General features: G+C 39.2%; 85 protein-coding genes and 1 pseudogene (1 of these 86 running past the window's edge). 62 read left to right on the top strand and 24 right to left on the bottom strand.

All coding sequences use genetic code 11. From position 1 onward, the window contains the following. The 4 genes from VK664_RS15980 to VK664_RS15965 form a co-directional block, all read left to right on the top strand. A protein-coding gene (locus tag VK664_RS15980; RefSeq protein WP_461399686.1) for a SusC/RagA family TonB-linked outer membrane protein crosses the window boundary here: on the top strand, positions 1-1730 show its 3' portion. The gene continues 1516 nt to the left of window position 1, outside the view; only the last 1730 of its 3246 coding nucleotides appear in the window; the start codon falls outside the window, past its left edge; it ends in the stop codon at positions 1728-1730. 10 nt (positions 1731-1740) lie between these two features. After that, positions 1741-3666, top strand: coding sequence for a RagB/SusD family nutrient uptake outer membrane protein (locus VK664_RS15975; RefSeq protein WP_461399685.1), 1926 nt, complete (start codon positions 1741-1743; stop codon positions 3664-3666). 201 nt (positions 3667-3867) lie between these two features. Beyond that, on the top strand, positions 3868-4545 hold the full coding sequence (locus tag VK664_RS15970) for a DUF3823 domain-containing protein (RefSeq protein WP_461399684.1): 678 nt from the start codon (positions 3868-3870) through the stop codon (positions 4543-4545). Positions 4546-4554: 9 nt separating this feature from the next. Beyond that, on the top strand, positions 4555-5712 hold the full coding sequence (locus VK664_RS15965) for a family 43 glycosylhydrolase (RefSeq protein WP_461399683.1): 1158 nt from the start codon (positions 4555-4557) through the stop codon (positions 5710-5712). Positions 5713-5823: 111 nt separating this feature from the next. Here the strand turns inward: VK664_RS15965 and VK664_RS15960 are convergent, their stop codons facing one another. Together VK664_RS15960 and VK664_RS15955 are read right to left on the bottom strand one after the other, a co-directional pair. Continuing rightward, positions 5824-6375, bottom strand: a complete 552-nt coding sequence (locus VK664_RS15960; RefSeq protein ID WP_461399682.1) for a DinB family protein — start codon at positions 6373-6375, stop codon at positions 5824-5826. Between the two features lie 4 nt (positions 6376-6379). Then, positions 6380-6994: a helix-turn-helix domain-containing protein gene (locus tag VK664_RS15955; RefSeq protein ID WP_461399681.1), complete on the bottom strand. Its 615-nt coding sequence runs from the start codon at positions 6992-6994 to the stop codon at positions 6380-6382. 246 nt (positions 6995-7240) lie between these two features. Here VK664_RS15955 and VK664_RS15950 point away from each other — a divergent pair, with 246 nt between their 5' ends. The 3 genes from VK664_RS15950 to VK664_RS15940 all read left to right on the top strand — a co-directional run bounded on the left by VK664_RS15950 (position 7241) and on the right by VK664_RS15940 (position 9996). After that, on the top strand, positions 7241-8119 hold the full coding sequence (locus VK664_RS15950) for a sugar phosphate isomerase/epimerase family protein (RefSeq protein WP_461399680.1): 879 nt from the start codon (positions 7241-7243) through the stop codon (positions 8117-8119). Between the two features lie 20 nt (positions 8120-8139). After that, positions 8140-8571 (top strand): PH domain-containing protein, encoded by a 432-nt coding sequence (locus VK664_RS15945; protein WP_461399679.1) that lies wholly within the window; start codon positions 8140-8142, stop codon positions 8569-8571. A gap of 270 nt (positions 8572-8841) precedes the next feature. Next, the gene (locus tag VK664_RS15940) at positions 8842-9996 is read left to right on the top strand and encodes a PepSY-associated TM helix domain-containing protein (protein ID WP_461399678.1); all 1155 of its coding nucleotides are present in this window, start codon (positions 8842-8844) and stop codon (positions 9994-9996) included. A gap of 245 nt (positions 9997-10241) precedes the next feature. Here VK664_RS15940 and VK664_RS15935 read toward each other — a convergent pair whose 3' ends face one another. Continuing rightward, a complete protein-coding gene (locus VK664_RS15935; protein ID WP_461399677.1) occupies positions 10242-10811 on the bottom strand; it encodes a hypothetical protein in 570 nt (189 codons plus the stop codon). A 266-nt stretch (positions 10812-11077) separates the two neighbouring features. Between VK664_RS15935 and VK664_RS15930 the strand changes: the two genes are divergently transcribed. Genes VK664_RS15930 through VK664_RS15915 form a run of 4 tightly spaced genes read left to right on the top strand, consistent with a single transcriptional unit; the run spans position 11078 to position 15777 of the window. Beyond that, complete coding sequence (locus VK664_RS15930; RefSeq protein ID WP_461399676.1) at positions 11078-11650, top strand: RNA polymerase sigma factor; 573 nt, start codon at positions 11078-11080, stop codon at positions 11648-11650. 1 nt (position 11651) lies between these two features. Then, entirely contained in the window at positions 11652-12410 is a 759-nt protein-coding gene (locus tag VK664_RS15925) for a tetratricopeptide repeat protein (protein ID WP_461399675.1), read from the top strand. Between the two features lie 33 nt (positions 12411-12443). Then, positions 12444-12977, top strand: a complete 534-nt coding sequence (locus VK664_RS15920) for a hypothetical protein (RefSeq protein ID WP_461399674.1) — start codon at positions 12444-12446, stop codon at positions 12975-12977. A gap of 31 nt (positions 12978-13008) precedes the next feature. Then, the gene (locus VK664_RS15915; RefSeq protein ID WP_461399673.1) at positions 13009-15777 is read left to right on the top strand and encodes a CHAT domain-containing protein; all 2769 of its coding nucleotides are present in this window, start codon (positions 13009-13011) and stop codon (positions 15775-15777) included. Between the two features lie 39 nt (positions 15778-15816). Here VK664_RS15915 and VK664_RS15910 read toward each other — a convergent pair whose 3' ends face one another. Continuing rightward, positions 15817-16116 carry a hypothetical protein gene (locus VK664_RS15910; protein ID WP_461399672.1) on the bottom strand — a complete coding sequence of 100 codons (300 nt, stop codon included), beginning with the start codon at positions 16114-16116 and terminating at the stop codon, positions 15817-15819. Between the two features lie 67 nt (positions 16117-16183). Continuing rightward, a complete protein-coding gene (locus VK664_RS15905; protein ID WP_461399671.1) occupies positions 16184-17131 on the bottom strand; it encodes a LysR substrate-binding domain-containing protein in 948 nt (315 codons plus the stop codon). A 278-nt stretch (positions 17132-17409) separates the two neighbouring features. Here VK664_RS15905 and VK664_RS15900 point away from each other — a divergent pair, with 278 nt between their 5' ends. From VK664_RS15900 to VK664_RS15890, 3 genes are all read left to right on the top strand, one after another. Then, entirely contained in the window at positions 17410-18357 is a 948-nt protein-coding gene (locus VK664_RS15900) for a helix-turn-helix domain-containing protein (RefSeq protein WP_461399670.1), read from the top strand. Positions 18358-18463: 106 nt separating this feature from the next. Continuing rightward, the gene (locus tag VK664_RS15895; protein WP_461399669.1) at positions 18464-18895 is read left to right on the top strand and encodes a MauE/DoxX family redox-associated membrane protein; all 432 of its coding nucleotides are present in this window, start codon (positions 18464-18466) and stop codon (positions 18893-18895) included. 89 nt (positions 18896-18984) lie between these two features. After that, complete coding sequence (locus VK664_RS15890; RefSeq protein ID WP_461399668.1) at positions 18985-19305, top strand: hypothetical protein; 321 nt, start codon at positions 18985-18987, stop codon at positions 19303-19305. Positions 19306-19338: 33 nt separating this feature from the next. Here VK664_RS15890 and VK664_RS15885 read toward each other — a convergent pair whose 3' ends face one another. From VK664_RS15885 to VK664_RS15870, 4 genes are all read right to left on the bottom strand, one after another. Continuing rightward, positions 19339-20688, bottom strand: coding sequence for a RagB/SusD family nutrient uptake outer membrane protein (locus VK664_RS15885; RefSeq protein ID WP_461399667.1), 1350 nt, complete (start codon positions 20686-20688; stop codon positions 19339-19341). Between the two features lie 11 nt (positions 20689-20699). Beyond that, positions 20700-24137 carry a SusC/RagA family TonB-linked outer membrane protein gene (locus VK664_RS15880; protein ID WP_461399666.1) on the bottom strand — a complete coding sequence of 1146 codons (3438 nt, stop codon included), beginning with the start codon at positions 24135-24137 and terminating at the stop codon, positions 20700-20702. A gap of 244 nt (positions 24138-24381) precedes the next feature. Further along, complete coding sequence (locus VK664_RS15875) at positions 24382-25602, bottom strand: FecR family protein (protein ID WP_461399665.1); 1221 nt, start codon at positions 25600-25602, stop codon at positions 24382-24384. Between the two features lie 71 nt (positions 25603-25673). After that, complete coding sequence (locus VK664_RS15870; RefSeq protein WP_461399664.1) at positions 25674-26261, bottom strand: RNA polymerase sigma-70 factor; 588 nt, start codon at positions 26259-26261, stop codon at positions 25674-25676. 137 nt (positions 26262-26398) lie between these two features. On the opposite strand from VK664_RS15870, the gene VK664_RS15865 reads away from it, so the two are divergent. Both VK664_RS15865 and VK664_RS15860 read left to right on the top strand, forming a co-directional pair. After that, on the top strand, positions 26399-26737 hold the full coding sequence (locus tag VK664_RS15865; RefSeq protein ID WP_461399663.1) for a hypothetical protein: 339 nt from the start codon (positions 26399-26401) through the stop codon (positions 26735-26737). Between the two features lie 7 nt (positions 26738-26744). Beyond that, positions 26745-27113, top strand: a complete 369-nt coding sequence (locus VK664_RS15860) for a helix-turn-helix domain-containing protein (RefSeq protein ID WP_461399662.1) — start codon at positions 26745-26747, stop codon at positions 27111-27113. Positions 27114-27152: 39 nt separating this feature from the next. On the opposite strand, the gene VK664_RS15855 is transcribed toward VK664_RS15860, so the two are convergent. Next, complete coding sequence (locus VK664_RS15855; protein ID WP_461399661.1) at positions 27153-27569, bottom strand: helix-turn-helix transcriptional regulator; 417 nt, start codon at positions 27567-27569, stop codon at positions 27153-27155. 167 nt (positions 27570-27736) lie between these two features. On the opposite strand from VK664_RS15855, the gene VK664_RS15850 reads away from it, so the two are divergent. From VK664_RS15850 to VK664_RS15760, 19 genes are all read left to right on the top strand, one after another. Beyond that, positions 27737-29008 (top strand): TlpA family protein disulfide reductase, encoded by a 1272-nt coding sequence (locus tag VK664_RS15850; protein ID WP_461399660.1) that lies wholly within the window; start codon positions 27737-27739, stop codon positions 29006-29008. Positions 29009-29105: 97 nt separating this feature from the next. Then, a complete protein-coding gene (locus tag VK664_RS15845) occupies positions 29106-29420 on the top strand; it encodes a helix-turn-helix domain-containing protein (RefSeq protein WP_461399659.1) in 315 nt (104 codons plus the stop codon). Between the two features lie 47 nt (positions 29421-29467). Further along, positions 29468-30019, top strand: a complete 552-nt coding sequence (locus tag VK664_RS15840) for a hypothetical protein (RefSeq protein WP_461399658.1) — start codon at positions 29468-29470, stop codon at positions 30017-30019. 10 nt (positions 30020-30029) lie between these two features. Then, positions 30030-30320 (top strand): hypothetical protein, encoded by a 291-nt coding sequence (locus VK664_RS15835; RefSeq protein ID WP_461399657.1) that lies wholly within the window; start codon positions 30030-30032, stop codon positions 30318-30320. A gap of 342 nt (positions 30321-30662) precedes the next feature. Then, positions 30663-31715, top strand: coding sequence for a patatin-like phospholipase family protein (locus VK664_RS15830; protein WP_461399656.1), 1053 nt, complete (start codon positions 30663-30665; stop codon positions 31713-31715). A 484-nt stretch (positions 31716-32199) separates the two neighbouring features. Next, complete coding sequence (locus VK664_RS15825; RefSeq protein ID WP_461399655.1) at positions 32200-33129, top strand: endonuclease/exonuclease/phosphatase family protein; 930 nt, start codon at positions 32200-32202, stop codon at positions 33127-33129. 303 nt (positions 33130-33432) lie between these two features. Beyond that, the gene (locus VK664_RS15820) at positions 33433-33813 is read left to right on the top strand and encodes a response regulator (RefSeq protein WP_461399654.1); all 381 of its coding nucleotides are present in this window, start codon (positions 33433-33435) and stop codon (positions 33811-33813) included. Between the two features lie 38 nt (positions 33814-33851). Beyond that, positions 33852-35003, top strand: a complete 1152-nt coding sequence (locus tag VK664_RS15815) for a sugar transferase (RefSeq protein WP_461399653.1) — start codon at positions 33852-33854, stop codon at positions 35001-35003. A gap of 63 nt (positions 35004-35066) precedes the next feature. After that, a complete protein-coding gene (locus VK664_RS15810; RefSeq protein ID WP_461399652.1) occupies positions 35067-35975 on the top strand; it encodes a glycosyltransferase family 2 protein in 909 nt (302 codons plus the stop codon). Between the two features lie 37 nt (positions 35976-36012). After that, positions 36013-37023 carry an NAD-dependent epimerase/dehydratase family protein gene (locus VK664_RS15805; RefSeq protein ID WP_461399651.1) on the top strand — a complete coding sequence of 337 codons (1011 nt, stop codon included), beginning with the start codon at positions 36013-36015 and terminating at the stop codon, positions 37021-37023. Between the two features lie 5 nt (positions 37024-37028). Continuing rightward, positions 37029-38918: a glycosyltransferase gene (locus tag VK664_RS15800; protein WP_461399650.1), complete on the top strand. Its 1890-nt coding sequence runs from the start codon at positions 37029-37031 to the stop codon at positions 38916-38918. Between the two features lie 2 nt (positions 38919-38920). Continuing rightward, the gene (locus tag VK664_RS15795) at positions 38921-40135 is read left to right on the top strand and encodes an acyltransferase family protein (RefSeq protein ID WP_461399649.1); all 1215 of its coding nucleotides are present in this window, start codon (positions 38921-38923) and stop codon (positions 40133-40135) included. 231 nt (positions 40136-40366) lie between these two features. Beyond that, the gene (locus VK664_RS15790; protein WP_461399648.1) at positions 40367-47371 is read left to right on the top strand and encodes a fibronectin type III domain-containing protein; all 7005 of its coding nucleotides are present in this window, start codon (positions 40367-40369) and stop codon (positions 47369-47371) included. An 84-nt stretch (positions 47372-47455) separates the two neighbouring features. Continuing rightward, a complete protein-coding gene (locus tag VK664_RS15785; protein ID WP_461399647.1) occupies positions 47456-49648 on the top strand; it encodes a GumC family protein in 2193 nt (730 codons plus the stop codon). Positions 49649-49673: 25 nt separating this feature from the next. After that, a complete protein-coding gene (locus tag VK664_RS15780; protein ID WP_461399646.1) occupies positions 49674-50738 on the top strand; it encodes an acyltransferase family protein in 1065 nt (354 codons plus the stop codon). Further along, a complete protein-coding gene (locus tag VK664_RS15775; RefSeq protein ID WP_461399645.1) occupies positions 50735-52084 on the top strand; it encodes a lipopolysaccharide biosynthesis protein in 1350 nt (449 codons plus the stop codon). The genes VK664_RS15780 and VK664_RS15775 overlap by 4 nt, the downstream gene beginning before the upstream one ends. A gap of 6 nt (positions 52085-52090) precedes the next feature. Then, positions 52091-53299 carry a glycosyltransferase gene (locus tag VK664_RS15770; RefSeq protein ID WP_461399644.1) on the top strand — a complete coding sequence of 403 codons (1209 nt, stop codon included), beginning with the start codon at positions 52091-52093 and terminating at the stop codon, positions 53297-53299. Between the two features lie 131 nt (positions 53300-53430). Then, positions 53431-54585, top strand: a complete 1155-nt coding sequence (locus tag VK664_RS15765) for an acyltransferase family protein (RefSeq protein ID WP_461399643.1) — start codon at positions 53431-53433, stop codon at positions 54583-54585. 5 nt (positions 54586-54590) lie between these two features. Further along, a complete protein-coding gene (locus VK664_RS15760; RefSeq protein ID WP_461399642.1) occupies positions 54591-56048 on the top strand; it encodes an O-antigen ligase family protein in 1458 nt (485 codons plus the stop codon). Here VK664_RS15760 and VK664_RS15755 read toward each other — a convergent pair. Further along, positions 56012-57193, bottom strand: coding sequence for an acyltransferase family protein (locus VK664_RS15755; protein WP_461399641.1), 1182 nt, complete (start codon positions 57191-57193; stop codon positions 56012-56014). The two genes, VK664_RS15760 and VK664_RS15755, sit on opposite strands and share 37 nt — an antisense overlap. A 115-nt stretch (positions 57194-57308) precedes the next feature. Here VK664_RS15755 and VK664_RS15750 point away from each other — a divergent pair, with 115 nt between their 5' ends. After that, positions 57309-58028: a TolC family protein gene (locus VK664_RS15750; RefSeq protein ID WP_461399640.1), complete on the top strand. Its 720-nt coding sequence runs from the start codon at positions 57309-57311 to the stop codon at positions 58026-58028. Positions 58029-58525: 497 nt separating this feature from the next. Beyond that, the gene (locus tag VK664_RS15745; protein WP_461399639.1) at positions 58526-60754 is read left to right on the top strand and encodes a PKD domain-containing protein; all 2229 of its coding nucleotides are present in this window, start codon (positions 58526-58528) and stop codon (positions 60752-60754) included. Between the two features lie 80 nt (positions 60755-60834). Here the strand turns inward: VK664_RS15745 and VK664_RS15740 are convergent, their stop codons facing one another. Beyond that, entirely contained in the window at positions 60835-62019 is a 1185-nt protein-coding gene (locus tag VK664_RS15740) for a glycosyltransferase family 2 protein (protein ID WP_461399638.1), read from the bottom strand. A 16-nt stretch (positions 62020-62035) separates the two neighbouring features. Then, a complete protein-coding gene (locus VK664_RS15735) occupies positions 62036-62794 on the bottom strand; it encodes a class I SAM-dependent methyltransferase (protein WP_461399637.1) in 759 nt (252 codons plus the stop codon). 174 nt (positions 62795-62968) lie between these two features. Between VK664_RS15735 and VK664_RS15730 the strand changes: the two genes are divergently transcribed. The 3 genes from VK664_RS15730 (at position 62969) to VK664_RS15720 (ending at position 70665) form a co-directional block, all read left to right on the top strand. Beyond that, positions 62969-64129, top strand: coding sequence for a glycosyltransferase family 2 protein (locus tag VK664_RS15730; protein WP_461399636.1), 1161 nt, complete (start codon positions 62969-62971; stop codon positions 64127-64129). A 263-nt stretch (positions 64130-64392) separates the two neighbouring features. Then, complete coding sequence (locus tag VK664_RS15725; protein WP_461399635.1) at positions 64393-68322, top strand: PKD domain-containing protein; 3930 nt, start codon at positions 64393-64395, stop codon at positions 68320-68322. Positions 68323-68565: 243 nt separating this feature from the next. Continuing rightward, complete coding sequence (locus VK664_RS15720; RefSeq protein ID WP_461399634.1) at positions 68566-70665, top strand: T9SS type A sorting domain-containing protein; 2100 nt, start codon at positions 68566-68568, stop codon at positions 70663-70665. A gap of 72 nt (positions 70666-70737) precedes the next feature. On the opposite strand, the gene VK664_RS15715 is transcribed toward VK664_RS15720, so the two are convergent. After that, a complete protein-coding gene (locus tag VK664_RS15715; protein ID WP_461399633.1) occupies positions 70738-72474 on the bottom strand; it encodes a T9SS type A sorting domain-containing protein in 1737 nt (578 codons plus the stop codon). A 268-nt stretch (positions 72475-72742) separates the two neighbouring features. Then, the gene (locus VK664_RS15710) at positions 72743-74374 is read right to left on the bottom strand and encodes a hypothetical protein (protein ID WP_461399632.1); all 1632 of its coding nucleotides are present in this window, start codon (positions 74372-74374) and stop codon (positions 72743-72745) included. Positions 74375-74511: 137 nt separating this feature from the next. On the opposite strand from VK664_RS15710, the gene VK664_RS15705 reads away from it, so the two are divergent. The 22 genes from VK664_RS15705 to VK664_RS15600 all read left to right on the top strand — a co-directional run bounded on the left by VK664_RS15705 (position 74512) and on the right by VK664_RS15600 (position 102389). Continuing rightward, complete coding sequence (locus VK664_RS15705; RefSeq protein WP_461399631.1) at positions 74512-75393, top strand: decaprenyl-phosphate phosphoribosyltransferase; 882 nt, start codon at positions 74512-74514, stop codon at positions 75391-75393. A 2-nt stretch (positions 75394-75395) separates the two neighbouring features. Then, on the top strand, positions 75396-76733 hold the full coding sequence (locus VK664_RS15700; protein WP_461399630.1) for an FAD-binding protein: 1338 nt from the start codon (positions 75396-75398) through the stop codon (positions 76731-76733). 7 nt (positions 76734-76740) lie between these two features. Continuing rightward, complete coding sequence (locus VK664_RS15695; protein ID WP_461399629.1) at positions 76741-77472, top strand: SDR family oxidoreductase; 732 nt, start codon at positions 76741-76743, stop codon at positions 77470-77472. Next, the gene (locus VK664_RS15690) at positions 77469-78062 is read left to right on the top strand and encodes an HAD-IB family hydrolase (RefSeq protein ID WP_461399628.1); all 594 of its coding nucleotides are present in this window, start codon (positions 77469-77471) and stop codon (positions 78060-78062) included. The genes VK664_RS15695 and VK664_RS15690 overlap by 4 nt, the downstream gene beginning before the upstream one ends. A gap of 970 nt (positions 78063-79032) precedes the next feature. After that, positions 79033-79578, top strand: coding sequence for a UpxY family transcription antiterminator (locus VK664_RS15685; protein WP_461399627.1), 546 nt, complete (start codon positions 79033-79035; stop codon positions 79576-79578). A 210-nt stretch (positions 79579-79788) separates the two neighbouring features. Beyond that, positions 79789-82110 (top strand): GumC family protein, encoded by a 2322-nt coding sequence (locus tag VK664_RS15680; RefSeq protein WP_461399626.1) that lies wholly within the window; start codon positions 79789-79791, stop codon positions 82108-82110. A gap of 175 nt (positions 82111-82285) precedes the next feature. Further along, positions 82286-83737 (top strand): oligosaccharide flippase family protein, encoded by a 1452-nt coding sequence (locus VK664_RS15675; protein ID WP_461399625.1) that lies wholly within the window; start codon positions 82286-82288, stop codon positions 83735-83737. After that, entirely contained in the window at positions 83737-85098 is a 1362-nt protein-coding gene (locus VK664_RS15670; protein WP_461399624.1) for an O-antigen ligase family protein, read from the top strand. The genes VK664_RS15675 and VK664_RS15670 overlap by 1 nt, the downstream gene beginning before the upstream one ends. Before the next feature lie 84 nt (positions 85099-85182). Then, a complete protein-coding gene (locus VK664_RS15665) occupies positions 85183-86145 on the top strand; it encodes a methyltransferase domain-containing protein (RefSeq protein WP_461399623.1) in 963 nt (320 codons plus the stop codon). Between the two features lie 37 nt (positions 86146-86182). Beyond that, positions 86183-87058 (top strand): glycosyltransferase, encoded by an 876-nt coding sequence (locus tag VK664_RS15660; RefSeq protein ID WP_461399622.1) that lies wholly within the window; start codon positions 86183-86185, stop codon positions 87056-87058. 91 nt (positions 87059-87149) lie between these two features. Continuing rightward, positions 87150-87953: a class I SAM-dependent methyltransferase gene (locus VK664_RS15655; protein ID WP_461399621.1), complete on the top strand. Its 804-nt coding sequence runs from the start codon at positions 87150-87152 to the stop codon at positions 87951-87953. Positions 87954-88008: 55 nt separating this feature from the next. Further along, entirely contained in the window at positions 88009-89064 is a 1056-nt protein-coding gene (locus tag VK664_RS15650) for a glycosyltransferase (RefSeq protein ID WP_461399620.1), read from the top strand. Between the two features lie 67 nt (positions 89065-89131). After that, complete coding sequence (locus VK664_RS15645) at positions 89132-90019, top strand: polysaccharide deacetylase family protein (RefSeq protein ID WP_461399619.1); 888 nt, start codon at positions 89132-89134, stop codon at positions 90017-90019. A gap of 60 nt (positions 90020-90079) precedes the next feature. Further along, the gene (locus VK664_RS15640; RefSeq protein ID WP_461399618.1) at positions 90080-91207 is read left to right on the top strand and encodes a glycosyltransferase family 4 protein; all 1128 of its coding nucleotides are present in this window, start codon (positions 90080-90082) and stop codon (positions 91205-91207) included. A gap of 166 nt (positions 91208-91373) precedes the next feature. Then, the gene (gene asnB / locus VK664_RS15635) at positions 91374-93335 is read left to right on the top strand and encodes an asparagine synthase (glutamine-hydrolyzing) (protein WP_461399617.1); all 1962 of its coding nucleotides are present in this window, start codon (positions 91374-91376) and stop codon (positions 93333-93335) included. Between the two features lie 11 nt (positions 93336-93346). Continuing rightward, positions 93347-95500 carry a bi-domain-containing oxidoreductase gene (locus VK664_RS15630; RefSeq protein WP_461399616.1) on the top strand — a complete coding sequence of 718 codons (2154 nt, stop codon included), beginning with the start codon at positions 93347-93349 and terminating at the stop codon, positions 95498-95500. Positions 95501-95522: 22 nt separating this feature from the next. Next, positions 95523-96680: a prenyltransferase/squalene oxidase repeat-containing protein gene (locus VK664_RS15625; RefSeq protein ID WP_461399615.1), complete on the top strand. Its 1158-nt coding sequence runs from the start codon at positions 95523-95525 to the stop codon at positions 96678-96680. Then, positions 96664-97692 (top strand): DUF354 domain-containing protein, encoded by a 1029-nt coding sequence (locus VK664_RS15620; protein WP_461399614.1) that lies wholly within the window; start codon positions 96664-96666, stop codon positions 97690-97692. The genes VK664_RS15625 and VK664_RS15620 overlap by 17 nt, the downstream gene beginning before the upstream one ends. Next, positions 97689-98699, top strand: coding sequence for a Gfo/Idh/MocA family protein (locus VK664_RS15615; RefSeq protein ID WP_461399613.1), 1011 nt, complete (start codon positions 97689-97691; stop codon positions 98697-98699). Before VK664_RS15620 ends, VK664_RS15615 begins: the two co-directional genes overlap by 4 nt. Before the next feature lie 22 nt (positions 98700-98721). Continuing rightward, positions 98722-99708 (top strand): hypothetical protein, encoded by a 987-nt coding sequence (locus tag VK664_RS15610; RefSeq protein ID WP_461399612.1) that lies wholly within the window; start codon positions 98722-98724, stop codon positions 99706-99708. Beyond that, a complete protein-coding gene (gene wecB, locus VK664_RS15605) occupies positions 99705-100838 on the top strand; it encodes a non-hydrolyzing UDP-N-acetylglucosamine 2-epimerase (protein ID WP_461399611.1) in 1134 nt (377 codons plus the stop codon). Before VK664_RS15610 ends, wecB begins: the two co-directional genes overlap by 4 nt. Positions 100839-100997: 159 nt before the next feature. Then, the gene (locus VK664_RS15600; RefSeq protein ID WP_461399610.1) at positions 100998-102389 is read left to right on the top strand and encodes an undecaprenyl-phosphate glucose phosphotransferase; all 1392 of its coding nucleotides are present in this window, start codon (positions 100998-101000) and stop codon (positions 102387-102389) included. 617 nt (positions 102390-103006) lie between these two features. Here the strand turns inward: VK664_RS15600 and VK664_RS15595 are convergent. The 9 genes and pseudogenes from VK664_RS15595 to VK664_RS15555 all read right to left on the bottom strand — a co-directional run. Further along, positions 103007-103930 (bottom strand): polysaccharide biosynthesis/export family protein, encoded by a 924-nt coding sequence (locus tag VK664_RS15595; RefSeq protein WP_461399609.1) that lies wholly within the window; start codon positions 103928-103930, stop codon positions 103007-103009. Between the two features lie 183 nt (positions 103931-104113). Further along, the gene (locus tag VK664_RS15590) at positions 104114-105505 is read right to left on the bottom strand and encodes an undecaprenyl-phosphate glucose phosphotransferase (protein WP_461399608.1); all 1392 of its coding nucleotides are present in this window, start codon (positions 105503-105505) and stop codon (positions 104114-104116) included. A 12-nt stretch (positions 105506-105517) separates the two neighbouring features. Beyond that, on the bottom strand, positions 105518-106906 hold the full coding sequence (locus VK664_RS15585) for a WcaI family glycosyltransferase (RefSeq protein ID WP_461399607.1): 1389 nt from the start codon (positions 106904-106906) through the stop codon (positions 105518-105520). A 654-nt stretch (positions 106907-107560) separates the two neighbouring features. Further along, positions 107561-110458, bottom strand: coding sequence for a YncE family protein (locus VK664_RS15580; protein WP_461399606.1), 2898 nt, complete (start codon positions 110456-110458; stop codon positions 107561-107563). 165 nt (positions 110459-110623) lie between these two features. Next, positions 110624-111604 carry an NAD-dependent epimerase/dehydratase family protein gene (locus tag VK664_RS15575; RefSeq protein WP_461399605.1) on the bottom strand — a complete coding sequence of 327 codons (981 nt, stop codon included), beginning with the start codon at positions 111602-111604 and terminating at the stop codon, positions 110624-110626. 10 nt (positions 111605-111614) lie between these two features. Beyond that, complete coding sequence (locus VK664_RS15570; RefSeq protein ID WP_461399604.1) at positions 111615-112208, bottom strand: WcaF family extracellular polysaccharide biosynthesis acetyltransferase; 594 nt, start codon at positions 112206-112208, stop codon at positions 111615-111617. A 42-nt stretch (positions 112209-112250) separates the two neighbouring features. Beyond that, a complete protein-coding gene (locus VK664_RS15565) occupies positions 112251-113465 on the bottom strand; it encodes a glycosyltransferase (RefSeq protein ID WP_461399603.1) in 1215 nt (404 codons plus the stop codon). Between the two features lie 10 nt (positions 113466-113475). After that, positions 113476-114657, bottom strand: coding sequence for a glycosyltransferase family 4 protein (locus VK664_RS15560; RefSeq protein ID WP_461399602.1), 1182 nt, complete (start codon positions 114655-114657; stop codon positions 113476-113478). 8 nt (positions 114658-114665) lie between these two features. Beyond that, a pseudogene (locus VK664_RS15555) lies at positions 114666-115343 on the bottom strand (hypothetical protein); the annotation flags it as partial.

Here is a 115343-nt window from a genome sequence, read left to right as displayed (position 1 = left end):
CATACCCTGCCTATATTTATAATTCCGCTACAGGTGCTTATGAAGACAGGGCACCTGGTAGTACAATCCCTTATGGTAATCAGAATCCATGGCGCGAGAAACATAAACGAAATGTCATAAACCGCTATGGCCAGTTCCAGTTAAGTTATAATAAACAGATCGGAGACCATGCTATTTCAGCCGTAGCTGCATACGAACGTTCTGATTATGACAACGCTTATTTTGTAGTGCATACTATTCCGACAAACAATTCAGTTTCGCTGATGAGTTTTGCAGAACAGGATATCCTGCAGGATCAATGGGGCGTTGAAGCCAGGGCTGGTTATATCGGCAGGGTGAATTATAACTTCCGTCAGAAATACCTGCTTGAACTTTTAGGAAGATACGATGGGTCTTATTTATATGCGCCTGATAAACGCTGGGGTTTTTTCTCAGGTATTTCTGCAGGATGGAGAATTTCGCAGGAACCTTTTTTCCGCAACCTCAGTTTTATCAATGATCTCAAATTAAGGGTTTCATATGGTGAAACAGGAAGCGAATCCGGTATCAGTGCCTTTGATTATCTGCCAGGATATAATTACTTCTCCGGCAGTTCCATATTCAATAGTAGTTACGTAATCGGTCTCAGGCCAAGAGGATTGCCAATCACTGAACTTACATGGGTAATGAACAGGACAAAAAACATCGGGCTGGATTTTTCGATGATGAATAATAAGATCACCGGCCAGATTGATGTGTTTGAAAGAAAACGGACTGGCTTGCCTGCAGGAAAGTATGATGTGTTATTACCAACTGAAGTGGGCTATGTATTACCAAATGAAAACCTGAATGCAGATGCAAACCGTGGGATCGAAGGAATTGTCACTTACAACCAGTTCTCGGGGCCAGTGACTTATTCGATCGGGGTGAATGCCTCTTTTGCAAGGATAAGAAATCTTTATTCTTACAAACCCAGGTTTGGAAATTCCTATGATGAATACCGGAATACAAATGAAGATCGTTGGTTCGGAGTTTCCAGTACGGTCGCAAATGATAACTCTTTTGGTTATCATGTGGTGGGTCGTTTTCAATCTCAGGAAGAAATTGATAAACACCCGGTAAATATAGATGGACAGGGAAACCGGACAATGTTGCCAGGGGATTTTATTTATGAAGATGCTAACCAGGACGGGTTAATAAATGGTCTGGATCAACGTCCTATCGGATTTCCCCGTGGTCAGAATCCTTTTTTCAGCTTTGGTTCTGTGATGAATGCAAGTTACAAAGGGTTCTCATTGGCAATAGTCTGGGCAGGAGCCACTATGCAGTCTTTTATTCGTGATGTTGAGCTGAAGTTTCCTTTTCAGAATAGTGGAAACTCACCACATTATATGTTAAGCGACCGGTGGCGCAGGGAGGATCCTTATGATCCGCAAAGCAAATGGATAGGTGGTACTTATCCTGCAATACGAAGGGATAATACAACGCATATCAATTTCCAGATGAATGATTTCTGGCTTACAAATATCAGCTACCTGCGTTTAAGAAACCTGGAGGTAGGTTATGATCTTCCCAAAACCTTGTTGAAAAAATTCGGAACATCGAGGGTTCGTTTCTATGTGAACTTTACCAACCTGTTCACGATCGATAATGTGTCTGACCTGGAGATCGATCCCGAGATCACTTCATCGGGTGGACTGGTATATCCACAGCAAAAGTTAATAACATTTGGTTTTAATGCTTCCTTCTAAAACTTGTAATATGAAAAAGAAATTTGTAATGCTCACCATGATGTTTGCAATATTGCTGATATCATGCAAGAAGGATTGGCTTCAACGCGAATCCAAGTCTCTGATACTTGAAGAGCAGGTTTGGAACGATCCGAAACAAATCACTTCCCTGCTCGCTAATTATTATGACAGGCTGCCAGCCGATTTGGGCTTGCAGGATGTAAATGATGGACTGGACGGAAGATTGTCCCAGTGGAGGAATATGGCTGATTATGATGACGCGATGTGGTCCGGCCAGTCTAACCAGGATGGTCGTAACAATCTTACCAGCTATGCCACAAACAGGTGGTTTCTCTGGAACTATTCGCTGATACGGGATATCAACCTTGCTCTTGAGAATATCGAGTCAAAATCTACTTTACTCACTGCGGCTCAAAAGGCGCCTTTTGTTGCAGAGCTGAGATTCCTGCGTGCATTTGATTATTTTGAGATGGTGAAGAGGATGGGCGGAGTTCCCCTGATTGTTAATCAGCTCATCTATGATTATAGTGGCGAAGCATCATCTTTGAGAAACCCGCGTGCTAAAGAAGCAGCTGTTTATGATTTCATTGCTTCTGAATGTGACGCTATCAAGAACGATCTGGGTAATATAAATTCCTCTTCTAATCCGCCTGTTGCGAGCTTCAGCCGGGCAAATAAATACACAGCTCTTGCGCTTAAGAGCCGGGCAATGTTGTATGCGGCTTCAATAGCAAAGTACAATGCATTGATAACACCGCAGCTTACAACTGCAGGTGGAGAAGTTGGCATCCCGGCGGCCCGGGCTTCAGAATATTATCAAAAATCATTGGATGCTTCTGTCGAGATCATCAACAGTGGTGCTTTTGCCCTGTCTACCAACATCTCGAACCCGGCCCAGGCATTTTATGATGCGGTCACGAAAAAATCTAACAACAAAGAAATAATATTTGTAAAGGACTTTTTAACGGCGAAGGATAAGCGCCATTTATTTGCCTATGATAATATTGTAAGAGGAATAAGGGAAGACAATCTTTCCTCTTCGTCTGTAACACCTTCGCTGAACCTGGTAGAAAGTTTTGACTTTCTTGATGGCAGCGCCGGAACCCTGAAAACCCGGACTGCAAATGACCAGGATTATATCTATTACGACGGGCCTATGGACATATTCGCTAATAAAGATGGCCGGTTATTAGGTACAATACTTTATCCAGGCAGTTCATTTAAGGGTTCCACTGTAGAAATGCTGGCTGGTGTTATGGTTTGGAACGGAACTTCTTATCAAACAATTGAAGGTACCCAGCTGGGAGTTAACTGGGGAGGTTCGGCTTATCCTACAGGCGATGGAAAACTATTAACCGGTTCTTCGGGACCACACCGTTCCATACAGGAAGTATCAAATACCGGTTTTTATATGCGTAAGTATATTGATGAAGCGGCTTTGTCCAGCACAAGAGGTGTAAGAAGTGATAACTGGTGGGTTTGGTTCAGACTTGGAGAAATTTATCTGAATGCTTCCGAAGCTGCCTTTGAACTTGGAAGAACCAGTGACGCACTAAAATATATAAACGTATTGAGAGAAAGGGCTGGCTTTCCTGCTAACAGCCTTACAACATTAACGCTTGACAAATTATTGAATGAGCGCCGGGTTGAACTTGCTTTCGAAGATCACAGGACCTGGGACCTGATCAGGTTGCGCCGGGCACATACTGCCTGGAACGGAGTAAGCTCTAATCCTTCGGCTGTGGTTTCAGCACTATATCCTTACCGGATAGTGAGACCCGGAGATGCCGCAAGAGATGGGAAATATGTATACGTAAAATTAACGGCCCCCCGTTTCAGGGCACCGAGGTTTTTCCAGATACAGAATTATTATACGTTTATTCCACAGAATATCATTGATAACAATCCTTTGATTGTGAGAAACCCATTGCAATGATGTGTATTGCAATTGCATCGCGATGATCTATAATCCCATTATCTGCAATCCAATTATGAGCAATCCAATGATTAGCAATTTTATGATATGTAGTTTTAAAACGCAATTCAATGAAGCGCGAGCCAATTATACTCAGGTGAATGATGCGCTATGTAATATCACGATTGAAAAGTGCATTCCAATCATGTTTAAAATTTCGTTATGAAAAATAAAATAATTTATCTGTTAATGATATTGAGTACAGTGGCACTAAGCTGTACCAAGGATAATAAAAGTGCACCGGGAGCAACAATCAAAGGAACGGTTAAGTATGGTAATATCCCCGTTGGTGTCAGGTCGAACGGTGTTCAACTGGAACTCTGGCAATATGGTTACCAGTTGTTCAGCAAGATACCCGTGCATATAAACCAGGATGGCACTTTCTCTGCCTCTGTGTTTGATGGAAATTATAAGCTGACTGTGTTAAGAGGTAATGGCCCCTGGGCGGATAAAACTGATTCAATCGACGTGTCAGTAAATGGTTCGACTAATGTAGATATGGTTGTGGAACCTTATTTTGTAATTAATAATCCGACTTTCCAGAAATCGGGTAACCAGGTTAATGCAACATTCACTTTGCAAAGGATCAATACAAGTAAGCCGCTCGAGCTCGTACGTATTTACATTGGCCAGACCATCATTACTGATCAGAATAATAATGCGGCTAATGCCCAGAAGCTGGCAGCTGTAATTACCGATATCTCACAACCGGTTACATTAACCGCCACGATACCTGCCTCACTGCTCACTAAGAAAAATGTGTTTGTACGAATTGGAGTAAAAGCAGTTGGCGTTGGTGAGTTGTTTTATTCACAATCGCAGGAGCTCGCGATAAATTAAAAATTCAAGATGTTTTTTTCATACGGCAAGTTTCACACAAGGGCCGGGTGTATCAACACCTGGCAATTATTTTTGCATGTTCTTGATCTGGATCGTAAAAATCCGGTGATTAAATCCGGGTTAATACAATTTATCATACTGACTACCTGTTTCGTTCTGTTTTCAATTACAAGTTTTGCGCAACAGGCTGCCACAGCTGATACTGCCCGCCGCCGTCCACCTTCCCCTGTCGGCACAATCACGTCAACAAGGCAAACGCCGGCCCATGATCCGGTTATGATTAAAGAGAAGGACACCTGGTATTTATTTACAACCGGTAATGGCATTAATGTTTATAGATCAAAGGATATGAAAAATTGGGTCAAAGACAACCCTGTATTCAGGCAGACGCCATCCTGGGTTAAAACCGCTATACCCACTTATCGTGGAAGCAGTATGTGGGCACCTGATATCAGCTTTCAGAATGGAAGCTATTATCTCTTCTATTCTGTTTCAGTCTTTGGAAAAAACACATCCTGCATAGGACTGGCAGTAAACAAAACACTTGATTCAACCTCGGCTGAATTCGGATGGACGGATCTTGGAAAAGTGATTCAATCAGTTCCCGGCAGGGATATGTGGAACGCGATCGATCCAAACCTGGTTGTCGATGAAAATGGTGTCGGGTGGCTAAGCTTCGGATCTTTTTGGGAAGGCATCAAGCTCCTGAAACTGAATCCAACGTTCAGCTCGCCGGCTGAACCGGCAATATGGCACACAATTGCCCGGCGGCCAAGGGATAATCAATTACCGGATAGCTCTGCCGGCAATGCAGCTATTGAAGCACCATTTATTTTTAAGAAAGATAAATACTATTATCTTTTTGTTTCGTGGGACTATTGTTGCCGAGGCGAGAAAAGCAACTATAAAGTCGTGATGGGTCGCAGTGAAAAGTTGACCGGACCTTATATTGACAGGTCAGGAAAGCCGATGGTTGATAACGGAGGTACCATCATTATTGAAGGCGATAACAAAGAATGGTTTGGAGCGGGTCACAATTCAGTTTATACTTTTGATGGAAAAGATTATATCATTTATCATGGTTACGATGCTATTGACCGAGGCAGGTCGAAACTCGTTATTAAGGAACTAGGTTGGGAAGATGCATGGCCCTTAATAAAGTTATGAGTTATGAGTGATGAGTGATGAGTGAGTTATGAGTGAACTTAATTTATGAATAATAATACGATAAATAGTATTGCTTTTTTGCTAACTGATAACTTGTCTTTCACTCATAACTCATAACTCATAACTACGATTAGACAATCGTAAGTATCGTTCACTAATTATTGACATATGGTGTATACTATGGCCGGTTAAAGCAAATCCCATTGCACGGCCTGAGATGGCATGATTGGGATTGATAGGATTGCCGGTGTGGGTGAGCTGAGATAAATCTGTATGTTGAAACAAACTGATCGTTGCTGATCTCACAGACAGGAATTCAGGAATCAGGTCATTCAGCGATCTTTTTTCCGTATGGGCATGAAAAAGATAGTGTTCACGGTTCGGATGATTGAGCGCTGTTTCGTTATCATTCCTCATGGAAACAAATGCCTTGAACGTTAAATAACGTTCAAAATCTATCAGGTGCATCAGCACTTCTTTTATTGACCATTTGTTGGTATCATAACGGAACACCTCAATTTCAGATGGAATACCACTGAATAATTGCGTCAATGATTCCTGGTTTTCATGGAGTGCTGATAAAAGGTCAGTGTGTTTGACAAGGTCGATATACTTCCTGAAAAAATCATTTGTTTCCTGTTCAGCTGGTTTTGCGATTTTCATGTGATCACTTTTCGGTTTGAATGGTTGTTTTGTAAGCTACAGGTGTTTTACCTGTCCATCTCTTAAACGCACGCACGAAAGCTGTCGGTTCATTGTACCCGAGAGCAAAAGCAATATCCTTCATAGCGTAGTTCCCGGATCTCAGAAATGTAACTGAGAGGGCCATTCTCACTGCATCAACTATTTCCAGGAATGTGGTGCTTTCACTTTTTAGTTTTCTTTGCAGACTACGAACACTCATATTAAAGTTTGCCGCTACAGCATCAAGTGTCAGCGAATACAGGAAGGAATTGGATAATAAATAATTATACACCTTTTTATGAAATGGACCATCAGCCTCGTTGGCTTTCATGAGTATACTGACCTGATTTAACAAATAATTTTGTAATTCATAGTTGGCAATTAGTATTTCCCGGCCGATAATTTTTTTTGGAAATTCGACCCAGGTTTCGTCAACTTTTCTTGAGACTCTACATCCAAGTACACGTTCGTACTCCTCCCAATCATTTATTGATTTATAGTCGATCCCGGCAAGTTCACAAAGTCGCTGGGCCTGTATCCCTCTTTGCGAAGCATAAGCAAGTAGAGCAAGAATGAATTTCTTTTGAAAATCTTCCATGTTGCAGCTGGTATAATCGGTCAGTGAATTGTTAGTAGCACATTCCCCTTAAATGTTACGCCTATGGTAAATTGTTATTTATAAATGTTCTTTTATGCATAGGCAAATATATCAATCAGTCCTCCTCGCAAAATCGCGATGTCGCAAAATGTAAATAACCTGGCATGAATTGCCTGTCGTAAACTAATCACACCCCATTTTTTTAAATGTTGCCTTTAAGTTCTACCTTAAAGCAAAATATTGATTATGAAATTAGTAACAGTACTATTCGCCTTAATCATATTATTGAATTCATGTACTGATCAGCAGCCAGCGGGTGAACAGCAATCCGACTCTGCCGTGGCGGCTGCTGTTAAACCTGCAGAAGATTGGAAATTCGGTATCGCGTTATGGACATTTCATGATGTAAACTTTCCTGAATCATTAAAGCTCGTCGATAGTGCCGGTTTAAAATATATTGAGCCCAATACATTCCACCAGGCAGGGCCGGAATTAAAGGACACACTTGTGGGTAAGCTATCACCGGCAGGTTTGGAGAAACTTAAGGCTATGATAAGCGAAAGAGGCCTTATCTGTGAATCCGTTTATGTAGTTGGTGATTCCACCATTCAATCATGGGCAAGACAGTTCGATATAGCCAAAAAACTAGGGGCAAAATTTGTAACAACAGAACCACCGCTTAATATGCTGAACAGCATAGATAGTCTTGCCGGTGCTTATGGCATCATGGTTGCGATTCACGAGCATTGGAAAGGAGTGAGTCAATATTGGAACCCGGATACAACATTGCTGGCACTAAAGGATCATCCGAATTTCGGGGTTTGTGCTGATCTCGGACATTTTCCCAAAAGTGGTATTGATCCTCTTGAAGCAGTGAAAAAATTCAAAGGCCGTATTATAGCCATACATATGAAAGACATTGCTGCCTTTAATCAGCCGGCTTTGAAAGATGTGAGGGCTGGTACAGGTGTTGTGAATTTTCCTGCGATATTCCAGGAATTGAAGGATCAGCAATTTAAAGGTCATATTTATATTGAACGTGATTCAATTGAGAAACCGAACAACCTCGCTTCGGTGAAACTGGCTTTACAGTATTATAATGAACAAACAAATAAAATCAAGTAGATGTTCTTCCTGGAATCATTATGAGTCATTTCAAATCTAAAATAGGTCCTGAATTAGCTATCCCGGTAGCTGTCTTATTGTTTGCGGGGTTAATGTTATCTTCTGCCAGTAAAAACTGGATAGGGGTGCTAATCATATTCCTCGTCATGATTTTTGTGCTGCATGTTTTTCTTACCACCTATTATGAAATAAATGGAAACATCCTCAAAATCAAATGCGGGTTCCTGATAGACAAGGAAGTTAATATAGATGATATTGTTTCTATAAAGGAGACTTTTAATCCTTTAAGTGCGCCTGCTACTTCACTTGACCGGCTTGAAATTAAGCTAAGGGGCAAGGACAGCATACTTGTTTCTCCAAAGGACAAACGTGAATTTATTAATGAACTGGTGAAAATTAAACCGGGGATTGCAGTTATTATGAGGGCCGATAAAAACAAAACAGCTAACTAACATCTGAGAGCAGTCTCCGTGTCCGGCACTGAGCTGAAATCAAAAAAAATCAACGGTTTTGACCCAATGAACTCATCCAGATAAAATTTCCCTTTTCGTAAACAGGTTTCCCGATAGCAAACGGTTTTGCAAACCGGATACAATATTTTTGTGTTTAGTGTCGAAACGATTAATAATATATCGGCAATATCATAAAATCAATACGATCGAAACTTGACAAGATTAGCTACTAAATCATCCGATCGGGTCAATCAAACAGCCAGACCCGGGATGACATTTAAAATATTTATCAGGAAGCTTCATCTAATCCTGGGGCTTGCATCCGGTTTGATCATAGTTATCCTGGGTGTAACCGGTTGTTTGCTTGCATTTGAAGTTGAGATCCGAAATCTCACTGAACCTTTCAAAAATTTAAAATCTCAAACTGGTCACCTTTTGTCCCCGTCTGCATTGAAATCGATAGCAGACAAAAAATTATCATCTGGTAATGCACTGGGTGTGGAATATCCTGGTTCAAACAAGGCAGCAATCGCGGCATGGTACGATTCAACACATTATGAGCTCGTCTATCTGAATCCATATAGTGGAGAGGTATTGAAGCATAAAAACATGAACGAAGACTTTTTTCGGATCGTTCTTGATGGTCATTATTATCTATGGTTACCAGAAAAAATCGGTCAACCAATTGCGGCTTCCGCTACGCTTATTTTTTTAGTGATGATGATCAGCGGGATCATTTTATGGTGGCCGAAAAACAAAGCTGCCCGTAAGCAGCGGTTCAGTATAAAGTGGAATGCAAAATGGCGACGACGAAATTATGATCTTCATAATGTGCTCGGTTTTTATGTGACCTGGGTTGCTATATTTTTGGCAATTACCGGCCTTGTGTTCGGTTTCCAGTGGTTCGCAAGGTCAGTTTACTGGATCAGCAGCGGGGGAGAAACAATGGTAGATCATGCCCACCCGGTTTCAGAAACGACAAAGGCTGCAGCTTATGCAAATATGGCCGATCATCTGTGGAGTGAGCACCGCGGCAGCTTAAAAGAAAATGAAAGTATATCTGTCTATTTCGCATCACTCCCAACAGATCCTCTTGAAGTGGTAATAAATCATAAACCCGGAACCTATTACACGAATGATTATTTTCATTATGATCAGTATACAGGCAAGGAGCTGGTCGCAGTTGGTAGTTATGCAGGGAAGTTTGCTGATGCACCAATGGCTGATAAGATTGTCCGTATGAATTATGATATGCATGTCGGTGCTATTCTTGGCTTACCTGGAAAGTTCCTTGCTTTTTTTGCAAGCCTTATAGCTGCGAGTCTGCCCGTCACGGGTTTTATTATCTGGAGGGGAAGGAAGAAAAAGAAAAGTGCAGCCACCCGGGCGATAACAAAAGTGGTTAAGTTGGAACAGGTAATTTAGATAAAACCCCGATATACCCGTACTAATTCCCTTACCTGGTTTAATAAAGAAAGGCTGGATCATGATTATGACACAGCCTTTCAGTGGTTAAGGCGGGATGTAAAAAGAGGGTGACAGAGGTTAACAGGAAACGTCAGTGTTCAAAGTTGGTCAGCGCTTTAAGGGTTAGCTTTGCGCTAAAATGATAAGCTTTCCAGGGTCGATCTGTTTTCAGAAGGGAGTGGGATAGCAGATGATCAATGTTGTTATTCTTTAAAAGATTGATCAACTGATTTGTCGAACTCTTCGTAAACTTCGATCTCACCGTTTACTACTTTCAAACGTTTCCATGATTTTTTGTTTTCGATAAGAACCAGGTGTGCGACCTTGTTCATAACTGTCACTTCAGCTACACCCCCAAAAATCTCCCACCTTGGATAGGCATCATTTACCATGTCTGCGATAGGAGCAGGAAGTTTGGCGAAATCATAATGTTTGATGTTATTCAGGAACTTTCCTTTCCTTGTGTAGGTGGTTCTGTTCATGTCACCATCAGTCTTGCTGTTGATTTGAATGGTCTTACCATTCTTATTAGCAAAGACCCTGATGTCATAAGCTGATTTAAAGTCACGGGTGAATCTTTCATACATTTTTGGTGATAAAGTTTTCATTTCTGTCAGGGATTTGAGATCCGCTTCGGCAGCCGCATAAGGCGCAGCTGCTGAGTTTACATTCCCGGGAGTAAAGTTGAGCGGAGTTGAATTCTGTGCGATTGCTGCTTCGTTTAAAGCGAGCGGAGACAGGAAGGCGAGTAACCTTACTAAGATAGGTTTCATTGTTTTAAGATTTGTAAGATGATTAAAATTTTGTGGCGAGGATGGTGGATTTAAAGCATTCAGGTGTTAACTTCCCGGAGTTTCTGCTTTCTGGTAACACTTTGGCAGATTCCTTTGCGGTTTCCTTTTAGTGTTTGTCAGCAGGCTTGCACTATTTGGTCGTGGATGGGAAACATAAGGGTAACAGAAAACACAACTTTTTTTTATACGCATTTTTACATATCTTTCTATAAGGAGGAACACTTATGCCATCCTTTACTTCCCCTTTGAATGATCAAGACTTTGAAATAACACGGAACCTCCGTCTGGACGGGGTTCCACGGCGAACGGCAGAAGACCATCTGTTCAGAAAGTATGCATATTTCATCCGCGAAGGCAGTCACAAATATTCTATCACAGAAGAAGAATCATTTGATGCGTACGCCGATTCAATTCTTTCCGCTATTGATACCATTACAAAAGGACTCTTCGAGAACCGTTCCAGCCTTAAGACTTATTTATACAAAATATTTCATAATAAATGTGTTGACCTTATCCGTAAAAAGACGACAAATAAAATGAGCGTTCACCAAACGACTGCCATTGATGATATGATGATGCAGCTTTCTGACACAGCGAAACCGGTAATTCAACAATTAATTGAAAGATCGGATATCGAACAACTGAAGCATCAGTTGGAGTTATTGGGTGAAAAATGCAAGAAGCTTCTCAATTTATTTGCTGAAGGATATAGTGATAAGGAGATTGCGGAAATTGCTGAATACAAAACCGGTGAGGTGGCGAAAACCAGCAGGATCCGTTGTCTTGAGAAATTAAGGCAATCATACAAAAACACATAATATGTCACAGAGCCTCGAACAAATCGAAAATTATTTCCAGGGTACATTAAATGCGGTCGAGGCCCGGGAATTCGAGATGGCAATTCAAAATGATCCTGATTTTGCGAAAGAGGTGGCTTTTTATATGAGTTCGGTAGGAACGGTGAAGGATCAGTTAAATGCAGAAAAGAAAATACGTTTCCGCCAGGTCTATGATAGTTCGAAGATGGTCGTTGCGGATCAGCTGGCTCCATCCAAAACAAAAGGTGCGGTTATCCGCCAGATCTGGAAGTATGCAATTGCCGCAGCTGTGTTTAGTGCGGTTTTAGTGAGTGGATATTTGTATACCAAGAGTCCTACGCCCCAGCAAATGGCTGATAAATTCATATCTGAAGAATTCCAGACTTTAGGTGTTCCCATGGGTACAACAGCAGATAGCATGACTATGGGAAAGCAGTTTAACGATAAGGGCAAATATGCGGAGGCCTTAGCTATATTTGAAAACATCGCGAAACAATATCCTACAGATGTCAAAGCACGCGAATATGCGGGTATTGCGGCTCTTATGCTTAAAGACTATGAAAAGGCATTTCAATATTTCCAGAACCTGTCTTCTGTACAGGGACTAAATTCCAACCCCGGAAACTTTTATGCGGCTATCACCCTGATGAAACGAAACCAACCAGGAGACAATGATCAGGCAAAAGAAATTTTGCAGAACGTTGTCAAAAACAAAGAAACACATAGTGAGATTGCAGAAGCCTGGCTCAAGAACTGGTAACGTTCTATTATATATTATTTAAACCTTTTCACTATGCCTGTAAAGACAAGCACCACTTCTCTCATTGCCGTTGGTCTGGCATCCTTTGTCGCCGGGGTATTGGTCTCCCGTAGAAAATGCCGGTCATGTGCAACAGATTCAAATGTCAAAAAATGGGGAAGGCTATATTTGACCGTAGACCCTCCGGAAGAGTTTAATGACACAAAAAAACTTAATGAGGAAATTAAAAAAATTACAGCACAAGTGCAAAAACATCATGTTGACAAACTTGGATTCGCTGGAAAATACAAACTTGGTTATACGTATGACCAAATAATTATTGAAGGAGAAAATATACTTGAAGTTCAATACTATACGGTGAGAATCCTTGAGGATGGTTATACCAGGTCATCCTTCGAGACTGACTCATCCCTCCAGGCTGGTGAGGCGCCCAGGGCCGCTCCGAGAATGATGTCATTGGAAGCAGGAACGGATGATACCGGTCATACTCCGCCACAATGTCCACGCCCACGTCCAAACTTTAAATCAAAATATGATTTTGAAGGATGGCAGTGCGATTATAATTAATGTGTGAGCGTGATAATTAAGAGCTTGAAAATTGAAACGGATAATAAACTATATCTGGTTCCTGGCAACATTTCTGTTAAGTAATCCGGCAAGTTCACAATCACTGTCCGTGCATTGCATAGACAGTGATTGTATTTTACAACAGCTTTCAGCTGATAGCGCAAGGAGTCTGAAAAATTTAAGTAAATGGATATCCATTGACTCTGCTATTTCTCATACAGCAATTCAGGGCACCTACATTCAAGGGCGTGTTCAACGGATGATCAGCGTTATATATTATGACAAGGGAGAATATAAAAATGCAATTGAATGGGCCGAAAAAGTCAGAGTACTTTTTAGGAAAATGATGGATGAAAAGGAAGAAAACCTGGTGCAACTCGCGAAGAACTTTTACCTGATGGTTGCCTGTTACGATTCGCTGGATCAATATCCAATGCAGATGAATATGGTGGACAGCTGTATTTCGGTGGACAAGGAAATGAATACCAGCTATTACAATACTTCACTGCTTATAGAAGAACAGGTTGCATGGTTATATAATAAAGGTGATTATAGGGCTTGCATCAGCTATGCTGATTTAGGGGAGGCGATTATAAAGAAATATGTCCATGATAATAGTAGTTTCCACAGAGCTACTTCAATAATCTTTTATAAGGTACAGGCGCACATGTACCTGGGGGAATTGCAGGTAGCTCAGGAAATACTTCACAACACCTTAAAAGAGCACGAAAAACTTCGCACGATTGGGTTACTGGGCACTTTACAGGGTATAAATGCTGATTTATATCTACTTCGTAATAAACCGGATTCGGCTATAGCTTCGCTTTTAATTGCTATTGAAAATCACAGGAAAGAAAAATATGCAAAGGGCCTGGCTGAGTGTTATGAAATCATTGGGCAAACTCATCTGGAATATTTTAATCGCCCTGATCTTTGTCTAAAATATAGCAAACTTGCATTACGTTATGCAGTTCAGATAGATTCTGTTTCGATTTTGAATACCATGTCGAAGGCATATCTAAAAGCGAATAATCCAAATCTAGCGCTGCAGTATATTGATAAGGCATCCAGCTTGTTAGGCGTTGATATCCCTAATATTAAAGAGATGCCTGGTCTTTTACTGACTTTCGCATTAGAAAAGCGGGCGCCATATGCCATTCAACTGTTGATTTCAACGGCTGATGTTTATTTGCGAATCGGGATGTTATACAAGGATCGCAGATCGCTAAACACTGCGATTGATTTTTATGCGCGCGCGGATCAGTTGCTTTCCCGGCTGAAAAATGAATATCGTACATTGGATTCCAAGTTATACTGGCGTAAGCAAACTGTATATCTATATGAGCGTGCGATTGAATCCAGTTATTTATTAGATGATAAAACTGCCGCCTTGTATTTTCTCGAAAAAAGCAGGGCGATTTTGTTACAGGATCAAATCAGTGAAACACGTGCAATGCAACCTGCAGAGCTGAAAATTAAGACAACCATCCGGGCTGAAATTAAAGCGCTTAACGATCGTATTTCACAGACAAACAGGGATGATCCTGCATATACCGCATTACAAAGGAGGGTTCTTGAGCTTGAACAAAAAGAATATCTTTTGAGATTGCCCGTCACCGGCACCGAATCTTTAATGCATGATCATAGATTAGCCATTGAGTCAGCTGCAGCTTTAAAAACTGTAAAAAAAATTCTTGAAACTCACCAGGCATATATAAACATTTTCGACGGCGATTCCGCGGTCTATTTGTTGAAGTTCATTGGACATAAAATATTATTCCAGAAGATTGCGAAAAAAAGCTATGACTGTCTTGTGGCGGAATTTCAGCAAGGGTTGATTAAACCGGAGGTCTATACCGATGCATTTGAAAAATGGTCGCGCAATGCAAATGCCCTTTATAAATTAGTGTTTGGCCATGATGAGATTTCCCCCGGCAGAATCATGATTTCTCCCGGCTCGAATCATTATCCTTTTGAAGCTCTCGTAAAAACTACAACGAACGGGCAAAACCGGTATTTGGTGCAGGATTATGCTATCAGTTATGTATACTCGGCCGCCTATCTTGCGGACAGTTCTATTGAGGCAAAATCAATCTCAAATCCCCAGCTTCTGGGAGTGGCACCTGTTCAATATTCCGGGCGTCTGAATGTAAGTGAACTTGCAGGCAGTGATTTATCTGTGAGGAACCTGGCTGAAGGCTTTAAGTATACCAGTATGTTTTCGAATGCGGCCACAAAGAAAAATTTTCTGGATAACTTTTATAAATACGAGATTGTCCACTTATATACGCATGCAGATGCCAGGGGGCAGCGGGCAGATCCTGTTATTTACTTCGCAGACTCATTACTTTATCTGAATGACGTGATGGTTTCAGTACGGCCAGTAACCTTGTTGATTGTTCTGGCCGCCTGCGAGTCAGGACTCGGTCAGTTTTATAAAGGAGAAGGCGTGTTTAGCTTTAACCGGGCTTTTGCGGCCATAGGTATTCCGACTTCTATTGTGAATCTGTGGCCGGTTGACAGTAAAACAACTTACCAGTTAAACGAATTGTTTTATCAGTTGCTGAGGAAAGGTTTGCCAGTAGATGTTGCCTTGCAACAAGCCAAATTAAAATATCTGGAGACTGCGACTGGCGAAAAGGTCATGCCTTATTTTTGGGCTGGCAGCCTTGTAGAAGGAAAGCCTTTAGAGCTTCTGCCTCTGAATAGTAAGTTCGCGATGGTTGTTGGAATCGCTATATTTTTTACGTTGCTGATCGCATTACTTGCCATCATTGCTTTAAGATTTCAACGGGAATAATTGCTACTTTCGATTTGCATTACTGGCTTAAATCTTTGGCTAGCAGGAAAACTTGTAGCTGGTAAGAATATTTGTAGAGTGCAAAAATCCTTCGCTTTCAAACCAATCTTTTTCGATCAGTTTACGCAATCCCATAAAACTCGCATGGGCCTGCGGGCATAACATAGAGCCAGCTGAAGCGGCTATTTCAGATTCTTCTTCCTCTAAAGTTTCCTCCGTGAGTTCCGGCATGGTTCCATTACAAAGTGTAAGTCGCTCCAGTATACTTTCTTTCGCCGAACGAAATTGTCGTAACGAGGGATAAATTGAATTAAAATGCGATAGTAGTTTGATTTTCATATAGTAGATTTCTCACCTCAAAAGTAACTCAAACTATATAACTAAATAAATACAAAATGGTTATAACCTATAACCTGAGGTTATGATAAGTCTTGGCGATTTTGATAAATGCTTTGGTCAATTCACTACTTTCGCCCTTGCGCTGGATGAAATAGAAATTTCTTTCAATATTTAATCCTTCAAAGTTTATTTCCGTTAATGTCTTGTCAGCCAATTCTTTCAGAACCGAACGTTTTGGCAAAAAACCGAGAAGTTCCGATTCGACCAGGAAATTTTTTAATGCTTCAGTACCACCAAGTCTCACTTTAACATTTAGCTGGTTGAGAGATATCTTGTTTTTTGCGAGACTGAATTGCAGCGCATCGAGTGTTCCGCTTCCTCTTTCACGCAAGGCTACGGGCATATTAACTATAGCGCTGAGAGGATACGATTTTTTTTTCGCGATGGGGCTATTTTTGTTGCAGACAGCAATTACTTTATCATTGATGAAAGGATGATAAACTATGTTAGTGAGTTTGCTGCGTTGTTCAACTATACCCAGATTAATTTCCTGGTCAATCAGGGCGGCAAGCACTATTTCGGAATTCCTGTTAAGCAGGCTGATCTCAAGCTGTGGAAATTTTTTATGAAATATTGATAGAATCCGGGGCAGAATATAAAGTGCAACAGTGGTACTTGCGCCGAGTTTCATTGTTCCTTTTGCTTCGATTTCGTTGCTTATTGAGGTTATCTGAAATTCGGTTTCTTCCTGTATGTTTTTAACATAAAGCAAACGTTCCATTAGTAATTTGCCGGCCGGTGTTATCTGGATCTGGATGCCTTTGCGTTCAAACAGTCTGCACTTATAATAGTTTTCAAGAAACTTTATGTGCTTGCTGATTGCGGGCTGCGAAATGAACAGTACCTGGCTAGCCCTCGAAAAGCTTCGTTGCCTGGCAACCTCCAGAAAAACCAGGTGATGAGTAGAAAGCATAGATGAGCTCCTGAAAATTATTTGTGGTGGATGTTCAAACAAACGAACAGGTTTATTTGATTGCCCCGGTGTTAAAACTCAAAGTTATGGACTGCGACCAATAATTTATCCGAAAATTCATGAAGTCATCCATATTGAAAAGTGGAAAGTCGTCGAATCCTGCCTTTACCAACGTATATACAATTTCAGGTTGAATTGACAATGGGTTTTTAACGGTTGGAAGTGGTGATAAAATTTATCATTATTTACCTTTTTACCATAAGGCGTTTCCGTTTTTACTTTATATTAGTGGATATAGCCAAGCTATCTTATCACCGCACATGATTGAATGGACTTCCTTATCAAATGAACCCCTGCAGTTTGAAAATTATATTCCGGCTGGCTTTGCGGGCGTCAGTATGCCAGAAGCGGTTATTGCTTCTGCAAAAGGCAAATTCGGTCGCCTGACTTTTCAAAGCATTGTCAACCCGGATTTTTGTTTTCAGTATAGTGTGGTTGATTTGCTGACACCATTAACGGTTATGGGACGTTGTTCGTTGGAAGGGCTATATACCCGGATTGTCCTGGAAAGTCATATCAACCATGACTTCAAAAATGCAGATGATATTTATATCCGTGAGGGTCAGTTTTCGATGGCACTGGCAAACAAGCTTGAAGCAAGAATTCAGTATCCGCGTGCCAGGGCTTACAGCAGTTTCGACGCCTGTTTTTCCCTGGATATGGTTAACCGGCTATTGCCATTTTATCCAACGGCGGCGCGGTTTTTCGAGGTAGGAATTTCGGCCCGGCCCTATATATTGATATCGGCTCCGAGGGCTGCAGGTGCAGAAACAGAATTGATCATTGAAAATATTTTGCATGAGCCGCGTAATGAGAAAAATGCTGAACTGCTCCTGGTAAATCTATTTGCACATCTCGAAAAAGATCAGGCCTATAAATCGCCTGGTCAGGATGTGTTGAATAACATTTACGCAGTCGAGGAGTTGATTGCTGAAAATATCCGGAAACATTATCTCCTGCCAGAACTGGCGCGTCGGGCAAATACAAACGCCTGTTATCTGAAAAAATATTTTCCCTGGATATTTGGTGTATCACCATATCAATACCTGGTAAGGTTAAGGATGCGGCAGGCCAAACGTTTTTTGAAAAGCGGCCTGTCGGTTAAGGTCACCGCAAAACAATGCGGTTATTCATCCACTGCAGAGTTTTCAAAAGCATTTAAAAAAGTCGTTAAAGTTTCCCCGGAAAAGTTCCGGAACGGAGATTAACACAAATAAATTCCTTTTTTCACCTTGTTTTATACCAAACTGACAACAGCTTTATTTGGATTCACGTAAAGGTATACCCGAACTTTAGGTTATAACCTTTACTGCGATGAAGAAATTTTTTATCAGCCATTTTACGGATACCGCGGCTAGCTTATTTATTGTGTTGTTTCTTTATACTGCGGTGAGTAAGTTGCTGGATTACCGTAGTTTTTATGCCACAATGGATATAATGCCATTGCTGAAGGGCAAGGGGTTTATTCTTGCACCTTCGATCATCGTTTCAGAGATTATTATTTCCTTTGTTTTATTGATACCTGCCTTGAGGGTGTTGGGCCTTTATTGTTCCCTGGCACTGATGTCGGTGTTCACTATTTATCTGTTGTTTGCTGTGATGAGTGGTTATTCGTTGCCTTGCAACTGCGGTGGTGTATTAAGGCAATTAAGCTGGAAACAACATTTATTGTTTAACATTGCTTTCGTATTAGTTGCAATCTCAGGCATTGTATCACATCTGAAACAAAAACATTTATTGCAATAAATCAAGGGCTTCCGGAGGCATCCGTCGGTTCAAGGGGAAAGCCGAAACCCCTTAAAATCAGTAGGCACATCTAAATTAAATTTTATATTATGAAAAAGCTTTTAATTCCTGTTTTAGCAGTAGGTGTTTCGGTGTTTAGCGCGTTTGTTACCAGACCGACGACGTTGTGGTTTTCCTACACACACTTCAGTTCTACTGATCCTGCTGAGCGCTTAGATCGGGACAATTACGATGTAACCACGCCTGTATGCACCCCATCACAAAATATGCTTTGTTCTATTGAGGCAGAAGCAGATTTAGATGATAAACCGATAATTCCGTCCTCCAGTGATTTGCATACTGCATTGTACAATGGCGGTGATACGAAGCCTGACTTTGGTTCTCCGCTAATAAAAGGAAAACCTTACTAGTGCAATGGAAAGTCGTTATAACTAGCGGCTTTCCTATCTTGGATTTTGTGAGATTTGATTTTGCAAAACGACTGCGGTTGGTATCAGAAAGGTATACCTGGGATCACCCGGTGGTAGATCAGTGCGATTTCCATTGATGACACGTGTTAATGATATTGCATATTGTCCGTCTACATTAAATCTGCGAAGATCAGTCCACCGGACTCCAGGTCGAAAACACAGTTCTTTGCGTCTTTCCGTCAGAATCGTCTTAATGACTTCACTTTGGGTGGTAGCAATTCGGGGAACAAAACGGGCACTTTTCCAACGCTTGACCAGCAGGCTGTTCAAATCTTCCATAGCTCCAACAATATTTCCATTCCTGGCTCTTGATTCCGATCTTATTAAAAAAGTTTCATTAGTGGAAAGTCCGGTGAAGGATATCGTGACACTGGTACCTGCATAAGAACCCTTGAATCTATAAGCGGAACCCTGTTTTGCAAAAAAAGTTGATTTTCTAAGATCGTTGGAATCATAAAGGGAAACAAGGGTTGAATCAACATAGCAGTTTTCCATATGTAATCCGTAATCTGAGGTTGAATGATATGTTACTTCATTATTCATTATTTTGAAGGGTGATTCAGCATTGATGTTAACTTGTGTCTGGTCATTGTAATCCATAAGTGCTTTATATATCTGTAGGGACGAGTCCGAATACTTTTCGGCACTTTGATAATCTCCCTGGCTCAAATAGATTTTAGCAAGCAGCCCATATGCAGCAGCCTTTCCGGGCCGGGTTTTGAATAAGCCGGTATCCGGTAGCAGTCCGGCGCTTATTTTCAATTCATCGATAATTGTTTTGTATGATTGTTTAAGAGTCGCTCTTGTTGTAACAGATTCAATGTCCGCAGTTAACTTTAATGGAATGCCGAATTCATTATCTGGCCCATCAAAGGATGAATATGGAGCGAATAGCTGTGCCACCATAAAATGGGCCAGGGCCCTGACAAATAGGGCTGATCCTTTGATCTCCGACAATGCCCTGTCATTTCCTTCTGAGGAAAGCTTTTCAGTTTCTTCAAGAATCACATTCATTCTAAATATTCTTTGGTAGCAAAAGGCCCATTCCTGCGATAGATTTGCATTTGGATTCCAGGAATAAATTTCCTTTGCTAACTGGGAAAAAATGCTATTGTAATTTTCAGTTGTGAAATATAAGTCATCGGAAGCCAGTAGGTCTGAGACCGGATTTTGTGCGTAAGTGTTAGCATTATCGAATAATCCCTGGAGTTCTGAAACTTTTGAAAGGATAAACCTGGATTTGTCCGCCTTTTTGTCGAGAAACTTTTGACAGCCAACCAGAAAAATTAATAAGAATGCACAATATGAAATTCTTCCTGACATAAATTGTTGTGTTAATAGTTAATTGAAATGCCTGCCGCGAAACTAATTGGTGGTGGTGTGCCGTAATCCGGATCAAGGCCGGCATTATTAGCTTTCCATATTAATCCCAGATTATTCACATAGCCGTACACCCTGATGCTTTCAAATGGGCTTTTTTTGAAATTGGAACGGTCAAATGAATAAGAAAAATTAATATCCTGAAACCTGAAATGATCTCCTTTTTGCACATTCACCTCAGCATATCTATAAAAATTATCGCTGTTTTGATCAGCAGGATAGGTAGCAGCGGGAACATTTGTCCTGTTCTCATCGCCTTTTGACTTCCACCTGTTTTGGTAGTCCGTGTACGCAGTTTGCTCCCAGACTGAATACAACGAGGAATAACTAATGGGATTGGGACGACGGAAGTAGTACCCTAATTTGTAGGAAATATTAAAAGATAAGGAGGCCTTTCCATAAATAAAGCTATTCCTGAGAGCCCCAAAATATTCCGGTCTTGATGAGCCGTGAAATATTAGATTATCTTCAGTTGATTGGTTAAAAATTGCAGTATACGCGTTTGATATATTGCCGTCTAATACGCCTAACGGACGACCGGTGTTTGGGTCTAGTCCTCCCCATTGGTAACTGATGACCGAATATGCTCTTCGCCCTTCTATGGGGGTTATGTCAACGGACAGGTAATCAGTAATTTTCCGTACAAATAAGTATTTATCGGTCTTATTCGTGTTATAAGAAAAGATCAGATTAGTGTTCCAGGCAAATTTAGATTTTCGAAAATTTAAAGTAGTAATATTTATATCGATCCCACGACCAGCTAAAATAGCACTGTTCATGATTACATTATTGAAACCATTTGTGATGTCGCCTGAAACCGGACTAATCAGGTCAACTGATCTTTTTGTATAGAACTCCATTGATCCCTGGATCCGGTTCGCCAGTATGGAAAAATCCATGGAAATGTTTACAATCCTGGACTTTTCCCAGCGCAGAGATTTGTTTGGAGGATTATTAATATTATAAGCAGGCAAACGAGTGTCGGCATTTGGTGTTGTAGAAACAATAGTAAGTATAGCCGGAATAGTATTGTTTACATTTCCGCTGTATCCGTAGGTAGCCCGCAATTTCAAAAAGTCAAACAACTTATATTGAAAAAATGGTTCTTTCGAAATGGTCCAGGCAAGTCCTCCTGAATACAACGGTTTCCATTTATTATTAGTGGTAGTGCCGAATAGGTTAGACGCATCCTGCCTTCCACTTAGAGTAATCGAATAGCGGCGTTTAAATGAATAAGCTGCATTACCGTAAAACGAGACGAACCTATTGGTCTTATCGTTATATGAAGCGTTGTTGGTTATTCTTGTAGACGCACCGAAATATGTTGGCTTCAGATTTATTAGATCGACATTTTGCCTTGTTAATAAGTCCTTGTCATATCCATAAGTCGTTTCAAATTCCTGCACATTATTCGTTTCCCGAATTTCGGCACCAACGATCGCTACTACTTCATGTTCATTCTTCCAATTTTTATTAACATTAAGTTGGCCGCGAACCGCATGGGCTACCAATTCACCATTAGTTTTGCGTAGAATACCGGAATTGGGAACTGCGGAATTTGTTGTTGAAAGCCCGCGGGGAGTAAATGTATTTATTAATGATCTTGTACTATAGGTTAAAGAGCCCGAGTAATTTTCAATTTGTGAAAATCCCTTCTGATACTGATATTTTCCCTCTGCGCTCAGCCAGGTGTTTACCTGGTATTTTACTCCGGCGTTCAGAAGTGCATCAAAACCTGTTGTCCGGTTATCAGCAAGCGCCAGTTCAGCCAATGGACGATATTTCCAGTCCAACATCCTTCCACCTCCGACAGTATCAAGAAAAGACATCCGGTAATTTTTTTCCACGGCCAGCGGGTTACCGCCTTCATCTGCCAGTTTCGCGTAGGGATATAATGCGCTTTTTCCACCACCGGCCGCTATCTCACCGCCCGGGCTATTTGTCTCCGCAAATTGCTGTGACAAAATCGCACCAAACTGAAGATCCAGCTTTTTGCCAATCCTGAAATCATTTGAAAACCGGATCGTTATACGTTGATTCTCGTTACCCACGAGGTTTGCCAGGTTTTTGTCGTATCCGAGTGAAACAAGATAATTCGTATTAGAGCCTCCCCCGGAAATGCTTGCTGCCAATTGCAGGTTCAATGCTTCCCTATACAAATACTTGGAATAATCTTTTTGGATATCATTTCCCAGAAGAGCGTTAATCTGTGCTGCTGAATCAGTTACACTGATAAGCCCACTTCGCCGTTTATTAAAAATTTCTACAGCTGGAGAGATAACGGGATAGGAAGTCCGGTTGTTAAGATCGCCATTGTAAAACCCCTGGTTAAAAAGGAAGCTTTCAACTTCAATAAAATCTTTTGCAGGAAACTTTGGTATATAGTTCAGTTCGGGTTCTTCAATCCAGGTGGCGTTACTATTAACGCTAACACTTGGCCGCTGATTGTACTTTCCTTTTTTGGTAGTTATGACTATAACTCCGTTTCCTGCCCTGCTGCCCCAGATCGAAGCCGCCGGCGCATCCTTTAAGACCGTAATGCTTTCTATATCGTTTGGATTGAGATTATTAATATCTCCTTCGTAGGGGAAGTTGTCGAGAACGATCAGTGGCCGCTGATCTGATTCCAATGTGCTGATGCCCCTGATGCTAATGCTGGTACTATTAGGGGTGCCGATCTTTTTATTAAAAAGCAATCCCGGCACTATGTTTTCGAGCCTTTCCAAAACATTCGTTGTTATGCTACGATTAAATAATTGGTTATCTACTTTTTCAAATGACCCGGTTACCCTTTCTTTCGGCAACACCTGGTAGCCGGTACTTACGCTGACAGATTCAAGTTCACTAACCAACAGCTTCAGGGCAATTTGTAAAGGCTTATCATCCCTTATAATGAGTTCCCTTGATTCATAGCCAATCATCGTGATGATAATTACTGCGCCGGGTTCCACATTGTTGAATAAAAATTCACCTTTTTCGTTTGTGAAGGTCGTACGGCCGAAACTTTTAAACATAACGGTTGCCCCGGCAAGAGGTTGGTTATCCTCACCTGTAACTTTGCCACTGATTTCAAGAGTTTTCTTAGCAGAAAAATCTTCTTTTTTTCCTGAAATGATTACTTGTTGATCAACGATGGTGTACGAGAGTGGCTGATCTTTAAAACAACTCATAAGCACTTCCTGGATGCTGGCATTTTTAAGTTCAACAGTAACAGGTTTGGTATTCGAAAGCTCTTCACGGGTGTAAATAAACCGGAATGCACTTTGTTTCCGGATTTCAGAAAACGCTGTTTCGATTGAGGCGTTTTTCAGCGACAGGGTGATACGCTGAGCATTAACGTTAGTCCAGGAACAAAGACTGATGACCGTTATCAGCACCAGAGATAATTTCATATCTCTGGTGACTGAACCGTTAAAAAAATGGTTTGGGAAGCACAGTGGCGCAACGAGGTGATACATTAATTGCATACCTTTGGTTAGTTTGGTTTGATGAAAGAAATTGTGTAGGAATGACAGTTCCAGGCAAAAATTTTATTGGCCCAAATAACCGCTTCGTCCGCATTACGAAGCGGTTTTTGTTATGGCGCATGCTTACATAGGCTATAACTTTTAGATTAAAAAATGTTTTCGAAGATTCTCAGGATTTTACTATTATTTTTCTGTCTACGACTTCAAAATGCACCCTCTTGGTTTTTTGAAGCATCTCAAGAAGTCTAGACACCGGGACATTACGGCGGATGCTTGCATTGAAATGGTATCGAGGCTTAAACTCATAAACAATATCTGCATCATACCACCGGGCGACCGTCCGCATTATCGACTCAATTGTTTGGTCGTGAAATTCGAAATAACCTTTTTGCCAGGCTAATTCATCAGCGGCATTGGGCAGGAAAACCCTGTTCATTTTTCCGTTCCGGGTAATAGCTGCCTGTTCTCCAGGTTCAATTGTCAACTCCGCGTTGGTAATGGAGGAGGCGACCCGTACTTTTCCTTCAATCAGAGTCGTTTTCAACACCGGCTCGTCATGGTAAGCATTTATATTAAAGCTGGTGCCAAGCACAGTGACTTCTGTATTGTTTGGCAATTCAACAACAAAGGGCATTTTGCCATTGTGTTTCACCTCAAAATATGCTTCGCCACTGAGTTCAACTCTTCGTTGTTTGCCGGTAAATACCGGTGGATACCGAAGTGACGAAGCCGCATTGAGCCAGACTTTACTTTCATCAGGCAGCGTAATCATATAACCTCCGCCAGGCGGAGTATTCAGCGTGTGCCATTCACCCGCTGAGCCTTTTGCCGGGTGTTCATAAATCAACTGTCCTTCTACGTTAGAAACGCCGGCAGCGATAGGTTGAATTACACTGTCCGTTAACGTTATAATACTTCCATTTCCCAATTGTAGGATAGCCTGGTTACTGCCCGGACCGATATCCCCCGGGTTGATCTTCCCGGGGGCGGGGACGAATGCAACGGGTTTTTCATTTTTCAAGGAAGATAAGTTCAGCAATTTTATAACTACAAAGCCTAACAGGAACACCAGTGTGGCAGCTGCGACATATCGCCATGTTGCTATCCGACGTATTTGTTTTTCATTCACACCTTCACTAATCCTATCCCATGCTGCTGTTGTGGTTAACTGGTCAGTGAACCGGAACTGCCTCTCTAATTTTTTCACATCAGTTAGGTCGGTGAATATCCGTTGATTGCTTTCGCTTTCCTTCAGCCAGTTGTCAAGTTCTGTTTTTTCTGAAAGCGAAAGATTTTCTTCAAGATAACCGGCTACCAGATAAGCGATACGCTGTGATCTTTCATGTCCGGGTACACCTTCATCATTCACAAGAGAATCTTCGTTATTCATTATATTAAGATAATGCTATTTGGCCGGCAACACTACAACCACATATAAGACAATCAATCATCTCATTTGGGTCAAAGCGGCAGCATATTTTGTAGAAATAAAAGAGAAAGAAACAAAAGGACCGGGCGGAGTTTAAGGCGAAGTAACTGTAAACCCCTGTTCTTCTGGCTTTTTACAGTGTTGACCGATACATTAAGTTCGACAGCTGTTTCCCGGATATTTTTGCCTTCGATAAAAAGTTTGGTAAAAACACGGCTGCATTGTACCGGTAATTTGTCAATAAGACTATGCAATTCGGCGACCGCTTCTGCATGAATAATCAGAGATGATATATCTGCTGAAAAACTACTTTGCATTTTGGCGAAATCTTCTTCTTTTTTATGCTTTAGCTGGCGGGATTTTAACCAGTTTAAAGATTTGTTGCGGCTTACCTGGTAAAGCCACGCACGCATTGCAGCCTGGTTTCTGATTGAATGATAGTCTTCCCAAAGCTTTACGAAAGTGTCAACAACGATGTCTTCCGAAACCTGATCATCGTGTGTAAAATTAAATACATAAATGCACAGGCTCTTATAGAGGTCGTCAAACAGCATGCGGAACATGGCATGTTTCTCATGCGAGTCAGGACCATTCTGATAAAGTCGTGCATTTAATTTCATGTAACTGTGGGTAGGACATAAATATACTATTTTAATCAGAACCCTTTTACTTGTAAATGAAAGTATTATTATCATCATTGTAAGTAAATGATTCATATTACTTTTCGTGGCCTTAAATTCCGAAAGAATCTCAAGAGATGGCCAAAAAAAACCGTTCTTCTCTTTTTGCATTTTATGAAACGCAGGAGGGAGTTTATAAAATTAATGCAGTTAAGAACAGTCTAAATTCTAATTCAATTGAAAGCTTCCAGGAAATTTTTGCTACTGTTGCAAAGACGAATCTGCAAACGATCATAGGCTCGGAATTTTACGCCTTCAGTAAAAAAATTGCTGATCCGGGCCGGTTCACCTTGCAGGAAATAGAATCAATGGCAAATTTCTTTAAGGTTGATTTTGAGGTCATGTTTCGGTTTGTCCGAAAAAACATGATAGTTGCCCAGAAGCGTAAACCGAAAAAAGCTAAACCTAAAATCTGATTAAGGCTTGATTTTACAGTTGCGCGAGCGCCGGAATCTTACCGTTGACCAGGTGTCGGCCTACCTGGGAATTTCAACCGAACATTATCAAGACCTGGAAGAAGGGCGGGCCATTCCGAATTCAGTTACACTTGAAAGCCTGGCAGATCTATTTTCGCTGCCGATCGAAGCATTTGCTATAAAGGAAAATATCATCATTAATATAAACTGCGGTACGGCAAGTCATAGCAATAGCGGATATATTCACTCTTATATCAATGAGGCCAGTTCATGTGTCGGCGGTAACCGTCTTGCCGAAATGGAAAATCTGCTTCGACAGATTCTAATCCATCTTAAGTTTGAGGAAGTAGAATTTCCTGGTACGTTATCAGAATAAGCTAACCTTTATTGTCAGCCACTTCCTGTTTTCTGACAGCTAAAGTTTCTCGATAAGTTTTTTTAAAAGCAAGGCGATTTCAGCTCTTTCCTGGCGGGCGGCCACTAATTCTTCCTGGAGTGTTTTAGCGACTTCGTCTCTTTCAGTTAAAAGTTTTTCCAGGAGCTCGCGGGTAATACCATTGTTATAGGTGGCTGTGTTAAAGAGGCCGCCATGGCTATTGCTACCGCTATTATAATTAATCACCCGGTCCGTTGCAAAAAAGAATTCCGGGTCAATTTCATACAAATTCGCAAGCTGTCCTGCACGGTCAACCGTTAATCTCGTCTCCCCTGTTTCCAGCTTTGCATAAGCAGCCTGGGATATACCTAATTTTTCCGCAACGGATTCCTGCGACCAATCCCGGCTGACTCGTAATATTTTTAGCTTGGTATCCAGATGATAGCTTTCAGACATTTGTCAGGTTATTCGTTTTTGAATGAAATTATAACGAATGCTCTAAATTAACAATTATAGGTTGTTGGACGCAATTTTTCGCCGGCTCAACTTTGTTCTCCGCAAAGACAGTTCCGCAGCTCCGCTTTTTTTATCCATTTTATCACATCCTCCAACTCATCATACTTATGCTGCGCATTACGATTTTTGCATTGATATCCCTGTCTTCTATTTCAGCATCATCGCAACAAGTTAAGGCCATAGCAATTGGCGAGGAATTTCCATCTATTCCGAAAGCTAATGCACTTAACCACATTGATTCCGTTATTAATCTGTCCGATTATCAGAACAAGTTGTTAATCCTTGATTTCTGGGCGACATGGTGCAGTTCCTGTATCGGCGGTTTTCCGAAACTCGACTCGCTCCAAAAAACTTACACAAACGACCTTAAGATAGTTCTCGTCAACGTTAGTGATTCACCCGGCAAAATCGATTCCTTCCTGGCTAAATATAAACAACGAAGGGGGCGCGCGCTGGGCCTGCCAACTATATGGGACAATTCTGAAATCACCGCGATGTTGCCCCACCGCTCGATCCCGCATTATGGCTGGGTACATAAGGGCCGCCTGATAGCTACGACGGGCACAGATGAAATAACCGGGAAGAATATTTCTGCAGTGCTGGATGGTAAAACTGTGCAGTTCAGGATGAAAAAAGATATTTTCAACTTCGATAGAAACAGGCCAATGCTGGAAAATGGCAATGGCGGAGACTCTGCAGCTTTTCGTTTCCGGTCACTTTTTGCGGCGGAACTACAAGGCATGAACAGCGTTTATTTTGAGAGAAAAACCGAACATCACCGGCGTAAGGCTTATGTCAATTTATCAATGGCTCAATTATTCAGCGTCATGACCGGCATTCAGCCATATGGAATTTTGCTTGACTTGCCGGAAGCAAGCATGCATACCGGCCCCGGTAACCCCCTGTTTTGCTATGAAATCACCGGACCTGTGGATACACAAAATGATGTTATGACTGCATTTAGCATAGAGGATCTCAATAGGTATCTTAATGTGACAGCCAGTATTCGCTTCAAAAAAATTCCTGTTTACCGCCTTGTGATGTCAGCAAAAAGAAAAAAGGTTGCATACGATACTACCCATTCATCCTTCATGGAAAACGAGGAACATACCGAGCTTCAATTCAACCGTAAAAAAATCCGGTTCCTTATCTCACATCTTAACTATGGGCCAACCGAATACCCGGCAAGAATGCCATTTATAGACGAAACCGGTTATGAAGGAACTATTACCGTTGCTATACCTGATGAGGCCATAAGAAATATATCACTACTTCGAAATATCCTGGCAAAGGAAGGAATCCGAGTAAAGAAAGGGAAAAGAAATATGAAAGTTTGTATCATCAGATCAAATGACGGTAAGAATAAACATGGAAAGTGATTATAAAAGGAATGTGGAAAAAAATATGGGGGAAGGAATAAAAAAATACTAAAATATTTAGTAAATTTGTCAGAACGTGACAAGTCGAAAAATGTATATGGCAAATCAGTTTGGGACTAAAGTGAAACAGCTTCGGGAAGAAATAAAGCTCCCGCAAAGAGTTGTGGCGGGAAGGCTTCAGATCGATTCACCCATGCTGAGTAAGATTGAAAGAGGGGAACGCAAAGCAAAAAAGGAGCAAATTGGTTTATTTGCCCGGATACTCAAAGCGGATCGCGATCAGTTATACACATTGTGGCTTGCAGACCAGCTTCTTGAGGTAGTGGAAGGGGAGGCTTTAGGTTTAAGGGCTTTGCAACTTGCGGAAGAGGAAGTGGAATATGTATTAAAACGTGCAAAGCAATCTGGCTGAACCAGGTTATTATTTGTATCTGGCATGTTCACAATGAAGTTAATTGTATGCGCGAACGATTTAGTAAGTCTGGTAATTTATTTATTAGAGCAGGAACTGATCCGGCAGAATCAATTCGTGAGATCTTTGATACTTTCGATTTAAAAGATTTCCGCGATGAAATCATTTTTTGGCTTGAGTTATCACTGACGAACGATAAGGGAGCATATCAGGAAGGAAAAGATCGTGAGGATGTAATGGATTTCTGTCGCGAGTTGATAAAGTTGGTGGAAGCATTTTACATGCTCTCTGTGAGCGGCATGCGCCAGAAGCTCCCTAAATGGAGAAAAAATGTGGTAAAACAAAAGAGCAGTAATTCGGAACTATCCCTGTTGGTTGATGACGAGGTAATTGTGGAACCTCATAAAACAATCAGCAGTTTTTGCAGATTGTTTTCGTCTTCATATGTCGAGTCTGAAATGCTTGATTTACTCGATTCAGTGATAACTTATGAAGGAGTAAGGCAGGTTAACCGGATTAACCTTGTTTTATTTTATCAATGTGTCCGTTATCTTATTTCCAGTGCATACGCAATAGACAAAAAACAAGCGAAAAATTAAAGATATTAAGATGCTTAATACAAAATATGTAAACTCACCTAATCCGGAAGAGCTTTGGTATTTATCACCGGAATCCCTTGAAAATCCTCAAAAAGCGATATTTCAGTTCTTTGATACCTATGGATTGGGAAGCGCACATGAGCGGCTATGGCAAATGGTTAAACAAACATTCAGCAGCGAAGAAAGCAATGGCTGGAACGAAGTAAAAAGAGCGAATTGTCTCCATTATTATGAATTGATGACTGAACTTTTAAACGCGAACTATGCGCTGTTTTTAAAGATGCGCGAAAATAAAAAATAAAAGCTGAGGATTCGCGTAGCCAGTCGTGAACATTGCCGTTGTGTTCGCAGATACCGGCAACGAATATGGCGTAACTGGCTCTTCCATTATTCTCTATCTTCCAAAGATCTAAACGACGGAAGTAGTATCATTGTGAAACGATATGTTGACGAATAAATAATTTACCCGATCAATACAATGGGTCAGTTTAAGGCTGAATTCAGCATGATGATCATGTTTGCCTGAAATAAGGCTGATGCCCAAAGGCATTCCGATTTCATCATGTAGTGAATGTACGAATTTCAGGTGCACAGCATTTGTGATTCAAAAAAACCTTAATTTGTATATATAAACTTTTTGTTAATGGCCAGTCCAAAATTCAAAGTTCTCTCTATTGATGGCGGGGGAATACGTGGTATCATTCCCTGCATCATACTTAAATACATTGAAGAAAATACCGGTACGCCGATTTCGGGATTATTTAATCTTATCGCCGGTACTTCAACGGGAGGTATCATCTCGGTGGGACTAACGAAACAGGAGAAGAATTTTCAGAACTCTTTCAGCGCGGAGCAGATGCTTGAACTTTATGTCAAATTCGGGAAGGACATTTTTTCCGACCGCCCAAAAGATTTATTAAGCCGGATATCAGCGAAGTTATTTGCCAAACCTTATGATTCCACTGACATGGAAGCATTATTAGATAGATACTTTGGTGAGGCCAGGCTAAAGGATGCTTTGTCTAATGTATTGGTAACAACCTATGATATTGAAAAGGGAAAGCCTTTTTATTTTTCGTCAAGGCTTGCTGCGAACGATGCCAGGGAAAATTTCAAACTGAAGGAGGTAGCCCGGTCAACTTCTGCCGCACCAACATATTTCAAACCGAACTTGTTGGAATACGATAAAGAAACTGACCTGGCTTTTGTAGATGGAGGAGTGTTCGCCAATAATCCATCGATACTTGCTTACAGTGAAGCTAAAGAACTCTGGAAGCAACTATTAGTAACTAACCCTGCATTGGCAGCGCCAGACAGAGGATTTGATGCAGTAGTTACCGCTGATGATAATGATCTGCCTTTTTATTTGCTCTCCTTAGGCACTGGATATACAGCGAATGCCATCAAGGGTTCCGAGGTACAGAACTATCGGAACAAAGACTGGTTCGAACCGCTTATGACTAATGTGTTTATGCGAAGCGTCGCCGAAAGCACGCATTATACGATGAAGTACTTGTTGCCTGATTATGAGAATGGTAGTCCAAGATATCAACGCCTCGATTTTCAGATACCAAATGAGATCAGCGAGATGGATAATGCTTCAGAGAAAAACATCAGTAGCCTGGTTAAAGTAGCCGAAAAGTTTGTGAAGGAGAATGAAGCTGTGCTGAATAAAGTTTGTGAGATTTTGGTTTAGAGATCTGTACATTCACCATTTATAATCCACCGGGCCAGGTATTAACCACGAGTCATTACCAATATTTTTTTCATATTCAAATATGAAAAAATATTGGCACGAAAACTTAGAGTCAGTATTTTGTTTCGCTAACTGTATTTTTAAGCTACTTGCATCCATCAGCTAAAAATAATAACTTCGTTTTTCGAAAGCTCCAATTTCCTGCCTGAGAGATTAATTCTTTTTCAAAATTTCTGAAATTCCTTTAATAGATTTTCCGAAGGCAGCACTTTCAATAATTATCACAAACCCTAATCCGTTTTCATTGACCAGGTATTTAGTCAACCGGTTTTCAAAATTTCTTTTCGTCGCAGTGTTAGTCCTTTATGCGGGCGCTGCCTCTGTCCCTTTCCTAAACCAAAGTTCTTATTGGTTTGTTTCCGTGTTAGGAGTTATATTTCCATGGCTTTTTTTCATAATATTTATACTGCTCATCTTCCTCATTTTGAGAAAATCCAGGTGGAGTTTTCTTTTACTGGCTTTGCTTTTATTAAGCTGGAAGTCTGTTTTCTCAACCTTTGGGTTTCACTATTTCAGAAGAGCACCGGCAAATCATGCGAATGTAACTGGCTTAAAGGTTTTATCATGGAACGTTTCCCGTTGGGACCAGATGAAAAGTCTGGAACAGCTGGCAAGTAGTAAGCGGGAGGCAATGCTAGAAGAAATATTAAGGGAGAATGCAGATATCATGTGTTTCCATGAATTCTTCGAACCTTCCGGAAATGGGCTCAAATATTACTCTTCTAATATTGAGGCGATCCGTTCGAAAGGTTACCCATACTATGCTTTCTTTCCAACTTCGGTTATGCATGACCGTACAAAGTCTTTCGGTATGGCGATTTTTTCGAAGTATCCGATAGTAAATTCAGCAACCTACAGTTTTGGAAATACTCCCCACTCCGAAGGGCTAATGTTCGCAGATATTGCGATAAAGAATAAAAACATCCGGGTCTTCACAACGCATCTTGAGTCTTTTAAGCTAGGGAGATCCAGCTACTTCAGATCAGGGGATAATGGAATGGCATCTAAAGCTAAAGCATCCGTCTGGTCAATAAGGAACGCATATCGTAACAGACACATGCAAATGGATCTGGTAAAGGACAAAATAGATCACAGCCCTTACCCGGTGCTGTTTTTAGGCAACCTTGGAGATGTCCCAAATTCGGAAACTTATGCAGTGCTGAGCGAAAATCTTCATGATGCTTTTCTTTTGTTTGGCAGTGGATTTGGTGCAACATTTCCAAATATTTCACCCAACCTGAGGCTTGATTATATCCTGGTAGATAAAAAAATTAAAATAAATAATTTCGAAATATCGAAGTCAGTATATTCAGACCACTATCCAATTATGGCTGATGTTTCAGTTCATTTTTGAACATCAAAAAATAACTCAAATCATTCAAAGAGAATTTGTAATTGGTCAATTTTAATTTGACAATATTTTGAATTTACCGAAAAATCTCTATTTTAGAGTTCCAATTCGACCAAAGCTCTTCAGATTTTTTCTGAGTTTTCGCTTGCCACCTTTGAAACTCCACACTACTAAGTTTAGAATTATTTCCACATCCATTGAATGAACTTCTGTGCATAAACCGCCGCGTTTAGTGCAGTGCTACTTCCATTTCTATGATTTACGTGTATTAGCTCTAGGAAACGACACCCTATAATTCCGTAATAAATGAAAAAAGTAGTACTGAGCATTTGTGCTCTGAAGGCAATGAATTTTTTGCTTGAAACCGTTATCGCACCAAGACATACAATAGTACTTGTTCAAAATGCAATGGAAGGTATGCATGTGTTGAGGAACAAGGCAACAGTAGATGTAGTAATAGTGGATTTGGATTATGATACTCAGGAGAATATCGAGTTCATTAGTCATATCAAGAGCAGTAGACTCTACTCCGGATGTAAAGTGATTGTGTTAAGCTCTATGATTGCAACGATGTCTGAATCTGAAGTCCGCATGGTTGATCTTATATTTTATAAACCATTTAGTCCGGAGCGCGTAATTGACTTTATAAGTAGTCTATCAATACAAAACACGACCCTGGCCATATAATTTTTTTTCGTAACGTAGAATTTAATAACACCTACCCCATGACTACAAAACTTTATCCTCACCCCGGAAAAGTTACATCGAAGTGGACACGTTTTGAGGGCGAATTCAAAACTGAATCCCGAGCTGGTGAACCAACTTTCCTTTACATAGGCACCGACAGCGAATTCTTATTTCATTTCAGGAGCATATTTCATGCCGGAATAGTCACTCACTCATTATTGGAATGTCAGGAGGTCTTTGACGAACTACCGCGCAATCAGTACCCACAGGTAATTTTCATAGATCTAGCTCTTGATAAAAAAGCGTTGAAACATTTCCAAAATTTTCTTAACCAAAAGAAAGCGTTTTCAAGACTTGTCATTATTTATAATGAAAAATTATTGACACAATCAAATATAAATTACCTGAAGGAAAACGAGTTAGTAGATGATGTGGTTAACCTGAATACAACAATAGATAGCCTGGCGAAAAAAATTAATTTTCTAAAAAAAGTAAAATCAAGTTCACCAAAACAAAATTACAGGATCTCCTCTGAGAAGGTTGCGAATGTTATATCCAGGCAAAAAAGAACCATTCACCTAAAAAGACTGATTGACATAATTTTTGCATTTATTTTCCTGGTATTTCTTATTCCCTTATTTGTCCTTATCGCAGTGGCGATCCGTATTGATAGCCGGGGGCCTATTGTTTATAGCTCGTTGAGAGCAGGTCGCGGTTTTAAAATCTTCAGGTTTTATAAGTTTCGTTCGATGGTTGTTGATGCTGACAAGAAAATTGAAGAGTATGCACATCTCAACCAGTATTGTCGGGGGGAAGAAGGAAATGCTAAGTTTATCAAAATTGCGAACGATCCCCGGATTACGCGGCTCGGTAAAATACTAAGAAATTGTAGTCTTGATGAGCTGCCGCAACTGATAAATGTGTTAAAAGGCGATATGTCTCTTGTTGGGAATAGGCCGTTACCGTTATATGAGGCCTCTACTCTGACTACTAATGATCATGTAGAGCGTTTTATGGCTCCAGCAGGGATCACGGGACTGTGGCAGATAAAAAAACGTGGGAAAGCTGAGATGTCTACTGAGGAGAGAATCAACCTGGACATTTCATATGCGAGACGCTACAATATTGTTTATGATTTGTGGATTGTAGCCAGGACTCCTGCAGCGCTTTTTCAAAAAAGTAATGCCTAGGGCTTTGCATATGTGAATCTTACGATTATCTTTATAGTTACTTATACCCTTCAAACCGTATTTATGCCCTACCCAATGAAACCTCTGGTTTCTATTATAACCTTAAACTGGAACCAAACTTTGGTTACCTGTGCCTTCCTCGAGTCAACCAGACTACTGACGTATTCAAACTACGAGATCCTGGTTTGCGATATGGCATCTGATATCGATCCGACTTCTACGATTGAAAAAGGCAATTATCCCAACACAAGAGTTTTAAGGAGTGAAACCAATCTTGGCTTTACAGGGGGAAACAACTGGGGTATGAGACAGGCAAAAGGAGATTTCATTTTTGTCGTCAATAATGATACTGAAGTTACAGCTGACCTTCTGGAGGTTTTAATTGAACCATTTTTAAATGACGATAAGATCGGTGTTACCTGCCCAAAGATAAGGTACCATAGTGAACCTGACATTATTCAATATGCAGGCTTCAATCCCATCAACCTATATACGGGTCGTGGAACCGCGGTTGGAAGCATGGAGCAAGATAAAGGCCAATATGATGTTTCTGGTTATACCCATGGAGCACATGGCTGCGCTATGATGATCAGCAAGAAAGTGATTGAGAAAGTAGGAATGTTTCCTGAGAAATTTTTTATCTACTATGAAGAATGGGACTGGAGTTCAAGAATCCTGCGGGCGGGATTTAAAATTTACTATCAGTCGAAGGGGCTGATATTTCATAAAGAATCGGTGTCAATGGGTAGACAAAGCGCAATCAAGGTTTACTATCATACCAGGAACCGCATTCTTTATATGAGACGAAACACTACAAAAACGCAGCTATTGTCATTCTATGCCTTTTTTATGTTGTTTACTGCCCCAAAGTCCATTGTCAAATTCATTGTAAGCAGGCAATTTGAACATCTCAACTCTTTTATTAAGGGAACAACCTGGAATTTCAAAACTTCCAAGCATTCTCCAGTATAACAAACAATCTATTTGAATCATTAATAATAAATTGAAAATGCCTAAATCATTAGTTACCGGTGGCGCAGGGTTTATTGGATCGCATGTCGTAAAACACGCACTGTCTCTTGGTCACGAAGTCGTTGTGTTGGATGATCTGAGTGGTGGGTTTGAAGATCATATCCCGGATGGCGCATTATTTGTACACGGTTCTATCACCGATGACAAGCTTGTAACAGAACTGTTTGAAATTCATAAGTTTGACTTTGTGTATCATCTCGCAGCTTATGCTGCAGAAGGATTGTCACATTTCATTCGCAGGTTTAACTATAACAACAATCTCGTTGGTAGTATCAATTTAATTAATGAATCTATCAAACACAAGGTGAAGTGTTTTGTTTTCACTTCATCGATTGCAGTGTATGGCAAAGGTCAACTACCTATGACCGAAGAAATGACGCCAATACCTGAAGACCCTTATGGCGTGTCAAAATATGCTGTAGAACTAGATCTAAGGTCTGCCCACGAGATGTTCGGACTAAACTATGTTATATTCCGTCCACATAATGTATATGGCGAAAATCAAAATATTGGTGACAAATACCGTAATGTAATCGGCATCTTCATGAACCAGATCATGCAAGGTAAGTCGCTCACAATTTTTGGTGATGGTACGCAGACAAGAGCGTTCAGCTTTATTGATGACGTTGCAATTCCTATAACTAATTCAGTAAATATTCCCCGGGCATATAATCAGGTGTTTAATATCGGCGCAGATAAGCCTTACCCGGTAAATGAACTTGCTCAGGTTGTATGTGATGAATTTGGTGTTGAGCCCAACATCACTTATCTCAAAGCAAGAAATGAAGTCTTGCACGCGTATTCCGATCATACAAAAGCGCATGGTGTGTTTGGTTCGCCAACTGGGATTGATCTTAAACAAGGTATCACCAGGATGGCGGAATGGGCAAGAAGAGTCGGAGCCAGGCAAAGCCAGGAGTTTAGTAATATCGAGATAACAGAAAAGTTACCTGATGGATGGTCGGTTAAAAAGAAGTCTTTAGTGTAATTAAAGTGAGAGATAACAGGAAAATAAGAGTTTTAGAATGCATCCGGCAAGGCCAGGTAGGTGGGGGCGAATCCCATCTATTGAGCCTTATTGAAAATCTTGACAGGTCAAAGTTTGAACCCATTGTACTTTCTTTTACGGACGGTCCAATGGTGGACAGAATGAGAAAGGCCAATGTCGAATGTCATGTAATTCATACCGAACGGCCGTTTGATATTAGCAAACGGAAAGTTATTAATAAATTTATCAGATCTAAAAACGTTGATATCATCCATGCACATGGAACGCGGGCCAACTCCAATGTGATGTGGTCAGCTCGTTCCTTGAACATTCCAGTGGTTTACACTGTTCATGGCTGGTCTTTTCACCCCGATCAAAATTTCATTGTCAGAAACCTGCGTGTTTGGGGTGAAAAATATCTGACATCAAAATCTGATATCAATATTTCTGTTTCGGCATCGAACAAAAAGTCTGGAGAGGATTTTCTAAAAAAGTTCGAATCGGTAATAATTAACAATGGAATAGATCAGAATAAATTTTCTCCTGAAAAAGAACTTAAAAATATCAGGAAAGAACTGGGAATTTCAAGCGACGCTATACTGGTGTTGTTTGTAGCCCGATTTACACATCAGAAGCAACCTCTTCAACTCCTTGCAGCTTTTGCGAAAGCTTTAAAGCAGCTTCCTCAACTGCATTTGCTTATGGTTGGAGATGGTGAACTTAAAACGGAAGCAGTTACATTAGCCGGTACCCTGAACATAAATCCAAACGTTACATTTACCTCTTTCAGATCAGATATTCCAGAAATCCTTGCAGCTGGAGATATTTTTATGTTGCCATCGTTATGGGAAGGTTTGCCTATCGGGTTGCTCGAAGCAATGGCGATGGGAAAGGCAATTATTGCTTCTGACGTTGACGGAACCAGTGAGTTAATCATACATAATAAAAACGGAATTCTGATTCAACCCGGTAACCGGGAGGCTATTTGTGAAGCACTACTACGTGTGGCAAAAGATCCAGGTCTCAGGCTCATACTTCAACAGAATTCGCAAATTACAATTAGAGAAAGGTATAATGCCGTCACTATGACAAGGCAGATTGAAGAAGTGTACCTCAAACTTTTTCCGCAAAATAAATTTAACCAGATGGAGTTTGAAAGAATAACAGATATCAAAAGATTGAAATTTATTAGTAATGTCCTGGAATCCGGACTTCCGGAAGGCGCCGAGGTACTTGATGTAGGTTGTGGTAATGGTGTTATTTCAAGGAGCCTTGGAAAACAGGGTTTTAAAGTGAAGGGAGTTGACATAAGTGAAAAAGCCATTGCACGTGCAATGGAGCTTAATAATAATTCGAATGTAAGTTTTGAAGTGAAAAGTGCTGAACAGTTGGTTAGTGATGGAGCTCGCTACCACGCTGTAATTTGCAGTGAGGTGCTTGAGCATCTTAACGACCCCGGGAAGTTGCTAGCGGTATTGCATGATGTTTTACATAAGGATGGAGTTTTGATTGTAACAGTGCCAAATGGCCAAGGTCCCAGAGAACTGTTAGTGACCCGGCCGGTAATTTCGTTACAAAAAAGCAATGGCCCGATTTGGAAAATAATTAATAAAATTAAACAAGGACTGGGTTATCGCGGAACAACAGTACAAAGCAGCGCTGATGATTTAACCCATATTCAGTTCTTCACGAAGTCGTCTTTGATAAAATTAGCTCAACAAAATAATTTCTCAATCATAAAGTTTGGTAAAACAAATTTTGTTGAGGATGTTTTTCCATTTTCATTACTAACAAAAAAAATTAAGGTCCTTCAGAAACTTGATTGCGCCATAGCTGAAAGGCTACCTTATTCTTTTAATGGTGGGTTTGTGACAGTGTGGGAAAAAGCAGTATAAAAATGGAAGTAACAGCTATCATAGATAAGCCTGAAATAAAAACAAAGCTTCTTGTGGGTAACCGCCTACATGGGATAGATGCTTTGCGTGGCTTTGCGATGATGTTGGGAATCTTGTTACACGCCACAATTGCATACAAGGTAATTCCCCTGGCAAACTGGCCACACGATCTAAGTTTTAACCACTGGACCTTCGATCTGATCTACCATTATGTCCATTCTTTCAGGATGCCACTTTTCTTTTTAATCGCTGGCTATTTTTCGCGGTTGTTATTCATCAGGATGGGAGAAAAGTCATTCATTTATCATAGGTCAAAAAAGATATTGATACCGCTATTATTTAGTGTGGTTTTCATTTTACCATTTACCATCCTTCCATTTTTGGTATCCAGGGAATTAACTGATCATCCAGGACAATGGAACATTATATTTCAGAATTCTTTTAAGGGCCTTATTCAATGGAACGGCCTGGCTCATCTCTGGTTCTTATATTATCTTCTTATTTATTATGTTGTTGTGGTTGCCTGGTTCCGACTTGGTAATATTAAGTTTTTGATGAGTTTCATAACCCGGTTTAGTGTCTTACTGAACTCGATACGTCCGGGTAGTATTAAGGGAATTGTTTTTTTTAGCGCTCTTGTGTGGATGGTATTATCTATGTCAAAGGACCTGTATTTGCATGTAGACACAGGCCTATTCCCAAATCCGGAATATCTTCTTTTTTATGCCCTACTGTTTCTTGCCGGATGGCTTGTAAATAAGCACCCTGTTGATTTACAATGGATCACAAATCATTTTCGTTTGAATATTACCGTTGGGTCAATATTATGCATCCTGCTTTTTCTGGTAGAATTTTCAGGCCATCGGTTTACCGGATGGCAAATGTTTTTATTGAAGATGATTGTAGCGTTTCAAATTATAATCCTGGTTTATGGCGTAATAGGTTTTTTCCTGCGTCACCTCGGAGAGGAAAACAAAAAGTGGAGATATATTTCAGATGCATCCTATTTTATATATTTAATGCACCTGGGATTAATTGCATGGCTACAACTTTACTTCACACAGACTTATGTACCAGGCATCTTTCGGTTTATGCTGGTCGTTATAGTTCCAATTTTGATTTCACTTTTCCTTTATGAGAATTTTGTGCGATACACTATTATAGGTGAATATTTACATGGCAAAAGAGAAAAAAATAATAATGCAAAATTAAAATAACGAAAATAGTCTCTTGTCTATTTTGACTTTCGGACTTTTGGAATATCTTGTGTATCCTATCAAACCCCTAAACCAATCTCCTCTAAAAGCTGCTCATCATAATCCGTTTGAATACACACATTCAAAGAGCAAACTTCTAATGAAGTTTAAATCCTAAGCATCAACCAAAGTTTCCAATCTTCCTGCAACCACCTAAGCATTTCGAGTTCTAAACTGGATTAAACAAATAATATGAAGCTTTTCTACCTTCGGTTACTAGGGATTTTATGCCTGTGTACCTCTTTGAATGTTATCTCTTTTGCGCAAGCAGGGGTTTTGAATCCCAACGACCCTGTTGTGAATTACAACTCATCTGCTCCTCCTACGTTACCAGCCTGGGGACAGATGAAAAAATGGGTAAGAACCAAGCGCTTAAGCTGGAATAGCGATTCATACAAGGCTTATCAGTATAAGGATATAGTTTTCCGAATAAAGTTTCCAAAAAGCTATCAACACGGTGTAACTGATGGTAAAACCTACCCGGTTATAATAATGTTACACGGGAGAGGAGAACTTGGACCCATATATGATAACGAGTTCCAGTTATACCATGGCGGAAGAACTCTTATGGATGCTGTTGATAATGGCACCTTTGATGGCTTTGTACTGTTTCCTCAGAATCAGTACGGTTATTTTGGTGCTTCTCAATACGATGCACTACGCGAGGTTCTTTTGAACTACATGGTTCCGCAAGTGAAACTGGATCCGTATAAAATATTTGTCAATGGTCTTTCTGCAGGTGGAAGTGGCACCTGGGATTTTACATTGAGACATCCCAGTTTATTTGCAGGCGCATTACCAATGAGTGCCGTGGATGCATCTTATAAAAATACTGCCAATCTTGAAAAGCTAAAGTTTATAAATCTTTGGCATTTCCAGGGGGGACTAGATAAATCACCTAATCCTGCTGCCAGTGCCGAAGTCGGTGCGGCCATAACTGCTGCTGGTGGAAATTATAAATACACGTTATATCCGAATACCGGTCATGATGTGTGGAATCTGGCCTGGGCTGAAAAGCAATTTTTCCCATTCCTTCTTTCAACTAACAAATTGAACCCTGTTCCTCTTTTCAAAAAGTTTCAGTTCTGTCAAGGCGAACCGGTAAATGTAACATTAGGTATCAGTACCGGTTTTGATGGTTACCAATGGCGCAAAAATGGAACTGTTATTGCCAATGCAACGAACAACGTATATAATGTTACCGATTTTGGTACTTATGATGTGCGTGTAAGAAGAGGAACTACCTGGTCATACTGGTCACCTGTACCTGCAGTTGTTAAAGTACGCGACACGACAATTACTCCTAATATTACATTGTTTGGCGGTACAAGCCGGGTTATACCTTCGCTTGCGAGTAATAAGGTGACCCTGGCTATGCCTGAAGGTTATGCAAGTTACACCTGGGAAAAAGTAGGATCTGTTGGAACGATTGGTACTGCCAGCCATCTTGATGTAACAACGCCTGGCGACTATCGCGTAAAAGTGACTGAGCAGTTTGGATGTGTGAGCACGTGGTCGCCAAATTTCACCGTAGTTGATGCAGATAGCACACCAAAACCTGATGCTCCGGCAAACCTGATAGCATCGAAGATCTCTACCACTTCAATAAAACTTGATTGGAGTGATAATCCGTATCCAACGAATAATGAAACTCAATTTGAAATATACCAGTCACGGGTTTCAGGTGGACCTTATTCATTGATTGGAATAACAGGGAAGGATACAACCACGTTTGCCGTTAATAATCTTATCACGAATGTTAAATATTATTATCTCGTAAGGGCAGTGGGTAATTCCGGGGCATCTGCGACTACTCCTGAAGTAAGCAGCACTACTGTGCCTGATACTGAAGGACCGACTGCGCCTAAGAACCTGGTGTTTACCAGTGTAGCAAATAATACTGTTGTATTAAAATGGAATAGTTCGACCGATAATGTTGCAATGGATAAATATGAAATTTATATTAATGATGTAAAATCATATGTAACTGCCGATACTACTTTCACTTGCTATAATGTTACACCTGACACATCTTATATATTTATTGTAAAAGCTATTGATAAAGCAGGAAATCTTTCAGCACCTAGCAACTACCTTTCTCTCAATACCGGCCTCAAATACAAGTATTATCAAGGTACCTGGTCAGTGCTACCGAACTTTAACAATCTCACACCGGTTGCTACTGGTGTATATTCTGAAGTGAGCATCAGTCCCAGACTTCAAAACGATAATTTTGGATTTCTTTGGGAAGGCTATATAACAATTCCTGTCAGCGGTTCTTACACATTCCGGACAAGATCTTGTGATGGAAGCAAACTCTGGATAGGTTCATATAACTATTCAGCTAGCCCATTGGTTAATAATGACGGGGATCACAACGCGCAAGACAGAGACGGTACAGTTACACTAACAGCAGGTGTATACCCTATATCAATAGCGTTTTTCCATAATACGGGCAGTGAAAGCATGAGTGTTTCATGGAGAACTCCTCTTAACACAAACTTTACTACTATACCTGGTACTGCATTCAGTCCAACATTGAATCCTTCTGCGCCGGTTGCACCATCAAATCTTGTTGCAACAGCAGCTTCATATAACAGAATCAATCTTACATGGGAAGATAATTCGGATAGCGAAACAGGATTCGAGATACAAAGAACACCGACTCCAAATGTCCTGACCAGTTTTATTACTGTTGGTACAGTAGGTGCTAATTCTAATTCATATTCGGATTCAGCAAGTCTTTCGGGTTCAACCACCTACTTTTATCGTATCAGATCATTCAATAATTCCGGTGCGTCTGCCTATAATTCAAATTGGATCGAGTCGAACTGGAAGTTCAATAATACATACAACGATTCACTATCCACAGGTCGGACCATAACAGCGAACGGTGGGCCAACTTTTGACAATGCTAACAAGGCAGAGGGGACTCATTCTGTATATCTGAATGGTACCAACAACCGGTACCTCACCATCCCTAATACGGCAAGCTTCATGCAAGAGGCTTATGTCGAAAGGACTGTGGCATTTTGGATGAAGTCGGCAAACAATACCGGTAATAAGGTTGTGCTTGATTTAGGAGGAAGTGATGACGGTATTTCTGTTATGATTAGTAATAATCAACTTCGCGTAGGCCTGGCGAGCAATAACGTTCGCGTTGCACTTCAGGTTCCTTTCACCAGCCTGGACTGGAACCATGTTGCAATTGTTTATAATAGAAACACACTGAAATTTTACCTGAACGGGGTGCTTGTAGTATCAAACCTTGATTTGCCATTTGTAGCAATGACCACAACTTCTAATGGTCATCGTATTGGTACAACAAACGGAACAAACGCCTTTAACGTCACAAGTGGTACTGTCCTTTACAATGGTTGGATCGACGATCTGGCAGTGTTCAGTAATGCTCTCTCAGGGTTGGCGGTAAATAATGTGAAGGCTGGCACGTTTGCTATTTCTGCAGCAACAACATTGGCCCTGCCTTTAATACCTGCAGCTCCTATTAATCTCACAAGTTCAGGAGTAAGTACATCTGCTAATAGCATCAGTTGGACTGATTTAGCAAACAATGAAGCGGGCTATGAACTTTATCGTTCTGAAGATTCTAAAGAGAATTATATTCTTATTGCTTCGCTTCCGGCTAACAGCAATTCATTTAATGATGACGGCCTTTTTTCAAATGCGATACATTATTATAAAGTAAGAGCGGTGAATGATGGTGGTTATTCTCCTTATTCAAATGAGGATAGTGCTAAGACTATCAATGTGCAGCCGGTGGTTGCTCCTGTTTCAAATCAATTCCTGAGATTTGGTACAACACTTGAACTGAACCTTAATGCTACAGTTAGTAGTTCTGAGCCAATTACGTTCAGTTTCACAAATCTCCCGGCTTTTGCCACATTTACACCAGGCGCAATAAACGGAACCGGGATACTCACCTTCGCTCCTTCGGACCTGCAACAGGGAACCTACGCTGATATTATTGTAACAGCGACGGATAGTCATGGTGGTGCAGGAACTACAGCCTTCCAACTTGTGGTAAATGACAACCATGCCCCGGTAGTTGCTGAGATTGATCCTGTGAATGTGGACGAAAAAGCGATCAAACAGTTTACGCTTACGGCGACAGACCAAAACCCAACGGACGTTATCACCTGGTCATTTGAAGGATTGCCTTCATTTGCTACAACTCTAGTCAACGGCAACTCGGTAGAAATCACTCTTACACCAGGGTATCCTGATAATGGTATTTATCCTGTTATTGCAAAAGCTGATGACGGTAAAAATGGAGTGGGTACAACTTCGTTCAATATTTCTGTGAATGATGTGACACCGGCGAGCAAGAAGATCTATTTGAACTTTACTCCAACAACGGTGCAGTTCCCGGTTGGTGCTCCATGGAATAGCACGAACAGGCTTCCGAACCTGAATGCAGATTTCCCGAACCTGTCTGATGACGCAGGAATTAATACAGGCATTGGCTTTAAGATATTAACGCCATGGCAGAACCAAAATAATGGTACCAATACGTTGGGTGCTTCTACAGGAAACAACTCTGGTATCTATCCTGATAATGTCCTGAAAACAGCATATTTCACGGATGCCAACCCGCAAAGCATGCGTTTTTATAAATTGGATCCAGGGACCAAATATTCCTTTACTTTCTTTGGTAGTAGAGGTGCCGTATCCGATGACAGGACAAGCGTCTATACCATTAACGGTTCAAGCGTAAGTCTGAATGCTGCGAGCAATCTCAGCAACACGGTAACGTTATTTAACATGCAGCCCGGATCCGATAGCAGTCTTACAGTAACTTTGTCAAAAGGAGCATCCTCTGCATTCGGTTATCTGAATGCGATGGTAATAGAAACTTCGGCAGATGACGGGACTGCGCCTGCAAAACCAAGAGAGGTTGAAGTCAGACTGAGCGGTGGTAAAATGGATCTTACATGGGTTGACGCTGCATACAATGAATCCGCATACGAAGTTTACCGTGCTACTTCATCAGCAGGCCCTTACATTTTGCTGACACCTGGTGGCAACAATGCTAATATTACTCAGCATCTTGATAGTACAATTTCCGGAAATACATTATATTATTATTACGTCAAGGCGACCAACGCTGCAGGAAGCTCTCCCAATAGCGATACAGTTTCAATTACCTCACCTAATACAAGTCCTGTAATTGGAACAATTGCCGGAATCTCACTGAAAACCCAGGCAACTTCTACAGTCAATTTCACACTGACTGATGATGCGGGAGATATAATAACGCTAAAAACGCTGGGTTTACCTTCATTTGCATCTGTTACAAATAATGGAAACGGAACAGGAACTATCAATGTGACACCTGGTAATAATATTGGCTCATTCAATGTTACATTAACTGCAAATGACGATAAAGGTGCAAGTAGCAGTCGTCAGTTTACAATCTCAGTTACTGACAAGGATATCACTTCAACTTATGTAAATTTCAATACGACAATCCCTGTCGGTTATCCATGGAATAGCTTTAACAGTCTTCCTTATGCCGGAAGAGTGTTGACCGGACTGAAAGCAGACAATGACAGTATCACAGGAGTTTCAATAACTCTGGTTGATGGATGGGAAAGTGCAAATGATCTTGGAGCGACAACCGGTGACAATACGGGTATATATCCCGATAATGTAATGAAAACTGTATTCTATGAAAGTTCAACAGCTGTCAAACGAATCAGGATTTCAGGATTGAATGTCCCCGGCAGAAAGTATAATCTTATTTTCTTTGCTAGTCGTTTGGGTGGAGATAACAGAACGACTAACTACACCGCCAATGGTCAGACAGTGTCACTCAACGCTGCAAACAACGTTGCCAATACTGTTCAGATCAACGGACTGGAACCAGATGTCAACGGAGTCATAGAGTTTACAGCACAGAAGGCAACTAACTCATTGTTTGCTTATCTCGGTGCCCTGGTAATACAATCGTATATCGATAACGGAACGCCATTGGCTCCAACAAACCTGGCAGTGGTACCTAAGTCTAAAACATCAATTGGTCTTACCTGGAATGATAAATCTGCAGGTGAAAATGGATTCGAGGTATACCGCTCAGAGACCTATGGTGGAACATATAGCCTGGTGTCTACTACCGGACCAAATGCAACATCGTTTGTAGATCCAACCTTGCAGGCAAACAAAAAGTATTATTACAAGGTTCGTGCGAAGTTGCAGTCATTGTTCTCCGAATTCAGCAACATTGACGGAACGGCAACTTATTCCTATTCAGTATTTATCAACTTTAACCGAACTGATAACGCACCGCTTCCATGGAACAATACCGCGCGTGTTCCTGAACAGGGCTATGAATTTGCAAATCTGAAAAGCGACCAAAATACTTCAACCGGAATCAATATGGTTATCGCGAAGAACTTTAGCGGAGATAATCCTGATGGCATGAATACACGAAACAACAGTGGTATTTACCCTGATAACGTATTGCGTAGTTCATGGTGGGTAGATAAGGGTTCAACTGCTGAACTTCGAATCAAGAATCTAAACAGGGCTATGAGATATAGTTTTGTATTCCTGGGAAGTAGGAATGGAACTGGTGACAGAACAAGTGTTTATACTATTAACGGAAAAAGTGTGTCACTTAATGCATCCCTCAATACCAGTCAAACCGTTCAGTTAGATTATGTAGAGCCAGATGAAAATGGGGAAGTACTCTTGACTATCAGTATGACGGAATGGTCAATGTTTGCCTACCTTAATTCCCTGGTTATTCATAGTTATCAGGTTGCTCCAAAAACTACAAGTCCGAATGAGGAAACCACTACAGGGTTGGCAACCAAACCAGTACTTAATCAACTCATAGTGAGTGAGATAGTAAACAATGAGAAAGCTGAACCACTGAAAATAAGCGCTGTTATACCGGAAGTTGAAATTAAAGGTGTGAAAGCTTACCCGAATCCGTTCCTGGACGAAGTTACTATTGCTGCAGACTTTACTGCAAACATGAAAAATGTAACTGTACAGGTGTCAGATCTTACCGGAAGGGTGGTATTTAGGCAGACTTACGCTGATGTGTTCGGTGGACGATGGAATCAAAGAATAAACCTTCAGGGTAAAGCGACTATGCCCGGTGTTTATATTGTGCAGTTGCTTGGGCCGGACAATAAGCGACTTGGGGTTATCAAACTAATAAAGAAATAGCACTTGTTTCAAAAGAAAGTCCGGCAAATTGCCGGACTTTCTTTTTGAAGAATCTTTTTGTATCATTGTTGTAATTCGTGTGAAATGGAACTAGTATATATCTTCCGCTTACTCTACCGCAAGAAATGGATAATCCTGACTTGCACTTTGATTTCAATGGTTGCTGCATTTGTCTTCACTTTGAACGACAAGAAAATGTACAAATCCCTGGCCCAGGTATCTACAGGATTTACAGTAAGTGAAGAATTGAAACTTACGGATGGTACATTCAATCTATCCCAGATCGATGTGAATTTTAACAACGCCGTTGAAAACATCAATTCTGCCAAGGTTTTGAGCTTGTTAAGTTACCGACTGATTTTACATGACCTGACGGCAAAGGATCCTTACCGGACTCCCAAAAAATTGAGCCCCAGTTCATTAAATGTAGACAAAACGGAGGCTGCGCGGGTATTCGCCAATAAGTATGATTCGATAGCTATTCTAAATTCAGCAAACGAATTCGAAAAGAAATTGATTGCCCTGCTTGAAGACTATGAATATGATGTTGCGGCGCTTAAAAGCCAGTTGTTTGTTGGTAGACATTTAAGAACAGATTTTATTGACTTTTTGTTTCGGTCAGAAAATCCGGAACTATCTGCATATGTTGTGAATACGTTATTTAAGGAATATCAAAGGTATACAGAGGCGTTTCGACGTGAGCGCTCTATTGAATCGATGGTTGCCCTGGATTCTTCTGTCAGGAAGAAAAAGCAGGAGATGGATAGCAAACTCGAGCTTCGCTCCAGGTTTATCGGAGATTCCATTTCTTCAATTGATCCTAATGTGCTGGGAGCGAATCAGCTTACACAGATAAGCCAATACGAATCATATCTTGCAGATGAAAACGCTAAATCACTCAGTCTGAATTATCAGCTGCGCACGTTAAACAAGCAGCTTAAAGACTCAGACATCCCGGTTACTCCAGTGAGTACATCAGATAATAACAGCGAATATTTTGCATTGAGACGGCAATACAGCAATTTAATGGATGAATATGTAAGGAAAGGATCTAATGATCCGGAGTTAAAAGGAAAACTTGACGACATCCATGAAAGAATGAAATTAAAAGCTCCTTTATCGGCTGCAACACCAAATACTCCTGTCGACGCAAATAATCAAAAGGCCAGCCTGGTGCAACAAAGAAATAATGCAGAGGGTGAATTGCAGGCTGCAAATGCAAAGATTAATTTTTATACCCGCAAACTGGCAGAACTTCGTAATGCCTTAGTAGTCGGTTCACCAAATTCTTCCTCATCATTGGGACGTTTCGAAAAAGAAGTAGAAATAGCAACTGCAGAATATACTTCAGCGAAAGAGAAATATAATATCGCGTCCAATATGAATGAAGGGGCGTCAAGCAATTTTAAACAGACTGTATATGGCCAGCCTGCATTACAACCAGAGAAATCCAGGCGAATTCTGGTCCTTGCTACCTCCGGGCTAAGTGCATTTTTGTTGAGTAGTCTTGCTTTCGTTTTTCTGGGATTTGTCGATCAGTCGATCAAAACACCTTCACAGTTCAACCGGCAGACGGGATTACCATTATTAGGAATAATCAATTTCATAAACCTGAAGTCTGAGAGTTTGAAAGACAGGGTTACTATTCTTAAATCAGGTGATCATCATCGCAATAACGCGTTTCGGGAACTTCTCCGCAAAATGCGATATGAAATTGAAAGCAGCGGTAAGCATATTTTCCTTTTTACAAGCACAGAACCTCAACAGGGCAAAACGACGCTCATTCAAGCGCTGGCTTTCAGCCTGAGTCTCGGCAAAAAGAAAGTGCTCCTTATAGACACTAATTTTTGCAACAATGACCTTACGCTTCAAGTTTCAGCAAGGGAAACCCTGGAAGAATTTTCCGGCAACGGCCAGATAGGGAAGGAGGAACTGGAAAGCATAATTACGGAGACCGCGGTAAATAATGTATATGCGATAGGTTGCAAAGGGGGAGATTATACGCCATCTGAAATTCTTCCCTACAATCACTTCCTTAAATACTTGCCTCAGCTTCTGGATAGATTCGACTATATATTTATGGAATCAGCCCCGCTAAACGGGTTTACTGATACTAAGGAGTTAGTACAATATGCTGAGGGGGTAATTGCCATTTTCTCTGCAACAGCGGAAGTCAAGCATACTGATAAGGAATCGATAAAATATCTCGCACAATTAGAAGGAAAATTCCTGGGAGCTATCCTGAATAAAGTCGAAAAGCCGGATATAAGTCTCTAGGCGCTATGTATTAAAAGTAATTATTTTGGAAATTGTAGAACAACTCCCTGCTTCTAAGAGTTCCTTTTCTAAGGCAATAAAGGGAGAGAGAATGGAATGGATAGATTATGCAAAAGGGCTGGCAATAATACTTGTTGTCTACAGGCACTCTCTTGTGGGAATAAACAGATCAGGTATACATGTGCCTGAATTCCTGTATGATATCCAGGAATTTGTTCTTAATTTCAGAATGCCCGTATTCTTCATGCTTTCAGGGCTTTTCCTGGACAAAGCTATAAGAAAATGTACCCCAACTGCGTTAATAAGACAAAAGTCGAATACGTTGTTATACCCATACTTATTTTGGGCAGTAGTTTTTATCACTATCCAGATCCTGTTATCATCTTATACTAATTCAGTACGAACCTACCGGGACTACGCTTTCATACTGACCCAACCCAGGAATCTTGATCATATGTGGTACCTGCTTGCATTATTTAACACAAATATGTTATTTATCCTTGTATCTCCTTATTTATTAAATAAAACGATAACACATATCGTTTTTGCCGTCGTTCTGCATCTCTTAGCATATGTGGTTAGAGACTACAGTATTATTTCAGATCTTTTCTATCATTATATTTTTTTAATGTTAGGGGTGATGTTTTCTGAAAAGCTTTTTGCTCAGAAAGAAAAGAGTAAAGGCAATATGTGGCAATTGCTGGCAATTACACCACTTTTTGTTGTAGGTCAGCTCATCTGGCTAAAGATGAGGCCGGGAACATTTCAAACCCAGCTTTTATTTCTTCTGGTTATACTTGTGGCTTGCGGTTTTTTTTATATGCTTTGCAGGGCGCTTTATGCCTATAATATCCTGAGAGGGCTTTCATTCATTGGCAAATACTCTTTATACATATATATTCTTCATTTGCTGGTGATTTCATCTTTCCGTATGTTCTCGATTCATTTTCTCCATCTGACTAATGTATATTTTATAGTTTTTGCAGGGCTTATCCTCGGAGTCGGTTTGCCAATAATTATTTATAGAGCAGGCAAAAAATTTGGAATTGACTTGCTGTTTTCCCTTGAGCCTAAAAAGACGCTGATATGAAAAAGAAATACTCGTATTGGCTTGACTCCGGTAAGTACTCTATGCTTCAGAAACTTGTAATGGTACTGTTTGGATTGTTGACCTTTATGTTACTGGCAAGGGTTTTTGGTGACCCGGAGAAATTTGGCATTTGGGGATTATTTATTGTCATCTCTTCAATAGTGGAGATGTTGAGGCATGCGCTCGTAAAAAATGGCTACATTCTCTTTATAAATACCTGTGAAGATCGCGACCGCCCCGGGTTTGAATTTGCAGCATTGTTATCAAATGTTATTTTCACTGTGATCCTCGTTGTTTTTTTCTTTTTAACAGGTGATCTATTTGAAAGAACATTTCATTCAAAGGGGATGGGAATTATCCTGAAGTATTATGCAATAACATTAATCTTTCTGCTTGCATTTAGCCACCGCGAATTTTTTCTGATTGCAAGGATGGACTTCAAAGGAATGTTTTTTATGTATCTCATCAGGAACGGGGTGTTTCTTCTAGTGGTTTCATATCTCTTTTTTACGAGAACCAGCATATCTCCGGAAGTACTTGCTATTTATTATGGCCTGAGCGCTGTTGCCGGCGTTATTATCGGAATGGTATTGGGAGAGAAGTATTCCAGGCTAAGAATGAAATGGGACAGACAAATTTTCATAAGATTTCTCAATTACGGAAAATTCATATTAGGGACTAATTTCTTTGCTTTGGTGTTCAGGAATACAGATAGTTTCATTGTGGCGAGGTTTATTTCTCCTGCTGCTGTAGCCTTTTATAACACTTCTACCCGGATCATAAATTTTGCTGAAATACCTGTACTCGTACTGAGTGAAACTATGCTGCCAAGGGCTGCACAAATCATAAAGACCGGTGATCTTTCCGGGATGAAAAATATTTATGAGAAAACAGTAGCGGCCATGCTAACATTAATAATCCCCTTCATAATTGTTGCATCATTCTTTTCAAAACAAATCATCCTCATAATTGCCGGTCCTGAGTATCTTCAAGCGGTCCCTATTTTAAATATAATGATACTCTATTGTTTCTTCATCCCATTTACAAGCCAGTTTGGAAATACTATGGATTCAACAGGTCGGGCAAGTACAAATTTTGTAGTTAATACAGTATTCGCGCTTTTTAATGTTGCTTCTAACTTTTTCTTTATCCACCATTTTGGCCTTATAGGGTCCGCCTATGGAACACTCCTGTCTTATTTTTTATTGTTTTTAACTACACAAATTCTGCTCTCGAAGCTGATAGGGGTGAGTGTGCTGCAAATAATAAAGAATATTTTCGAATTATATCCTGAATATTTAGGCATAGCGAAGCGTTATATATCTAAATCCCTGAACAGCCGATAAATCCTGATGTTGCAAAACCGTAATATACTATGTATTGCTAATCCTTCATGGGAAGCAGATTATTCTTCTACTACGGTCGAATTAATGAGGGTGCTTGGAACGCAAAACCGTATTTTATATGTCGATAATTCCTACACCTGGAAGGATATTTTATCGTCTTTTTTCAAGAAAAAGCAATTGCCTTATGGTAGAATTCTGGGATTCAAAAGCAGGGTAAAAAAAGTTCAGGCAGACCTGGCTGGTGAAGTCATACTTTTGTATCCGCCGGTTACTATTCCGGTTAATTTCCTAAAAGCGGGTATTATATTCAATTGGCTTTCTTCTTATAATGGTTGGTTGGTCAGGAGCAGTATCAGGCGCTATCTGCGATTGTTGCGAATGGAAGACCAGGTCATAAATATCATATCTTTTAATCCTTCAATCGGACTCTATACCGGCAAGCGTCTTGGTGAATCGTTGCTTATATATCACTGTTATGATGAAATAGGAGCTGCTACCTGGATGAAGAAACATGGTCCGGCCCAGGAGCGACAGTTTGCTAAATTAGCTGATGCTACAATTGTTACCTCGCAATGGTTGCTTGAAACAAAACGCAACATCGCAAAAAAAGTATTTCTTGTAAAGAACGCAGCAAACGTTGATCTTTTTTATCAGGCATTTAAATCAGATGTCTCAGAAGTAAAGATCATTGGATTCATTGGAAGTATTGACGAACGGCTGGATTACAATCTTTTGCAATATGTAATTTCGTCGCTCAGTCAATATCAGTTTGTTTTTATCGGAAGAATAATCGATAAGGTAAACGCACTAAGGCTGGAACAGTTTCCAAACGTAAAATTTGTTCCACCTCAAAGACTAATAGAGCTTCCCGAATATGTCCGGACATTTTCCGCTGGTATTATACCTTTTGTTCGCAACGAATTTACAAAAGGCATATATCCGTTAAAAATCAACGAATATCTAGCCGCCGGTCTGCCTGTAGTTACTACTGATTTCAGCTACCTGGACGAGTTCAAAAATGTAGTAAGCATTACTTCAGATAAGGAATCATTTAAAAATGCACTTATCATGGAATTAGCACAGGATACTGTTGAGAAGATGAAATTAAGATGGGAACATGCCCGGTCAAATTCATGGCTAAACCGGGCTGTGGAACTGTCCGGGATTGTGACAAGCCTTGAAAAGGCAATAAAATACGAAAATAATGAGTGCTGAAAACAAATATTCGAATCCCAGGATCCTTGAAATGGTAGTAATATGTTTTATTGCAGTAATATTCATTTTCCTGTTTGCAAAAGTATTATTCGGCTAATGGTGTCGGCTGCCATGGTACAATATTTCGTTTCATGAAAGTATATTTTAAGAATCTTGATGGCATACGATTCATTGCAGCTTTCCTGGTTGTATTACATCATGCATTTTTCTTCAAACTGGGTTACTCTCCGGGATCTCATTATTTGAACCATATTCTTGAAGATGCAGGAAGAATGGGGGTTAATCTTTTTTTTGTTCTTAGCGGTTTCCTGATCAGTTATCTTTTGTTTATTGAAAAGGATAACACACAGACCATTAGTTACAGGAATTTTTATATAAGACGGATTTTGAGGATCTGGCCGCTATACCTGGTTTACGGCAGTATGCTGATATTTCTAAGTCCATATATTCTTAGTAAAATGGGGTTAGGAGCCAATATTGACTTCTCAACAATGCTAATTAATTTCCTGTTCCTTTTATTGTTTGCTGTCAATATGCAGTTAGCATTTTGCCCGCCGAATAGTGGCATTTTTGAAATCAGCTGGTCGGTATGCATCGAAGAGCAATTTTACTTAATCTGGCCAATAATAATGAACCGCTTTCGCAACCACCTTTTACAAGTATATGTGGTTATGGTGCTTATCAGATTACTTTTGCGGATACTATGTTTTGTTATTCCCGAATTTTATCCTGTCAGCTTTGATAAACTCGTAAGCATGAATTATCTGTTGATTTTTGATAAGCTGGATTTATTTGGCGGGGGTATGTTTGTTGCCTGGTTTTATTATAACAGGGAAAGATATCAGGATATATATCGGAAAATCATGCATCCTGCAGTTCAAATAAGCATGATTATTATCACAATTGCTTATTCTCTTTCTCTTATTCCGTTGCCCTGGGGTTTATCTTATTTTGGTGATCATTTAATTGTTACGATTCTTTTCGGTCACCTCATATTAACTGCGATTGCGGAAAATTCAGTCTTAAACCTTGAAAACACCGTAATGAAGACGCTTGGAAAAATTTCGTATGGTATTTACCTTTTCCACACGGCCATCTGTCAAATAGTTCTTACAATCTTCAGGAAATATTTTCGAAATCCGGATTTGAGATTATTATATGATGTAGGGTATCCATTTTTATGTACACTCATAACCTGCATACTGGCTTATATTTCTTATGAGTATTTTGAAAAAGTATTTCTGCGGACAAAACACAAGTTTGCAGTCGTGAAAACAAGAGTTTGAAAATAATGTCTACAACGAGGAAAATATTAAAATTACTATTCTTAGCTGGCCTTTTTGCGGCTGGGGTAGTGTTTGCGTTACTCATTGCTTCATCCGAGAATTTGACCGGGCTGGTACTTATTGCGGGAATACTGGGAATTGCGGTTGGGCTATGTGCAGTCCTATTTCCTGAATTCGGATTTTATTTTTCGATTGGTTTCTCATTTTTGGCTTTTGACTTAAATAGGCTTGTTCCTGTTCAATTTGCGTTCATTTCATTGATTGATCTGCTGATTCTCGCTACCTTCCTTGGGATCTTACTTAAAAAACTTATTTCGAAGCAAAGCTTTTGGTTAAGATGTAATCACTTGATTATTTATATATACCTGGTTTACGCGGCATATACATTTATGCAGATATTAAATCCAAATGCAGTTTCAACGGATGTGTCAATATCAATAGTACGTAAGTATTTTAATTTGTTGCTTATTCTTTACTGTGCCGTTCAGATATTCAAAGATGTAGTAGCTATTAAACGATTTTTTGATATCTGGCTATTCTTTTCATTTCTTTGTGCATCTTATGGATGTTACCAGGCCTGGTTCGGTTATCCGGGTTATGAATACAATTACATAATGTCCGATAGTTTGTTAATCGGCCTTTATACCATGACCACCGGGGAACTTAGAATATTTTCTTCCCTATCAGATCCGAAAAACTTTGGGCTTTTAATGGCTGCCTGTGCTATGATATCATTGGTATTGCTGCTACAGGCTAAAAATAGCAGGTTGAGAAAATTTGTATATGTTAGCTATACACTGTTCTTTTTACTGGGCATGTCCTATTCTGGAACCCGGACAGCTAATTTCATGTTGGTGATGGGGATGGTTCTCTATATTATGATGACAATCTTCAGGTTGAGAACCGTAGTGTTTACCTCTATCGCTGCGATGGCATTCATTGTAATTTTATATGGGCCTATTTATGGCAATAATACTGTTAACAGGATCAGATCAACTTTTGATTTTGAAAAGGACGAATCCTACAATGTAAGAAACAATAACAGGCAACGTATCCAACCTTATATTTATGAACATCCAATGGGTGGCGGCCTGGGAACAACAGGCATTGATAACCTGGCAGAAAATGCTTCCCATCCACTTGCTGGCTTTCCTCCGGATAGTGGCTATCTATTGACCGCGCTGGAAGCCGGATGGTTAGGACTACTAATTCAGATGTGTGTTTACTTCATCATACTTCAACAAGGGGTGCGTGCATATTTCAGGGTAGAAGGGGAAGGAAAAGTATATCTCCTGGCTGCTATAATGCCGCTGTTCGGATTTATGATTGCCCAGTACGCACAGGTTTCAATTGGTCAGCCACCGGGATTGTTTTTATACTATGCCGCTATTGCAATTATTATTGTTCTCAGACCTCAGGGAAAGAATCAATTAACAGGGGTAGGTGCGGCAAGCGCAGCATGAACCACCTTCTTTTTTGTTTTTACAATCTCCATCCGCGATTTTATTTTGAGGAAGAATGATTCGACATATTTAAAAGAAAGCCATGAAATGAGAATTGTAAGCGTAACGGACAACGAGTAAATGAGGATATTTTGAATAATTAAGTTAGAAGTAATACGAGTAGCAATAAATATCCCGGCACCAATGCATACCGGATGATACATATAAAGCCCGTAAGAGATACTTCCAAGAAAATTCAGTATTGAATTTTCAAGTTTAAGGATCGAGGCAGGATTCTGGGCAGCATTCAACACCATCACGGCACACAAAAGTGTATAAATCCTATAGTCGAGTACTTCTTCAGTAAATAGTATATAATGGCCTAATCCTATTGCTGTGAATAAAATAATCATTACAAGCCACTGAACATCTTTCCTGAATAATATTCTTTTACACAAATTTTCTTTTCGAAAAAACAGGATACTAAACGCACATCCTACTGCTATACAGGCGAGATATTTAAGCTGAGTTAATAGTGCACTGACAATGTTCGATGAAATAGAATTCCCGAAATCTAATATATTAACGACGAATTTGATAATTTCTGGTGAGAATATTACAACTGTAAATGCAATTAAGAGGTAATTTCTGCGTTTGAGTAATCTAATTAAAAGTGGCTGAAAGAGATAAAATTGTTCTTCTACAATAATACTCCATCGCTGATCTGCATAGGGAATATAGTAATGGGTGAAATTGGGGAGTAACAATAAAAGTATCAGGATATTAGTAAGACTAAGGTTATTCAGAACATTGTCTGAAAAACCAGGTATTTTTAAAAAGCCTAATTGGTTGAATACAAAAATGCTTAGTACAACAATGATATAATAAAGTGGCCAGATACGCAGGATTCTACGAATGTAGAAGTTTTTTAACTTGATAGTATTGGTGCTTTTCATTTCCTGTAGAAGCAAGGAGGTAATAAGAAAGCCGCTAAGCGCAAAGAAAAGTGATACACCAACTTTTCCCGGTATGGGAAACCATTGGTAGTAAGGAATTTTCCAGAATTGCTTGATAAACTCAATATGTCCAATCAAAACGATGAAAGCACCTATTGCTCTTAGTCCATTAAGATTTGGGAAATATACTTTATCAGTCTTGCTCTTCATTCTGACGGATTAACGCCCTGGAACGAGCGTAGACTTAGGGTTTAGAGAGCTAAGATACCATAATATTTGAATTGTTTTATTATCTTGGGAAGTGATTTAAAACCCTATTAAAAGAATGAAGAAAATCTTTTTTGCATGTGCCCTTTTGATTTCAATACAAGCTGTAAGCCAATCAATAAATGATTCAATTGTAAATATCAGGTTTACACTTGAAGACACTATCGCAAACAAACTTGCTGAACTCGCTGTAATAAAAAACCCGGAAGCAAGAGTGTATGATCACCGTGCAAATGCAGATTTATATGAGTGGCGGAGAAGCAGGTTGTCCATCCTCAGTGCAGTAAGTGCTACTTTTAATCTTAATGAAGGAAATCTAAAATCCAGTAAAGATTCTGCAGGTCCTCTGTTGTTTTATCCCCGTTATAATTTTAGTCTTTCGGTTCCCCTGGGTCTTTTCTTTACCAAACCACAAGAAAATAAGAGAGCCAGGTCCATGTATGATGCGTCAGTAGCCACTAAAGACGCAGAGATCAACAATCTAAAAAGCCAGGTTAAAAAAACTTATCAGACTTATATCGCTAATAAATATTTGCTAAGTCTCCAGGAAACATTATTGCAGGATGAAGTTGTATTGTTCTCCCAGGTGCAGGACAAATTTGAAAAAAACCAGCTCTCGCTTGAATTATTCACGAATGCTTCTAAAAGAATAAATGCCGAGCTGGTCAAAAAGCTAAACCTTGTGCGCGATGTTGGAAGCGCCAGAATCGATCTCGAGTTACTGATAGGTATGGATTTGATGGACGCACTTGCTCTTATCGCACCTCGCCGGAGTTAATTATATTAAAACTAATTACTACACATACTGTAAATTGATCATCTGATCAATCATTGTGTATATGCCTCAACATTAAAGGAGGTATTCGTGATTTCGTATTCATTACGGCAATGAGTAGCCGAAAATTGTTATGCGATGGCATTCGTATTCTTTGTGCGATCCTTATACTTCGCAAATTTATTTAATCTTATCCGGAACCGTATTACTTCCCAGCCGGGTATTTCAATTAGCTGATCATTTCCTGTACTCTCTACGTTGGATTTTATTGAAATCCGTTACATCCGCCTATACTAAAAAAATTTTAGACGAAACTTGATTTGGATCAATTCCTAAGAGTTAATTTTTACTTTCTGGTTCCTTGGTATATATTTTGTTACATCCGCGGAAGAACTTGTTTTGAATCAATTTTTTATTCTTAATCATAAAATCCTCTGATGTTAACCTCGCCAAAACTACTAGCCTCTTGCCTCTTCCTGTGTATAAATCTAATCTTCAACTTGTCTTCCACAGCTCAGGTGCAAACACCCAGGCATACTACGATAAACCCCTTTGTCCATGGTTTTTACGAATACTTACCTCAAGGATATGATCAGGGATCTGCTAGTTATCCTTTGATAATTTTCTTCCATGGCGCAGGTGAAAGAGGTGATGGAAGCCCTTCCCAGCTTCCCCGCATACTTTCAAATGGCGTCCCTAAAATGATTAATAACGGCACATTTCCCACGTCCTTTACCGTGAACGGACAAACGCACAAATTCATTGTCATTTCTCCGCAGTTCACAGATGTACCAGCCTGGAATCAAAATAATTATGTTAATGATGTGATTGACTACGCTGTAAGAAACTACAGGGTAGATGCGAGCCGTATATATCTTACGGGGTTAAGCATGGGCGGTGGTATGATATTCTATTATTTTCAACAGAACATCAATTACACAAATAGGATTGCAGCGATTGTTCCGATAGCTGAAGCTTACGGATTTAATGATGGTACAGCAAAGGTGATTGCAGATGCGAAAGTTGCAACATGGCTGACTCATAACAGCGGTGATAATGTGATAAATGTTAGCCCTACGAGATTATATGAACAAGCAATAAACAAGTATTCCCCTGGATTGGCAAAAGCTACTATTTTCCAGGTAAGTGGCCATGACGCGTGGACCAAAACTTATGATCTTAATTTTCGGGAAGATGGTAAAAATGTATTCGAATGGATGTTGCAATTTAAGAAAGGAGTAACCACCACCCCTCCATCAAACAGGGTTCCAACCGCAAACGCAGGTTCGGATAAAAATTTAAGTTTACCTACCAACACCGTTGTGTTAAATGGGTCAGGTACAGATTCGGACGGGTCAATTGTTTCTTATACATGGAGTAAAGAATCGGGACCAACCCAGTTTACATTTAGCAATACAGGGATCATGGCGCCTACACTAAGTAATCTGGTTTCAGGCACATATGTTTTTAAACTAACTGTTAAGGATAACAGGGAGGCTGTCGCATCCGATGTAGTGACTGTAAATGTAAGCCCCGCTTCTAATAAACTTCCGACGGCCAATGCCGGATCCGATAAGAATATAACTCTGCCAACAAACAATGTAACGCTGAACGGATCAGGTGCGGATGCCGATGGAACAATTACCTCATATAGTTGGAGCAAGGTTTCCGGGCCTGCGCAGTTTACCTTAGCCAACAGCGCTATTGCTTCCCCGGTAATTTCAAATCTGATTACAGGAACTTATACGTTCAAACTCACCGTTAAGGATAATAATAACGTTACAGCTTCAGACGATGTCAATATTGTAGTAAATGGAGCATCAACACCACCACCGACCGGTACCAGTGTTCAGCGTGTATTAATTGATTTTGGACCTGCCTATTCTTCAACAGGTTTGGATACATGGGGCAAACAATGGAATAATATAACAAGTGCTTTGCCAGGTGTGCAGTTAAGGAATGCGAAATCAATAAAGAATGAGAGTACCAGTATTGGGCTTGAAGTAATCAACAGAATAGACGGCACGTTTGGAGTATCGGGTACCGGAATTAATGGAGGAAATAATATTGGTATTGTAGGAGATTACCCAGCAACCAGTACTTCGGACTTCGCATTTGCCCACTACACCACAACAAGTGGAAAATGGAAAATCTTTGGATTGGATGCAACTAAGGAATATTCTATTAAGTTTTGGGGAACGAAATCTTCGTCTGCAAACTACAGTGTTTTAATAAAGAGATCCGATGAATCGTCCTGGAAAGAATATAACGCTGCGAACAATAAAGATTTCAACAACGGCGCCGTATTTTCTTTTAAAGGAAAGACCGAATTAACTTTTGATATTAAAACCAAGGCTACGGATTATTTGGCCGGGTTCGGATATATAAGTGTAGTTGATATAAATACGATTTCCGGTGGAACTAACACCAGTGCACCACCAACAACCAGTCAGCCACCGTCCACCGAACAGGTTTCTATTTTGAAAGTGAGTCCCGTTCCTACTCAAAATAATCTGGTGCTATCAATCAACAATACTTTCAAAGGAAAATTACTCATACAGGTTCTTGATTCCAAAACAGGTACGATTAAACAAACGATCAATTCGAACAAATCTTCGGAAGGAGCTATGTCATTATCATTGAACGTAGGTAGTCTTCCGCTTGGTGTTTATCTTGTTCGGGTATGGTTTGGTTATACTGCAGAAAAGGTGCAGTTTATCAAAGAGTAACAAGTACTGTTTCACATATATTACCGGAGCTGCCCCTGATCACAGGGGCAGTTTCACTTTTAAATATATCCGCTGGGTTTTCAGGCGCCGATCTGGCTACGCGCGGCTTTTTCCCATAGCACTGTTTGATTTCCCTTGATGAATCTGATAAAACCCAGGTACAGTGAGTAGTTGATAAATACCAGGTAATATGGTGCATAGAAAAGACTTATCTTAATTCCTTTTTTTGAAAGGATCCATCCTATAAATGCTCCAACATAAAAAAAAGTTTGAGCTAACATTACCAAATAAAAAAATCCGGATTCATTATTAACAACCAATAAAATATTGAAGAAAAAAATAACGGGAAGAAAAATCGGGCAAAGGGTCCACCGTAGAATCCGATGGGAGATATACTGAAAAGATAATACCGGATATTTGAATATGTTCAGCAGGTCACGTAAAATGTAAATTGATTGGAACCCCCCGGCACTTATTCTTATTTTTCTTTTTTGTTCTTCTTGTATTGAAGCTGATTCGCTCTCTGACGCATAAGCTTCAGCTTCATAAGCAATCCGGTAGCCTTTTTTGCAAATAGAAAGCGAAATGATGAAATCGTCAAGAAGGATGTCGTCTCCCGGGTATTCGTATAATGAAGTTCTGATAGAAAAAAGTTCACCTGCAGCTCCCACAACAGTGTAGAATTTCCAATCCAGCTTTTTCAGAAATGATTCATATTTCCAATAAAGTCCTTCACCACCCGCATTGTTGTTATTAGTGGATTGAATAACTTTTTTTTCACCGGCAACCCCTCCAACTTTCGGATCCTGATAATGTCTTATAATATTTTTAATGCTGGCTTTGTTCAATATGGTGTTAGCATCAGAAAAAATTACATAAGGGGTATTTACCATTCCCATAGCACGATGCATAGCTGCTATCTTTCCATTTCGTGCCGGTTGGTGAAGTAAAGTGATTTGTGGATATAACTTAACTATTTCGGATGTTCGGTCCGTGGAGCCGTCCGTGATAAAAACAATATCAAGGTTTTCAGATGGATAATCTAATGAGAGCGTGTTCTCGATTTTTTGCAGAATGAACTGCTCTTCATTGTATGCAGCTACAAGAAGTGTTACACGAGGATAATTGTTGTTATTAGGATAAGTTTTGTTTTTCTTAACCAGGAACTTTATCTTGACAAGTACCCATAACAGAATACCGTAACCGGCATAGCTGTAAAAAATTACTACTAAGCCTACAAAAAAAATTATTTCTATGAATGTCATAAGGGGCCCCCAATCGCTATATCTTTTGGCCCACGACCTGAATATAGTTTCCTTTTTTGCGGTTTTTGAACAATTTGTCAATTTTCATCAGCGATTTTGAAATCGGAAGAGAAATAAGATGTGGGATCGGTCCACCTTTCATCATTATATAATTAAACTCCCATCCGGCCCTGGCAATAATGCCATCCGAATAAAAAGCAGTAACGATTTTAAATCCTTCTTTTTTAAACCTGTCAACGAGATCCTGTAGTTCGTAGACCTGTCCTATATGTTCATCTTCTTTCCATTCATTGTGTTCTTCAAACCAGGATTCAGGGAGAATCATCTGGTGTACTTTATTGGGCATTTTGATGATCAGATATCCACCATTTTTGAGTTTGTCATGACAGGCTTTAAATGGCATCTCTTCAACCATGATATGTTCGAATACGTCAACTGAAAAAATGAGGTCATAATGATCATTATGAGGTAGCTCCTCCACTTTCATATTGTAAGCGCGAAGATTATTAATCTCAAAATGCTCAATCGCTTTCTGAATCTTCTGGATGGCATGGCTATCAAGATCGACGGCATCGACCAGTTTGTCTTTATGAGCATCAGCCATCATCAAACTGAACTCTCCTTGCCCGCATCCCAGGTCCAACATCCTTTCTACCTTGGCCATCGGCACAAATTCAAGCAGGCGTTTGAATATTAATTGACGACCATAAGCACCCATAGCCGTATAACCGAATATTGAATTAATTAATTTGCTGACTTTTGGGCTTTTCTGCATTTTATCACTGATAAAAGGCTGATATCTACCAAATTGGTAAAGGGGTTTAGAAATCATATTTGTTTAGATTAGAGTGGGATTAGTATCGTCCAATAAAAAGATTAATTTAGAGAACAAAATATTCTTTTTATTTTGAATTTCAAACCCGTCTCCCTATATTTTGAATAAGCTTGTATGTTGTTATTAAATTTATTTCTTTACACCTTATTTCTTTACCTCGGTTTTTTTGTCCTGTACTACCTGATCTTCTCGCTGGCAGGAAAACTTGTAAACCCCAAAGATATAGTCAATTATGAACGACCTCCCGGTAGATTTGCCGTATTAATTCCCGCTTATAAGGAGGATGGTGTGATCGTGGATACCGTGGAGAAGAATTTGCTTCAGGATTATCCTGCCGATAAATGGGATATTGTGGTTATTGCGGATTCCCTGAAAGAGGAAACTATAAATAAACTAAAAGCTTTTCCGATTATCACCGTAGTGGTAAATTTCGTGGTTAGCAGGAAGGCTAAAGCGATAAATGAAGCGCTCTCACAAATAGGGGATTATGATTATGTAATTATACTCGATGCTGACAATATTATGGGGAAGGACTTTCTTCTAAAAATGAATGAAAGATTACAGGCCGGTGCAGTTGCTGTACAGGGTCATAGAACAGCAAAAAATAAGGACAATTCATTAGCCATACTCGATAGCGTAAGTGAGGAAATTAACAATCATATTTTTCGTTACAGCCAGCGTGTAATTGGTTTTTCATCTGCCCTGATTGGTTCAGGGATGGGATTTAAGTTCGATTATTATAAACAAATCAATACAAATGTAGAAGATGTATGGGAAGACAGAGAACTCGAATTCAGGATATTAAAAAATGAAGACACTATCGAGTACTTACATGATGCCCTGGTTTATGATGAAAAGGTGACTGACCAAACAGTATTTCACAATCAGCGATCCAAGTGGATGGCGGGACAAATCCACTACCTCAAAAAATATATATTTCTAAACTGGAACAAAATATTCACCGGGAATATTGATTTATTAAATAAACTGTTACAGACAATCAGCCCGCCGCGATCAATACTACTTGGTACACTACCTGTAATTATAGTGATATCGCTGATTTTCAATACCAGTTTAAGCTATACTTATTGGCTTGTGCTATCTGGTTGCTATTTCCTCGCTTTAATTCTGGCAATCCCCACATCGATGCTTAACCGTAAACTTCTAAAGGCTACATTGAAGCTTCCTTTGACAATTCTAATGATGTTTCTTGGATTCTTTCGCTCAGTTAAATCTCAGGATATAAGTTATAATACTCCTCACGGAAATAAATAGTTTCCTTAAGTGGCTCCCATTTTGGGAATTTAATGGTTTCTTATTATTTGGAATTATTTTTGCAATAGAATCTCACATAAAGCTTCACTGCAGACGTTAATTTGAAATATTTGCACGTGAGCGTTTCCGTTACCTCTGTAATTACATAAAGATTTGCTGTTATCTGGATAAATCTATCCTTATTTCTAATAACCAAATCTTTAATTAATGCATAGGTTTGAATTTTTCGATTATCCTATATCCCTACATAATCCGTATGAACTATGAAAATCCTTTCTTTAATCCGCGTATGCGACTCCCGGAAACCGGTGTTGCATACATTTCAGAAAAATTCTTCGCTGCCAAAGGTTCAAAGGCGCGTTGTTTTTCTTTTTTACATTTTATTAATCCATTTAATATCGGCTCAAGGCCAGGTTCAGACCGCCCGGAATATTGCTATCAATAATTACGTAAAAGGGTTTTATGAATATCTGCCTGAAAATTATGATCAAAGCGGGGAATCGTATCCGTTGCTTATCTTTTTTCATGGTGCCGGGGAAAGAGGAAATGGTACAACTCAGTTGTCCAGGGTATTGTCGAACGGGGTTCCAAAGCTCATTAAAGATGGCACATTTCCCAAGTCATTTACAGTCAACAATCAGACACATAAATTCATTGTCATATCTCCTCAATTTACAGATGTACCTCCGGGTAATTCTTATGTAAATGATATCATCGATTATGCCGTTAAGAATTACAGGGTAAATACAAAACGGATTTATCTTACCGGACTAAGTATGGGTGGAGGAATGATATTCTTGTATCTGGGAGTAAACAGTGATTATGCAAAAAGAATTGCTGCAATGGTACCCGTATGTCAGGCTTACGGATATAGTGCAGGAACCAGTAAAGTTATTTCGGATGCTGGAATTCATACATGGATGACACATAACAATGGCGATCCGACAGTGGGAGTTGCTGGCACACTGAATTATCTGCAAGGCATCAATTCTTACACAAGCGGATTAGCAAAAGCGACCATATTTACTTCTACTTCGCATGATGCCTGGACAAAAACCTATGATCCCAATTTCAGGGAAAATGGCCTTAATGTATACGAATGGATGCTCCAATACGAACGCGGCGCTGTTGTTCCGACGAATAAAGTCCCGGTTGCCAGTGCCGGCAATGATGTCAGCATTTCTCTTCCTGAAAATGCTGTAACATTAACAGGTTCCGGTAAGGATCCGGATGGTACAATCAGCAGCTATTCATGGAAAAAAATAAAAGGTGGATCAGCTGCACTCATGAATGCTGGTAGTAGTACAACAGCTGTCAATGACCTTGTTGAAGGAGTTTATGAATTTGAACTTACAGTGACCGATAATCAGGGAGCAACTTCAAAGGATGTTGTTCAAATTACGGTAAAAGCAGCCAACAAATTACCCCGTGCGAATGCCGGGCAAGATCAATTTGTTGCTCTTCCTGCCAATTCAGTTACATTATCTGGTACTGGTACAGACGACGATGGAGATATTGCTACATATACATGGAATAAACTTAATGGCGGTCCCGCTGAAATAATAAACAGTGGATCTGTTACTACTCTTGTAACCCGCCTCGAGGCGGGAGTTTACGAATTTGAACTCACGGTAACCGACAATGCAGGAGGTAAATCGAAGGATCAGGTTAAAATTACTGTGAATCCTGCTTCTAATAAAGTTCCTCGGGCCAATGCAGGGAGCGACATAACTATTTCGCTTCCGGAAGATTCTTTGACTCTTAGAGGTTCGGGAAATGATGAGGACGGAACCAATATCACCTATCTATGGAAAAAAATCAGTGGGGGATCAGTAACATTTGAAAATGCAAACCACCCTGTTACCAGGGTACGTGGTCTTGAGTCGGGGATATATGAGTTTGAACTTACTGTTACTGATAATGACGGTGCTAAGGCTACTGATGTTGTTCGGGTCCGGGTTAATGCTCCGCAAAACAAGATACCAGTTGCAGATGCCGGTGATGATTTAATTATCACTCTTCCTCAAAGTAGCTGTAATCTCAGAGGATCCGGGCAGGATGAAGATGGAACAATCGTCGAATACAGCTGGCGAAAAAGTTCCGGGGGCTCAGCTAACATATTAAGTCAATCTGCTGCCACCACCTTGATTACTGGTCTTGCAACAGGAATATATCAATTTGAACTGACTGTTAAAGACAATAACGGCTCAATCTCAAGTGATGTAGTACAGGTAACAGTGAATCCGGCCGGAAACAAACTTCCCATCGTAAACGCAGGAACCGATATTATCATCGCGATACCATCTACATCCGTCACCTTGACTGGTAATGTGTCAGCTGAAAACATGTCTTTGATTACAATATTGTGGAAAAAAGTGAGCGGGAGTGTTGCGTCAATCGCTAATGCTGGCTCTGCAGCAACCGAAGTAAAAGATCTGGTTGCGGGCGTTTACGAATTCGAATTAAGCGCAAAAGATGATCAAGGCATGATAGCCACTGATTTAATAAAAGTAACAGTAACCCCCCCGCCGAATAAAAAGCCGGTTGCTTTTGCCGGGTCCGATATTAATATCACACTACCAACAAACTATGTGATTTTAAGAGGCTCAGGCACAGATGAAGATGGTAAGATCCTATCTTATTCATGGAGAAAAATATCAGGAGGAGGTGCAAATATAATTAGTGCTTCTTTGCCTGAATCAGAAATAACCGGGTTACAGGCTGGTAATTATACATTTGAACTGACGGTTACCGATAATTCGATGTTGACAGACACCGATGAAATTAATATTACGGTGAATCCAGCTTCAAATAAAAATCCTGTTGCGAATGCTGAGGCAGATTTCTTTATTAATTTACCTGTTTCAACCATAACACTGAATGGTAGTGGCACTGATCAGGATGGTCGAATCTTCAGCTATTTATGGCAAAAGTTATACGGTGGATCTGCGGTGATTTTAAATCCAACAGAAGCGGTGACTGCGGTAAATGATCTGACGGCAGGAACCTATGCATTTGGACTGACTGTTACAGATAATTCAGGTGCTATTGGTCATGATACTGTGATTGTAACAGTAAATGCAGCCATAAATAAATCACCTTTAGCAAATGCAGGCGAGGATATAACGGTTGTCGCGCCGCTTGACAAAATTCAATTGACAGGATCAGCATCAGATGAAGATGGCATTATAACAATGTATTCATGGAAACTCAGGAGCCTTGCCAAAGTTAACATTGTTAATGTATCAGCTTCGGAAACGGAAGTTGAAGGGTTGACTGAAGGCAGCCATGAATTCGAACTAATTGTTACAGATGACAAGGGTGCTATGGCCAGCGATATCGTGGTAATAACGGTATTGCCAAAGCCAAATGAGAAGCCGGTTGCCAATGCGGGAAGTAACCTTAATATAACTTTCGGGTCCAATAATATAATTCTCGATGGTTCCCTTTCTTATGATCCGGATGGCACAAAAATTTCTTATTCCTGGACGCAAATATCCGGACGTAGTCTTATTTTATTAAATGCTAATTCTGTTTCCCCAGCAATCATTTTCAGTAAACCCGGTACTTACGAATTAATGTTAGAGGTAATTGATAGCAGGGGTGCGACTGGCCTGGATACCATGAGTATAACCGTAACCGAACTGTTTAGGGGAAACAGGGCACCTGTTGTAAATGCTGGTGCTGATATCGAAGTATTTCTTCCGGAAAGAACTGCACAATTGGTTGGATCTGCCTCTGATGATGATGGGACGGTTGTTTCTTATAAATGGCGGATGATCAGGGGACCAATTTCGTATAACATTTTAGAAACGGGGTCTCGCCAAACGATGGTGAATGCATTGTCAGAAGGAGAATTCGAGTTTGAACTTAGTGCAACGGACGACAAGGGTAATATGGGCAGAGATACGATGTCAGTTTCAGTGAGCAAAGCAGTGAGCAAAATAACAATTTACCCGAATCCTGTTGAAACGAATGCTATACTCAGGATCGAAGCGCCGGTTAAATCACCGCTTTCTACAATCCTTATCTATGATATATATGGTCGGCTGGTACGATCATATATGATAAGCAGCACAGATCGGATCATTCAAAAGGAATTGAGTCTTGGCGATCTTAAAGCAGGAACATATCTCATAAAAGTGAATGATGAGAAGGTCCCTATTCCGGCAATAAAGTTTATCAAATTGTAATTGATTAAACTCAAGAAAACAGGCAAATCAAGAATAATTAACATTTTGGCGTGAAGATTGGGGTATAAGGCTTGTTCACATCTCAACAAGCCTGCTCAGCACCCCATAAAAGTCCTAGCCAATACGGTCGACTATTTTCCATGCTCCTTACAAATCACCAGGCTGATTTTGTTGGAGATGGTTAGCCAATGTAAGTATCAAATTATAAACGACTCCTGTACCAGGATCTAACTACTACCTACAATGACAAAATTTTCCTTCTACAGAACCGGCTTCATCTCAGTTTTCTTATTTTCTTTTTTTGGTAGTTTCGGTCAGGGACCTGTTGTTCCAACTGCTAACGATTATGTAAAGCCGTACACAGATTTGTTTATGTATGGGGCAAACATGGGTTATTATGCCAATGGCTGGACTGACGATGCTCTAGCGGCAAATGTGAGAGGCGCTGGTGGTCATAGTATAAGAACTACTTTGCCGGACTATTTTGTAGAATTGCATGGACTGAATATTCGCGTAAATACTTTCAGGAATTATGTTCAGAACCTTGAAATGCGCGAAATAACCAATTTCGTAGGAGAACCTTCCGCCGCTCACCGCGATAATACTACTTACCCGGGATGCCCACAACCTTCCCGGTTGTTTCTCAATTTGTATGAGCCTATATGGAATGTTGATGGTACAGTAAACTCCAATAACTATTATGCGCAGTATATCTTCAATCTTGTTCAGGCATATGGTGATTACATAAGAATATGGGAGGTTGTAAATGAGCCGGACTTCACTGGAGCTACACTTTCAAACTGGCTGACCAGGGCTCCGCTTCCAAATGAATTGGTAAATCTCTGGGGACCCTTCCACAGTTATATCCGGATGTTGAGGATCACCTGGGAGGTAGTTAAAAAATACAGTCCTGACGATTATGTAACACCCGGGGGTATCGGTTATTACGAATTTCTTGATGCATTATGCAGGTATACAGATAATCCTACCGCCGGGCAGGAAGGTTCTGTAACTGCTGACTATCCATTGAAAGGAAGTGCCTATTTTGACATGGTGAGTTATCATATTTACCCTGGCTATTCAATGCGTTATTGGAGCAATGCAGTAGGTGGGTTTGTCCATACCCGGACTTCTGACTACGCAGCAGCCCGGGTGGTGAATGCTAAAGATGATATGATAACAACTCTTAACAACTATGGTTACAATGGAACAACTTTCCCCCGCAAACATTTTATCATTACCGAAAGTAACATTACACGTCGCCCCTCAGGAGTACAGCATGGAACGGATGAGATGCAAAGAAACTATGGTATAAAATCACTGGTCTTATCGCAAAAGCATGATATTAAGCAATTTTATTTCTATATGGTGGGCGAAGCTATCGACGCTCCGGCTGAAGGTGTTGATGTGGGTAACCAGGATTATGCGATGATGGGCTTGTATGAAAATCTCAAGAGAGATGTACAGGGCAGCCAAAAGATGACTGAATTGGGAATCGGAATGAAGACAACCTCACAATTGTTATTCGGATCTACTTATGATGCAGCCAGAACCGGTTCAATGTATCTCCCATCGAATATTGAGGGAGGCGCTTTTAAAAAAAATGATGGAGAGTTCGTTTACGTTTTATGGGCAAAAGCGTTGATAGACAAAAGTGAAGTCGCTGCCGCTACCTATTCTTTCCCTGCTGCATTAAATGTTCCTAATCTCATTAAACATGAATGGAATTATTCTAGCAATGCCACCACAACAACTATCCTGCAAACAAATATTTCACTGACAGGCACACCAATATTTTTGGTGGTTGGGCAATCGATGAATTTACCTATAAAACTCGCAAGTTTTACCGGTAAACGCATTTCCACATCTGAAGCCAGGCTGAATTGGGATACAAAAGAGGAAGATACCAATACAGAATTTTCACTTGAAAAAAGTTATGATGGAAGGAGTTTTTCCACTATAGCAACAATTAAAGGTGGTCTGCAACCTAATGGGCAGAGCTACACGCAAACTGATACCCATGCTGAAGGATCAGTGTACTACCGTCTTAAATGGACTGAGTTGTCAAATAAAATTTCTTATTCGGAAATTGTATCCCTACCAATGACTAAGACTAATTCAATAGGTATATTTCCGAATCCTGCAACAAATCACATTTATTTATCCGGGGCGGGTATTGCAAAGGTGAAAGTTTCATTAATTGATGTTAACGGGAAAGTTCATCGTCGTTTTGCAACGGGTACCTCCAAACTGGAGGTAAGCGACATTGCCAGGGGGACGTATTTTTTAAGTTTAACCGGTCCTAATGGGGTACAAAACCACAAGGTCATTTTGGTTAGATAAATCTTAATATGGGAAAGGTGACATAGAAATTACGCCACCTTTCTTTTTTAAATTTTGCTAACCTGCGGTGTGTTACTTTACCATAACCACTTTTTCTGTTTGCACTAGTTTGCTATTGTTGAATACGAGGATTTGATAAACCCCTGAAGCCAAATCCTGAACATCAAGCTGGTGAAAACCAGTATTGAGATTAAAACGTTTGTAGAACTTACCGTCAAGACCAAGAACACTAACCTGGACATTTGGCTCCTTCACTTCTATTCTAAGCATACCATGCACCGGATTGTTGTAAATCGAAATGGGGCGCAGATTTTCTTTGTTTAATCTTATGCTTATAATTTTTGACCGGGAAGATTTGCCATCAAGATCAATTTGAACCAGCTGATAATAATTTACTTTGTTATTATCCGGGCTGCCATGTATAAAATTGTAATGATGCCCGCTGTTTGTATTTCCGCCTGATTTAACAGTTCCAACTGTTTTGAAATTGCGGCCATCAGTAGATGTCGATATTTCGAAGTGTGACGTGTTTGACTCTTGCAGCACGTTCCATTTAAGTTCAACTGCATCTTTTCCGTTAACTACAGCAGTAAAATTACCCCAGGTCAGAGGGAGTATTGCAAGTTTTTCTATTCGTATTTCATTTCCACCAACTATAGTTATCGGACCATAGTTTGAAGGTGTGACAACCTCTGTAAAATTACCGATAAAGGTGCCTGATGTAGTGAGAATGGTATAAACACCAATTGGAGTGTTGGTCCCATTCTCTGTAATAGTCAGGGAACTTCCTGTGAGCGTTGGATTACCACTTAATACTAAACGATCGTAGCCGGTTCCCGCAGTGATGCTGTTACCAAGGTTGATAACAACACCTATATCAGGCTTTATCAATGCAGCATTCACTGATAAAATGCCCGTGGAGCTCGTACTTATTCCCGGATTAATTAAACCTTTTACAGCTGTACCGGATCCGGATATTGTACCTGGAAAATTGCTGAAGGAATAGGTGCCTTCACCCTGCAAAATGCCTTTATTAGTGAAATTAATACCTGCATTACTGTTATTGGTTCCGAATATGGCATTTGAAATAGTGATGGTGATAGAACCTGTAGTTTCATTTATGAAAAAATTATTCAGACTACTGCTACCTGTTAAAAGAACAGTTGAGGTTGTATTGACTGATATATTCGCATAATTAACCAGGGAAGCATTATCGATTGTAGGGTTATAAAATGAACTGCCAGGATTTGTATTTACAAAATTTAATAAGTTATAGTTATTAATCGTACAACCATTGTTCATTGAAAAAATGTTGACTTCGAATATGCCATAGTTGTCTAAGCTGGTTCCAATAACAGCTCCATTTCTTAATTCCAGATATCCATCAACAGCAACATAAATAAAACCAGGATCGATAGTATTAGTGGTCAGAATTCCACCACTCGCCACATATAACCGACCGTTAACCTGTATATCATTTCCCGGACCATTGTTGACAGTAACAACCTGGGAGGCGATTAAGATGCTCGCATTTGGTTCAATTACTAATTGGTCAAGAGATAGAGCTGGTGAAGTTATTTGGATACTATCACCGGAAGAAATGGTAATTACGTTATCACTGGAGGTGGGATAATTCGAAGCTGCCACCCAGGAAAATGTAGTCCCGTCATATCGTTCCCAGATTGAAGTGGTGTTCCAGGTTGCAGATATTCCGGTAAAGTTAGATCTGTAATCGCCATCTGTCTGGCTGAATAATAAAATAGGGCAGATAACTAATAAAATTATTAGTCTGGAAGAGTGTACGATCATGAAGTAAGCATTAATATGAACGAAAATTTCAGCTAATTCTTGATCTTTCGGGAAGTGGATTCGGTTGTTTTTTGATCTTTCAGGAAGTGGATTTATTATATATCAAAAACTCCGGGATTATTATAGTGTTTGGATAACGGAATTCGGTAAGAAAAATCAGCTAATAAGCGATATAGGATATTCAACAAGAGGATATTAAAATGTAAAGTATAAATTAGCTTCGAATAATGCAAGGCAGAGCACAAAAAATATTTCCGAAGCAGTCTCTTTATTTTCTATATACTTCTATTTCACCTTGTGTGTTTCCCCGTCGCGGTGCAAGAAAAGAGTCTGCGAGATTATAATGTTTTTTTAGCGAAACTCTGATCCTGAAGGGATAAAAGTTATTAAGAGTTTCGATATTCTCAAAAAGGACCAGGTCATAATATTTTTCTGCTATTCTTTTTTCAAACATCTCTGCTTCCCGGTTAAACATCCCAACACCCAGATGATACCACAAAGGATAGCTTTCGTTTTTTTCAAGTTCATATGGCATTTCTGCTGCTAATGGTGTCAGTTCTGACATATTTAGAACCTTCAGGGATTTACTGTTTTTAACCAGATCCATGTTCAATAGTCTATGTATGCCATCAACAGTCGGTTTCGGCATATATATTTTATCAAATGATTTCAGTCCTGTATACACCCATTGACTCATAGGTATGTCAAGTGAATCACCTTTGTTGATCATATATGTCTTCCTGTTCACTATATTTTCTCCTGTCTGTGATACTGTTGCTATTTCTCCTGCGGGCATTGCACGCTCAACAATACGCTGAATGTATTTCCAGTAAGTTCCACTCCACCACAACATCATTCCTGTAAAACACACTAAAATTGTTTTACGATTCAGGAAATTTAAGGACGTCGTTCTGCCAAGAAGACTGATTATGTATACAAAAGCAAAGCTGTGAAAGAATATATTATTATCTGGTGGAGTATAACTTGTAACCTGGAACACTGCGGCCTCGCCGAGCATAGCCAGCGTTAATAGTAAGAAAACGCCTTCAGTTTTGTTACTGTAAAATTCTTTCCAGTTTTTAAAAGATGATAGAATTAATAATCCAATTAAAAACAAATAAAATTTTATCCATTGTGACGAATTAAAAAAATCGTCTGCAATTTCCCTGATTGAGATCCTTGCACTGTGGGGAGCCTGGCCATGATTAAACCAATATGCAAACTCATAGCTGGAGAGCCAGGCGACTACGATAGTCATTAATAAGACAAAACTTCCGATGAATATTAGTAAAGACTTCCAGTCTTTTTCATAAATGGCATGATAAATCAACAACGCAATACAAATCGCAAATGCCATCCCCCCTCCATCCTGCTTTGTAAAAAACGAAAACAATACAAAGATTGCTGATGCCACCAGTAACATAAACCGGTATTTTGGATTCGTTGCCAACTTGCTAAAGGCGATGTAACGGATCAAAAACGCCAGAGCAACCAGTTCATACACAATTACGGTATGGTTGTACCATGGCCAGAAGTTCATGAATGAATAAGAAAGGCAAAAAAGAACGACCGAAATAAAACGGATACCCTCCTGGATATTTAAACTTTTTAATATAGATCGGAAAGATAGTCCCGCAATAATATTAATAAATACCTGGGCCTTGATCAGGCTTATCATCTGTGCTCCAAAGATTTTGAAAAAAATACCTGGAATCACCCAGAACATCCCGCCCAGCGGGGTGCCGAAGTCACGAAAAGGCAAATGACCCTCGCTTATCCTGTAAGCTCCCTCCCAGGAGAGAAAAATATTTACACGGTAAGGAAAGGTTGCAAATAATGGAACGCAGGCTAAAAAAACAATAAATAGAATTTCTAATGTGGTCAAAAGCCGCCTGGACATATCAAGTTTTTTTAGAGTTCGGGTTAACTGGGTGTAAACATAGAAAATATCTTTCATTCCTGCCAGCGCTACCTATATATTGGACGGTTGGCATTTTCAATTATTTATTTGTACTTTGACGCACTAATTAACCCAAAGTGGCTTACCTCAAACTCTTAAGACCAAAAGACTGGGCTAAAAACCTATTCTTATTTATCCCTATTTTTTTCGCCGGTGAGATTGCAAATATCTCAAAAGTCGGTGAGTTGTTACTTGGCTTCCTTGCGTTCAGCTTTGTAGCAAGCAGTATTTATATCATTAATGACTACCGGGATGTTGAAGATGATAGAAAGCATCCCGTAAAGAAAAATCGTCCTATTGCATCAGGTGCGGTATCCAAAACAGCTGCATTGATAATCTGCGGTATTCTGTTGATAATGGGTTTTAGCCTTGCTTATTTAATCAGGGACAAATTCATGTTTGTGCTGGGTATCTATTTTGTGATCAACGTTTGTTATTCGCTCGGGCTTAAAAACATTCCAATACTTGATATTCTGATCCTGGCTATAGGGTTCGTGTTAAGAGTAAAGGCAGGGTCCGTAATTTCGTTGGTTCCTTTGTCGCAATGGATTATTATTATGGTTTTTCTTCTGGCGGTTTTCATGGCAATTGGAAAGCGGCGAGATGATGTGCTTCTGAAAATGAATAGCGGAGCAGACATGCGGAAATCAATAAAGGGATATAATCTTGAACTGTTGAATATATTACTTGCACTGGTTTGTGCTGTAATTGTTGTAGCATATTTTATGTACACAATGTCTGAAGATGTAATCACAAGGCTTGGAACCTACCGCCTTTATTATACCTGCCTTTTTGTTTTAGCTGGGATAATGCGATACCTGCAAATTATTTACGTGATGGCAGACTCCGGTTCGCCAACGAAAGTCCTTTACAAGGATCGCTTCATACAAATTTCATTGCTCCTTTGGATAGCCAGTTTTATTACAATTATTTACATTAAGGATATAACACTGTTTTAAGGATGAAGAAAAATATTGCTAATTGGGGAAACTATCCGGTTGTTGACAGTGACGAACTTACTTTTAGTTTTGATAATGATCTCAAAACACATGTGGATCAGGGAATGAGTTTTATCCCCAGGGGTAACGGTCGTTGCTATGGGGATGCGTCCCTTGCTGCTGAAACTTTATCAACTTTAAAATATGATAAGGTATTATCCTTCGACATTGAAGCCGGGATTTTTGAATGCCAGAGCGGACTAACGCTGGATAAAATAATTGAGATCATAGTACCTAAAGGATGGTTTCTTCCGGTTACCCCCGGAACTAAATATATCACAATTGGTGGTGCTGTCGCAAGTGACGTCCACGGAAAAAATCATCATGTCGATGGTTCATTTTCAAACCATATCTTAAACATGGATATTGTCCGGGAAAATGGTACTACAATTACCTGCTCACCTGTACAAAACAAAGATCTGTTTGAAGCTACCTGTGGAGGAATGGGACTTACCGGGTTGGTCACAAGAGTGAAGTTTCAGCTGAAGAAAATACAAACGTCTTATATCAAACAGAAGCAACTAAAAGCCCAAAATCTGGACCATATCATTCAGCTGTTTGATGAATACAGTCAGTATACTTATTCTGTAGCCTGGATAGACTGCCTTAAGAAAGGAAAAAACTTTGGCCGAAGCATTCTTATGCTTGGCGAACATGCCGAGGTAAAAGATTTACCTGAGGATAAACGGTCCAATCCACTGCAGCTTCCTAAAAATAAACAGATTTCTTTTCCATTTAATCTGCCCTCGTGGTTCCTGAATTCTTTTACAGTAAAGGTGTTTAATTTTTTATACTATGGAAAAAATTTCAAAAAAGAAATTAATAATATAGTGAGTTATGAGCCTTTTTTCTATCCACTCGATGCAATACTGCATTGGAATCGTGGTTATGGAAAGAAAGGCTTTATTCAATACCAGTTTGTGCTACCATTGAGCGCTAAAGAGGGTTTGAAGGAAATTGTGCAGCGAATAAGTGATGAAGGGATGGGTTCGTTTCTTGCCGTATTGAAGGTGTTTGGAAAACAAGAGAGCATGATTTCATTTCCGGATGAAGGTTATACATTAGCTCTTGATTTTCCGGTACGTCCCAACTTATTTCCGTTTTTAGATGAGTTGGATAAAGTTGTGTTGAAATATGGTGGACGCCTCTACATGAGTAAAGATGCAAGGATGAAACCTGAGATGTTAAGGGCGGGATATCCAAGACTCGATGAATTTAAAGCTACGTTAAAAAAATATAATCCGGAAGGTAAGTTCAGGTCGGCACAGTCTGACCGGCTTTTGCTAACCCCTAACCATTAAACAAATAATGTCTACTGTACTAATCCTTGGCGCAACTTCCGACATAGCAGTTGCGATTGCCAATACATATGCATCGAATGGCTTTAATATACAGTTAGCGGCAAGAAACATTGCACGTCTTACCCCATTGCAATCTGACTTGCAAATACGATTTAATATTCACTGTTCACTGCATTTGTTCGATGCAGGTAATTTTGGATCTCATCAGTCTTTTTTCGATGAGCTTCCTGTTAAACCGGATATAACGATTTGTGTATTTGGTTATATGACCGATAATGAAATAGCAAGAGCGCAATGGACTGAGACGGAAGCCATGATAAACATAAATTATACGGGTGCTGTATCAATTTTGAATATCGTCAGTAACTATTATGGAATTCAGAAAGCAGGTGTGATTGCAGGAATAAGTTCAGTGGCAGGTGAGCGGGGCAGGCAAAGTAATTATATTTATGGGAGTGCCAAAGCGGGCTTCACAGCTTATTTATCAGGATTGAGAAACCGAATGATTCAGGACAATGTGCATGTTTTAACTGTAAAGCCGGGATTTGTATACACGAAGATGACCGAAAATCTTGTATTGCCTAAATTATTAACAGCTCAACCTGCTGAAGTAGCCAAAGCTATATATAATGGAGTGAGGAAGCGAAAGAACGTTATATATGTGAAATGGTTCTGGAGATGGATTATGCTGATAATTAAATCAATACCAGAGTTCATTTTTGTAAAACTGAAGATGTGAAAAAACATATTGCATTTTTCGACTTTGATGGTACCATTACAACAAAGGATACATTACTGGAATTCATCAAATTCAGTAAAGGCAACATTCCCTTCTACCTTGGATTCATCCTCAATTTGCATTATCTGTTGGGATACAAACTTGGTGTCATTTCCAATCATCATGCAAAGGAAAGAATACTTATACATTTCTTTAAGAACACAACACTAGCAACCTTCGAAAATTATTGCGCGCAATTTTCTTTACAAGTTTTACCTGGTCTAATAAGGACTGGGGCTAAAGAGGAAATAAAGAGGCTAATTGATGAAGGGGTAGAAGTAGTGATAGTAACTGCGTCAGCGGAGAATTGGGTTAAACCGTGGGCGGATTCTATGGGAGTTGAGTTAATCGGAACCAGGTTGGAGCTGCAGGAAGAAAAGTTGACAGGAAAGCTCCAGGACATTAATTGCCACGGTGAGGAAAAAGTTGCTCGTATCAAACAACGGTTTTCCCTCACTGATTACGAAAAGATTTTTGCGTACGGGGATACTTCAGGAGATAAGCCTATGTTGGCAATAGCGCATGAGTCGTACTATAAGCCGTTTAGGTAAACCTGGTCGATTTTAGTTTGATTAACAAGCAGTGCTGATTGAAGATTCTGAAGCATGTTGGGATTTCGTCACTTTTTGATAAAGTATACTAATTAGCTTCACGCGATTTTTTACCAAGCCTTGGTTTTTATAAAATTCAATACCCAGTCTTCACTTTTCTCCAGGGAGCGCTTGGGTAAGTCATCGATAACCACTAAAGTAGGCAGCGTATTTTTATTGTGGATGTTTCATTTGAGAAAGTTTTCGACGGGTTCATATTCAGGTACTTTATTGATCTTCTGGCCAATCAGCGTTCAACCTATAATACTCCTTTAAATCCGGGCCACGGCTTAGTTAAAAATATACTATCGACAGTCTCTTAAATTCGGACCATTGGCTTGGTTAACAAGGTCGCACTATTCGGCGAAGAAGTCGACGATTACCGGATTGTCACCCTGGATATGATTTTCGAATTGGTTCATAACAATGTATTTTATGATCACTATATCACTATTATGCCTTATTGTAGATCATAAAAGGTCATTTGCTAGGTAAAATCACTTACCAAAAAAAGGAAATTTAGAATTAACAGCAGGAAAAAAAATGAGACGGACCTATACCCTAATAAAATTCAAAGACTTAAAATCAAGCAAATTATGGAAGATATTTTTGTTTCATTTTTCTTTATTGAGGTTAAGAAACAAGATTAAAATTTGAACAGTTGATTTTGTTGTAACAAATTCCCCTTATTTTTATCTGAATAAAGACCCTTAGGTCCTTTAATCAAAACTAATCCATCTTCCGCTAAACCACCTGGGTTACGATCCCATTGCCGGATATATTGCATATGAAGGTTTACACCTGCAGATATTTCCCGTATAAACTTATTTTTCGCTAAAGAGACCGATGTAAGCGGATTTGGCGGAGCCCTGCCCCGAACGAAAATCACACCTTAAATATTGTATCACTCTATACTCTCTAAACCTTATCTATGAGTGAAAAAAAATGGTATGCGGTTTATACTCGCGTACGGTGGGAAAAGAAAGTCTCTGAACTGCTTTCAAAAAAGCACATTGAAAATTATTGCCCTCTTAATAAGGTAAAAAAGCAATGGGCTGATCGCAAAAAAATCGTTCTCGAGCCTCTATTTACATCTTATGTATTCGTAAGAATCTCGCCAGATCAACATCTTCAAATGATTAAGACAGATGGAGTTATCAATTTTGTCCACTGGCTTGGAAAACCTGCGCAGATCCGTGATATTGAAATTGCAATGATTCGTAGTTTTCTTGGTGAACACACCCATGTTACACTTGAAAAAACTTCTGTTAATTTGCATGATATTGTCCGAGTAGTTAGTGGACCTTTAATGAAACATGAAGGACAAGTTATTGCGGTAAAAAGTAACACGGTAAAAATCGTTTTACCTTCTCTTGGTTACATGATGTCTGCTGAAATTCAAACTTCGAGGGTTGAAGTTGTAAGAACTAGAATATTATTCGAACTATATGGTCAAGATAATCTAGCACTTGGTTAGTGCCAGTTTATCTGGATGTGAAAACCCACAACGTGAGGTAAATCAAAAGCAGGTTGCTTCTTACTAGAAACCGGAGAATAAGTATCCAGCAATGCTCGCTTCTTTTTATAATCGACAGCTTCTTATTTATCTACTTCGCTTATCAATTAGACGTTTTTAATTGACGCCTGGTGGACAATTGAGTGGAGCTGATTTTTTATTTCTTTTGTTATGCGAAATATATCAGAAACTGGCGACGAAAGTATAGGGAATATAATATCTCAGTTCTTCAATCGCTATATTCCATACTGGCCGATTTTTCTCATACTGCTGGTTATATCACTAACCGGAACTTGGTTGTATACACGTTTAACAGCACCACTTTATGAATCAGTCGCTACTCTGCTTATTAAAGATGAAAAAAAAGGCATTGATGATTCGAGGATGATTGAATCTTTGAATCTAATTACTACAAAAAAAATCGTCGAAAACGAAATAGAGGTACTCACATCTCGATCGCTAATGAATGAAGTAGTAACGGATTTAAAATTATACGCACCAGTTTACTCTGTTAATAATTGGGGGAAAGTATCGGCTTATTCTTTCTCTCCGATCCAAATCGAAGCAAAATACCCAAAATTGCTACCTGAAGTCGCGAAAATAAGGATCAAGTATAACTCTATGAAATCAGAGGCTATGATCGACAATCGCAGCTTTCCTTTAAATGAATGGGTTCAAACTTCCTATGGAATTCTTAAATTCATTCAAACTAAGACCAATCAAGCCTGGGAAGAAAAGCCGCTATATTTCGCATTGACAAACCCCAAAAAAGTAACTTCTGATTTGATGGAGAAATTTGAAGTTTCTGCTTCCAGTAAACTTTCAACAGTATTAAATTTGAAATTAAAGAATGAAGATCCTGTCCTTGCTGAACACATATTGAATCACCTTATCAAAGCTTATAATCGCGCTGCCATTAATGATAAAAATGCTCTAGCAGCGAGCACCTTCCAATTCGTGCAACAACGATTAAATATCGTTGGTCGACATCTTGATTCAATTGAAGACAAAATTCAGAAATACAAATCAAACAAAGGCGCGGTCGATATCAGTTCACAGGGACAACTGTTTCTGAAAAACGTAAGTCTAAATGACCAAAAGGTGAGTGATATCAATATGCAATTAGCAGTTCTTGACCAGGTGGAAAGATATGTTAAGACGAAGGATAATAGTTTTGGAATTGTTCCTTCAACTTTGGGGATTTCTGATCCGCTTTTGACTGGACTACTTGAGAAATTATACATTTCGGAACTTGAGAAAGAAAGACTTAAAAAGACAACAGGAGAGAACAGCCCTGTGATGATTTCGCTATTTAATCAAATCGAAAAAATTAAGCCCAGTATAATAGAAAATATTCAAGGTCAAAGAAGAAGCCTTGAAGCTAGCTTAAAAAATTTATTGTTCACGAATACAACTTATTCATCTCTACTTCAATCAATACCTCAAAAAGAAAGAGATCTTGTTGAAATTAGTCGGCAGCAACAAATTGAGAGCAGTATTTATTCATTCTTACTACAAAAAAAAGAAGAAGCTGCTTTGTCAAATTCCTCCACGGTAGCTGATAATAGGATAGTGGATCAAGCTGAGTCTTCACTATTTCCTGTGAGTCCAAACAAAAAACTTATATATCCGCTAGCGGTAATGGTAGCCTTTGCCTTTGGAATTTTGCTGATCAATTCTAAGGAATATTTATCAAACAATATTTTATTCAGGAATGAAATAGAAACTATGAGTTCATTTCCGATTATAGCCGAAATATGCTACGAAAATTCTAAAAATCCGATAGTGATATACGATGGGGCTAGAGGTATTATTGCGGAGCAATTCCGGAAGTTGAGAACATCCTTGAGACATATTGGAATTGGAGGCAAACAGAAAATATTACTTGTGACATCTTCTGTCCCTGGGGACGGGAAAAGTTTTGTAGCGGCCAATCTTGGACTTTCTGTTGCGCTTACGGGGAAAAAAGTAGTTATAGTTGAAGCGGATCTTAGCAATCCTTCTTTAAGTCAAATACTAACGGTCGCAACTGAAAAGGGCTTAAGCAGTTATTTAAAGGATGAATTAGAACTGGAAGACATTATAGTAAGAACAGAAATAAATATTAATCTTTTTGTTGTTGCTGCAGGTGCGCTTCCTTCAAATCCGTCGGAGTTACTGATGAAGGACAGAATGGCTGACTTGCTAGTTTATTTGGAGCAAGTATTTGATCTTGTTTTAATCGATACCGCACCCGTAGGATTACTTTCAGATGCATATACATTGGCTCAGCATTGTGATGCAACATTGTATATAATCAGGCACGGGCATACGCCTAAAATTGCAGTCGAAAGATTAGATAAAAATAATCAAATACATGAGTTAAAAAATGTTGGACTTGTTTTTAATGGAATTCGTTCGAGAGGCTTTAAGAAGTATAGTTATGGTCATGCCTATGGCTATGGCTATGATACAAACACGAACCACTACCAAAGCAAATTAGCTACAAAGTGAAGCAAATTCAATTAGCTATTGTCAAATGGTTGTTGTTAAGAAAGTCATATAATTAAAGATTTTAACTCACGAGCAAATTATTATTGAAACCAAATGTTGAGAGGTGCAAGCTCATAGAGTACTTGTCCAGATCGAACTTGCCGCAACAGCCCGCATCGAACTCCCATAGTCAGAGATGAAGAAGAGTTTGTTTTACAATATATTACTAACTGGGTCAAATTTCGTTTTTCCACTCTTGACGTTTCCTTATTTGTCTAGAATAGTCGGGGCCGAAGGTTTGGGTGTTTGTAATTTTATATTGTCTTACTGCCAAAATTTTATTATCATCGCAGCACTTGGTTTGTCCGTGTATGGTGTCAGGGAAATTGCAAGCGTAGGAAGTGATGTACGAAAAAGGTCTGTGCTATTTTACGAAATATTAGTTGTACATATATTTCTAACTGTTATATTGTTATGCATCTATTTTGCTTCTTTATCGTTTTATAACCGATTTGACAGTTATAAGCTGTTGACTATTGCTGGCGGTCTATTTATTTTATCACAGGCTTTTTCCATTGAATGGCTTTTTTTCGGCGTCAGCGACTTTAAATACATAACTATAAGGAGTTTGGTGATTAAGCTTTTGACGATTGTCGCAGTTTTTCTATTCGTAAAAAAGTCAACGGACGTTTCCTTATATTTCTTAATTTATGTATTGCAGTTCGTCGTGACCGCATTAACTAACTTAAATTATGCAAAAAAATATGTCCAAAGAATTGGAGCAATACAAGTAAACCGACTAGCAGCTCACTTCAAACCACTTTTGGTTTTAGGAATGTATATTGTACTGACCAAAATCTATACAATACTTCCCACAACATTGCTCGGCTTTTTGTCTTCAACATCCGCAGTTGGTTACTTCTATACGGCAGATAAAATAGTTCGAATTTTTATATCTTTTTTTGGGGCAGTCTCGGCCGTACTTATACCAAATTTGAATTCATTGCTTCACAGAGACGATAAGAGTGCTTTTATAGCAATTATAGAAAAGTCGATGAATTTTGTAATAATTCTAGGAATACCAATTACTTTGTTTGTATATCTGTTCGCGAAGCCGCTAACGATGGTTTTTGCTGGACAAGATTTCCTTCCTTCAATAATTTGTATTAAGATAATGGCTCCAGTGATTTTACTGGTCGCATTTGGTCAAATCTTTTGTCTTCAAATTCTTAGTGTTTTTCAGAAGGACAGTCTAATGGTGCTTTTAGCTCTTATTGGAATGATATTGGGTCTTGTTATTAATTTGATTTTTATACCCCGCTATCATCAAAATGCTGTCGCCGTGTCACAGTTACTGTGTGAATCTTTAGTGACAATAATTTCTTTGTATTTCGTAAAAAAGTATATTAATATCAGTTTTCCGTTAAAGAAATTTATCTACAATCTTTTTTTTACGCTTCCCTTTTTTGCAATTTCTTATGTTTTGTATACATATCTGATCAATGACTTGCTGATTTTGATATGTGCTACTACCTGTTGTACACTTTATTTTGGTGTCTACCAATTTCTTATATTAAAAGATACGAACCTGATAAAGTTGGTAAAACCATATCGGCTTAAATTTTATAAATTAAAGCCTGAGGCTTAATGGGAAAATTATTCTTTCTAGTTGCTGCTATTGTTTTCTTTTGGGGGATTTTACAGTCTTCAGGAGTAAAGAGATTGATATGGTTTTTCACTGGTATTCTATTTTTTTCAGATAGAATTATGATTATTGAATTTCCCACGAAAATGTCATTCGATCGCTTATTGATTTATAGCTTGATGTTTTCTGAAATAGTTAAGTCCGGAAAATTGATCCCTAAGATCAAATATTACCCTTTAGTGTCTTCAATGATAATTTTTCTAGTTGGAGTTTTAACTATCGGTGTCTTTGATGAGAGGATAGGCTTGGTTCTGAAAATTTATAGACCGCTCGATTATTTCGTACAAACGATATTTGTCTCGTTGTTATGTTACATCAACATTACCAAAACTCAAGATTGGGAAAAATTGGTGAAATTTTTATTAGTATCTTCTTTAATCATGGGTATTTACGGAATCTTCAATTTTTTCACTCTTAGCAATCCGCTCGATCATTTGATAACTACTTTATATCGTTCAGTTTCACCTTTCGATGACTACGCCCAGGGTAGTGGAAGATTTAGAATAAATTCTTTTGTTTCCCACCCGATATACTATGGCTACTTGTGTGGAATATTCTCTTTGTTAGCATTTTACAGTTTCTTCTACCTGAAACAGCTAAAGCAACTTAGTATCGTCGTTATGTTGTTAGCTACTACGAATCTGATCCTTGCAAATTCAAGAACACCGCTTTTGGCATTTGCTATAGGGTTGATAATTTTTATTCTTTTGGCATTTCGAACCTTGGCAAAAATTAAAATGCTAATAGCCATTGGATTTATTTGCTGTGTGATATATAATATACCAATTATACATGAATCAGTTGAAAACACGGTAGATGCATTTCGTGTAAACGGTGGTAATACTTCTGGGAGTTCACTAAATATGCGAACATTGCAGTTACAAGCTAGTTATAATGAATTTCTGAAAAATCCAATTTTTGGTAATGGCCTTTATTATATAGAAGAAGATTTGGGATGGGCCAGTACGGAACAAGAGAGAACCAGTGATCCTGACTTTGAAGGTTTCGAGAGTTATTTCTATCAACTTTTAATCGAACAGGGATCGGTAGGTATTTTTGTTACGCTGATATTTATAGCTAGTATAATATCGTATTTATTCAAAAAAAGGGTTGTTGATAAGCAAATTTCGGCCTTTGGGTTTTCGATATTGTGTATGTTTTTAGTGTTTAGCATGGGGACTGGAACTTTACATTCATGGATAATATCAATGGGATTGATAGGAATATGTTCAAAATATTTGGAATTGAAGCAACATGAAACAAACGTTCCACTCCTACAGCCAATGGACGCCGGCATTAAATGATGGCAACAAGTCTTAAAAACGGAAATTTCTGCATATTGCTTTGTTCAACACGGATCGAATCCAAACACACTCCATGAGTAACAAATGAAAGCGAAATATTTAATAAAAGGCATTTTAAAGAGCATCCCTGGAATTGAATATTTCTACGAATTCAATAAACATACAGGAGGAACTTCAAACGCTAGATATTGCTATTCGGTTTGGTTAAGGCATTTAACATATGCTTTTCAAAACGGGTTGACTTCGATTCCAAAAACTGTTGCTGAACTTGGACCCGGTGATTCATTAGGAACTGGCATAGCGGCTCTTTTCTCAGGTGTAGAAAAGTACCTTGCTTTGGACATCAAATACTATGCAAATCAACGTCAAAATTTAAAGATTTTTGATGAGATTCTGGAACTCTTTGCCCTTAGAACAAATATTCCAGGCGAAAACGAGTTTCCTCGACTAAGACCCCTATTGGAGGATTATAGTTTCCCTTTCCATATTTTACCTAATAGTATTATGGAAGAAACTTTAAAGGACAAAAGGGTCGCTAAAATAAGGGAATCATTAGTCAATATGAATGGGACTGACTTTTGGAATAAGAATGAGTTCCTTCAATACAAAGTTCCTTGGAATCAAGCGAAGTCTATTGAACCGGGATCAGTAGATATGGTATTTTCCCAAGCAGTGCTACAAGCCGTAGACGATTTGCGTGGAACTTACATGAATATTTCAAAATGGTTAAAACCAGGTGGACTACAGTCTCATGATATTGGATTCAAATCGTGTGGAACGGCTGACACCTGGGATGGGCATTGGCAGTATTCTGATCTTGAATGGAAAATTATCAGAGGTCGGAAAAACTTCATTATCAACAGAGAACCCTATTCAACCCACCGCCGACTGCTTAACGAGAGTAGAAATACAATTATTTTCGAAATAAAGGAAACAGCAAAATCAAATATTGATACACTAAAGTTATCCAATCGGTTAAAAGAATTCACTCAAGAAAACCTTACTACATTTAGCGTCTTTCTTCAGGCAAAAAAGGAAGCCCACTAGACGCACGTCTTGAGATGATTAAGTTTATCGCAAAAGTATGAGTACGAACAAAATATCTGTTATCATTGTCCTCTACTATTCAAAACATTTGTTACCCGCTATAATTTCTAATGTTATTGAAAAGGTTAAGGAATGCGGTGAAATATTATTGATCAACAACAGCAGCGATGATTTGGAAATTTTCGAATCAGATTCTGTTAAAGTAATTTATCCTACTTACAATATGGGATATGGAGCTGCCATAAATTTGGGTGTTTCAAAAAGTAAATACGATTCGTTGTTGATTCTTAACCCAGACCTAAAAATTGAAAAGTTTGATATTTATCCATCAGATTTGTCCTGTGACTTAATCCTGTCAGGAAAAAATCCAAAGATCGAATATCATTATTTGAAGTTCCCAAATTTGTTAAGCTGTTTTTTTTCTATAGCTGTTATCGATTTGGTGTATATCAAAATGTTAGACAAATGGGTTCATTATCGAAAACAAAAAAATGATATTGACGACTATGTTGTTGATTACGTTTCAGGCGCTTTGATGCTACTTAATAAAAAAGCTTTTTATAAAATAGGCGGATTTGACTCCTCATATTTTTTATATTATGAAGAAACCGATTTTTGTAAGCGAGCAAATAAATTAGGAATTCCGGTATTGTGTACTTCCAAAATCGTTTTTACACCTGCAGCGGCCAAAGCCTCATCCAAAAATGTCGACAATATCAAGATTAGGGCAGGCATTTTATCGTGTAGAAGATATCATCTTAAATACAGCGGGAGAATTGCTACCAAATTTACATTCCTTCTATTGAAATTGCTATATGGGTTGGTTATCTTGTTTTTATACCCGCTCTCGGTTTTTAATAATAAATTAAAAAATAAAAGGAACATATGCCTATATAGGTTCACTTATTTATAACCCGCTAAATGAATGAATAAAATGCAGGTAGAGCTCCAGGATGAACTCCTGCAAAGAAATTTGTAAATTTTGCATCATAAAATACTGATCTATGGAAGACAATAAATATGCACAATATATTTTGGAAAAAGAATTAGCTCAAAAGTTGAGACTGAGTAACACCACAGAAAGAAAGCACGCTTATAAGGCGCTATATGGAGAATTATTTAGCAAATTTCCGAATATCGCTTATAATCCAAAGTCCGATATGTCACACAAAATCGGCTGGCAAATTGAGCTGTTAAAACCTTTCCTGCAATCCAATTTGGTTTTCGTAGAGGTTGGTGCAGGAAATTGCCTTTTAAGTATCGAAATAGCAAAATATGTTAAGGATGTCATTGCATACGAAGTTGCAGAAACAGCTCCACATATCGAAAATGCACCTAATAATCTTCATTTAAAAATATTCGACGGTATACAGTTCTCGGAGCCAGACAATTCCATTGACATTATTTACAGTAATCAGGTTTTTGAGCATCTACATCCCGATGACACTCCCGACCATCTTGCCCAGTGTTATAATATGTTGACGCCGGGGGGAAGGCTAATTATAATTACTCCAAATGGTTTAACTGGTCCATATGATATATCGAGGCATTATTCTATGACCCCAGAAGGACTCCACTTGAAAGAGTATAACTATGCAGAATTGAAACAACAACTAATCTCCATCGGATTCAAGAAGCCTAAATTCTTTATAGGTAGTAAAAAAACTGGATATTATTGTTTGAACGCCGGCGTCGTATTATTCTTAGAAAGCTTTTACAAAAAAATTCCTATATCAATAAGGTATAAATTAAAAGGCTTTTCCCTTCTCAAAAACGTCTTCGGCATAAAAATAATGGTTAGTAAATAACTATCTCACCAGGCTGATGGCCAATCATTGCTGATAAATTAAAGCAACCGGCAACATGAAGATCTTACATGTTATTTTTTCTTTTGCTCCAGACGGTGCTGAAACTATGCTCGTGGACATAATAAATCTACAAGCTAGAACAGAGGAAGTTGATTTAATGATTGTCAACAATATTTACAATAAAGAACTTCTTTCCACTATCGAGAAGAATGTTTCAATCCACTTAATCAACAGAAAAGAAGGCAGTTTTGACATATTTAGAATTTTAAATCTAAATTATCGTCTATTTAAAATCAAACCAGATATTATTCACTTTCATAATCATAATGGAATCAGGGTAATATTGTTTAAGGCAATTTTTAAAACATGTTTGACATTACATTCAGTGAACAAACCGTTGAAGTACCTGACAAAATATGATAAACTATTTTCAATATCTGATGCGGTAGAAAGGGACATATACCGAAGAGGTACATTGAAATCCACTGTTGTCTACAATGGAATTGACTTTTCGAAAATAAAGGTTAAAGATAAATATGCTTACGAAAGCAAATTTAACATTGTGGTCATCAGCAGGTTGATTCACGAAGTAAAGGGACAACATATTTTATTACAAGCTTTAAATGTTTTGATATTCGAAAACGGCCTCAACAACGTATCTATTGATTTTATAGGGGAAGGGCCCTCTCTACATTATCTGGAAGAGCTGACATCAAGGCTTGGTCTAAAAGATTGTGTACGTTTTTTAGGGTTAAAAGATCGAAAATATATTTATGATAACTTGTCTAATTATCACCTGTTAGTGCAACCTTCTATTTATGAAGGATTTGGTTTGACAGTTGTGGAGGGTATTGCCGCAAAAATACCAGTTTTAGTCTCTACCAGTGATGGACCCCTCGAAATAATTGGAAACGGGAAGTATGGATTCAAGTTTGAAAATGGAGATGCGGCGAGCTGTGCGGAAGCTATCAAACTTATAATTTCTCAAGTTGGTAATGAAGATTTTCATCTTACATTGATCAAGGCATGTAGTTACGCGCGAGATAAATTCTCTATTCAAACGACTGCAAAGGATTACCTTATCCAATATAATAATTTGGCTTTGAAATGAATCAGCTTCAAAACCGAATGCCCATTAATAGTCTATCGAATGATGCCAAACAACATTTCAATTACTTATGAAACTCTTGAAAGAAGCAATCGCATTTTTTCTAATTGCAGTGTATAAGCTACGAAAATCAAACACCAGTGGCATCTTATCGATTTATTTTCATAATCCATCTAAAGATATTTTTCATAAGGTAATTCTTTGGCTGGCAAACAATAAGTATCAATTTATCTCAACGAAAGAATTAGAATTATTATTATTGACTCGAAAAGAATTGACTGGGAAGATGGTATGCATAACTTTCGACGATGGATGGAAGCCAAATTTAGAGCTTTTGCCAATAATTGAGAAGTACAGAATCCCAGTTACTATTTTTATACCTACCGATCCAGTAATTAACGGGAATTATTGGTTCGAATATGCTAGAATAAAAAGACAGCGTTTCTTAACAAAGATCAAGAACGTTGACGAGTTCAAAAAATTGACATTCGAAAAATTCTATGACAAAGTCGCCTTATTAAAAGCTAATTTCATTTTAGATAGAAGTTGTATTGATTTAGATGAACTGAAATTAATAAGCGAAAAAGAGCTAATTACTATTGGTTCACATACTGTAAGTCATCCGATATTAAAACGATGTTCGGTTGAAGTTCAACGAAAGGAGCTCTTACATTCCAAAGAAATTTTGACGAAATGGTTAAAGAAAGAAATAGAATATCTTGCTTATCCAAATGGTGACTATAATTCAGATACGATTAGCATTGCAAAGGAATGTGGATATAAATTATGTTTTACTACTTTTCCGGCCGTCATTAAAGTAACGCATGCAGACCCTTACTTAATACCTCGTTATTCTATAAATGATGCTGGTGGTTATTTGGAAAACATTGCTAAAGCTTTAGGCCTCTGGCAACGCTTTTACTTTAAGCATCCACCGAAACATCAACGCGAGGCATAGCTTACTTATTACGAATCCGAAAGGATTGTCTATTCGTTCCACAATCATTTAAGCTTATTTATGATTAGAGAAACAAAAATATTAATGGGCATTCCTTCTAAGAAACTGAAAATGGGTGGACCTACTACTCACCTACCATTTCTGGTAGACTATTTTAATAAAAATGAACAATTCAAAATACGCACTTTTGATTACGGAAGCAAAGTGGATGGTGGATCTCTGGTCCATCAAAAAGAAGGGCATGTAAGAAAAGTTATCAATACAATACAAGTCTTCATTATATTCATTTATCAAATAGCTACATATCGCCCTCAAATAGTTCACATAAATACTGCATTTGATAGAAGATCGTTATTACGCGACCTTCCGTTTTCAATTTTCTGTTATCTTTTTGGACAAAGATTAATATTCAAGCTACATGGCAGCAGTGATTTGATAAACACTAAGAGCAGTGTATATCGATTTTTAATAAGGCTATTTTTCGTTGGAGCGAAGAAAATAGGAGTCTTGTCGGAAATTGAAAAGACACAATTTGTGTTAAAATTTGGGAATGTCCACAAGCTGGAAGTCGTAAAGAATATTGTAAATCTAAACGAAGTTAAAAGATGTACATTTTTTGCTAAGAATACCAATAAAACTTATATTTTATTTGTTTCGCGTATAGTGAAAGGAAAAGGATTAGATGACCTCATCGCAGCGCTTAAAATTATCTTAGAGATAAATCCAGCATATATATTGGTTGTTGCTGGTGATGGTCCAGAATTGGCATCGTCTCGTCGACTTGCCCAGGATCTCTTGGTAGATGAATCGATAATATGGTTAGGCTTAATTCCTCACGATGAGATCGCTTCACTAATCCAGTCTGCGGATATATTTATTTTTCCGTCCCATTTTCCTGAAGGAATGCCAATGGCCCTGGTTGAAGCCCTTAGATGTGGAATTCCACTGATTACTACAAGAGTTCGTTTTGCCTTAAACTATCTTATTGAAAACTCGAACTGTCTGTTTATAGACGCTGGAAACATTGATGATATCTCAGAAAAGATTATTGTGCTAGTTAACGACACATTGATTCAAGATAAAATGAGACGACAAAATCCGGAATTAGTTGTGCGCTTTAGTGCTTCAGCCGTAGGATTCGAATTTCAAGAATTATACAAACAGATGATACAAACTTCGCAAAATTAATTCTCCTTTTTATTCTTGACCATTATAATAAATGTAAAGAATCGAAGCCTACAAGAATTAAACAACGTTACTATTTCGAAAAAATTCTGTAAGCTATCTCTATTGTAGTGATCTCTATTCCTGGCGCATACTATGGCTTATTATTATCCGATGAAGTCACAAAACATTGCAAGAGCGCCAACCAACGATTATTCGATCAAAGAATTTTAAATTAGGTTACCTACTTTATATGTGTGGATTAGCAGGATTTTCTGGATTCGACGATAATTTGCAATTGGCCCAATTGGCAAATGAAATACAAAGACATCGAGGTCCGGACAATCAATCAATTTGGCAGGATGATTTTATTGCTTTTGCGCATCAAAGGTTATCCATTCTCGACCTGTCAGCTGCTGCAAATCAACCTTTTATTAAAAATAATTTACTTATTGTTTTCAATGGGGAAATCTATAATTACAAGGAACTTCGAGCACAGTTGCAGTTAAATTATGGGATTAAGTTTGTTACCAATTCTGATACGGAGGTCATACTTGAGATGTTTAACTGTTATGGTCTTCGAGCACTTGATCACCTAATCGGTATGTTTGCTTTCGCCCTCTATGATACAGTTAAGAAATCTATGATCATTGCGAGAGATCACTTTGGGATAAAGCCGCTTTTCTATACATATATAAATGGGGCCTTTGCTTTTAGCTCAGAACTGAAAACCTTAGTCGATATTCCCGGATTTGATAAAACCATTAACCCTAAATCGTTAGTAAGCTGTCTAAACTATCTCTGGGTTGCTGGAGACGACACAATGTTTAAAGGGTGTCATAAATTACCCCCCGCTCATTATCTAACATTTAGTAATGACGAAGGCATTAAAATTTCTAAGTATTGGGAATTTGATGATTCTTTAATTAACGATGACAGTGAGAACGAAATTATTAGTGATGTGGCCGATACACTTTCTGACTCAGTGAAACGTCACATGGTCGCTGATGTACCAGTAAGTGGATTTTTGAGCGGAGGTTTAGACTCATCGTTAATCATTGCCATCGCAAAGAAGGCACAGCATGATTTATCTACGTATACAATTTCAACCTCAAAAAGGGACAAGAAGATAGAACAAATGCCTGAAGATGAAAAATATGCCAAGATCGTTGCCAGCATTTTCAATTTAGACCACAATGTAATTAAGATCGATGCAGATATCTTATCGGAACTTCCTAGAATGGCGCGCACTTTAGATGAGCCAATTGGAGATCCTGCAGCAATAAATACTTATCTAATCTGCAGGGCTGCTCGGCAGGAAGGAGTAAAGGTTATATTATCCGGGATGGGCGCAGACGAAATCTATTTGGGGTATAGACGACACAAAGCCACCCTTTTGGCATTAAAATATAATAAACTTCCGGTTTTTCTAAAATTCGCGATTGCCAAGATAGCCAAGCGTATTCCTGTCAAGATTTTCGGAAATGGATTTAAACTCGGAAGGTGGCTTAGACGATTTCTGAGTTTTGCTACTCTTCCTTTCTCTGAAGCATACATGAGAAGTTACTCATATTTTGATACTTATGAATTAAAGCAAATGCTACGGGACGAATACGCATCTTTTGTACCAAATATTGTTTGCGACCATAATGATTTATTCAAAGCAAAATATAAGAATGATCCTGTAAACCAGATGTGTAATATAGATACACAAATGTTTATGTTGGGACTGAATTTGACTTATACTGATCGCGCATCTATGGCAGCATCGGTTGAAGTAAGAGTACCTTTTATAGATAAGCTTGTAGTGTCTAAGGCAATGCAAATACCTGGTTCTCTTAAGATAAAAGGAGGCACGCTGAAATACGTTCTTAAAAAATCTGCTGAAAAGTATCTGCCTAACAAAATTATTTATCGGCCAAAGGCGGCTTTTGGTGCACCGATCCGTTCTTGGATTTCGAATGAACTTAGTGATATGGTCGATGATTTGTTAAGCGAACGAAATATTGTAAGCAGAGGGTTTTTCAATTACCCTTTCATAAAGAAAATGATTGAGAATGACAGAGGAGGTTTAGCAGATAATGCTTACCAAATCTATCAACTTTTAACTCTCGAATTATGGTGTAGAGAATATTTAGATAAAACCTCGTAAACGTATAATCATTGAAACAATTAATTCAAAACTTTAAGTCAGGAAAATTGTATGTAGACGATGTACCAATGCCGTCCATGTCAGAAAGAATGGTATTGGTGGAAAATAAATTTTCACTAATTAGTTCAGGTACGGAACGGAGCACTATTAAAGTTGCGCAGGCAAATTTATTGGGAAAAGCGAGACAGCGTCCGGACCTCGTGGCCCAGGTGTTAGCAAACATCAAGAAAGAAGGTTTCACTGCAACTATTAATAAAGTTAAAACAAAGCTTGATTCATTGAAAGCTATGGGCTATAGTACAGCTGGCACTGTGTTAAGTTCTCTCGACGATGGTGGTAGCTTTCAACCAGGTGATAGAGTTGCGTGTGCAGGTCAGGACTATGCGTCTCATGCGGAAATTGTCAGCGTTCCGCAACATCTGGTAGTTAAAATACCTGAAAATGTCAGTTTCGAAGAAGCTGCCTTTACTACTCTGGGGGCAATTGCCCTGCAAGGTGTACGTCAAGCAGAACCAAAGCTAGGGGAAAAAGTCTGTGTAGTCGGTTTAGGTCTTCTTGGACAATTGACAGCTCAACTTTTGAAAGCAAATGGTTGTGACGTTTTCGGGATAGACCTTTCAGAAAGGCTCATCTTACTGGCCAATGAACTTGGAATTTCTAAAGCACTTCACAGGAGTGACATAAATCTAATGAGCGCTTGTGATAATTTTACAAACGGACATGGTTTCGATAGCGTGATAATTACCGCTGCGGCACCGACCAATGACCCAATTGTGTTATCGACAGAGATAAGTCGCAAAAAAGGTAGAATTGTAGTGGTAGGCGCCGTCAAAATGGATGTGCCCCGGGACCCCTACTTTTACAGGAAGGAACTGGAATTAAGAATATCCTGCTCTTATGGTCCTGGAAGGTACGATACTGATTATGAAGAGGGGGGTATTGACTACCCTTTTGCTTATGTAAGATGGACAGAACAAAGAAACATGTCCGTATTCCTCGAAATGATTTCTAAAGGACTTATCAACGTAAAACCTTTAGTAACTCACACATTTAATATTGTCCAGGCAGAAGAAGCTTACAACATCGTTCTCGGTAAAACACAAGTACCACATATTGGAATCTTGTTAAAATACAAAGACGGAAGCAGCAAATTTTCTACATCGACACGAGTAAAAAATCTGCCTTTAAAACAATTGAATGTCGCTTTTATCGGAGCAGGCAGTTTCGCACAAAGCTATCTTATCCCTAATGTGAAGTCATTTGGCGCATCTCTAGACACTGTCGTCACATCTAAAGGTATTACTTCAAAAAACGTTGCTGAAAAGTTCGGATTCAATTTTTGTTCAGCTGATATTAAAGATATCCTGGAAAAAACAGACATAAATACTGTTTTTATTGCTACGCCGCATTCGTCTCATGCAAGTCAGGTTATCCAATCAATCAAAGCGGGCAAATCTGTTTTTGTAGAAAAGCCTTTGGCTGTCACTCAAGAGGAATTACAAGCGATTATAAAAATCGACGCATCGAGCAACGTTTCATTAATGGTGGGTTTCAACAGGCGCTTTGCTCCAATTTGCGTAGCTATTAAGGAAGCGTTCAAAAATTGCGGAGAGCCTTCTGTGATAAACATACGCATTAATGCGGGCTTCATCCCCAAGGACCATTGGACTCAAAACCCGGCTATAGGAGCGGGGAGAATAATCGGTGAGATGTGTCATTTTATAGACTTAATGCAATTTATGACAGATGCAGAACCAGTGAAAGTGTATGCTGACTGCATTCAGTCAACTAATAAGAAACTGAAAGTTGATGATAACATTTCTATAGTAATTAAGTTCAACGACGGTTCCATAGGAAATCTTACCTATGTAGCAAATGGAAATAAAAGTTTACCTAAGGAACATATTGAAATATCTGGAGCTGGTATCACCGCTGTAATTAATGATTTTCAGTCTGGAACCCTCCATAGTGGAAATAAAGTAATTAAGTTGAAATCATCGGGAAAAGGGCATCAGGAAGAAGTGAAGTCTTTTCTGTCAGCTGTACGGGATGGTAACAAGATGCCAATCAGCTTTAGGTCGATTTGTCTGACCACACTTTCTACTTTCAAAATAATCGATAGTCTAAAAACTGGCTTACCTCAAGAAATTTGTTTAAATGCGTGAGCTTGTAAAGGCCTCTTTCAGTTTGTTGGAAAAGTATTGCCATAATGAACAATTTAGAGGCTGGGATCCATACGATGGTTTAAATAGCAAGGTCTTCAAGGCGACACCTGTCTTGCCCAAAAATCGATTAAGTCGGTTAATGTGGATTCAGTTTATAAAAAAGATGCCTTTCAATTTGAGACCTGCACTGGGGATCGAAAAGGATATCAACCCTAAGGGCCTGGCATTATTTATATCGGGATATTCGAAATTAAGTGAGATTGAAGCTTTCCGCCACGACTCTGTCCAACAAATAAAAGTACTTGCCAGTAAGTTAATTTCACTTCGAACTCAAGGCTACTCAGGCAATTGTTGGGGATATAACTTTGATTGGGAGTCCAGAGCATTTTTTCAAAAGAAATATACACCTACGATTGTTGCAACGACTTTTGTAGCTAACGCATTCGTTGATGCATATGAAGCAACAAATGAAAGATCATATCTTGAGCAAGCGATTTCCTCCAAGGACTTTATTCTTAAGGATCTTAAACGAACATATAATGACAATGGCAACTTTGCATTTTCGTATTCTCCCTTTGACAACACCTCTGTCTTCAATGCATCCTTATTAGGGGCAAGATTATTAAGTCGATTGTATCTTTACACAAGGGATGATGAATTAATTAGAACCGCAAAAAAAGCGGTTGCTTATTGTTGCGATTATCAAAATTCAAATGGGTCATGGTTCTACAGCACATTACCATTCCATCAATGGATCGACAACTTTCATACAGGATTCAATTTAGAATGCATATCAGAGTACGGTAAGTATTCGGGAGACAAAAGTTTTCAAGGCAATTTTGACAACGGTTTGGCTTATTATCTCAACACTTTTTTTGATAAGGAAGGGAGATCGAAATATTATAATAATTCTCTTTACCCTATAGATATTCATGCGCCGTCACAGATGGTCATAACATTGGCAAAATCAAATTGCTTTGAAAGCAATAGGGAACTAATCGATAAGGTGATGAAATGGACCATTGAAAATATGCAATCGCCTAAAGGTTACTTCTTTTTTCAAAAAACAAAATACTATACAAACAAAATTCCGTACATGCGATGGTCGCAGGCGTGGATTTTTTATGCATTAGCTTATTACATTAAAATCACAAACAAGGACATTGAAAATTTGGTTTGATCTCTCCAACTCGCCTCACATAAATCTTTTTTATCACCTAATTCGTGACCTGGAAGATTCAGGAAATGAGGTTGTAATTACATGCCGGCCATTAGCTAACACTATTGACCTGTTGGACCAAAAAGCGTTGAATTACACCGTTATCGGTGAACATTATGGAAAGAAAATTCATAAAAAGATATTTGGTTATCCTGTCAGAGTTTTGCAATTAAGAAATTTTTTGGCTAAGCTTTCACTAGATCTGGCTGTTTCTCAAAGTTCGTTTCATTCTCCATTGGTAGCAAAGCTGTTGGGAATTCCTTCTATATATACAAACGATAATGAACATGCGCTAGGAAATATTCCTTCATTTCTTTTTGCAACCAGAGTATTTATACCGGAAAACTTATCGGTGGATAAAGTTATTAGGCAAGGAGCAGCCAGAAAGAAGGTCACTCAATATCCCGGGGTGAAGGAAGGTATTTATTTGTGGCGATCAGGTGAAAAGATATATAAGAAGCGTACTGAGGTAGCTAACAAAATAGTGAGACTATATGTCAGGCCCGAGCCTTTGACTGCCCAGTATTATAAAGGAGGATTGAATTTTCTTGACGACACATTGATTGCATTACAAAATAAATATTCAATAACCGTATTGCCTAGAGACAGAAACCAAACAAACCACTTCAAACAATCTAAATTTTCATCGTTAACTGTACCCGATAAGCCTTTGCATTTTGAAGATATCGCTGCTAATTGTTCCTTGTTTATTGGAGCAGGTGGTTCAATGACAAGAGAGATGGCGATTTTGGGTATACCTACAATTTCAGTTTATCAGGACAACTTATTAGATGTTGACAGTTTTCTTATTAAAAAGGGATTGATGTACTATGAACCTCAAATAACCCCGGAAAAACTCATTCAGTATATAGAACGGTCTTCAAATGAGCAACCAGATACAGAACTCTTAATAAAAGGTAAGCTAGCATATGAAATGTTCAAATCCCAAATACTAAATTTTAGAAAACCATGACAAAAATTGCATTGATTGGAGCTGGTAAAATGGGGATATCTCATCTATCCATTTTAGGGGCACACCCCGACGTAGAATTGGTAGGAGTAAGCGATACATCTAAAATGGTATTGGATGTATTTAAAAAGTATTCCCCTTTTCCTTGCTTTAATGATTATGAAGAAATGCTGGAGAAAGCCAAGCCAGAGGCCGTAGTGGTAGCTGTGCCAACGAAATACCATGCAGCAATGGTTACAAAGGTTATGGACTATGGTAGGCATGTATTTTCGGAAAAGCCATTGTGCCTCACTTCTCAGGAAGGTAAAGGCCTTGTCGAATTGGCGAAAACAAGAATGCTTATTAATCAGGTAGGTTATCATAACAAATTTATTGGCACTTTCCAGGAAGTAAAGAAACTTATTGACAACGGGTACATCGGCGAGATATTTCATTTTGTAGGTGAATCGTATGGACCAGTTGTAGTTAAACAACAAACCAACTGGAGATCGGATCCTAAAGAGGGCGGGGGCTGCCTGCTTGATTATGCTTCGCATGTTATAGATCTTATCAACAATATCCTTGGTCCAATCACTAAAATAAAAGGAACCTTACTTAAATCATTCTATTCTAAAAATGTAGAGGATTCGGTGTTTTCTCTCATGGAGATCAATCCGAAACTGTCAGGCGTCCTGTCCGTAAACTGGAGTGATGAAACCTATCGCAAGATGTCAACATCAATAACGATAGTAGGTAGCAAGGGCAAGATAATATGCGATGCAAACGAATTGAAAGTCCATTTCAAAACCTCTGCCTGCCCCGACGGATACACCAAAGGATGGAATGTAAAATATGTAACCGATCTCACGGAAAATGTCGATTTCTATCTGAGGGGCGAAGAATATACTTCTCAAATGGACTATTTCATAAAGGCCGTTCAGGGCAAGGTTCCAAATACAATTAACACTTTTCAAACAGCCTGGCACACTGATAAAGTCATCGAAATGATAAAAAATAGCTCAAGCAATTAATAAATTCCCTAAACCTAAACTGATGAATAGAATATTATTTGGCGATAACCAGTTTTTTGCCGTTAACCACATTTCAGACGAGAAATCGAGGGCTCAGGCAATTAAGTTCAAAAATGATCAGGCCATTCTTAAAACACTTGATCATGCGATAGATAATGGCATAAACACGTTTATGTGTACTACTCATGACAGGATCGCAAATATTTGTGAGTACGTAAGAAAAAATCCCGAGCGATATAAACAATTTAGCATTTACCCGTGCATGCCATATGCACATAAATATGCAAATGCCGTCACCGAACTTGGAATTGCAGGAACGCTGAAAGAATATGTACCAGGTAATTTCTTAGGCTCCTTGTTTAAAGGTGGAGTGGCTTACTTATCTAAGGACTACTTGTCTATCATGGAGCTACTAATTGATGCTGAAATGAAAATGTTTAAAGGAATCAATACACCTGTAATTTTTCTGCAAAATGTGATCACCGATCTATTATTAGGGCTGGGAATGAATGACATTTTGAAAGCATTCAGTTTGTATGTTGAAAAGAAGTATAATGCGGAAGCGGGATTCATAACCATGAACATGCCTAAACTTTTATCAGTGTTAAACGGGGTAGGAATTGACAATCCTATTATCTGTACTTCCATTAACAAAATCGGTTTTAGAATGTCAGGAGGTATTAAAGAATATGAAAAGGTATTGAATACAAAAAAAGTAAGAATTGTAGCCATGCAAGTACTTGCATCAGGAGCCATTCCTGTAAAAGAAGCAATAGAATATGTGTGCAATCTACCCTGTGTTGAATCTATTCTTTTTGGTGCATCCACAAAAGATAATATAAAAGAAACAGCTTCCTTAATCCACGAATTCGATGCTGGCGTTAATTCATATCATTGGGAATTGAAAAAGCTTAATCATGATATTCAACAAATAGATAATAAAATCGAACAACTTGAGCATGATTTTCACAATTATGGTCATCCCTTACAACCAGCCATTAACTTATGAAAATTACTCTGGTAGCGGGAGCCCGTCCAAATTTCATGAAGGTTGGGCCAATTATTAAGGCGCTTCAACTAGCTCAAAAATCCACTTATCTCAGCTATAGACTTGTGCATACGGGTCAGCATTACGACAAAAAGATGAGTGGCGATTTCTTCGAGCAGCTAGGTATACCCGAACCAAATGCAAATCTTGTAGCTGGTAGTGGCACACAGGCAGAACAGACTGCTACAATCATGGTACGCTTTGAAAAGGAGCTGCTAGCTTATCCACCCGACGTTGTCCTTGTAGTAGGAGATGTAACATCGACGATGGCATGTACAATCACCGCAAAGAAATTATGTATAGAGGTAGTGCATGTTGAAGCGGGAATACGTTCGAATGACATGTCCATGCCTGAGGAAATAAATCGCATGGTTACAGATTCCATTTGCGATCATTTCTTTACCACAAGCGAAGTAGCTAATCGAAATTTGCTAAACTTCGGGATAGACCAGTCGCGTATACATTTCGTAGGAAACACGATGATAGATACATTGTTTCAAAATATGGAGAATCTTCGGCAGCCACAGTTTTGGCAACAATATCATCTTATTAGACGCAAGTATTTCGTAGTCACACTTCACCGACCATCCAATGTTGACGATTCTGACAATCTTACAAAACTATTGGATGTGATAGCAAATGAGACACATGAACATCCAATTGTATTCCCAATACACCCCAGAACCAGGAAAAATCTAAATTCAAAGTATATAAATAATTCAAAGTTTATTCTGGTTGATCCGATTGGGTATCTCGAGTTTATATATCTTGTAAGTAACTGCAAAGCTGTTATTACAGACTCGGGTGGGATAACAGAAGAAACAACTGTTCTTAATGTTCCTTGTATGACATTAAGAAATTCCACCGAAAGGCCAGAGACTGTGACAATAGGTTCGAATGAACTGATAGGGACAAATCCTGAGAATCTCAGACCTTACTTGAAATCATTACAAAGGGGCGCATGGAAAAAGTCTGCGATTCCACCTCTTTGGGATGGAAAGACGTCTGAACGCATAGTTGCAAAATTGATCAGTTTATATTCTGCAAGTGTTGACACAATTGTAACTCCATTAAATGATCTTGTTGTTTGATTTGAATTTCGGGTCAACGACATTGCTACGCGCCCTCTCGATTAACGTTCTGCATGCCAATATGCCATTAATAAATCTGATTTGACTAATGGCTATTTACCTAATTAATAAGTGGGCAATCGAAAAGTAATTACCAATGATCCAAAACAATCAAAAATCATGAATCAAAGCTTTGTACTGACGATTAAATTCATATTTGCAGGTCTGGATTTGTTGGTTTTAAACCTTATTTATTTTGTTCTTGGTTGGTATATTCTCAAAGCACCTATATCTGTGACTGAGGGCGAATATTTATATTTCGCCATATTTTTAAACGGGGAATGGCTACTATGTTGCTCATTTTATAATCTTTACAACAGCAAGTACGTCAAGCAAATTGAGAGCTTTATACTTCGGACCTTACATACGTATTCCCTATTTATTGTAATTTCGCTGGTGTATTTATACTTCAGCAGACAACTCGAAATTTCGCGAATTTTTGCCAGTGCGTTTATAGTTTGTTTCCCACTCAGCCTGCTTATAAATCGTCTGCTGTATTTGATAATATGGCTTCATTTCAGGGAAAAGGAATACTTGATTAAACGTGTGATGATTATCGGTTACAACGATATCGGAAAAAAACTTGCTACATACTTTGAACGAAGCAACACACAAATGCAGTTAATTGGTTTTTGTGAGGAGTTAAGTAATGTACACGAACTTTCAAATTACCCAATTTTAAATACCCCAGGGAATGCAATTATTGCCTCCCGTGAGCTAAAGATCACTGAAATATATTCGACTATATTGCCGGAACAGGATAAAAGAATATATGATTTGATGCATATGGCTGACCAGGCTTGCATACGATTTAAGCTTGTACCTGATTTTAGTCTTTTTGTCAACCGCCCCATGCACCTAAAATATTTATCGGGTATGCCAGTACTTTCCTCGCGTACGGAACCACTGGAAGATCTGACAAACCGGATCAAAAAAAGATTGTTTGATATTGTTTTCTCTACTTTTGTTATCATTTTTATATTAAGCTGGCTTATTCCGATTATAGCAGTGGCAATCTGGCTGGATTCAGAAGGGCCTATATTTTTTATCCAAAAAAGATCAGGCATTAATAATAAACCTTTCGGTTGTATCAAGTTGCGAAGTATGAAAGTAAACCCGGATGCGCACCGTATTCAGGCAACAAGAAATGACGACAGGTTTACACGGGTTGGAAAGTTTCTAAGAAAAACGAACCTTGATGAATTTCCTCAATTTTTCAATGTGTTCAGAGGAGAGATGAGTATTGTGGGTCCTCGACCACATATGCTGAAGCACACTGAAGAATACTCCGCTATCATTAGTAAATACATGGTAAGACAGTTTGTTAAGCCTGGTATTACCGGCTGGGCCCAGATCAATGGTTATAGGGGTGAAATTGTCGTTCCAGAAGATATGCAGGCAAGGGTTGATCATGATATCTGGTACATGGAAAACTGGAATATGTTGCTGGACCTAAAAATTATTTGTCTTACCGGTTATAATTTCTTCAAAGGCGACAAAAATGCATTTTAACAATTAAGTGATCTTACTAGTCAGTTTAGATACATACCTTTAATTAGTAATCCTTTCTCCGTCTGGCAGCAGACTGAATTAATTCTTCTGATCGTATGCGCTCCTCTCATTATTCCCCATCAATATTTACTAAAATCATTATTGAGTCTCCTTCGACTCAACCAATCACTTTCACTCACTCACAACTTCCTCCATTCCAAAAATCCGCCTTCAAAAATATCATTGGTAAAATCTGGCAACTTTGACTAGTGTTTCTTACATTGCTTTTCTTCAGGTCTGCATAAACGTAGTCGTTACTACGAAGATGATAATAGGGAGATGTAAGACTTCGTTTAAGTTAAGATAAGTCGTTTTATTCTTTTGCACACCCGACTCTCCGAATAAGTAACGATCTCGCGGTTTACTTGAAATTCTAGCCCTCCAGCGATTCCAATCAACTGCAGAATAGAGATTGTTTCATCAGGGAGTTTAAATACTGCCAACTGACTTACTTATCCTAAAACTTAATTCGGAAATTTACAAATTGCATATCGACATCCGGGGCAAGAACTATTTTTTGTTAGGAGATCAGGAAGGATAACGCGCAGGTTAAAAATTCTATTGTTCGCAAGGTTCATTCAACGGGTAAGGATATCTAATGTTATTATTGCAAATGACAAACTTCCCAAAATGATGGGAATAAGTTGCCAGGATTGGCTTGTGTTCCTAACCTTTGTCTTATTTGGCTCGGCGTATACTATGTCATTCGAGCGCAAGTAATAGTACGGTGAAGTAAAGATTTCGTTCGAGTTCAGATTCAGACGTTTTATCTCCTTATTGCCGTCTACTTCTCGTATCAAGAGGACATTTTCCCTATTTGCATAGATTGTAAGATCCCCTGCCATTCCAATCGCTTCCAGGATAGAAATTTTCTCATTTGGCACATTGACCACTGCAGGTCGTCCCACCTCACCTAAAACAGTAACTCGAAAGTTTACAAATCGTATATCAACAATAGGGTCGACAAGTAACTTTTTGTCGAGCAAGCTGTTGATTATTTGAGTTTTAAGCTCTGATTTTGTCAAACCAACAGCTTTCAGGTTACCTAAAACCGGAAACTGTATGGTGCCGTCCGGGTTAACAAGATATCCATTTGCTTCGCCACTGACAGATGTTGCACCGCCCCAAGAAACATTGTTAGTTTCTTTCGGCGTATTGAAAATCAGGCTGGCCTCCGGATTGAGGCTACTCACGTGGATGGCAATGATATCATTGTGTTGGATAACCGGCTCCAGGTCCTTCGTAGTTGCTGGGATCTTACTGTCAGTAATGTTGTTAAAATAAACAGCTTTTCGGGTGTCGACACATGATACAAAAAGAATATTACAAAGAATCACCACCGTTGCAACAGCAACCGCACTCTTGCGAATCATCGTATAAATCATTTGTGTTTTGGTTAATTTGCGTGTTAAAGTACGGAAGTTTTGAATACGCCCCATATACGTTTCACACAAAGCCAAAATTATTTTCCAACGATCAACTCCAAATAAAAAAACCCGCAAGGCTGTCACTTTATCAGCTTGCGGGTACTAACTTATTTGTTAGAAATGAATGTTAGATAATCCTGAAATTCTTTAATTGCGTGAGCTTGACGGTATTATTCTCAAATATTTCAAACTACTTTTTAAAGTCGCTGCCGATGGTGCGATCGAAACTATTTGTGAAGGCTTGCCAACACTTTCTTATCAAAAAGCATTGTCTTCACCTTTGAAAATATTATATACGGTCATGGCCATAATTTTTAAGTCAAGGTACATGGTCCAGTTTTCCATGTACCAGATGTCATGATCAACCCGAGCCTGCATATCTTCCAAACGACGGGTTTCACCGCGGAGGCCATTTACCTGCGCCCAGCCTGTAATACCGGGCTTTAAAAACTGCCTGACCATATATCGGCTGATCAAAGCTGAATAGTCCTCGGTATGTTTCAACATATGTGGACGGGGACCCACAATACTCATGTTACCTCTTAATACATTTATAAACTGGGGAAATTCATCAAGATTTGTTTTCCTCAGGAATCTACCAACGCCGGTGAGCCTGTCATCATTACGCCTTGCCTGCACCAGGTTCGATAGCGTGTTGACCTTCATGCTACGAAACTTGATACAGTTAAAAGCTTTGTTATTTAAACCCGATCTCTTTTGAACAAAAAAGATCGGTCCTCTGGATTCAAGCCAGATTGCTAACGCAATCAGCGGAATCAGCCAGCTAAGTATAAAAATGGTTGCAAACAATGAAACAGAAATATCAAACAACCTTTTCTTAATACGATTCACCAGGTCATCAAGAGGCTCTGTCCGGGCCGTCAGCACTGGCATCCCGCTCATATAATTAACATGCATTGGTTTGTTGACAAACAAACCAAAGTCGGGCACCAGTTTGAATCGTATACATGCCTGGTCGGCCTTTTGCATCAAATCATAGATACGATGATCCTGCTCAGGAAGAATTGTTGAATATATTTCGGTTATCTTAAGTTCCTGCGACATCAGCATTGCATTATTGGGTGTGCTTACAATCGGGTAACGGGATAGCTCATTTACTTTGCTATATTCCTCGCAGTACCCGATCAGTTTCATGTGCGTGTTGTTTTTTTCGAAATGTGTTGCAAGCTGTTTTCCTATGTCATTGTATCCAATGATCATAATACGTTTGATCAGATTTTCCTTGTTCCTGAAATGTAACCAGGTAAACAAATACATCAAGCGATTTATCAGAATGCATGCAGGATAGAACGAAAGAAATGCACATACAAAAATGCGGGACAACTCCATCTGGTGCGTGAAGTATAAATATATTAGCGTCACCACCAGGAAAAGGAAATATGTGTGTGCACTTTTACGCATAAAGGTCTCAAAACGATGGGTGGATGTACCCTCGTACAAACTATGGATAGCCGCGCACAAAAGCCAGGTTACATTGATTACAATCCAGAGTGTAATGTAGGCGCCATCATTGCTCAATAGATCGACATTCAGCAAATACCATTTGGTGACAAAATAAACAGTGTTTAGCATCATGATATCTAACACCATGAACACCACACGTAAAAGAAAAGCGAATTTTTGATTCATACCGGGGATTTATCAGATGGTGGATTCAGGAACAGCTTTATTTTCAAGAGCAGCTTTATTTTCAGGAGCCGCCTTGTTTTCAGGAACTGTCTTATTTGCAGAAACAGGTGCAGACTCTGCAGATTTGGTCACAATTATTGAAATAGCGGGTTTAAGAATTTCGCCACTGTTGATATCCAACATGAACTTTCTGATAACATTATCAAGTGTCAGGAATTCTTTTGCAAATTTGCGGGCATTGGTCTGTATTGATGCGTATGAATGTTGAAAGGCACTCAATATCATATCCGTAAGTGCAACCTGGTTCTCAGGTTCTACTAACAAACCCATGTCATGTCTTGCAACAATATTATACAAACTGGTTTTGCGTGCCGCGGTCACAAGTGCCAGTCCACCCACTGAAAGGATAGTGGTGAGCTTGGATGGCATTACCAGGTCGGTTGCATTTGCCTTTTGCAACACAAGGTGCAGATCTGCCATGTTCAGAAAATCATTAAAATCTTCTTTTGGTTGTAGTGGCATAAATCTGACATTGTTCAGCTTCATTCTTGTGACATGTCTGGAAAGTTTTTCCTTGTATGGACCAGATCCACAAATAATAAACTGAATGTCATGATGACGCAGCTCTTCGGCTGCATGAAGAATAGATTCGAGTCCTTGTTTCTCTCCAATAGCACCTGAATATAGAACCACCTTTTTTTCAGGCGATACACCAAACTTTTTCTTAAGGTTAAGTTTTGTATTAACCGGGAAAAAAGTTTCAGTATCAACCCAATTTGGAAAAAATATCACTGGTTTATTGCACCTGTCAATAATTTTCGTGATCATCCCTTCAGAAATGCTGCTTACATAATCTGCACGACAGAGAATGAATTTTTCGAGGTAAAACATAAAACCCAGCAACCATTTTGATTTAATCATCTTCAGTTCTTTTGCAGCATCTATCTGCAGATCCTGGATATGATAGATAAATTTGGCGCCTTTCACCCATTTGTATAGCAACCCCAGTAATCCAAGCTGGAAAGGCGGTACTACCGCAATTACAACATCATACTTTTTGGTGAAGAACAGGAAAAACACACGAATGAGGGCAGAGAAGAAAAAGGAAAAATCCGAAATAATACGCTTAAGCCCGGATGGATTTTCGGGAATATAATGCGGGCAGCGGTAGACCCGGATGCTGCTATCTCCTGTAACAAGATCTTCATTACTGTACCAATAACCTTTTTGTTGATAAGGATGTTGTCTTTTCCAATGAGGGTAGTAGGGATAACTTGTGATAACTGCACAGTCATACCCCTGTTCTGCTAACCATGCCATCATCTCACCATTGTACTTTCCAATTCCGGTTGGTTCAGGAACATAATTCCCTCCTAATAATAAAACTCTTTGTTGTGCCATAAAACTTAAAGATTTCGATTTGCGAATAAGGATGGCAGGCAATCGAATCTTTAATTAAACTGATTTGCTAATCGGGAAATGAAAAATTTGAATCAGAGCTTGGTTAACCATCAGCGCATGGAATCAATGCTGAAACAGAATTTGAGATTGTTCAGAATTTTTTGTTGTAGGATGAGGTTCGGTTGGTGGAATTCAGATCTTAAATAGGATTGGGAAATGAAATTGAATATTCACGGGTACACAGTTGAAATGATTATTCTTATTGGATAGAAGACTGAATTGATTTTTGTATAGGATAAACGATAAAGCGCCCTGGAATTTAAAAACCATTGGATTCTTGAAGGTGGAATTTCGGATATCGGGATGTTGCGGTGAAGGCAGCTAATATTAGCCGGCGATGAGCCTGAATACCGATCCAGTTTAGGAACTGGATTGGAAAAATCATTTTCCGGATCGCCGATATAGCGAATCCGGAAAATAGAAACTTTAAAGTGGGTGTGTTAAGATGTTATGGATATGGTTCTGGTAAAAATGCAGTGCAATCTGATGTTGAATTTATCGTGGTTTTTCAGTGTTAATTTAGAACTGTTTTATTTTAGAACTGTGTTAATTTAGAGCAGTGTTAATTTAGAACTGTTTTATTTAAGAACTGTGTTAATTCAGAAGCAGCTTTCGGAATAGAAAACTATTGCCTTCAACAATCATATGGTATATGCCCTTTGGTAAAGCAGACAAACCGCTGATTATATAATGACCTGTGTTCCCTGAATGAACAATGGTTTTCTGCATGGTCAGTTGTTGATTTGTATTGATCAGGCTAACGCGGTAGTTGCCGGCTGGTGTATCATTGAATTGCAGGGAAATATTGTTTCCTGAAATAGGATTAGGCGCAACTTCCAACCTGGCATATTTATCTTTAATGTTAACAACCGCGGTGTCACTATACGAGGGTTTCCCCTCCATTGTTTTATAACTGATCCTGTAGTAATTTTTGCCGGTTACTGTTTGATTATCGTTGTACAAGTTGACTGTCCGCAAATCGCCAACTGGTGTAAGAACTGAAGTAAAGGATACATTATTTGTAGATTTCTCCAACCGGTAATTGGTTCCCTGATCAGGGCTTTCAACAGAAAAGAATACTTGTGCTTTGTTGTTTTTCTCAATCGCTTTCACAATTATACGATTTCTTCTGAGCACGATACCCAGTTTGGTGTTTACAGTGATAATCTCTTTTTTAACCGATGCAAGATTACTAACCTTCCATTGATGTACACCACCATGGTGACTCTCATCACAATGATAAATGTAATAATCTTCTCCAATTTTTGTGATGCCGGCTGTGAGCGAATTTCCTGCCATTTCGGGAACAGCTTCCTGGTCCCACACCTGCTTGCCATTCACGACGTCACGTCCTGTTACCCCAAAAATTCCAATTAAAAGGCCATCGTCATTTACATGCTGCCATTTGTTGGTTTGGCTCTGTTTCCAGAATTCTCCATGATAGTTCCAGAAGATATTTTCATCTTTTACCAGAATTGGTCCACCCGGATATTCTACACCATTTCCCATATCGTATGAACCATCAGTAGGGTAGTTGCCAGTGTAAGTCTTCGCCGTTCCCTTAGCCGTTTTCCACATCCATTTATTTGTTCCAAGTTTAATTGCTCCAAGATGCCATTTCTTACTTGCCCAATCCGGATTAGCTGACCCGCCTTCATAACTTATCAATAAATCAGATGAGGTTACAGGAGCAGTGTTGGATCCCCATTCTACGGTAAAGCGATACAATGGATCTTCCAGGGTTGCCGGTGTTGAAAGCGCGAGTGTTTTTTGAGGCTTCCATGCAGGATTATTATTTCCGTCAAAACCAGTAAGGGTCCGGATATACCATATAGTACTAACGCCGGGTTTGAAATCATCTACCCATTTAAGATTACCATCCGGATATAAAGAAGTGGAAGTTTGCACAAGGATACCTGTATAGCGGATATTGCCGGATGGTGGTAACTCAACTATTTCTTTTCTCCCGGCGATATTGCTTTTTACAAAGGCATAGGTTCTGCCATTACTCAATGTGGTGGTATTTATCAGTCTTGTAAATTCATCATCTTTTGTATGATCAACACTATAAGACCAGTTTTTAACCACCTTCCAGGATGAATTGCCAGGTGCCAGTTTTTTTGAATAGTCCACTTCAAATTCAAGATAACCAGAGGTCACCCTTGAAGGCTTCGCAGGATCTACCGAACAACTTCTTGAATTAGGTATATACATGATTGATTTTGAAAATTGCCTGTCGGCATCATATCTCAATGATCTGAAATTTTCTGTGTCACCGACCCAGAATGAACCATCTTCCTGGAAAGCAATGAAAGTTTTCTTCGAACCGGAAACCTGCCCAAAAAAGAATTTGTTATAACTAACTGAAGGATCTGTTGCATAACCACCGGCTTGTCCCAGTGTCCAGACCAGGGCTCCGTTAACTGTGTTAAAGGCTTTAACCTGTTGACTATTGCCTCCGTCACAAACAGCTATAATAGTATTGTCAAATGAGATTCCGATTGCCAAAGGGTTTTGAAGATTTGTTATGGATATTCCGGCGGGTTGAATAGTTCCATCCGTAGCAACTAAATATTTTGAAACGGTTTTGCCAGCCTGAACCCATAAATTACCCGCTTTGTCAATTATAATCTGTCCGCAATCAGCAAGCGTTATCTGTCTGACCGGCTGTCCTGTTGTTTTATCAACGACATGAAGCTTATTCAGCTTGCCGTGAGCAATAAAAAGAAGGTTACCTGTTTTCTGGACAGCTAAACCGGTAATGGTGCCATTGTCATCTCTCAGTTTATCAATGATACTATTGTAAACTGAGAACCAGGTACTTTTATAACTTTCTCCTGCGCCAAAAGCTTTTTCGGTTTGACCGATGGCTTGGGTGGCAAATACATAATTCAAATTCTTTTTTGGTTCGAATGGATCACAACCAGCCCAATAAACAGATACCCCGTCCGTTGCTACAAAGCTGGTTTGTTGTCCATAAGTTTTTTTCGGTGCAGCGTTTAGACTCTTATTTGGATCATTGATGTTGAAACGCAACTGGGCATTCATAGCTTCGTTATAGTCACAGGCCGCATACATATCGTTACCACTGGCGGCCATACTGGTTATACTTTCGAAGTTGTGATATTTGGTGCTACCTGAGATGTTATCGGAATTATTGCCTATAATTCCTTCCCAGCTATATTTTACATTATTTGAAACGACTTTAATAACAACTATGCTATCGTCCACGACTAAGCCATCATCGTTTTTTTTGTCCCACATCGAAGAATGGGTCCCTTCATTATATGTCTTATTGTTCCAAAGTGTTCTTAACAATACACCATCTGTGTTATAGACTCCTGCGCTGGTCCTGGCAGTGGTATCAAGGTTGAAAGCAAATGGGATAGTATCCCGGGAAGATGAATGAGCAGACGATTCGCCTGGTAGAAAATTAAATAGTAGTACGACCACTATTAATAATAAATTATTAAGAGACTGCATAGGTTTCATAGGATGGATTGGATGCCCCCTGAGGGCTATAATGAACGCTATACAGCAGAAAAGATTATGCCATAATTCAGTGTGTGTTAGATGAAGGTTTCCCAAACGGAGAATAGTGAATTCAACAGTATAAGAATCAGTCTCTTATTAATTTGTAATAAGGGTAAAATTTAGTTAATTAGGATTATTTATTTCATACCCTTTATGCTTTTCAAGCCAGTTAAGCGTTTGCTGAATACCTTCCTTCCTGCTGTAAACGGGTTGGCCGGTTACTTCATACAAATCTTTTAATGGAAGTATATTGTCAGTTGTCATGTTTTTAAGCCTGAAGCTTGTAAGTGGAAACTTTATTTTTAGTAAGCTTAATGTATCACCTACAACTGCTGCAACCTTTAAAAGGTTATAAGGTGTTCTCCTTATTCTACCTTTTCCCATGTTCACTGAAATTTCATTTGCCCATTCCGAAATTTGAATTGGCGGATCATCACCGAGATAAAATGTTTTCTTATTTATATTGTCTGCATCCATCAGGATTCTTATCTGTGCAACAGTATTGCCAATGAAACCATAGGTTTTCCGGCATGCCTTGCCAAAATCGAAATATCGCTTACTATACACCACTTTGAAAAAATCAATATAAGGAATGTCAAACCATGGTCCCCATATAGAAGTAGGCCTGATAATCGTCCATTCGTAACTGGCATTTTTGATAGCCTTAACTATCTGTTCACCTTTAACCTTGCTCTCACCGTAAACTGTGTGGGGCTTATAACTGTCATAATCCTTGGGTATCCATCCTGGCTTACAGACATACATCGACGAAGTAAATATTACTCTTTTAAGATCCTGTAATTCTGCCGCGATCCTGATGATATTCCGGGTGCCTTCGATGTTTGGTTTGTAGTATTCAAGATCAGTGCCGTTCAGATCTGTAACAGCAGCAAGATGTATGATTATATCCGGTGCAAAAGACTTTATTGACTCAGCAAGTTTTTGATAATCCAGGATATTGATATTTTGCCAATACGAAAGATGAACATCTATTACCGGTTTTTTTGAGTCAATGTTTAATATTAAAAATTCATCATTTCGAAGACTGTCGATAAGATTTGTTCCTATAAATCCCGATCCGCCTGTAATCAATACTTTTTTCATGTTTGAATTTTTAAACTATGTGCTGGGCATTAATGATAACTGTATGTTGGACTTGCTGCGGAATACGGTCTTTTATTGGTTTTGCCGGCGTGCCAGCACAAATTTTTCCTTCCGGCATGTCTTTCAAAACACTGCTTCTGGCGGCAATAATCGAACCTTTCCCTATAGTTACACCTGGTGCTATATACACATCATTTGTGATCCAGCATTGGTCTTCGATAACAACAGGTTTTTGAAAGATGTCGAATGTGGATTTGTGGTATTCATGACCACCCGTGTTTACATAAACTTTATGGGCAAGTGCTACATGATTGCCAATGGTGATTTGTCCAAGGTTATACAACACACAATCATCGCCGATCCAGGTATTATCGCCAACAGTTAGTTTCCAGGGATAAGTCACTTTTACCGAAGGGCGGATATTTACGTTTTTACCTATTTGGGCCCCAAATAATCTTAAAAGAAAAGCCCGCCATTTGAATAATACCTGCGGAGACAAACGAAAAATTGTGTCCTGGACAATCCACCATAGCTGCACTTTTACTTTTGAGCCGCCCCTGAATGTGGCAGGCACTTTGAATGAACTAAGATCCTGGTAAATCATATTTTACTCTGTAACATTAATTATCCGGCAACTTCTGATTGCCTATCCGGCAACTTCTAGTTGCGTTGAAATAGAAAATGAACTTATCACATTGACAAGTTTTTCTGCGGTGCCGGAAGTTGAAAAATTTTGTTGGTAGGCTGTAGTGGCGATTGTCTTAAGACGAATTTTATCCCCGGCTGAAAGATCCTGATAGAAATCCATCATTTTCATGGCGCCATCATCGTCATCAGTTGATACAAAACCAACTTTTTCCTTTACTATTTCGCGCCAGATATTTACCTTGTTTGAAATCATAACCGGTTTTCCACATGCGAGCGCTTCAATGATAGCAATCCCAAAATTTTCCTGGTGACTTGGTAACATAAAAGCTTCGCAATGATAAAATGCACCCCATTTCGCAGGGCCGGTTAACATGCCAGGAAACACTATAAACTTTGACATTATGCTTTGGTCAGCTAATGACCTGATATAAGCACCATATTCGGTATCCATCCCGGGACCGGCAATCACCAACATTGGTATAGTATGAGAACCGGTAGAAACAAACGGTGAATATGTTTTTTCAAATGCCTTTAAGCTAAGATCGACTCCTTTCTTTTCATGTATCCTGCTGAGAAAAAGTAAATAAGGTTTGCTTGCTATCTCAGGGCACTTTCTGTAAAAAGCTTCCTTCATAGTGATTTCGTAAAAGGGAGGTTGGTCTACACCAAGTCCAATAACCAATTCCTTTTTTGGTTTATACATACTGAAAGTAGTCTTAGCCAGTTCTTTTTCTTCCTCGCAGGTAAATAATAATCCGTCTGCACTGTTGATCAGGTGGCGTTCGATGATGCTCCAATAGAATGAATTTCTAATTGCTTTGATTCGCCGGCCCCTGGCTTTTTGGAAATATGGATCCAGCATACCATGAGGCATTACCAGGAGTTTTAGATTTTTGCGGTTGCTTTGTTCTAAGGCTTTGCGGACAGCATATCCATAATATAACCATAATCCATGAACGATCACGACATCAAATCTTGAAATATTTTCGTTTAACCACAGGCCCAGTTTTTTATTATATGCCCAAAAACCTTTGGCCGGACCCATTTCATGAATCATAAATCCGGGTTCCTGTTGAAGAGAATGCGGTTCATCAAGGCTCAGTATTTCATTATCAACACCTGTTTCTACAAGTGACCTGACCATGGTTCGCACTGCCTGGGAAACGCCACCCATCAGTGGATCCATTTTATGTGTTATGTGTAAAATTTTCAAAACTGGATTTTTAGTTGGCTACCGGTTGGTTAGCGTTAAGAATCTGGTTGTAGATAGACTCTACCTGATTCATCATAGCCTGCGGCTCAAATCTTTTTGCATTTATTAGCCCCTTCTCAACGAGTTGTTCATATTCAGCACCGGGCATTGAAAGAATTTCTTCGAGAGCCTTTGATCCTGCCTTCGCCCACGAATCTGCCATCGCTTGCTGAGAAGGCCGCCGCGGAATAAGGATAGCTGCATCACCTGCAACTTCTGTCATTGGTGCTTCAGCCGTTGTGATAACAGGTGTGCCAGATGCCATAGCTTCAGCTATCGGCCAGCCAAATCCTTCAGCGATTGATGGAAAAAGTAAAACATCTGCACCTGGATAAGCAATACGCAATAATCTGTCGTCAACACCAATAAGTAAATGAATAGATGAACGGAACGGCGATGACTCAACTGCCATAGTCAATTCCTGGTTGGGAGCTTCTCCTATTAAGACAAGGTCTGCTGGTGTCCGGGATGTTTTACGCCATTGATCATAGATTTCTATGACACCTTTCCTGTTTTTATAGAAATGATTTCCCCCGACATGCAGGATATATCGACCGTTGATATCGAGTCTGGCTGATTTGATAAATTCCTTACGTGCATGCGCTTTCTCAACTCTTTCAAATTTTTGATTCAGGCCGTTATAGACTATATGTGATGATACGGGCGGTACCATTAAAAATCTTGACAGTTCGTCTTGTGTTTGTTTCGAGATGGAAATAAAGTGTTTTCCTTTCTGAAATCCTTTGCGGATATATTGTTGGTACTTTTTTCCTGACCAGCCTGTTTTATTTTCATTTATTTCTCCCAATGCAGAACGTTGTGCAAGGAAATCATGACAGTGAATTACATGATGTCTTTCGGAAACGAATGGCACCCATGGCCCAAGAGCATGATCGGTAAATACAAACAATGTATTTTGGGGAACTGATTTTATCCTGGATTTTATGGTGAATGGGAATAGCAGGTATTGGTCAATATAACCCATCCATTTCTTAAGCTTCCGGTTTGGTGACAATTTATAAAAAAAGCTTTTTGCCGTCCATACTTCTACGTCGTGACCCTTACCGGTCATTCCTTCAGCAAGCATTTTGGCATATCGCGGCATACTTTGATGAGCCAGGAAATCAGGATGTGCAAAAAATATAATTTTCAAATCAGCGCTTATTTATATAAGGAATTGTAATTCCCAATGGGTTCAGGCTCCTCATTTGTAGACAAAGATGCTGTCTCAGCATTCTCATCCCGCAAAGCAGCTACCAACATTCCGGCAACAATTGTGCAAAAGCCGAGAGATGTGGGCTGGGCCCAACCACCTTGAACGATCAACAAAAGTCCAAAGCTTAATAACATCCATGGCAGATAATCTCCAGCTTTTAATTTCCTTAATGCGCCGATAAAAACCTGGAATCCAAATGAAAGCCTGATTGCAATTAACAGTAAACCTAACAACGGACCGATTTCACCAATCAATCTTGGCCACTCATCTTCTGCGATAAGGAATTGCCTGTCGCCGGTAGTAAGCTGGCTGCCTACATTTGTACCAAGTCCTAGTCCATAACCAAAAAAGGGCAGATCACCGGTATTAAACACCGAACCAAACATCCCCATAAGGAACCTGTTTACAAGTGTTCCCTGTAAACCACCTTCATCTGCGCTTGCGTTCTCAAATCTTAATAAAAATGCTTCGGTTGCTGTATTTATAAATTCAACCTGTTGTAGAATTATGAGCGCGAAATAACTAACGGCCGCTGTAAATAAAAGTTTACCGAGATGCTTTGGATTTCTGACAAAAGCTATAACTGCAAATAGCAGCGAAATCATGATTTGAAAAAGCAGTCC

It is taken from the genome of Flavitalea sp. (assembly GCF_035489435.1).
Classification (GTDB): Bacteria; Bacteroidota; Bacteroidia; order Chitinophagales; family Chitinophagaceae; genus DATHKG01.
This window is presented reverse-complemented; position numbering and strand designations above follow the sequence as displayed.

What these genes read in the sequence shown, in the direction of transcription:
- VK664_RS15975 (WP_461399685.1), top strand. Translation starts at nt 1,741, where the DNA reads ATGAAAAAGAAATTTGTAATGCTCACCATGATGTTTGCAATATTGCTG.
- VK664_RS15970 (WP_461399684.1), top strand. Translation starts at nt 3,868, where the DNA reads ATGAAAAATAAAATAATTTATCTGTTAATGATATTGAGTACAGTGGCA.
- VK664_RS15965 (WP_461399683.1), top strand. Translation starts at nt 4,555, where the DNA reads ATGTTTTTTTCATACGGCAAGTTTCACACAAGGGCCGGGTGTATCAAC.
- VK664_RS15960 (WP_461399682.1), bottom strand. Translation starts at nt 6,375, where the DNA reads ATGAAAATCGCAAAACCAGCTGAACAGGAAACAAATGATTTTTTCAGG.
- VK664_RS15955 (WP_461399681.1), bottom strand. Translation starts at nt 6,994, where the DNA reads ATGGAAGATTTTCAAAAGAAATTCATTCTTGCTCTACTTGCTTATGCT.
- VK664_RS15950 (WP_461399680.1), top strand. Translation starts at nt 7,241, where the DNA reads ATGAAATTAGTAACAGTACTATTCGCCTTAATCATATTATTGAATTCA.
- VK664_RS15945 (WP_461399679.1), top strand. Translation starts at nt 8,140, where the DNA reads ATGAGTCATTTCAAATCTAAAATAGGTCCTGAATTAGCTATCCCGGTA.
- VK664_RS15940 (WP_461399678.1), top strand. Translation starts at nt 8,842, where the DNA reads ATGACATTTAAAATATTTATCAGGAAGCTTCATCTAATCCTGGGGCTT.
- VK664_RS15935 (WP_461399677.1), bottom strand. Translation starts at nt 10,811, where the DNA reads ATGAAACCTATCTTAGTAAGGTTACTCGCCTTCCTGTCTCCGCTCGCT.
- VK664_RS15925 (WP_461399675.1), top strand. Translation starts at nt 11,652, where the DNA reads ATGTCACAGAGCCTCGAACAAATCGAAAATTATTTCCAGGGTACATTA.
- VK664_RS15920 (WP_461399674.1), top strand. Translation starts at nt 12,444, where the DNA reads ATGCCTGTAAAGACAAGCACCACTTCTCTCATTGCCGTTGGTCTGGCA.
- VK664_RS15910 (WP_461399672.1), bottom strand. Translation starts at nt 16,116, where the DNA reads ATGAAAATCAAACTACTATCGCATTTTAATTCAATTTATCCCTCGTTA.
- VK664_RS15900 (WP_461399670.1), top strand. Translation starts at nt 17,410, where the DNA reads ATGATTGAATGGACTTCCTTATCAAATGAACCCCTGCAGTTTGAAAAT.
- VK664_RS15895 (WP_461399669.1), top strand. Translation starts at nt 18,464, where the DNA reads ATGAAGAAATTTTTTATCAGCCATTTTACGGATACCGCGGCTAGCTTA.
- VK664_RS15890 (WP_461399668.1), top strand. Translation starts at nt 18,985, where the DNA reads ATGAAAAAGCTTTTAATTCCTGTTTTAGCAGTAGGTGTTTCGGTGTTT.
- VK664_RS15885 (WP_461399667.1), bottom strand. Translation starts at nt 20,688, where the DNA reads ATGTCAGGAAGAATTTCATATTGTGCATTCTTATTAATTTTTCTGGTT.
- VK664_RS15880 (WP_461399666.1), bottom strand. Translation starts at nt 24,137, where the DNA reads ATGAAATTATCTCTGGTGCTGATAACGGTCATCAGTCTTTGTTCCTGG.
- VK664_RS15875 (WP_461399665.1), bottom strand. Translation starts at nt 25,602, where the DNA reads ATGAATAACGAAGATTCTCTTGTGAATGATGAAGGTGTACCCGGACAT.
- VK664_RS15870 (WP_461399664.1), bottom strand. Translation starts at nt 26,261, where the DNA reads ATGAAATTAAATGCACGACTTTATCAGAATGGTCCTGACTCGCATGAG.
- VK664_RS15865 (WP_461399663.1), top strand. Translation starts at nt 26,399, where the DNA reads ATGGCCAAAAAAAACCGTTCTTCTCTTTTTGCATTTTATGAAACGCAG.
- VK664_RS15855 (WP_461399661.1), bottom strand. Translation starts at nt 27,569, where the DNA reads ATGTCTGAAAGCTATCATCTGGATACCAAGCTAAAAATATTACGAGTC.
- VK664_RS15850 (WP_461399660.1), top strand. Translation starts at nt 27,737, where the DNA reads ATGCTGCGCATTACGATTTTTGCATTGATATCCCTGTCTTCTATTTCA.
- VK664_RS15845 (WP_461399659.1), top strand. Translation starts at nt 29,106, where the DNA reads ATGGCAAATCAGTTTGGGACTAAAGTGAAACAGCTTCGGGAAGAAATA.
- VK664_RS15840 (WP_461399658.1), top strand. Translation starts at nt 29,468, where the DNA reads ATGCGCGAACGATTTAGTAAGTCTGGTAATTTATTTATTAGAGCAGGA.
- VK664_RS15835 (WP_461399657.1), top strand. Translation starts at nt 30,030, where the DNA reads ATGCTTAATACAAAATATGTAAACTCACCTAATCCGGAAGAGCTTTGG.
- VK664_RS15830 (WP_461399656.1), top strand. Translation starts at nt 30,663, where the DNA reads ATGGCCAGTCCAAAATTCAAAGTTCTCTCTATTGATGGCGGGGGAATA.
- VK664_RS15820 (WP_461399654.1), top strand. Translation starts at nt 33,433, where the DNA reads ATGAAAAAAGTAGTACTGAGCATTTGTGCTCTGAAGGCAATGAATTTT.
- VK664_RS15815 (WP_461399653.1), top strand. Translation starts at nt 33,852, where the DNA reads ATGACTACAAAACTTTATCCTCACCCCGGAAAAGTTACATCGAAGTGG.
- VK664_RS15810 (WP_461399652.1), top strand. Translation starts at nt 35,067, where the DNA reads ATGCCCTACCCAATGAAACCTCTGGTTTCTATTATAACCTTAAACTGG.
- VK664_RS15805 (WP_461399651.1), top strand. Translation starts at nt 36,013, where the DNA reads ATGCCTAAATCATTAGTTACCGGTGGCGCAGGGTTTATTGGATCGCAT.
- VK664_RS15795 (WP_461399649.1), top strand. Translation starts at nt 38,921, where the DNA reads ATGGAAGTAACAGCTATCATAGATAAGCCTGAAATAAAAACAAAGCTT.
- VK664_RS15790 (WP_461399648.1), top strand. Translation starts at nt 40,367, where the DNA reads ATGAAGCTTTTCTACCTTCGGTTACTAGGGATTTTATGCCTGTGTACC.
- VK664_RS15785 (WP_461399647.1), top strand. Translation starts at nt 47,456, where the DNA reads ATGGAACTAGTATATATCTTCCGCTTACTCTACCGCAAGAAATGGATA.
- VK664_RS15775 (WP_461399645.1), top strand. Translation starts at nt 50,735, where the DNA reads ATGAAAAAGAAATACTCGTATTGGCTTGACTCCGGTAAGTACTCTATG.
- VK664_RS15770 (WP_461399644.1), top strand. Translation starts at nt 52,091, where the DNA reads ATGTTGCAAAACCGTAATATACTATGTATTGCTAATCCTTCATGGGAA.
- VK664_RS15765 (WP_461399643.1), top strand. Translation starts at nt 53,431, where the DNA reads ATGAAAGTATATTTTAAGAATCTTGATGGCATACGATTCATTGCAGCT.
- VK664_RS15760 (WP_461399642.1), top strand. Translation starts at nt 54,591, where the DNA reads ATGTCTACAACGAGGAAAATATTAAAATTACTATTCTTAGCTGGCCTT.
- VK664_RS15755 (WP_461399641.1), bottom strand. Translation starts at nt 57,193, where the DNA reads ATGAAGAGCAAGACTGATAAAGTATATTTCCCAAATCTTAATGGACTA.
- VK664_RS15750 (WP_461399640.1), top strand. Translation starts at nt 57,309, where the DNA reads ATGAAGAAAATCTTTTTTGCATGTGCCCTTTTGATTTCAATACAAGCT.
- VK664_RS15740 (WP_461399638.1), bottom strand. Translation starts at nt 62,019, where the DNA reads ATGACATTCATAGAAATAATTTTTTTTGTAGGCTTAGTAGTAATTTTT.
- VK664_RS15735 (WP_461399637.1), bottom strand. Translation starts at nt 62,794, where the DNA reads ATGCAGAAAAGCCCAAAAGTCAGCAAATTAATTAATTCAATATTCGGT.
- VK664_RS15730 (WP_461399636.1), top strand. Translation starts at nt 62,969, where the DNA reads ATGTTGTTATTAAATTTATTTCTTTACACCTTATTTCTTTACCTCGGT.
- VK664_RS15725 (WP_461399635.1), top strand. Translation starts at nt 64,393, where the DNA reads ATGAAAATCCTTTCTTTAATCCGCGTATGCGACTCCCGGAAACCGGTG.
- VK664_RS15720 (WP_461399634.1), top strand. Translation starts at nt 68,566, where the DNA reads ATGACAAAATTTTCCTTCTACAGAACCGGCTTCATCTCAGTTTTCTTA.
- VK664_RS15715 (WP_461399633.1), bottom strand. Translation starts at nt 72,474, where the DNA reads ATGATCGTACACTCTTCCAGACTAATAATTTTATTAGTTATCTGCCCT.
- VK664_RS15710 (WP_461399632.1), bottom strand. Translation starts at nt 74,374, where the DNA reads ATGTCCAGGCGGCTTTTGACCACATTAGAAATTCTATTTATTGTTTTT.
- VK664_RS15700 (WP_461399630.1), top strand. Translation starts at nt 75,396, where the DNA reads ATGAAGAAAAATATTGCTAATTGGGGAAACTATCCGGTTGTTGACAGT.
- VK664_RS15695 (WP_461399629.1), top strand. Translation starts at nt 76,741, where the DNA reads ATGTCTACTGTACTAATCCTTGGCGCAACTTCCGACATAGCAGTTGCG.
- VK664_RS15685 (WP_461399627.1), top strand. Translation starts at nt 79,033, where the DNA reads ATGAGTGAAAAAAAATGGTATGCGGTTTATACTCGCGTACGGTGGGAA.
- VK664_RS15680 (WP_461399626.1), top strand. Translation starts at nt 79,789, where the DNA reads ATGCGAAATATATCAGAAACTGGCGACGAAAGTATAGGGAATATAATA.
- VK664_RS15675 (WP_461399625.1), top strand. Translation starts at nt 82,286, where the DNA reads ATGAAGAAGAGTTTGTTTTACAATATATTACTAACTGGGTCAAATTTC.
- VK664_RS15670 (WP_461399624.1), top strand. Translation starts at nt 83,737, where the DNA reads ATGGGAAAATTATTCTTTCTAGTTGCTGCTATTGTTTTCTTTTGGGGG.
- VK664_RS15665 (WP_461399623.1), top strand. Translation starts at nt 85,183, where the DNA reads ATGAAAGCGAAATATTTAATAAAAGGCATTTTAAAGAGCATCCCTGGA.
- VK664_RS15660 (WP_461399622.1), top strand. Translation starts at nt 86,183, where the DNA reads ATGAGTACGAACAAAATATCTGTTATCATTGTCCTCTACTATTCAAAA.
- VK664_RS15655 (WP_461399621.1), top strand. Translation starts at nt 87,150, where the DNA reads ATGGAAGACAATAAATATGCACAATATATTTTGGAAAAAGAATTAGCT.
- VK664_RS15650 (WP_461399620.1), top strand. Translation starts at nt 88,009, where the DNA reads ATGAAGATCTTACATGTTATTTTTTCTTTTGCTCCAGACGGTGCTGAA.
- VK664_RS15645 (WP_461399619.1), top strand. Translation starts at nt 89,132, where the DNA reads ATGAAACTCTTGAAAGAAGCAATCGCATTTTTTCTAATTGCAGTGTAT.
- VK664_RS15640 (WP_461399618.1), top strand. Translation starts at nt 90,080, where the DNA reads ATGATTAGAGAAACAAAAATATTAATGGGCATTCCTTCTAAGAAACTG.
- VK664_RS15615 (WP_461399613.1), top strand. Translation starts at nt 97,689, where the DNA reads ATGACAAAAATTGCATTGATTGGAGCTGGTAAAATGGGGATATCTCAT.
- VK664_RS15610 (WP_461399612.1), top strand. Translation starts at nt 98,722, where the DNA reads ATGAATAGAATATTATTTGGCGATAACCAGTTTTTTGCCGTTAACCAC.
- wecB (WP_461399611.1), top strand. Translation starts at nt 99,705, where the DNA reads ATGAAAATTACTCTGGTAGCGGGAGCCCGTCCAAATTTCATGAAGGTT.
- VK664_RS15600 (WP_461399610.1), top strand. Translation starts at nt 100,998, where the DNA reads ATGAATCAAAGCTTTGTACTGACGATTAAATTCATATTTGCAGGTCTG.
- VK664_RS15590 (WP_461399608.1), bottom strand. Translation starts at nt 105,505, where the DNA reads ATGAATCAAAAATTCGCTTTTCTTTTACGTGTGGTGTTCATGGTGTTA.
- VK664_RS15585 (WP_461399607.1), bottom strand. Translation starts at nt 106,906, where the DNA reads ATGGCACAACAAAGAGTTTTATTATTAGGAGGGAATTATGTTCCTGAA.
- VK664_RS15580 (WP_461399606.1), bottom strand. Translation starts at nt 110,458, where the DNA reads ATGAAACCTATGCAGTCTCTTAATAATTTATTATTAATAGTGGTCGTA.
- VK664_RS15575 (WP_461399605.1), bottom strand. Translation starts at nt 111,604, where the DNA reads ATGAAAAAAGTATTGATTACAGGCGGATCGGGATTTATAGGAACAAAT.
- VK664_RS15570 (WP_461399604.1), bottom strand. Translation starts at nt 112,208, where the DNA reads ATGATTTACCAGGATCTTAGTTCATTCAAAGTGCCTGCCACATTCAGG.